The 114,791-nt window shown below is 60.4% G+C and carries 104 protein-coding genes (1 of these 104 running past the window's edge); 45 read left to right on the plus strand and 59 right to left on the minus strand.

Features of this window, described 5'->3' with window-relative positions; translation table 11 throughout:
* The 3 genes from AC1DNW_RS03315 to AC1DNW_RS03325 form a co-directional block, all read left to right on the plus strand.
* Positions 1–931, plus strand: a 931-nt coding sequence (locus AC1DNW_RS03315) for an acetamidase/formamidase family protein (RefSeq protein ID WP_477851861.1), incomplete at its 5' end; no start/stop codon positions are given.
* Complete coding sequence (locus tag AC1DNW_RS03320; protein WP_477851862.1) at positions 928–2,604, plus strand: ABC transporter ATP-binding protein; 1,677 nt, start codon at positions 928–930, stop codon at positions 2,602–2,604. The genes AC1DNW_RS03315 and AC1DNW_RS03320, both read left to right, overlap by 4 nt.
* Before the next feature lie 510 nt (positions 2,605–3,114).
* Positions 3,115–4,182: a porin gene (locus AC1DNW_RS03325; protein WP_113307470.1), complete on the plus strand. Its 1,068-nt coding sequence runs from the start codon at positions 3,115–3,117 to the stop codon at positions 4,180–4,182.
* Positions 4,183–4,466: 284 nt separating this feature from the next.
* Here AC1DNW_RS03325 and AC1DNW_RS03330 read toward each other — a convergent pair whose 3' ends face one another.
* The 5 genes from AC1DNW_RS03330 to AC1DNW_RS03350 all read right to left on the minus strand — a co-directional run bounded on the left by AC1DNW_RS03330 (position 4,467) and on the right by AC1DNW_RS03350 (position 10,199).
* Positions 4,467–4,841, minus strand: a complete 375-nt coding sequence (locus AC1DNW_RS03330) for a DoxX family protein (RefSeq protein ID WP_477851863.1) — start codon at positions 4,839–4,841, stop codon at positions 4,467–4,469.
* A 501-nt stretch (positions 4,842–5,342) separates the two neighbouring features.
* Positions 5,343–6,341, minus strand: a complete 999-nt coding sequence (locus AC1DNW_RS03335) for a TRAP transporter substrate-binding protein (protein ID WP_477851864.1) — start codon at positions 6,339–6,341, stop codon at positions 5,343–5,345.
* 17 nt (positions 6,342–6,358) lie between these two features.
* Positions 6,359–8,188, minus strand: a complete 1,830-nt coding sequence (locus AC1DNW_RS03340; RefSeq protein WP_477851866.1) for a TRAP transporter large permease — start codon at positions 8,186–8,188, stop codon at positions 6,359–6,361.
* 24 nt (positions 8,189–8,212) lie between these two features.
* Positions 8,213–9,343, minus strand: a complete 1,131-nt coding sequence (locus AC1DNW_RS03345; RefSeq protein ID WP_477851867.1) for an LLM class flavin-dependent oxidoreductase — start codon at positions 9,341–9,343, stop codon at positions 8,213–8,215.
* Positions 9,344–9,353: 10 nt separating this feature from the next.
* Positions 9,354–10,199, minus strand: a complete 846-nt coding sequence (locus tag AC1DNW_RS03350; RefSeq protein WP_477851869.1) for an ABC transporter substrate-binding protein — start codon at positions 10,197–10,199, stop codon at positions 9,354–9,356.
* A gap of 215 nt (positions 10,200–10,414) precedes the next feature.
* Here AC1DNW_RS03350 and AC1DNW_RS03355 point away from each other — a divergent pair, with 215 nt between their 5' ends.
* Both AC1DNW_RS03355 and AC1DNW_RS03360 read left to right on the plus strand, forming a co-directional pair.
* The gene (locus AC1DNW_RS03355) at positions 10,415–10,780 is read left to right on the plus strand and encodes a metalloregulator ArsR/SmtB family transcription factor (RefSeq protein WP_113300330.1); all 366 of its coding nucleotides are present in this window, start codon (positions 10,415–10,417) and stop codon (positions 10,778–10,780) included.
* Positions 10,781–10,788: 8 nt separating this feature from the next.
* Complete coding sequence (locus AC1DNW_RS03360; RefSeq protein ID WP_115037538.1) at positions 10,789–11,424, plus strand: glutathione S-transferase N-terminal domain-containing protein; 636 nt, start codon at positions 10,789–10,791, stop codon at positions 11,422–11,424.
* Positions 11,425–11,448: 24 nt separating this feature from the next.
* Here the strand turns inward: AC1DNW_RS03360 and AC1DNW_RS03365 are convergent, their stop codons facing one another.
* From AC1DNW_RS03365 to AC1DNW_RS03395, 7 genes are all read right to left on the minus strand, one after another.
* Positions 11,449–11,880, minus strand: a complete 432-nt coding sequence (locus AC1DNW_RS03365) for a hypothetical protein (RefSeq protein ID WP_113307464.1) — start codon at positions 11,878–11,880, stop codon at positions 11,449–11,451.
* A gap of 123 nt (positions 11,881–12,003) precedes the next feature.
* Positions 12,004–13,569 (minus strand): SpoVR family protein, encoded by a 1,566-nt coding sequence (locus AC1DNW_RS03370; RefSeq protein WP_477851870.1) that lies wholly within the window; start codon positions 13,567–13,569, stop codon positions 12,004–12,006.
* Positions 13,566–14,843, minus strand: coding sequence for a YeaH/YhbH family protein (locus tag AC1DNW_RS03375; protein ID WP_477851871.1), 1,278 nt, complete (start codon positions 14,841–14,843; stop codon positions 13,566–13,568). The genes AC1DNW_RS03370 and AC1DNW_RS03375 overlap by 4 nt, the downstream gene beginning before the upstream one ends.
* A 37-nt stretch (positions 14,844–14,880) precedes the next feature.
* Positions 14,881–16,824: a PrkA family serine protein kinase gene (locus AC1DNW_RS03380; RefSeq protein WP_477851872.1), complete on the minus strand. Its 1,944-nt coding sequence runs from the start codon at positions 16,822–16,824 to the stop codon at positions 14,881–14,883.
* Positions 16,825–17,197: 373 nt separating this feature from the next.
* A complete protein-coding gene (locus tag AC1DNW_RS03385; RefSeq protein WP_477851873.1) occupies positions 17,198–18,571 on the minus strand; it encodes an FAD/NAD(P)-binding protein in 1,374 nt (457 codons plus the stop codon).
* 133 nt (positions 18,572–18,704) lie between these two features.
* A complete protein-coding gene (locus tag AC1DNW_RS03390; RefSeq protein ID WP_477851874.1) occupies positions 18,705–20,072 on the minus strand; it encodes a sigma-54-dependent transcriptional regulator in 1,368 nt (455 codons plus the stop codon).
* On the minus strand, positions 20,069–21,946 hold the full coding sequence (locus tag AC1DNW_RS03395) for a sensor histidine kinase (protein WP_477851876.1): 1,878 nt from the start codon (positions 21,944–21,946) through the stop codon (positions 20,069–20,071). Before AC1DNW_RS03395 ends, AC1DNW_RS03390 begins: the two co-directional genes overlap by 4 nt.
* Positions 21,947–22,152: 206 nt before the next feature.
* On the opposite strand from AC1DNW_RS03395, the gene AC1DNW_RS03400 reads away from it, so the two are divergent.
* The gene (locus AC1DNW_RS03400) at positions 22,153–23,487 is read left to right on the plus strand and encodes a dicarboxylate/amino acid:cation symporter (protein ID WP_113300339.1); all 1,335 of its coding nucleotides are present in this window, start codon (positions 22,153–22,155) and stop codon (positions 23,485–23,487) included.
* A 99-nt stretch (positions 23,488–23,586) separates the two neighbouring features.
* On the opposite strand, the gene AC1DNW_RS03405 is transcribed toward AC1DNW_RS03400, so the two are convergent.
* The 4 genes from AC1DNW_RS03405 to AC1DNW_RS03420 all read right to left on the minus strand — a co-directional run bounded on the left by AC1DNW_RS03405 (position 23,587) and on the right by AC1DNW_RS03420 (position 27,849).
* A complete protein-coding gene (locus tag AC1DNW_RS03405; RefSeq protein ID WP_477851877.1) occupies positions 23,587–24,660 on the minus strand; it encodes an ABC transporter ATP-binding protein in 1,074 nt (357 codons plus the stop codon).
* A 23-nt stretch (positions 24,661–24,683) separates the two neighbouring features.
* Entirely contained in the window at positions 24,684–25,532 is an 849-nt protein-coding gene (locus AC1DNW_RS03410; RefSeq protein WP_115037551.1) for a carbohydrate ABC transporter permease, read from the minus strand.
* Positions 25,525–26,463 (minus strand): carbohydrate ABC transporter permease, encoded by a 939-nt coding sequence (locus AC1DNW_RS03415; protein WP_113300342.1) that lies wholly within the window; start codon positions 26,461–26,463, stop codon positions 25,525–25,527. Before AC1DNW_RS03415 ends, AC1DNW_RS03410 begins: the two co-directional genes overlap by 8 nt.
* Positions 26,464–26,544: 81 nt before the next feature.
* Positions 26,545–27,849: an ABC transporter substrate-binding protein gene (locus AC1DNW_RS03420; RefSeq protein ID WP_477851879.1), complete on the minus strand. Its 1,305-nt coding sequence runs from the start codon at positions 27,847–27,849 to the stop codon at positions 26,545–26,547.
* Positions 27,850–28,052: 203 nt separating this feature from the next.
* On the opposite strand from AC1DNW_RS03420, the gene AC1DNW_RS03425 reads away from it, so the two are divergent.
* The 5 genes from AC1DNW_RS03425 to AC1DNW_RS03445 are packed head-to-tail and all read left to right on the plus strand — an operon-like array spanning position 28,053 to position 31,677.
* Positions 28,053–29,252 (plus strand): ROK family transcriptional regulator, encoded by a 1,200-nt coding sequence (locus tag AC1DNW_RS03425; protein WP_113300422.1) that lies wholly within the window; start codon positions 28,053–28,055, stop codon positions 29,250–29,252.
* A 31-nt stretch (positions 29,253–29,283) separates the two neighbouring features.
* On the plus strand, positions 29,284–30,387 hold the full coding sequence (locus tag AC1DNW_RS03430) for a Gfo/Idh/MocA family protein (RefSeq protein WP_477852115.1): 1,104 nt from the start codon (positions 29,284–29,286) through the stop codon (positions 30,385–30,387).
* 16 nt (positions 30,388–30,403) lie between these two features.
* The gene (locus AC1DNW_RS03435) at positions 30,404–31,045 is read left to right on the plus strand and encodes a ThuA domain-containing protein (protein WP_113428865.1); all 642 of its coding nucleotides are present in this window, start codon (positions 30,404–30,406) and stop codon (positions 31,043–31,045) included.
* 41 nt (positions 31,046–31,086) lie between these two features.
* Positions 31,087–31,329 carry a hypothetical protein gene (locus tag AC1DNW_RS03440; RefSeq protein ID WP_477852122.1) on the plus strand — a complete coding sequence of 81 codons (243 nt, stop codon included), beginning with the start codon at positions 31,087–31,089 and terminating at the stop codon, positions 31,327–31,329.
* Between the two features lie 18 nt (positions 31,330–31,347).
* Positions 31,348–31,677 (plus strand): DUF6665 family protein, encoded by a 330-nt coding sequence (locus tag AC1DNW_RS03445; RefSeq protein WP_477851881.1) that lies wholly within the window; start codon positions 31,348–31,350, stop codon positions 31,675–31,677.
* Here the strand turns inward: AC1DNW_RS03445 and AC1DNW_RS03450 are convergent.
* The gene (locus AC1DNW_RS03450; RefSeq protein ID WP_477851882.1) at positions 31,667–32,581 is read right to left on the minus strand and encodes a LysR family transcriptional regulator; all 915 of its coding nucleotides are present in this window, start codon (positions 32,579–32,581) and stop codon (positions 31,667–31,669) included. The two genes, AC1DNW_RS03445 and AC1DNW_RS03450, sit on opposite strands and share 11 nt — an antisense overlap.
* A 175-nt stretch (positions 32,582–32,756) precedes the next feature.
* On the opposite strand from AC1DNW_RS03450, the gene AC1DNW_RS03455 reads away from it, so the two are divergent.
* Positions 32,757–33,533, plus strand: coding sequence for a class I SAM-dependent methyltransferase (locus tag AC1DNW_RS03455; protein ID WP_477851884.1), 777 nt, complete (start codon positions 32,757–32,759; stop codon positions 33,531–33,533).
* Positions 33,534–33,537: 4 nt separating this feature from the next.
* On the opposite strand, the gene AC1DNW_RS03460 is transcribed toward AC1DNW_RS03455, so the two are convergent.
* Positions 33,538–34,866, minus strand: coding sequence for an LLM class flavin-dependent oxidoreductase (locus AC1DNW_RS03460; RefSeq protein ID WP_477851885.1), 1,329 nt, complete (start codon positions 34,864–34,866; stop codon positions 33,538–33,540).
* Positions 34,863–35,087 (minus strand): hypothetical protein, encoded by a 225-nt coding sequence (locus AC1DNW_RS03465; protein ID WP_477851886.1) that lies wholly within the window; start codon positions 35,085–35,087, stop codon positions 34,863–34,865. Before AC1DNW_RS03465 ends, AC1DNW_RS03460 begins: the two co-directional genes overlap by 4 nt.
* 91 nt (positions 35,088–35,178) lie before the next feature.
* Here AC1DNW_RS03465 and AC1DNW_RS03470 point away from each other — a divergent pair, with 91 nt between their 5' ends.
* Entirely contained in the window at positions 35,179–36,396 is a 1,218-nt protein-coding gene (locus tag AC1DNW_RS03470) for an SfnB family sulfur acquisition oxidoreductase (RefSeq protein ID WP_477851887.1), read from the plus strand.
* Positions 36,397–36,469: 73 nt separating this feature from the next.
* Here AC1DNW_RS03470 and AC1DNW_RS03475 read toward each other — a convergent pair whose 3' ends face one another.
* A complete protein-coding gene (locus tag AC1DNW_RS03475; RefSeq protein WP_477851889.1) occupies positions 36,470–37,678 on the minus strand; it encodes an acyl-CoA dehydrogenase family protein in 1,209 nt (402 codons plus the stop codon).
* A gap of 76 nt (positions 37,679–37,754) precedes the next feature.
* Entirely contained in the window at positions 37,755–38,801 is a 1,047-nt protein-coding gene (locus AC1DNW_RS03480; RefSeq protein WP_477851891.1) for a substrate-binding domain-containing protein, read from the minus strand.
* 235 nt (positions 38,802–39,036) lie between these two features.
* Here AC1DNW_RS03480 and AC1DNW_RS03485 point away from each other — a divergent pair, with 235 nt between their 5' ends.
* The 13 genes from AC1DNW_RS03485 to AC1DNW_RS03545 all read left to right on the plus strand — a co-directional run bounded on the left by AC1DNW_RS03485 (position 39,037) and on the right by AC1DNW_RS03545 (position 53,979).
* Positions 39,037–40,521: a sugar ABC transporter ATP-binding protein gene (locus AC1DNW_RS03485; protein WP_477851892.1), complete on the plus strand. Its 1,485-nt coding sequence runs from the start codon at positions 39,037–39,039 to the stop codon at positions 40,519–40,521.
* The gene (locus AC1DNW_RS03490) at positions 40,518–41,576 is read left to right on the plus strand and encodes an ABC transporter permease (protein ID WP_477851895.1); all 1,059 of its coding nucleotides are present in this window, start codon (positions 40,518–40,520) and stop codon (positions 41,574–41,576) included. Before AC1DNW_RS03485 ends, AC1DNW_RS03490 begins: the two co-directional genes overlap by 4 nt.
* Before the next feature lie 115 nt (positions 41,577–41,691).
* Positions 41,692–42,702: a sugar ABC transporter substrate-binding protein gene (locus AC1DNW_RS03495; protein ID WP_477851896.1), complete on the plus strand. Its 1,011-nt coding sequence runs from the start codon at positions 41,692–41,694 to the stop codon at positions 42,700–42,702.
* Positions 42,703–42,760: 58 nt separating this feature from the next.
* Positions 42,761–44,311: a sugar ABC transporter ATP-binding protein gene (locus tag AC1DNW_RS03500; protein ID WP_477851897.1), complete on the plus strand. Its 1,551-nt coding sequence runs from the start codon at positions 42,761–42,763 to the stop codon at positions 44,309–44,311.
* Positions 44,301–45,320, plus strand: coding sequence for an ABC transporter permease (locus tag AC1DNW_RS03505; protein ID WP_477851898.1), 1,020 nt, complete (start codon positions 44,301–44,303; stop codon positions 45,318–45,320). Before AC1DNW_RS03500 ends, AC1DNW_RS03505 begins: the two co-directional genes overlap by 11 nt.
* Before the next feature lies 1 nt (position 45,321).
* Positions 45,322–46,299 carry an ABC transporter permease gene (locus AC1DNW_RS03510; protein ID WP_477851900.1) on the plus strand — a complete coding sequence of 326 codons (978 nt, stop codon included), beginning with the start codon at positions 45,322–45,324 and terminating at the stop codon, positions 46,297–46,299.
* A 32-nt stretch (positions 46,300–46,331) separates the two neighbouring features.
* Positions 46,332–47,732 carry an LLM class flavin-dependent oxidoreductase gene (locus AC1DNW_RS03515; RefSeq protein WP_477851902.1) on the plus strand — a complete coding sequence of 467 codons (1,401 nt, stop codon included), beginning with the start codon at positions 46,332–46,334 and terminating at the stop codon, positions 47,730–47,732.
* Positions 47,733–47,853: 121 nt separating this feature from the next.
* On the plus strand, positions 47,854–49,464 hold the full coding sequence (locus AC1DNW_RS03520; RefSeq protein WP_477851904.1) for an ABC transporter substrate-binding protein: 1,611 nt from the start codon (positions 47,854–47,856) through the stop codon (positions 49,462–49,464).
* A gap of 40 nt (positions 49,465–49,504) precedes the next feature.
* The gene (locus AC1DNW_RS03525) at positions 49,505–50,494 is read left to right on the plus strand and encodes an ABC transporter permease (protein WP_477851906.1); all 990 of its coding nucleotides are present in this window, start codon (positions 49,505–49,507) and stop codon (positions 50,492–50,494) included.
* Positions 50,491–51,318 (plus strand): ABC transporter permease, encoded by an 828-nt coding sequence (locus AC1DNW_RS03530; protein ID WP_113310612.1) that lies wholly within the window; start codon positions 50,491–50,493, stop codon positions 51,316–51,318. Before AC1DNW_RS03525 ends, AC1DNW_RS03530 begins: the two co-directional genes overlap by 4 nt.
* Complete coding sequence (locus AC1DNW_RS03535) at positions 51,318–52,100, plus strand: ABC transporter ATP-binding protein (protein WP_477851907.1); 783 nt, start codon at positions 51,318–51,320, stop codon at positions 52,098–52,100. The genes AC1DNW_RS03530 and AC1DNW_RS03535 overlap by 1 nt, the downstream gene beginning before the upstream one ends.
* Positions 52,097–52,876: an ABC transporter ATP-binding protein gene (locus AC1DNW_RS03540; RefSeq protein ID WP_477851909.1), complete on the plus strand. Its 780-nt coding sequence runs from the start codon at positions 52,097–52,099 to the stop codon at positions 52,874–52,876. Before AC1DNW_RS03535 ends, AC1DNW_RS03540 begins: the two co-directional genes overlap by 4 nt.
* Positions 52,877–52,887: 11 nt before the next feature.
* Positions 52,888–53,979, plus strand: coding sequence for a pyridoxal-phosphate-dependent aminotransferase family protein (locus AC1DNW_RS03545; protein ID WP_113310609.1), 1,092 nt, complete (start codon positions 52,888–52,890; stop codon positions 53,977–53,979).
* Between the two features lie 4 nt (positions 53,980–53,983).
* On the opposite strand, the gene AC1DNW_RS03550 is transcribed toward AC1DNW_RS03545, so the two are convergent.
* Positions 53,984–54,151: a hypothetical protein gene (locus AC1DNW_RS03550; protein ID WP_162747225.1), complete on the minus strand. Its 168-nt coding sequence runs from the start codon at positions 54,149–54,151 to the stop codon at positions 53,984–53,986.
* Between the two features lie 25 nt (positions 54,152–54,176).
* On the opposite strand from AC1DNW_RS03550, the gene AC1DNW_RS03555 reads away from it, so the two are divergent.
* Both AC1DNW_RS03555 and AC1DNW_RS03560 read left to right on the plus strand, forming a co-directional pair.
* Positions 54,177–54,335 (plus strand): hypothetical protein, encoded by a 159-nt coding sequence (locus AC1DNW_RS03555; RefSeq protein WP_162748568.1) that lies wholly within the window; start codon positions 54,177–54,179, stop codon positions 54,333–54,335.
* Between the two features lie 74 nt (positions 54,336–54,409).
* A complete protein-coding gene (locus AC1DNW_RS03560; protein ID WP_477851910.1) occupies positions 54,410–55,264 on the plus strand; it encodes a glycerophosphodiester phosphodiesterase in 855 nt (284 codons plus the stop codon).
* On the opposite strand, the gene AC1DNW_RS03565 is transcribed toward AC1DNW_RS03560, so the two are convergent.
* The 13 genes from AC1DNW_RS03565 to AC1DNW_RS03625 all read right to left on the minus strand — a co-directional run bounded on the left by AC1DNW_RS03565 (position 55,265) and on the right by AC1DNW_RS03625 (position 68,884).
* Entirely contained in the window at positions 55,265–56,080 is an 816-nt protein-coding gene (locus tag AC1DNW_RS03565) for an inositol monophosphatase family protein (protein WP_477851911.1), read from the minus strand. It abuts the gene before it with no gap.
* Positions 56,080–57,087, minus strand: a complete 1,008-nt coding sequence (locus AC1DNW_RS03570) for a LacI family DNA-binding transcriptional regulator (protein ID WP_113310606.1) — start codon at positions 57,085–57,087, stop codon at positions 56,080–56,082. Before AC1DNW_RS03570 ends, AC1DNW_RS03565 begins: the two co-directional genes overlap by 1 nt.
* Positions 57,088–57,092: 5 nt before the next feature.
* On the minus strand, positions 57,093–57,845 hold the full coding sequence (locus AC1DNW_RS03575) for a glycerophosphodiester phosphodiesterase (protein WP_477851913.1): 753 nt from the start codon (positions 57,843–57,845) through the stop codon (positions 57,093–57,095).
* A gap of 3 nt (positions 57,846–57,848) precedes the next feature.
* Positions 57,849–58,898: an ABC transporter ATP-binding protein gene (locus AC1DNW_RS03580; protein ID WP_113300371.1), complete on the minus strand. Its 1,050-nt coding sequence runs from the start codon at positions 58,896–58,898 to the stop codon at positions 57,849–57,851.
* Positions 58,898–59,740, minus strand: a complete 843-nt coding sequence (locus AC1DNW_RS03585; RefSeq protein WP_113300372.1) for a carbohydrate ABC transporter permease — start codon at positions 59,738–59,740, stop codon at positions 58,898–58,900. The genes AC1DNW_RS03580 and AC1DNW_RS03585 overlap by 1 nt, the downstream gene beginning before the upstream one ends.
* A 2-nt stretch (positions 59,741–59,742) precedes the next feature.
* Complete coding sequence (locus tag AC1DNW_RS03590) at positions 59,743–61,044, minus strand: carbohydrate ABC transporter permease (RefSeq protein WP_477851914.1); 1,302 nt, start codon at positions 61,042–61,044, stop codon at positions 59,743–59,745.
* A 69-nt stretch (positions 61,045–61,113) separates the two neighbouring features.
* Entirely contained in the window at positions 61,114–62,460 is a 1,347-nt protein-coding gene (locus tag AC1DNW_RS03595; RefSeq protein ID WP_477851915.1) for an extracellular solute-binding protein, read from the minus strand.
* Between the two features lie 797 nt (positions 62,461–63,257).
* Positions 63,258–64,088, minus strand: coding sequence for a sugar phosphate isomerase/epimerase (locus AC1DNW_RS03600; RefSeq protein ID WP_477851916.1), 831 nt, complete (start codon positions 64,086–64,088; stop codon positions 63,258–63,260).
* Positions 64,085–65,290: an NAD(P)/FAD-dependent oxidoreductase gene (locus AC1DNW_RS03605; protein WP_477851917.1), complete on the minus strand. Its 1,206-nt coding sequence runs from the start codon at positions 65,288–65,290 to the stop codon at positions 64,085–64,087. Before AC1DNW_RS03605 ends, AC1DNW_RS03600 begins: the two co-directional genes overlap by 4 nt.
* A gap of 60 nt (positions 65,291–65,350) precedes the next feature.
* Entirely contained in the window at positions 65,351–66,295 is a 945-nt protein-coding gene (locus AC1DNW_RS03610) for a substrate-binding domain-containing protein (RefSeq protein WP_115037573.1), read from the minus strand.
* A 72-nt stretch (positions 66,296–66,367) separates the two neighbouring features.
* Positions 66,368–66,679: a MocE family 2Fe-2S type ferredoxin gene (locus AC1DNW_RS03615; RefSeq protein WP_113300378.1), complete on the minus strand. Its 312-nt coding sequence runs from the start codon at positions 66,677–66,679 to the stop codon at positions 66,368–66,370.
* Positions 66,676–67,710 (minus strand): sterol desaturase family protein, encoded by a 1,035-nt coding sequence (locus AC1DNW_RS03620; protein ID WP_477851918.1) that lies wholly within the window; start codon positions 67,708–67,710, stop codon positions 66,676–66,678. The genes AC1DNW_RS03615 and AC1DNW_RS03620 overlap by 4 nt, the downstream gene beginning before the upstream one ends.
* A 172-nt stretch (positions 67,711–67,882) precedes the next feature.
* On the minus strand, positions 67,883–68,884 hold the full coding sequence (locus AC1DNW_RS03625) for a LacI family DNA-binding transcriptional regulator (RefSeq protein WP_477851919.1): 1,002 nt from the start codon (positions 68,882–68,884) through the stop codon (positions 67,883–67,885).
* Between the two features lie 239 nt (positions 68,885–69,123).
* Between AC1DNW_RS03625 and AC1DNW_RS03630 the strand changes: the two genes are divergently transcribed.
* Positions 69,124–69,582, plus strand: a complete 459-nt coding sequence (locus tag AC1DNW_RS03630) for a YbaK/EbsC family protein (RefSeq protein WP_477851921.1) — start codon at positions 69,124–69,126, stop codon at positions 69,580–69,582.
* Positions 69,583–69,664: 82 nt separating this feature from the next.
* Positions 69,665–70,678, plus strand: coding sequence for a Tim44 domain-containing protein (locus AC1DNW_RS03635; RefSeq protein ID WP_477851922.1), 1,014 nt, complete (start codon positions 69,665–69,667; stop codon positions 70,676–70,678).
* Here the strand turns inward: AC1DNW_RS03635 and AC1DNW_RS03640 are convergent.
* Positions 70,675–71,706: a hydroxyacid dehydrogenase gene (locus tag AC1DNW_RS03640; protein ID WP_477851923.1), complete on the minus strand. Its 1,032-nt coding sequence runs from the start codon at positions 71,704–71,706 to the stop codon at positions 70,675–70,677. The two genes, AC1DNW_RS03635 and AC1DNW_RS03640, sit on opposite strands and share 4 nt — an antisense overlap.
* Positions 71,707–72,048: 342 nt before the next feature.
* Here AC1DNW_RS03640 and AC1DNW_RS03645 point away from each other — a divergent pair, with 342 nt between their 5' ends.
* The 7 genes from AC1DNW_RS03645 (at position 72,049) to cydX (ending at position 79,825) form a co-directional block, all read left to right on the plus strand.
* A complete protein-coding gene (locus AC1DNW_RS03645) occupies positions 72,049–72,648 on the plus strand; it encodes a HupE/UreJ family protein (protein ID WP_477851925.1) in 600 nt (199 codons plus the stop codon).
* Between the two features lie 250 nt (positions 72,649–72,898).
* Positions 72,899–73,474 (plus strand): GbsR/MarR family transcriptional regulator, encoded by a 576-nt coding sequence (locus tag AC1DNW_RS03650; protein ID WP_113300383.1) that lies wholly within the window; start codon positions 72,899–72,901, stop codon positions 73,472–73,474.
* Positions 73,475–73,478: 4 nt separating this feature from the next.
* Positions 73,479–75,185, plus strand: a complete 1,707-nt coding sequence (gene cydD, locus AC1DNW_RS03655) for a thiol reductant ABC exporter subunit CydD (protein WP_477851926.1) — start codon at positions 73,479–73,481, stop codon at positions 75,183–75,185.
* Positions 75,182–76,873, plus strand: a complete 1,692-nt coding sequence (locus AC1DNW_RS03660) for an amino acid ABC transporter ATP-binding/permease protein (RefSeq protein WP_477851927.1) — start codon at positions 75,182–75,184, stop codon at positions 76,871–76,873. The genes cydD and AC1DNW_RS03660 overlap by 4 nt, the downstream gene beginning before the upstream one ends.
* Positions 76,874–76,951: 78 nt before the next feature.
* Positions 76,952–78,529: a cytochrome ubiquinol oxidase subunit I gene (locus tag AC1DNW_RS03665; RefSeq protein WP_113507176.1), complete on the plus strand. Its 1,578-nt coding sequence runs from the start codon at positions 76,952–76,954 to the stop codon at positions 78,527–78,529.
* Between the two features lie 6 nt (positions 78,530–78,535).
* Positions 78,536–79,690, plus strand: coding sequence for a cytochrome d ubiquinol oxidase subunit II (gene cydB, locus AC1DNW_RS03670; RefSeq protein ID WP_113310592.1), 1,155 nt, complete (start codon positions 78,536–78,538; stop codon positions 79,688–79,690).
* Between the two features lie 12 nt (positions 79,691–79,702).
* Complete coding sequence (gene cydX / locus AC1DNW_RS03675; RefSeq protein ID WP_113300388.1) at positions 79,703–79,825, plus strand: cytochrome bd-I oxidase subunit CydX; 123 nt, start codon at positions 79,703–79,705, stop codon at positions 79,823–79,825.
* Positions 79,826–79,890: 65 nt separating this feature from the next.
* Here the strand turns inward: cydX and AC1DNW_RS03680 are convergent, their stop codons facing one another.
* From AC1DNW_RS03680 to AC1DNW_RS03690, 3 genes are read right to left on the minus strand one after another with little or no spacing between them, the layout of a single operon-like run.
* Positions 79,891–80,301: a VOC family protein gene (locus tag AC1DNW_RS03680; protein ID WP_477851928.1), complete on the minus strand. Its 411-nt coding sequence runs from the start codon at positions 80,299–80,301 to the stop codon at positions 79,891–79,893.
* Positions 80,302–80,311: 10 nt separating this feature from the next.
* Positions 80,312–81,409: a Gfo/Idh/MocA family protein gene (locus AC1DNW_RS03685; protein WP_113507178.1), complete on the minus strand. Its 1,098-nt coding sequence runs from the start codon at positions 81,407–81,409 to the stop codon at positions 80,312–80,314.
* A gap of 10 nt (positions 81,410–81,419) precedes the next feature.
* Positions 81,420–82,430, minus strand: a complete 1,011-nt coding sequence (locus tag AC1DNW_RS03690; RefSeq protein ID WP_477851929.1) for a Gfo/Idh/MocA family protein — start codon at positions 82,428–82,430, stop codon at positions 81,420–81,422.
* A gap of 367 nt (positions 82,431–82,797) precedes the next feature.
* Here AC1DNW_RS03690 and AC1DNW_RS03695 point away from each other — a divergent pair, with 367 nt between their 5' ends.
* Entirely contained in the window at positions 82,798–83,958 is a 1,161-nt protein-coding gene (locus tag AC1DNW_RS03695) for a fumarylacetoacetate hydrolase family protein (protein ID WP_477851930.1), read from the plus strand.
* A gap of 1 nt (position 83,959) precedes the next feature.
* On the opposite strand, the gene scpA is transcribed toward AC1DNW_RS03695, so the two are convergent.
* The 4 genes from scpA to tauA form a co-directional block, all read right to left on the minus strand.
* Entirely contained in the window at positions 83,960–86,095 is a 2,136-nt protein-coding gene (scpA, locus tag AC1DNW_RS03700; RefSeq protein ID WP_477851931.1) for a methylmalonyl-CoA mutase, read from the minus strand.
* A gap of 99 nt (positions 86,096–86,194) precedes the next feature.
* Positions 86,195–87,025 (minus strand): ABC transporter permease subunit, encoded by an 831-nt coding sequence (locus AC1DNW_RS03705; protein ID WP_477851932.1) that lies wholly within the window; start codon positions 87,023–87,025, stop codon positions 86,195–86,197.
* Positions 87,022–87,816, minus strand: a complete 795-nt coding sequence (locus AC1DNW_RS03710; protein ID WP_477851933.1) for a taurine ABC transporter ATP-binding protein — start codon at positions 87,814–87,816, stop codon at positions 87,022–87,024. Before AC1DNW_RS03710 ends, AC1DNW_RS03705 begins: the two co-directional genes overlap by 4 nt.
* 62 nt (positions 87,817–87,878) lie before the next feature.
* Positions 87,879–88,883: a taurine ABC transporter substrate-binding protein gene (gene tauA / locus AC1DNW_RS03715; RefSeq protein WP_477851935.1), complete on the minus strand. Its 1,005-nt coding sequence runs from the start codon at positions 88,881–88,883 to the stop codon at positions 87,879–87,881.
* A gap of 205 nt (positions 88,884–89,088) precedes the next feature.
* On the opposite strand from tauA, the gene AC1DNW_RS03720 reads away from it, so the two are divergent.
* Positions 89,089–90,444 (plus strand): LLM class flavin-dependent oxidoreductase, encoded by a 1,356-nt coding sequence (locus AC1DNW_RS03720; protein WP_477851936.1) that lies wholly within the window; start codon positions 89,089–89,091, stop codon positions 90,442–90,444.
* 3 nt (positions 90,445–90,447) lie between these two features.
* Here AC1DNW_RS03720 and AC1DNW_RS03725 read toward each other — a convergent pair whose 3' ends face one another.
* The 7 genes from AC1DNW_RS03725 to AC1DNW_RS03755 form a co-directional block, all read right to left on the minus strand.
* A complete protein-coding gene (locus AC1DNW_RS03725) occupies positions 90,448–91,101 on the minus strand; it encodes a methionine ABC transporter permease (protein WP_113300398.1) in 654 nt (217 codons plus the stop codon).
* Entirely contained in the window at positions 91,082–92,164 is a 1,083-nt protein-coding gene (locus AC1DNW_RS03730; RefSeq protein ID WP_477851937.1) for a methionine ABC transporter ATP-binding protein, read from the minus strand. Before AC1DNW_RS03730 ends, AC1DNW_RS03725 begins: the two co-directional genes overlap by 20 nt.
* Positions 92,165–92,249: 85 nt before the next feature.
* On the minus strand, positions 92,250–93,086 hold the full coding sequence (locus tag AC1DNW_RS03735; protein ID WP_477851938.1) for a MetQ/NlpA family lipoprotein: 837 nt from the start codon (positions 93,084–93,086) through the stop codon (positions 92,250–92,252).
* Between the two features lie 240 nt (positions 93,087–93,326).
* Positions 93,327–93,887, minus strand: coding sequence for an FMN reductase (msuE, locus tag AC1DNW_RS03740; RefSeq protein WP_113300400.1), 561 nt, complete (start codon positions 93,885–93,887; stop codon positions 93,327–93,329).
* Between the two features lie 211 nt (positions 93,888–94,098).
* Complete coding sequence (locus AC1DNW_RS03745) at positions 94,099–95,301, minus strand: MFS transporter (RefSeq protein WP_113310579.1); 1,203 nt, start codon at positions 95,299–95,301, stop codon at positions 94,099–94,101.
* 366 nt (positions 95,302–95,667) lie between these two features.
* On the minus strand, positions 95,668–96,978 hold the full coding sequence (locus AC1DNW_RS03750) for an ATP-binding protein (protein WP_477851939.1): 1,311 nt from the start codon (positions 96,976–96,978) through the stop codon (positions 95,668–95,670).
* Entirely contained in the window at positions 96,971–97,720 is a 750-nt protein-coding gene (locus tag AC1DNW_RS03755; RefSeq protein WP_477851941.1) for a response regulator transcription factor, read from the minus strand. The genes AC1DNW_RS03750 and AC1DNW_RS03755 overlap by 8 nt, the downstream gene beginning before the upstream one ends.
* A 224-nt stretch (positions 97,721–97,944) precedes the next feature.
* Here AC1DNW_RS03755 and AC1DNW_RS03760 point away from each other — a divergent pair, with 224 nt between their 5' ends.
* The 3 genes from AC1DNW_RS03760 (at position 97,945) to AC1DNW_RS03770 (ending at position 103,267) form a co-directional block, all read left to right on the plus strand.
* Positions 97,945–98,802, plus strand: coding sequence for a MipA/OmpV family protein (locus AC1DNW_RS03760; RefSeq protein ID WP_477851942.1), 858 nt, complete (start codon positions 97,945–97,947; stop codon positions 98,800–98,802).
* Between the two features lie 109 nt (positions 98,803–98,911).
* The gene (locus AC1DNW_RS03765; protein WP_477851944.1) at positions 98,912–100,156 is read left to right on the plus strand and encodes an efflux RND transporter periplasmic adaptor subunit; all 1,245 of its coding nucleotides are present in this window, start codon (positions 98,912–98,914) and stop codon (positions 100,154–100,156) included.
* A 9-nt stretch (positions 100,157–100,165) separates the two neighbouring features.
* Positions 100,166–103,267, plus strand: a complete 3,102-nt coding sequence (locus tag AC1DNW_RS03770; RefSeq protein ID WP_477851945.1) for an efflux RND transporter permease subunit — start codon at positions 100,166–100,168, stop codon at positions 103,265–103,267.
* Positions 103,268–103,409: 142 nt separating this feature from the next.
* Here AC1DNW_RS03770 and AC1DNW_RS03775 read toward each other — a convergent pair whose 3' ends face one another.
* From AC1DNW_RS03775 to hppD, 5 genes are all read right to left on the minus strand, one after another.
* Entirely contained in the window at positions 103,410–104,693 is a 1,284-nt protein-coding gene (locus AC1DNW_RS03775; RefSeq protein WP_477851946.1) for a cystathionine gamma-synthase family protein, read from the minus strand.
* Between the two features lie 203 nt (positions 104,694–104,896).
* A complete protein-coding gene (gene maiA, locus AC1DNW_RS03780) occupies positions 104,897–105,529 on the minus strand; it encodes a maleylacetoacetate isomerase (protein ID WP_477851947.1) in 633 nt (210 codons plus the stop codon).
* Positions 105,526–106,551 carry a fumarylacetoacetate hydrolase family protein gene (locus tag AC1DNW_RS03785; protein WP_477851949.1) on the minus strand — a complete coding sequence of 342 codons (1,026 nt, stop codon included), beginning with the start codon at positions 106,549–106,551 and terminating at the stop codon, positions 105,526–105,528. The genes maiA and AC1DNW_RS03785 overlap by 4 nt, the downstream gene beginning before the upstream one ends.
* Before the next feature lie 49 nt (positions 106,552–106,600).
* A complete protein-coding gene (gene hmgA / locus AC1DNW_RS03790; protein ID WP_477851950.1) occupies positions 106,601–107,962 on the minus strand; it encodes a homogentisate 1,2-dioxygenase in 1,362 nt (453 codons plus the stop codon).
* Between the two features lie 67 nt (positions 107,963–108,029).
* Entirely contained in the window at positions 108,030–109,139 is a 1,110-nt protein-coding gene (gene hppD / locus AC1DNW_RS03795; RefSeq protein ID WP_477851952.1) for a 4-hydroxyphenylpyruvate dioxygenase, read from the minus strand.
* A 127-nt stretch (positions 109,140–109,266) separates the two neighbouring features.
* Here hppD and AC1DNW_RS03800 point away from each other — a divergent pair, with 127 nt between their 5' ends.
* Positions 109,267–109,767, plus strand: a complete 501-nt coding sequence (locus AC1DNW_RS03800; protein WP_477851953.1) for an Lrp/AsnC family transcriptional regulator — start codon at positions 109,267–109,269, stop codon at positions 109,765–109,767.
* A gap of 14 nt (positions 109,768–109,781) precedes the next feature.
* Here AC1DNW_RS03800 and AC1DNW_RS03805 read toward each other — a convergent pair whose 3' ends face one another.
* Positions 109,782–110,243, minus strand: a complete 462-nt coding sequence (locus tag AC1DNW_RS03805; RefSeq protein WP_477851954.1) for an Lrp/AsnC family transcriptional regulator — start codon at positions 110,241–110,243, stop codon at positions 109,782–109,784.
* 123 nt (positions 110,244–110,366) lie between these two features.
* Here AC1DNW_RS03805 and AC1DNW_RS03810 point away from each other — a divergent pair, with 123 nt between their 5' ends.
* Positions 110,367–111,158: a phenylalanine 4-monooxygenase gene (locus AC1DNW_RS03810; protein WP_477851955.1), complete on the plus strand. Its 792-nt coding sequence runs from the start codon at positions 110,367–110,369 to the stop codon at positions 111,156–111,158.
* Positions 111,159–111,233: 75 nt separating this feature from the next.
* On the opposite strand, the gene panB is transcribed toward AC1DNW_RS03810, so the two are convergent.
* From panB to AC1DNW_RS03825, 3 genes are all read right to left on the minus strand, one after another.
* Positions 111,234–112,055 (minus strand): 3-methyl-2-oxobutanoate hydroxymethyltransferase, encoded by an 822-nt coding sequence (gene panB / locus AC1DNW_RS03815; RefSeq protein WP_477851957.1) that lies wholly within the window; start codon positions 112,053–112,055, stop codon positions 111,234–111,236.
* Positions 112,052–112,927, minus strand: a complete 876-nt coding sequence (gene panC / locus AC1DNW_RS03820; RefSeq protein WP_477851958.1) for a pantoate--beta-alanine ligase — start codon at positions 112,925–112,927, stop codon at positions 112,052–112,054. Before panC ends, panB begins: the two co-directional genes overlap by 4 nt.
* A gap of 255 nt (positions 112,928–113,182) precedes the next feature.
* Positions 113,183–114,208 carry a LacI family DNA-binding transcriptional regulator gene (locus AC1DNW_RS03825; RefSeq protein ID WP_477851959.1) on the minus strand — a complete coding sequence of 342 codons (1,026 nt, stop codon included), beginning with the start codon at positions 114,206–114,208 and terminating at the stop codon, positions 113,183–113,185.
* Positions 114,209–114,506: 298 nt separating this feature from the next.
* Here AC1DNW_RS03825 and AC1DNW_RS03830 point away from each other — a divergent pair, with 298 nt between their 5' ends.
* Positions 114,507–114,791, plus strand: the start of a protein-coding gene (locus AC1DNW_RS03830) for an ABC transporter substrate-binding protein (protein WP_113310564.1). 981 nt of this gene lie beyond the right edge of the window; 285 of the gene's 1,266 nt are visible here — the first part of the coding sequence; its start codon is at positions 114,507–114,509; the stop codon falls past the right edge of the window.

A 114,791-nucleotide genomic window follows, 5' to 3' on the forward strand; every position in this document is an offset into this window, starting at 1 on the left:
CAGCCATACCATTCACCGCGCCCAGCATAATTTTGGCTGGAACAAGGACTTCGCCCCGGCCGTCGTCGCCAAGCCTGGCGAGACCATCCATTTCGAATGCCTGGATTCCTCGGGCGGCCAGCTCGGCAGCGATGCGACGCTGGATACGCTGAACAATCTGGATTTCGGCAAGATCAACCCGGTCTCCGGCCCGATCTACGTCGAGGGCGCCAAGCCTGGCGACGCATTGAAGGTGACACTGCGCAAGTTCATCCCCTCGGGCACCGGCTGGACGGCCAATATTCCGGGCTTCGGCCTGCTCGCCGACCAGTTCAAGGATCCGGCGCTGCATGTCTGGTCCTATGACGCCAACAGCATGACGCCTGCTCTTTACGGCCCCGGCGGCCGTGTACCGCTGAAGCCCTTTGCCGGGACCATCGGCGTTGCTCCCGCCGAGCCCGGCACCCATTCCGTCGTGCCGCCACGCCGCGTCGGCGGCAATATGGATATTCGCGACCTGACCGCCGGTGTGACGCTCTATCTGCCGATCGAGGTCGAGGGCGCACTCTTCTCTATAGGCGATACGCATGCCGCACAGGGTGACGGCGAAGTCTGCGGTACCGCGATCGAAAGCCAGATGAATGTCGAGGCGACAATCGAGCTCGTCAAGGATGCGCGCCTGCAGACGCCGCGTTTCACGACGACCGAACCCGTCACCCGCCATCTTGATGGTATGGGCTATGAAGTTACCACCGGCATCGGCCCCGACCTGATGACAGGCGCGCGCGAAAGTGTGATGCGCATGATCGATCTTCTGACCGCCGAGCATGGCATGAGCGCGGTCGATGCCTATCTGCTCTGCTCGGTCTGCGGCGATCTGCGCATCAGCGAAATCGTCGATATGCCAAACTGGGTCGTCTCCTTCTACTTCCCGAGGATCGTATTCGCGTGATTGAAGCCATGCCCGCCGCGCCCATTCTCAGCGTCCGCAATCTCAGTGTCGATGCGCGAACGCCGGAGGGACGCAAACCGGTCCTGAAAGATATCAGCTTTGATCTGGCGAGCGGCGAAACGCTTTGCCTGGCCGGAGAATCCGGTTCAGGCAAATCGGTGACGTCATTGTCGATCATGGGATTGCTGCCGAAGGCCTCCCTCCAGGTCGCCTCAGGCAGCATCATGCTCGGCGAACGCGATCTGCTGAAACTTTCCGATCGGGCCATGCGCGGCGTGCGCGGCGGCGATATCGCTATGGTCTTCCAGGAGCCGATGACGTCGCTCAACCCGGTCATGTCGATCGGCGCACAGCTGACGGAGGCGATCCGGGAGCATCAGGGCAGCGAGAATGCCAAGGCAATCGCGCTACAGATGCTCGATGCCGTGCAGATCACCGATCCTGCCCGGCGGCTGAAGCAATATCCACACGAACTATCGGGTGGCATGCGGCAGCGCGTGATGATCGCCATGGCGCTCTCCTGCCGTCCCAAGGTGCTGATCGCCGATGAGCCGACCACGGCGCTCGACGTGACGGTGCAGGCACAAATCCTCAAGCTCATGCGTGAGCTGAAGTCGGAATTCGGCACATCGATCATCCTCATCACCCACGACATGGGCGTCGTCGCCGAAATGGCCGACCGCGTCATCATCATGCAGAATGGCGGCGTCATCGAGCAAGGCCCGGCGGTCACCATTTTCCGTGCACCGCGCCAGACCTATACGCAGCAACTGCTTTCGGCCGTGCCGCGCCTTGGTGCTTTTTCCGGCACGGACGGTCCGACGCGCATCACGTCTCGCAGCATCGAGACCCTGCATCCCGACCGGACCCCGGTTCTGAATGTGCGTGGCCTTAACGTCACCTATGGCAGTGCGGCAAGCCTTCTCTTCAAAGGCAAGGCGCCGGCTGCAGCCGTCAGCGACGTCTCCTTCGATATCTTGCCGGGCGAAACGCTCGGTCTCGTCGGCGAAAGCGGATCGGGAAAGTCGACGACGGGCAAGGCGGTGCTCGGCCTCATCCCCTTCACGGGCAATGTGTTGATCGGCGGCCGCAATATTGCTGGCCTCAGCCATCGCGAAATGCAGCCTATACGCCGCACTGCGCAGATGATCTTTCAGGACCCCTATGCCTCGCTCGACCCGCGCATGGCGGTCGGCACCGCAATCGCTGAACCACTGGTCATCCATGGCATCGCCAGCAAATCCGACCGACGGGACAGGGTCGCAGAACTCCTGCGCCGTGTTGGCCTCACGGCCGATGCCGCCACGCGCTATCCGCATGAATTTTCCGGCGGTCAGCGCCAGCGCATTTGCATTGCCCGCGCCCTAGCGCTCGAGCCGAAGCTGATCGTTGCTGATGAAAGCGTTGCGGCACTCGACGTGTCTGTCCGCGCCCGCGTGCTTGATCTGATGCTGGAGTTGCAGGAAAGCATGGGGCTCTCCTACCTCTTCATCTCGCATGACATGGCGGTCGTCGAACGGATGTCGCATAAGGTCGCCGTCATGCGCCACGGCAGGATCGTAGAAGCCGGCACCCGTCGCCAGATCTTTGAGCACCCGGGAGAAGACTATACGAGGGCTCTGATGGCGGCCGTTCCGATCCCCGATCCGGAAGCGCAGCGCGCACGGGTGTGAGATTCCCTGATAAGGAATAGAGCGCGTTCCCAGAAACGGTGCGCCTCCACGGGGCTTGCCTTCGGCCTCCGTCGAACCATCGTTTGGAGCGACTCACGGCGCGATTGAATGCCGGCCGCGTCTGGCGGCTTCAATCCCTTTGTCAGCCGGATTTTCCTTCGGCGGCCTGTCTCAGATGTGCAAATACGGGCTCTGAGCCCGATAGTTTTCGATAAATTCGGGATTGCGCGGCAAACCGCCGTGCCAATTTTGTCGCCACCAATTCGGCTAAGTCGTACTAATATAGCAATATTTTGCTATTCTGTTTTACCTCTTGTTAATACCCGCGCAAGGACTGTTGTACATCTGTCACACACACAATGGTTTAGTTAGAATTCTCTACAAAATGAGAGCATTCGTTGTTGAGCCCTCGCGCCTTTCAGCTATTTTAGCTCTTACCGAATTAATCGGGTTTTATCAGAGGGGACGTTCTTTCGTGGAACGCACTCGAACTTAGGAGATTGGCTTTCCATGAACATTCGTATGATGTTGCTTGGTTCTGCAGCTGCCCTCATCGCTGCACCGGCATTCGCAGCAGACGCAATCGTCGCTGCCGAGCCGGAACCGGTTGAATACGTTCGCGTCTGCGACGCCTACGGCACCGGCTACTTCTATATCCCGGGCACGGAAACCTGCCTGAAGATCGAAGGTTACATCCGTTTCCAGGTTAACGTCGGCTCGAACGTCGGCGGTGACAACGACTCTGACTGGGATGCAGTTACCCGTGGTCAGGTTCAGTTCACGGCTAAGAGCGACACCGAATACGGTCCGCTCACCGGCGTGATCGTTCTCCAGGCTAACGCTGACAACGCAACGAACCAGGACACAATCCTCGACTCCGCTTACCTGGACGTCGCTGGCTTCCGCGCTGGTCTCTTCTACTCCTGGTGGGACGATGGTCTCTCCGGCGAAACCGACGACATCGGTTCTGTCGTAACGCTGCATAACTCGATCCGTTATCAGTACGAAACCGGTACCTTCTACGCTGGTATCAGCGTCGACGAACTTGAAGACGGCGTCTACCAGGGCGACGTGGATCCGCTCACGGGCGACCTCGTTGCTAACGATGGTCCGAACAATGTCGGCGTTGCCTTCGGCATCGGCGGCACGGCTGGTGCCTTCAGCTACCAGGTTACCGGCGGCTGGGACTTCGACAACGAAGATGGCGCAATCCGCGCTATGGGTACGGCTGAACTCGGCCCGGGCACGCTCGGCCTCGCTGCTGTCTACTCCAGCGGCCCGAACTCCTACTACTCGACGGCTGAATGGGCAGTTGCTGCCGAATACGCCATCAAGGCAACGGACAAGCTCAAGATCACCCCTGGTGTTCAGTACTACGGCAACTACATCGGCGGTCACAGCGCGTTCGACACCGTTCCGGATGACTTCGACGGTACCGGCGATGCCTGGAAGGTTGGTCTGACGGTTGACTACCAGATCGTTGACAACTTCTACGCCAAGGCTTCGGTACAGTACCTGGATCCGGAAGATAGCGACGACTTCACAACCGGTTACTTCCGTCTGCAGCGCTCGTTCTAATCTGAACATTGAAGACCCCGGGATTGCATCTCGGGGTTTTTCATCACAGGCTTCTGCTTTGGTGACCTCCAATTCAGAAGACGGAGGTCGGTCCGGTTCCCTGCTGGATCGGCCTCACCCATCGACACAGAATTCCACTCCTGTAGATGGTATTAGCTCGCCCTCACCCGAGGGCGAGCTTTTTTATTGTGCGAGCCTGGGTAATCCGATGGACAGAGTAGAGGCCATGGCCCACCCTTTTCATATTCCAGGATGAGGCGTTCGAGGATGAGGCGGCCCCGCGCTCAAACCATGTTCAGCGGCATCAACTGGCGCAGTCTCTGGTCGCGCAGATAAAGGCCGCCCCATGCTGCAATGCCAAGAAATAGGCAGATGATCTGGGGAGGCGTAAAAAATTCGCCCAGGCGGAAGTGCGTGCAAATTGCGCCGCCGAGAAAGCCGGTTACGAGTATAGCGCCAAGGAAGGCTGTTTTCGGAACAGCATAAAGGACCGCGCAGACCGCGATAATAATGCCGAGCGCCGGGGCGAGATTGACGGGGAAACCGGTTGCTTCCATTTCCGCCCTTATGACCCCAGGTGCAAAGAGATTAATGGCTGCATCAGCGAGGAGCAGAATAACGACCACCGCTGACAGAATTCGCCCAATCCAGATCGACATTATCGCTGCCTCCTAATTGCCGGTCACAGTCCGGCTTATGGTGTGGCCCCGATACTGTCAATTCGCCAGAAACCTTATAGTCGGGGATTTGATTATCCGCGGCTGATGATTCTTACAGTTCAAACGGTGCGGCTGATGATTGCCGCTTTACGCAGCCAGTGCCGTCGGTGTCGGCTATTTCTGGCATCGCTGGCGATTTCCACATGCGATATGCCGCCGTTGCAGCGGCTGCGCCATCTGCCCGCGCGACCGCGGTCACGATCAGGTCGCGCTTGCAGGATTCGCCAAGCGACCGGCAGCCAGAACAGCGCACGGGGACACGTCGTTTCCCTGCTCAATTTCTGTAAATGATCCGGGATGTTCGTTCGGGTCGGCGACGCGAGGCGGCGGCGTGTCTATCTGATGGGCCTTGCGTCGCCTCAGCGTATCGACAAGAGGGCTGACAGGTCGGCGGGGAATAACACACGGCTGCATGTTATTCCCGTCTCCTCGGAACTTTTATCAGGCGGACTGAACGGACTTGATGCGGTCCAGTCCGCCGACGACGGGCGCGAAGTCGTCCCAGACGCCTTGGGCACCCTTCTGCCATTCCTCGAAGGCTTCCGGCTTCAACAGCTTGCCTCCGTTCTTCAGTGAGACTTCTACGGATGCCGCCTCATCGTCGACGATGAGCTGGTTGAAGTAGGCAGCGCCTTCGGTGGACGCCTGCTGGAAGACCGCCTTCTGTTCGTCGTTCAGGCCACCCCAGAAAGTCGATGAATAATAGACGATGCCCGACGCCCAGATGTGACCGGTCTCGGTCATGTAGGGCACGACCTCATAGAGCTTGAAGCCGGCATAGGCGGATTTGGTGAGGTCCATGGCGTCAGCGACGCCCGTTGCCAGCGCATTATAGGTTTCGGTGATCGGAATGCCGATCGGCGTTGTGCCGAAGGCGCTCCAGAGCCTGGTGTGCAACGGGCTCTGGATGACGCGGATGCGCTTGCCCTTGAGCTGTTCCGGGCGCGTCACCGGCTCCTTGGTCAGGAGATGGCGAGCGCCATAATTGATGAAATCACCGACGACGAAACTCTGTGCCTGCAGCTTGCCTTTCAGATCGGTGCCGACATCGCCGCTAACGGTGCGACGGACATGATCGGCATCATGGAACAGGAAGGGAAGGTCAAGGATCTGCAGTTCCGGCGCCCAGCCGGAGAGCGAAGAGACAGTCGAAAGGCTGGCATGGATGGAGCCGAGGCGAACACCCTCTGCCACTTCCTTTTCGCCGCCAAGCGCACCGTTCTTGACGATATTGAACTTGAATTGGCCAGGCAGTTTGGCTTCGACCAGCTCGCTGATCTTCACCCAGATCTTGGTCTCCGGTTTATCGTCACCAAGCAGCGAGGCAATGGTGATCGCCGTCGTCCGCGCAGCCGCGATGCGAACGAAGCCCGGTGCGGCAAGGGCGGTGCCTGCGATCGCTGCGGTCTTCAGGAAATTGCGTCGATTGAGGTTATCCATGGATGAGATCCTGTCGGTTAGAAGATGATCGCCCAGGCGCAAAGGATTGCGAGCGAGACGAGAAGAGCAGCCAGGTAGGGAACAACAGCCTTGAAGAGGGCGGAGGCTGGAATGCGGGTGACACCGCTGACGACGAAGATCAGCATGCCGAGTGGCGGGGTCAGGCCGTGGATCATTAGGTTGACCACGATGATGACACCGAAATGGATGGGGTCGATGCCGGCGGCGACTGCGGCCGGTAGCAGGATCGGCCCGAACAGCAGGATTGCAGCGCCGATATCGAGAACCAGCCCGACGATCAGCAGGATGATGTTCGACAGCAGGATCACCGCAAGCGCGCTGCCGCCGAGCACCGTCGTCAGATGTGAGATCAGGCCAGAGACATCGTCGACGGCCAAAAGGAAGGCAAAGGGGCCGGCCGTGCCGATCAGCAGGCCGATCGCTGCCGCTTCGACGGCAGCCTGCCGGAAAGCGGCGTACAGCGAATAGATGCCAAGCCGCGCGCCGATGCCAAGCAGGAAAGTATAGAAGGCGGCAAGGGCTGCAGCTTCGGTCGTCGTGACGATGCCGATACGGATACCAACCACGACGATGACGCCGAGACCGAAGGCCGGGATTGCCTGGACGGCCGATTGCCAGCGTTGCGCAGATGTGGCCCGCGGCAGTGGCGCTTGGTCGCGGACCGTCAGATGAATGGCAACCGCAAGGCAGATGGCCATTAGCCCGCCGGCGAAGAAGCCGCCGACCAGCAGTGAACCGACCGACAGATTGGTGGCGGTTGCAAGGATCAGAAAGGCGATCGATGGCGGGATGACATTGTCGAGCACCGAGGTCGCAGCGATGATCGCCGCAGCCTTTGCCGGCGGATAGCCGTGCCGGACGAGTTCCGGCTGGAAGGTGGATGCGCCGAACGCGGCATTGGCAACCGAGGAGCCGGAGGCACCGGAAAAGAGCACGCTGGTGAGCAGCGTCGTCTGCGCAAGACCGGCGCGGCGATGACCGACCATGGCAGCGGCAAAGCGCACCAGCTGGTTGGCAACGCCCGATGCCGTCAGAAGGCCGCCTGCAAGCAGGAAGAAGGGAATGGCAAGCAGCAGGAATTTTGAAATACCGGTGACCGTCGAAGAGACGATGGCCGGTTCCGGAAGGCTGCTGCCGAAGGCAATCACCACATAGGCGGCCGCCAGAAAAGCATGCGGCAGCGGTGCTGCGAGCACAAGACCGATCGCGGCGATCAGCCCGAGAAAGATGCTGGGCGGCCAGTCGAGTTCGATGGAGATCAAGGGAATGCCGGTGTAGAGTGCAGCACCGATGGCGATCGAGAGGAGGACCGGCCAAGCCCTCCCTTCAGCGATGCGCTGCAGCAGAAGGACGACGAGGATCAGCGCGCCTCCGGCGCCGAGGAAACCGAAGCGGATCCATTCCGGCACGCCGAGCGTCGGGGACGTGCCGCCGAGCATGGTCATGATCTCGCTGCCGCCAAAGCTCAGGATGAGGCCGGAGAGCACGGTAAAGACATCGGCTAAGATCTGCGTTGCCGGACGCAGCCGCTCCGGCAGCATGTTGACGAAGACATCGAGACGCATGGCAAGCGCACTGTTGAGGCTGAGCGGCGCGCCGAGTGCGATCAGCAGCACATGCAGCCAGATGCCGAGATCTTCCGCACCGATGAAGCCGGCCGCGAAGAAATAGCGCATGCAGACGCTGACCAGCACCATGACAAGCAGCACGGCAAGCACTGACGCGGCGGCGACGCCAAGTACGGCTTCGATCGCCCTCAGGATGCGGGCTGCAAGCCCGTTACCCGTCGTCTCCTGTTCAGCTGGATGGAATTCGCTTGCTGCCACGGAACTTGCTTTCTTGCCGGAGGGTCAGGCGCTCTTGACGGTGGAAAGGTCGCGATCGAAGAGAGTCGACCAGGTGTAGTTGCGCGCCTTCGACACTTCCCTGCTGACATCGAGACGCGGCAGAACCTTTTCGCCGAAACGATAGGCTTCCTCAAGCAGGGGCATGCCGGAAAGAATAAAGGTTTCCACGCCAGCCTTCTGATAGGCCTCTAGCGTACGCAGCACGGTATCCGGTGAGCCGACAATTGCCGTCCCGGGGCCGGGCCGCACGAGACCGATGCCGGCCCAGAGGTTCGGGGCGACTTCGAGATCACGCAGGTTGGCTGGCTTCAGGCCTCCATGCAGAGCCGTCATGCGCTGCTGGCCGACGGAATCGCTGCGGGCGATGAAGCGCTGATTGGCGGCAATTGCGGCATCGTCCATGCGGCTGTAGAGGTCGGCGGCAGCTTCCCACGCCTTCTCGTCGGTATCGCGGACGATCACGTAGAGGCGGATGCCATATTCGAGCTCACGCTCGTAGTGGGCCGCACGCGCCTTCACGGCCTCTACCTTGTCCTTGATCTGGTCGGGCGTTTCGCCCCAGGAAAGATAGGTATCGACGTGCTTTGCCGCGACATCGAGCGCCTTCTCGGAGGAGCCGCCGAACCAGAGCGGCGGCGGGGCGATGCTTTCGCCAACGGGCAAGGCAAGCTTGGCGCCGTCGGTGGAAAAGTACTTGCCCTGATGGGTAACGCTTTCGCCGGCAAAGAGACGATGCCAGAGCTGCAGATATTCATCCGCCATGTCGTAGCGTTGGTCATGCGGCAGCATCATGCCGTAAGCGCCGAGCATCTTGGCGTCGCCGGAAACGACATTGATCAGCAGACGCCCGCGGGCAAATTCCTGGAAAGTCGCTGCCATCTTGGCAAGCAGCGTCGGCGCGACGAGCCCCGGATGAATAGCGACGAGGAAACGCAGCCTTTCGGTATAGGAGAGCAGCGCACTTGCCAGCACCCAGACATCGTGAGCACCGGTCGCAAACAGCGCACCGGTATAACCCAGGTGGTCATAGGCCTGGGCGAGTTGCTTGTAATAGCCGTAATCGACCTGACGGGAGCCTTCCGGCTGCCACGGATAAGCGCCGTCAGGCGCGCACATATACCAGAAGACGTTCATCCCCGGCTCCTCACTTCGTTGCTTCCAGCGGCCCGACAATGGCGACCGCGCGATCAAAATGGCCATGGCGGAAAAGCGTGTCTGCCTCTTCCTGCTGCTCGGCAAGCACTGCTGCATCGATCGGCACGACCGAGAAATCGCGCGAGCGCACCACCCGCTCCCAGGCTTCGGCATCGGTGCCGCTGCGGTCGTTTTCCGCCAGAAGATGAGCCGCCCTCACCGGGTCCGCAGTAATCTCGCGGCCAACCCGGGCAAGCTCCGAGGCGATACCGGCGATTTCGGCGGGAGAGAGCCCGATGCGAGCAAGGCTCCAGAACAGCGACCGATTGGGAATGGTCGCGCCGCAATGGACGATGAGGCGGAGATCGGTGCGGCCGATCGCCTTCTCCAGCCGCGGAGACATGGCAACCCAGGCATCCACCCTGCCCTCAAGCAATTCCGTCAGGGAATCCCGCGTGCCGCTTTCGATGCGTTCGACGTCCTCAAGCGCAAGGCCCTCACCCTCAAGGCTGCGGGCCAGCAGATAGGTATGAAACGAACCGTCGATCAGCGAAATTTTGCGCCCCGCAAGATCGGCAACGGAGCCGATATCACTGGCGGCACGCACGAAGATCGCGCCATTGGCAGGTCGGGGCGCGGATGCGGCGACATATTCGACACCGAGGCCACGGGCATCCGCCTCGATCGGTGGCGTCGAGCCCGTTCCGCCGAAATGGATGGCGCCGCTTTCGAGCAAGGACGCTGTATCACGACCTTCACTATAGGGAACGAAGATGGGATCGAGACCCGCAAAGGCACCGGGCCAGACGCTGGCGAGCCGCAGGTGGAGATTGTAGGGGTGAACGCCGATTCTCATCTTCATTCCGCTCAAGAATTGTCATTGCATTCAATCTACTTTTTTATAAATTGATGGCGAGAAATGTCGTCCCGAGAAGCGGCATGAAACCAAATCAAAAACCTATAAAATCTACCGATAATAAAATCTTCTGCCGCAACCATCCCTGTCGGTAGGCTCGGCATTGAAATTTCGACGAGCTCACTTTACTTTTTTGTAGAACAAAAGAGGTGGCCATGACCAAGCCCGTATCATCGAGGGTCTGCCGAAGCGTCGGCGAAGCGAGCGAACTTCTGAAGCTAATCGCCAATGCGAACCGGCTGGCGATCGTCTGTTACCTGATGGAAACCGAAGCGTCCGTTTCGGCGCTGGAGGAAGAACTCGGGATCCGCCAGCCGACGCTTTCGCAGCAACTTACGGAATTGCGCGAAGCCGGTGTCATCGAAGGACGCCGCGAGGGCAAGGCAATCGTCTATCGCGTCGTCGATCCGAACGTCGAAACCATTGTCCACGCGTTGCGGGACATGTTCTCCGGCCTCGACGACGTCACCGGCCGTTTCGGCATGGCAAAATTGCCGGTCGATGAAGTGATGTTCGACTGACCGTCCAGATGATCGATTTCTATACCTGGATTACGCCGAACGGCCTGAAGATATCGATTGCGCTCGAGGAATTCGGCCTTCCCTACAAGACCCACACGATCGATATCACCAGAGGCGATCAGTTTTCCGCCGGCTACTTGGCGATCAATCCCGGCAGCAAGATCCCAGCCATCGTCGACCACGAGACCGGCATCACGCTTGCCGAATCCGGAGCTATTCTCCTCTATCTCGCCGAAAAGACCGGCCGGTTCCTGCCGCGCGAAGGCGCTGCGCGCCATCACACCATCGAATGGCTGATGTGGCAGATGGGCGGCTTCGGCCCGACACTCGGCCATGCGCACTATTTTCTGACCTACAATGAAGGCCGCGCACCCTTCGCCGAGGCGCTTTTCCGCCGGGACACCATCAGGCTCTATGAAACGCTCGACGCACGGCTGGATGGCCGGGAGCACCTCGTCGATGACTATTCCATCGCCGACATGGCCGTCTGGCCCTGGGTCTCGCGCTTTATGCGCCACAAGATCGACCTCAGCGACTTCCCGAATGTTCGCCGATGGTATCTGCAGCTTGCCGCCCGGCCGCAGGTGAAACGCGGCTACGAAGTGCCGCATTTCACCGGCCCGGTTCCGCTGCCAGGTCTCTAATCGCCAAAATTGTTGGCCGTCAGCCTATCGCGTGAAAAGCAGCCGCATGCGCGCCACGATGCCCTTGAAGCCGGATATAGACGTCGCTCTCAGATGGCGGGCGACGACACCCGCATCGACCTGTGCTCCGAAATGGCAGGAGCAGACGAGCCCGTGCAGCTGTCGATCGTTAAGATCGAAGAAGCTCTGGGCATCCCCATAGGTATCGCCCTCAAGACCCGCGGCACGCAGAACCGGATCGGCATAGGCTACGGATATGGGCGAGCCGGCGATCCTCATCATCATCCGCTGGTCGCGGGGCAGATATTCGGTTTCCCGAAGGGTAACGAGCGAACGCGCGGAATCGCCTTCCAGGAGCGCCGCCCACCGGTCCAAGCGCTCTGCGCGAGACAGTTGTGGAGTGGTACGGCTGACCTTGGCTATAGCCTTAAGCTGATCGACTGCGTATTGTTCCATGGCGGCCTCCTATTTGGAAAATAGACTGCACGCCCCCAATCTGAAGGTTGATACCAACTGCGCTGCCTGTCCAATCACGTTTGGAGAATCTTGCCTCCCAGACGCAGGCGAAATCACGCCCATTCAGGCAAATTCGCTTTGTCTTGCAAAGGTGCGCGGATGGGCGACATGTTTCCTGACGATGTTGTCCTTGCTGTCGAGCTCCTCCAGGAGAACATCGTAGGTCCAGAGATCGGCTAGGTGTTGCAGGACGAGCTTCAGATCCTCCTCTTCCAGGAACTCGTCATTGCTGGCCCGGTGCTGCAACAGCAATCTGCGGTCGCCGGCCAGATCGACGTCGACGATTTCGATAGCCGGGTCGGTGTGGCCTATGTCGTAGCCGCGGGAGAGCTGCCGGCGGATGCGTCGATAACCGCGCTCGTCATGGATCGCCGAAACCAGAATACCTTCCTGAACCTCCGGATCATCGTGGAGCTGGAACATGCGCCACCGCCGCATGAGGCTCGGGCTCAGGAACTGGCTGACGAAGCTCTCGTCGCGATAATTGGCCCAGATATCGCGCAGGACGGCCATATGATCGCCCCGCCCGGCGATATCGGGAAACCATTCGCGGTCTTCCCCGGTCGGCTCCGTCACGATGCGCTCGATATCCTGCATCATCGCAAAACCCAGCGCATAGGGATTGAAGCCCGAGAAACGCCGATCGTCGTACATCGGCTGGAAGACGACATTCGTATGCGATTTCAGAAATTCGAAATAGTTGCCGTCGCTGAGCTGCCCGCGCTCGTGCAGGCGCTGCATGATCTTGTAATGGACGTAGGTGGCGGTTCCCTCGTTCATCACCTTGGTCTGGCGCTGTGGATGAAAATACTGGGCGACGTGGCGCACGATGCGCAATATCTCCCGCTGCCAGGAATGGAGCCGGGGCGCCGATTTTTCGAGGAAGTAGAGGATATTGTCCTGCGGCAAGCCAAGAGCCGCACGTCTGCGCTCCAAATCGCGGTCGGATTTGCTGCGCTTGAGACCAGCGGGCACGGTGCGCCAGAGATCGTTGAAGATCTTCTCCTCGTGAGCGCGACGCTCCTGTAGCCGCTTTTCCTCCAGCCTGAGATCCACCGTTGTCTTGCCGGCATAGCGGTGCACGCCGTGGGACATCAGCGCATGGGCGGCATCGAGCGTGCGTTCGACGGCCACTTCGCCATATCGTTCTTCGCAGCGGGAAATATAGCTCTTGGCGAAGTCGAGATAATCGAGGATGCCCTCGGCATCGGTCCAGAGCTTGAACAGATAGTTGTTCTTGAAGAAGTGGTTATGGCCGAACGCGGCGTGTGCAATAACCAGCGTCTGCATGGTCGCCGTGTTCTCCTCCATCAGATAGGAGATGCAGGGCGAACTGTTGATGACGATCTCATAAGCGAGGTCGCGCATCCCGCGGCGGTAGAAGGCTTCGTGATGAGCAAAATGCTTGCCGAAGGACCAGTGGCGATAGAAGAGCGGCATGCCCGTCGAGGAATAGGCATCGAGCATCTGTTCCGATGTGATGACCTCGATCTGGTTCGGATAGACATCGAGTCCCAGTTCGCCGAGAGCAATATCTTCACAGGCGTCATGAATGCGCTGCAGGGTGGGGAAATCCCAGTCCGCGCCTTCAAACAGCAGCTTTTCCTTATGCCGAGTGCTGGTCTTCATGGCGTAGCCCCTGCCTTGGCGGTTTTCTTCTGAAACAGGTCATGGAAGACCGGAAAGATCTCGTTCTTGCGGCAGACCTTGCGCATGGCAAGCGGAAGCCCGTCGGACCGGATCTCATTGTAAAGCGCCCAAAGAGGCGATCTCGAAATCGAGGAATCGCCGCCTTCCTCACCAACCTCGATATAGGCGAAATATTGGCAGACAGGCAGAATTTCCTGCTGCAGGAGTTGGCCGGTCAGAGCGCCGTCGGAATAAGAATTATCGCCATCCGAAGCCTGCGCCGCATAGATATTCCACTCAGTGGCATCGAAGCGCGCGGCAACGATCGAGCGCATCGCGGCAAGTGCGCTGGATACCAGCGTGCCGCCTGTCGCCGGGCTGTAGAAGAAGGTTTCCTCATCGACTTCCTCGGCCTTTTCCGTATGCCGGATGAAGACGATCTCCACCTTTTCATAGCGCTGCGACAGGAAGAGATAGAGAAGCAGGTAAAAGCGCTTGGCGAGATCCTTCATATGCTCGCTCATGGAACCGGACACGTCCATGAGGCAGAACATCACCGCCTTCACGACAGGTTTCGGCGTGTTTTCAAATCGCCGATAGCGCACGTCCAGCGGATCGATATAGGGGATGCGCTTGCTCTTGATGGTCAGCGTTTTCAGCTTCTCTTCCAGGGCAAGACGCTCCTCCGCGTCGTCGCATTCGTCGATCTGCTTCTGGAGCGCTTCTATTTCCTCTGCCTTCGGCCGGTGAAGTGCCAGGCGCCGCATCATGGCAAGGCGTGTGGTGCGCCCGACGGCTATATTGGAAGGAGAACCGGAGACGGAAAAACCGGCCCTTTGCGGCGTCACTTCCTCGGTCTCGCTCAGCCTGCGCTTGGCGAGGTCAGGCAATTCCAGATCCTCTAGGAAGATGTTGAGAAATTCCTGCCGGGTAAGCACGAAGCGGAAGCCGTCTTCGCCATCGCCTTCCCCCGCCTCTGACGAACGTCCGCCGCCTGAAGCCGGCGGACGCCTGATGAAATCGCCCTCGACGAATTTCTGGTTGCCCGGAAGGATGCGATCCTGAATTCCCCCTCCGCCCCGGTGAAGGCCCGGTTCGGCCATGCCGCCTATCGGAAGAGTGACCTCGCCCCCATCAAGCACATCGCGAATGGAGCGGTTCTGCAAAGATTGTTTTACCGCTTGCCCGACGGCGTCCTTGGCACGCCGTAGAAACCGTTGTCGATTTTCTAGACTTTTACCGCGCGGATTAAGCCGCCGGTCAATGATGTGCATGTTTGCTCCTACATGGGTACTCGCTCGGACAACCTACCTAACTCGCCTGCTTGACGCGCATGTACCACTCCACCAGCCGGCGAACCTGCCGTTCGGTATAATCCCGCGCCACCATGCGCGAGACGAATTCACTGTGTTTCTTTTCGGTTTCGCTATCCTTCTTCGACCCGAAGGAAATGACCGGCAACAGATCCTCGACCTGCGAAAACATTCGCTTTTCGATCACTTCCCGAATTTTTTCATAACTCGTCCAGGATGGGTTCCTGCCGCCATTGGCGGCGCGCGACCTGAGGCAGAACTTGACGATCTCGTTGCGGAAGTCCTTTGGGTTGGCGATACCCGCCGGCTTTTCGATCTTCGTCAATTCCTGGTTCAGAAGTTCGCGGTCGAGCATCTGCCCGGTATCCGGATCCTTGAAATCGGTGTCCTCGATCCAGGCATCGGCATAGTCGACGTAACGATCGAAGAGATTCTGACCATAGTCGGAATAGGATTCCAGATAGGCCTTCTGAATCTCGTTGCCGATGAATTCCGCATAGCGCGGTGCCAGTTCTGCCTTGATGAACTCCATGTAGCGCTTTTCCGTCTCCTCGGAAAACTGCTCGCGGCGGATAGCCTGTTCCAGGACATACATCAGATGCACCGGATCGGCACCGATATCCGTCGTGTCGTGGTTGAATGTCGACGCTAGAACCTTAAAGGCAAAACGTGTCGATATTCCGTCCATGCCCTCGTCGACGCCGGCAGCATCCCGATATTCCTGCACGCTTCTGGCGCGCGGATCGGTTTCCTTCAGGCTTTCGCCGTCATAGGCACGCATCTTCGAAAAGAGATTTGAATTCTCGTGCTTGCGAAGTCGTGACAGGACCGAGAAACGGGCAAGCATTTCCAATGTCGCCGGAGCACATGGCGCACTCGCAAGTTCCGACCCTTCGATCAGCTTCTCGTAGATCTTCTGCTCCTCCATGGCCCTGAGGCAGTAGGGAACCTTGATGACGCAAATGCGGTCGATGAAGGCTTCATTGTTCTTGTTGGCCTTGAAGCTCTGCCATTCCGCTTCGTTCGAATGGGCAAGGATGATGCCCGAGAACGGGATCGCACCAATATTCTCGGTGCCCATGTAATTGCTTTCCTGCGTCGCCGTCAGCAGCGGATGCAGCATCTTGATCGGCGCCTTGAACATTTCGACGAATTCCAGCACGCCCTGATTGGCGCGGTTGAGACCGCCGGAATAGCTGTAGGCATCGGGGTCGTTCTGCGAATAGTGCTCAAGCTTGCGGATATCGACCTTGCCGACCAGCGATGAGACGTCCTGGTTGTTCTCATCACCCGGTTCGGTCTTGGCGATCGCGATCTGGCGAAGTCGGGACGGCTGGATTTTCACGACGCGGAAGCGTGAGATATCGCCGTCGAACTCGTCGAGGCGCTTGAGGCACCATGGGCTCATCAAGCCGCTGAGGCGGCGGGTTGGAATGCCGTATTGCTCTAGCAACAACGGCCCCATGGTCAGGGGATCGAAGAGGTTGAGGGGGCTTTCGAAGACCGGGCTCAAGTCGTCACCGGCCTTCAGCACATAGATGGGATTGATCTCCATGAGCTGCTTCAGGCGCTCGGCAAGCGAAGACTTACCGCCGCCGACAGGGCCGAGCAGATAAAGGATCTGCTTGCGCTCTTCGAGGCCCTGGGCAGCGTGGCGGAAGAAGGATACGATCCGCTCGATCGTCTCTTCCATCCCGAAGAAGCCTGCAAAGGCCGGATAGGTTCGGATGGTCCTGTTCATGAAGACCCTGCCGAGCCTCGAATCCTTTGCTGTATCGATGATTTCTGGTTCGCCAATTGCGTCGAGGAGGCGCTCGGTGGCATTGGCATAGGCCATCGGATCTTTCTTGCATAATGCCAGATAGTCCGCGACAGACATGTCCGTCTCGCGGCGAGACTCATAGTTACGCGTGAACGCATCGAATAGGGAATTGGTCAGCATAGGCCCTCCTATAAAGGTCTGCCTCAGCGATTTTCGCCTTCGCTAAGTAAGATGGTGCGCCAATGTTACGAAAGATCAAGGGCTCCCGAGACGGAAATAAGACGTGGCTGCCATTCCGGCATCGCTACACAAAAAAGTGCGGGCAGCCCGTCGATTTGATCTCTGAAAATTTACCGGCTCTATAGCTTTGAATCTGCGCCAGGAGTATTATTCGCGCGCGGTTTTGCGAGAATGCCAATCCACTGTCATTCCAATGACGTGAACACGTGACGCCCTGAATAAGCACAATCTGATTCGCCGCTGGCCTGTGCGCTTGTTAGAAGACCCTGCCGAAAAAGACAATATTAGATAGAAATCAATCCGTCGGCACAACCTATAGAATTTGCGACCGTGCCTCGTTTGAGATGGCTAACTCTGTTGCGACCTGTTCGGCTTGCGTGCGGATATCGGGCACGGCGGTGATTTCCCAGAACTGACCGGCCGTCAGAGCGCCGACGGCATAGAGGTTCGTTTGCACCACACCCTCAGAATTCAACGCCTTCGAATTCCGGTCGACAGAGATTCCGAGGCCAAGCGGATCGGCGGCGACGAAGCCTTGCCGGCGCATCTCCTGCAATAGCGGCGAATGCGCCAGCCCGGCACGTTCCATACCGGTGCAATTGACGATCCAATCCACATTAAGGATATCGATCCTACTGCTTCCTCTCTTGCGATATTCGATATCAATCCCTTCGCCGGCGTCGGTGAGCGTTTTGAGATAGCCGGCGTGAAATGCGATGACGCCCTGGTGTCTCAAACGCTGAAAACTGTCATAAATGTCCGGCGCTACGCGATGACGGTAGACATTCCACCATGGCAGGGCATGCCGCAGAAAGCGCGACCGCTCCGCGGGTGCAAGACCTTGCCAGATCGCCTGCGTTCTCGGCCGCAGCCCATCCATGACGCTTCGCCATGGAGTTCCGGATCGGACCTGCCTCCGGATCCCTCGCAGGATCTGGCTAAGCGTCGCTGTCTTTGTATCGATCTCGACGATTGCTGGCGGTTTGGGATCGCGCGCATGTCCGTGCGGTGCAAGTCCGCGTCGCGAGAGAACATCGATATGACCGCGATGTCCGTGTGAGCGAAGCCCAAGAACCTGATCGATCATGGTAAGGCCCGAACCCAGGATACAGACGCGGTCCTGCGGACCGACCCGTGTCAGCCAGGACAGGCGCCAGGGATTGTCAATGACATGCGAACGCGTACCAAGACTGAGACCTGTAACATCGACAGGCAATTTCGCATTGCCCAATCCGAGACAGAGTACGACCTGGCGACCGGCGATTTCCCCGCCGTGTTCCAGCAGGAAGCCGAGCGCGCCCGTATAGCGTTCGACACAGCCTGTGGCCTTGGACCTGATGAAATCGACGCGGCAACGGGCTTGATGCCGCAGGAGATCTGCGAGCGTGTCCCTGACATAAAGGCCATAATCGCTGCGCGAGGCAAAATCGGCATCCCGCGACGGCCGGTTCTTGCGACCAAGCCATTCCACGAAGTCGGCTGGTCTGTCCGTAAAGAGGCTCATTCGCGCTGCCGGAACGTTCAGGCGGTGGAGATGCATTTCGGTGCGATAGGCCGTGCCTCTGCCGAAGCCCGGATCGTCACCGATGACGGCGATGGACGCCGTCGGCGGAAGTTTCCGGACAAGATTGCAGACGACTGCTATCGCAGAGAAGCCGGAACCGACGACAACAACATCATAAATCAAGCGTTCATTCCATGATTGGCCGCATGAGCACTGATCAATCTAGCGCAGGACGACGAGTTGTCACGGTCCGAAGCATCGCCGCTTCAAGTGTTTATTCCGGGCCCGTTTTCCGCTGCTGGCAAATGCCGGCATCTCAGCCATCCGCCTTCGAAGGGCTGAAAGCTGCCCGTTCGATACCATGGCGCTGCAGCTTGTCATAAAAGGTCTTGCGCGGGATGCCGAGTGTTTCGATGGTCCGGCGTACGTCGCCCTCATTGCGGATCAGTGTCTCGCGGATGATATCTGCCTCATAGCGATCGATCCTCGCCGGCAGAGGCAGGAAGGCCTGTTTGTCCTCTCCCCCGTTTTGCTCGGGCTCCGCCGGCGTAGTTTCAAGGCCAAGCACGAATCGCTCGGCAAAATGCGAGAGCTCGCGCACATTTCCCGGCCAATCATGCCCTTTCAGATGACGATGCAGTTCTGGCAAAGCCGGGGGCACCGGACGCCTGAAGCGGTTGGCGGCGCGTTCGGTGAAGTGGGCAAAGAGAAGCGGGATATCATCGCGCCGGTCCCGCAAGGGTGGGATGCTGATCGTCACGACATTGAGGCGATAGTAGAGATCCTCACGAAAATCACCGCGTTCACGCGGATTGCCGAGATCGACCTTGGAGGCGGCCACGACACGCAAGTCGACGGGCCGGACCTCGTTGGTGCCAAGCGGCATGACTTCGCGCATTTCCAGCACACGCAGCATCTGCACCTGTGCGGAAGCCGGCATGCTCTCAATTTCGTCGAGGAAGAGCGTCCCGCCGCTCGAATGTTCGATGCGGCCGATGCGCTTCTTCTGGGCGCCGGTGAATGCACCCGCCTCGTGGCCGAAGAGCTCGCTTTCGATCACCGTTTCTGGCAGGGCGCCGCAGTTCAGCGCCACAAAATTGCCCTTTGCCCGGCGGCTCCAGCGGTGCAGCAGGCTCGCCACCACCTCCTTGCCGCTGCCGGTTTCGCCGGTTACCAGCACGTCGACATCCGTGTCGGCGATCTGCCGGAGCGTCCGTCGCAGGCGCTCCATGGCCGGTGTCTGGCCGATCAGTGGCAGGTCTCCCTGGGCCTGTTCGGCTGCCTCGCGAAGCGAGCGATTGTCGAGCACGAGCCCGCGCTTTTCAGCCGCCCGATGCACGCTCTGCGCCAGCCGATCCGCGGCGAAGGGCTTGGTGATGAAATCATAGACGCCATCCTGGATCGCCTTTACGGCCATCGGGATATCGCCGTGCCCGGTGATCAGGATCACCGGCAGGTCTTGGTCCAGTTGCCGTATGCGGTCGAAGAGTTGCAGCCCGTCGACCTGGGGCATGCGGATATCGGACACGACGACACCGGAGAATTCCGGATTCAGCTCCTTCAATGCTTCCGTAGCGGCAGAAAAGGTCGAAACGGAGAAACCGGCAAGCTCCAGCGTCTGCTTCGTCGCCTTCAGGAGATCCTTGTCGTCATCGATAAGGAAGACCGGGATCATATCGCTCATGCCTGTGCTTTCTGCAGATGGATAGTAAAGCGTGTGCCGCACGCATTGCTTTCGACGTCGATGCGGCCACCGTAGTCGGAAACGATATCCTTGGAGATGACCAGCCCGAGGCCGAGGCCCTGTTCCTTCGAGGTGTTGAAGGGCGAAAAGAGTGAGCCGAGGATGTCTTCCGATATGCCGGGACCGTTGTCTGCGACAGTCACCGCCACCGCGCTGTCCGTCTCCTCGCAGAAGATATCGACCTTTGCTCCCTCCCTGCCGTCCAGCGCTTCCAGTGCATTCTGGAAGAGGTTGATCAGCACCTGCTCCAGACGGATGCGGTTTCCACTCACCTTCAGATCGGCCGGCGGCAGCCTGATATCAAGCGCGTCGAGCCGGCCGGCAAAACGGCTACGTAGCAACACGAGCGCGCCTTCGATAACGGCCCGCAGTTCCACTGGCTCCGCCGCAGTCCGACCCTTGCGGGCAAAGGCTTTAAGCTCCTCGGTGATGGTTCCTATACGCTCCGTCAGGCCGGCAATCGCATCGAGATTGTCATCGGCCGAGCCCGGCTGCTGGCGTTTGAGGAAAGTGCGGGCATTGTCGGCATAGGCGCGGATGGTCGCCACCGGCTGATTGATCTCGTGCGCCACGCCGGCAGCGACCTGCCCGAGAATCGCCAGGCGGTTTGCCTGCACAAGTTCCTGCTGAACCACCTGCAACCTGGCTTCGGTCGCGCGGTGATCCGATATCTCCGCCTGCAGCCGGTCGCGGGCGCGGCTGAGATCGTCCGTCCGCTCCAGCACCCGTCGCTCAAGCTCTTCGCGCGCGGCCCGCTCGGTCGCAATGCGCATGACGGCGACCTGGCGACGGCGCAGCAGGAAGGTCATGATCGCAAGCACCGGAATGAGGCCGGCCAACGTCAGTAACCGCCATTCGCGCACGGAAGAGGCCACCGGCGCTTGGGTCGGCACCAGATATTCGAGTTGCCATGAGGTCGAAGGCACGTCCGTGCGCAGCCGCAGGAACTCGTCCTCCCCGCCTCCCGGCAGGATGGCATGCACGATTGCCGCCCCGGGCCTCAGCGCCTGCCTCTCGACAATCGGCAATGGCACCAGCGGCGCCTCGCCGAATTGCAGGCTGCTCCTGATCGCCGCGACGCTGTCCTGCGGCAGGAGTTTCGTTGTCATGAAGCGCCATGAGGGCAGACTGGTGATCAGCACGACCCCATGCTCATCGGTGACATAGGCCGGCCGGGCTGCGTCGCGCCAGTCGGATTCCAGCTGGTCGAACTCCATCTTGACGACGACGACGCCGAGCGGTGCCGCCGCATCCCCCACCCGTCGGGAAATATAAAGACCGGGCTTGTTGCTGACATTGCCAAGAGCGAAATGCTCCGCCGTGCCCGTCTCCATCGCGCGGCGGAAATAATCACGGAAGGAATAGTCGTTGCCGACAAAGCTCAAGGGTTCCTGCCAGTTGCTGGAAGCAATCGCGACGCCGTTCTTGCCGGTCACATAAAGAACCGAGGCACGGGTGCCGGTAACGAGGCTCCCGAGCTTGCGGTCGAGCCCAATGACGGCGTCATTCCGTTCTGATGACAAAGCGTCACGCACCTGCTGATCATCTGCAAGGAGGAGCGGCAGAGCCCGCGGCCCTTCGAGCACGGCGCGCAGCAACGCCACCTTGAGATTGGCATCCGTCTGCCCCTGATCCTCCAGTGCTGCAATGGCCTGCAGGCGGCCATAAATGCCGGCGCCATAAAGTTCCATTCCGATCAATACCGCAGCGAGCGCTACGAAGATCAGCCAGAAGGACCGGGCGCGCCGGCGTAGCTGCTCAGGCGTCAGGAAACGTTCGGATGCGGTCAGCTGGAGCATAGCAACATTGTGCATGTTTTCGCACGATCGGCAAATCACTTTGTGCGAAATTCCGCACCTTTGAACCGAATTCTCCATTGCTCCAATAATAATATCAAACACTTATCCCCATTTGGGAAACTGGCACGCGCGTTGCAACTGCGTACTCAGCAGTCGGGAGGCTGTTTGACCATCATGACTTGCCCGCCGCCTATTTGGCGCTCGGCATAGCGGAGGATACCATGGATATCGCAATGAATGCCGCCGAAGCGCGCGGCAAAACTCCCTTTTACCGGCACCTGTATGTGCAGGTGCTTGCCGCCATCGCCGCCGGCATTCTGCTTGGCCATTTCTATCCTTCCCTCGGCGCTTCGCTGCAGCCGCTCGGAGATGCCTTCATCAAGCTCGTGCGCATGGTGATCGCGCCGGTCATTTTCCTGACTGTCACCACCGGCATTGCCGGAATGTCTGATCTCAAGAAGTTCGGCCGCGTGGTCGGCAAGGCGCTCGGTTATTTCCTCGTCTTCTCGACGCTGGCGCTTGTCGTCGGCCTCGTCGTTTCCAACGTGTTGCAGCCCGGCGCCGGCATGCATATCGATCCGGCGACGCTGGATACGAAGGCGGTCAACAATTATGCCGCCCAGGCCCATGATGCGACGATCGTCGGCTTCCTGATGAACATCATCCCGGATACGATCGTCGGCGCCTTCGCCAAGGGCGACATTCTGCAGGTGCTGTTCTTCTCGGTCGTCTTCGGCATCGCGCTCGGCTCCGTCGGCGAGCGCGGCAAACCGGTGCTCGACTTCTTCCAGGTTCTGACCGCTCCGGTCTTCCGCCTCGTCGCGATCCTGATGAAGTTCGCGCCGATCGGTGCCTTTGGCGCCATGGCCTTCACCATCGGTAAATATGGTATCGGCGCGATCGCCAACCTCGCCTTCCTGATCGGCACCTTCTATCTGACGTCGCTGCTCTTCGTGCTGGTCGTGCTCGGCGCAGTCGCCCGCTACAACGGCTTCTCCATCCTGGCGCTGCTCCGCTATATCAAGGAAGAACTGCTGCTGGTGCTCGGCACGTCGTCGTCGGAAGCCGCCCTGCCCGGTCTGATGAACAAGATGGAGCGCGCCGGCTGCAAGCGCTCGGTCGTCGGCCTCGTCATTCCGACCGGCTATTCCTTCAATCTCGATGGCACCAACATCTATATGACCCTGGCAGCGCTCTTCATCGCCCAGGCAACGGATACGCATCTGAGCTTCGGCGACCAGATCCTGCTGCTTCTGGTGGCCATGCTGAGCTCCAAGGGTGCCGCAGGTATCACCGGTGCCGGCTTCATCACGCTTGCCGCGACACTCTCGGTCGTCCCCTCGGTTCCGATCGCCGGCATGGCGCTCATCCTCGGTATCGACCGCTTCATGTCGGAATGCCGGGCACTGACGAACCTTGTCGGCAATGCGGTTGCAACCATCGTCGTCGCCCGCTGGGAAAACGAACTCGACCAGACCCGTTTTGCCGCCGCGATGGCGGGCGACCTGCGGGATGAGAGCGATCTGCTTGCCCTGGCGGCACAGCCCGCCGAATAGGCACTGACAAGACAAATCCGCCGCCAATCATACGATCGGCGGCGGATTTTTTGATTTCGACGGTCCGGGACACGCCCAGCCGCCAGCAATCTCTCCGAATCAAAGCGCGAGACCGGTGCCTCGGTCGAAGATATGAACCTGTTCGCTGGCAATATTGGCCTCGAAACGGGCGCCGTAGCGGGCAGCATAAGCTCCATCCACTACGGCAGTTACAGATTGGCCGGCAAGATCGAAGACGACATGCGTCTGGGCGCCGGTTGGCTCGACGAGCAGGGTCTGCCCGGCAAGCACGTTTCCCTCTTTGCCATCAGGCGTCAGATGCTCGGGGCGCAGGCCGACAGTCACCGCCTGGCCGGGACGGACCTTGCGGTCCGGAGCGATGCGGATGGCAGTTCCATCCGAAAGACGCGCGGCCGGCTGACCGTTTTCCCCGTCCACCGTGCCGTCGAGCATATTCATCGCCGGCGATCCGATGAATGCGGCAACGAAGAGGTTGGCCGGTTTCCTGTAGAGTTCGAGCGGCGTACCTTGCTGCTCTACCCTACCCTGATTGAGCACGACGATACGGTCGGCAAGCGTCATCGCCTCGATCTGGTCGTGCGTGACATAGATCGAGGTTGTCCTGACCTTCTGGTGCAAAGTCTTGATTTCCGAGCGCATCTGTACACGCAGCTTGGCATCGAGGTTGGACAGCGGCTCATCGAACAGGAAGACGGCAGGGTTTCGCACGATAGCGCGGCCCATGGCGACACGCTGGCGCTGGCCGCCGGAAAGCTGGGCCGGCTTGCGGTCGAGAAGCTGGGCGAGATCCAGCATTCGGGCGGCCTCGGCGACGCGGGCCTCGATCTGCGGTTTCCCCACACCGGCGAGCTTCAGATTGAAACCCATATTTTCCGCGACCGTCATATGCGGATAGAGCGCGTAGGACTGGAAGACCATGGCGATGTTGCGTTCGCGGGGCGTCATGCCGTTGACGACAGCGCCGCCGATCGCGATCTCGCCGTCCGTGATCTCCTCCAGGCCGGCGATCATCCGCAGCAGCGTCGATTTTCCACAGCCGGACGGTCCGACGAGGGCGACGAACTCCCCATCCTCGATGTCAAGCGAAATGCCGTGGATGACGTCGACGGCGCCATAGGCCTTGCGAATATCGTTCAGTGAAACAGATGCCATGATAACACCTCCAATGGCTCGGCTCAGGACTTCACGGCGCCGGCGGTCAATCCGGCGATGATGTGTCTCTGGGCGACGAAAAAGACGATGATGGTGGGCAGGATGGTGAGCGTGATGAAGGCCAGCACCAATTGCCACTCCGTGCCGTATTCGCCGCGATAGACCATGATGCCGAGCGGCCAGGGATATTTGGATTCCGAGTTCAGCATGATCAGCGGCAGGATGTAGCTGTTCCAGCTGCCGACGAAGGAGATGATGCTGACGGTTGCGACGATCGGGCGGGAAAGCGGCAGCGAGATATGCCAGAAGAAGCGCAGATAACCGCAACCGTCGACAAAGGCTGCCTGGAACAATTCTTCCGGGAGGTTGCGGAAATAGTTGCGAAATAGCAGGATGCTCATGCCGAGACCGAAGGCCACCTGCGGCAGCACCACCCCCCAATAGGTATTCAGCAGGCCGAGATCCCGGATGCGGATGAAGAGCGGCAGGATCGCAGTCGCCGCCGGAAACATCAGCCCGAGCAGGAAATAATTGAGCAGGAAGGACGAGCCGAAGAAGCGGACATGGGCAAAGGCGAAAGCCGCCATGGACGAGACGATCAGCGTCAGAAGCACCGTGAGGGCTGCGATGACAAGCGAATTGCCGATCTGCAGCCAGTAACGTTCGCCGAAGAGAATGTCCGTGTAGTTCGACCATTGCCATTCCGTCGGCAGGCCGAATGGGTTGGTGCGCAGGTCGCCCAGCGTCTTGAAGCCGCCGAGCGCGGTCGTCAGCAGCGGCACAAGCACGATCGCCGCGATCAGGCTGAGCGATACGTAGAGATAGATGCGGGTGGACGTGCTCATGCGGATGGAAGAGCTCATATCAGTCATGGCGCATGAATATCCTTTTGTAACCGAAGGCGAGCGTCACGCAGATGACGAAGAGCACGACGCCGACGGCGCTGCCAAGGCCGACCTGCATGCGCATGACGCCATAGGTGTAGAGGAAGGTGACCATCGTCTGGGTGGAGTTGGACGGCCCGCCGCCGGTCAGCGGCATGATCATGTCGAAGAGCTGCAGCGAGCCGACGACGGCAAAGAAGATGGAGAGACGCAGGGTTGAACCGAGCAGCGGCAGCGTGACGTAGCGGAATTTCTGCCAGCCGGTGGCGCCGTCGATTTCGGCCGCCTCCAGCACGCTCTTGTCGACGGATTGCAGGCCGGCGATGAACAGCATCATGTGAAAGCCGAAATATTTCCAGACGATGACCCCGAGCACCGCATAGATCGCCACGTCCTTGTCGGCGAGCACGTAAGGGTTGGCAAAGCCGAAGAAGTTGGAAATGGCGGCAAACAGGCCGTAATCGCCGTCATAGACGAAGCGCCAGATGAGGCCCGCGGCAACGTCCGCCAGCACATAGGGCAGGAAGAAGATCAGGCGATAGCCGACGACCCCCGGAATGCGGTGGGCAAGCATGGTGGCCAGCCAGATGGCGAGAGGCACCTGGATGCAGATCGAGATGACGATGATCAGGCCGTTATTGACCAGCGCCTGGGTGAAAGCTGCATTGCGGAATAGAACCTGGAAATTGCGGAGCGCGATGAACTCGGTCGGCGTGCCGTAGCCGTTCCACTTGTAAAGGCTGTACCAAGCCGCCTCGCCCATCGGCATGATGACGAAGAGCGTGAAGAGCAGCAGCGCCGGCGGTAGAAAGAGCAGCAGCACCGTCAGCCGGTCGTGTGCGACCGAACTCCTGCTGTTTGCGGCTCGTCTTGCCGGCCTTGCGGCACTCGATGTCGGTAGGACTGAAATATTGGCCATGTTCCTGCTTTCGTATCTCGTCGGCAGCAATGCCGGCGCTCCGCTTCTGGCGAGAGCGCCGGGAAGGTCTGCGGGCGCTGGTTATTGCTCCAGTTCGAAAGCGTCCTGGATCATCTGGGCGCCGTCCTTGGAATTCATCTGTCCGGAGACGATTTCCACCGACACGTCGTTGACGACACGGCCGACGGCCGCACCGAGATCCTGGTCGAAAAAGTTCTGATGCCAGGTGGAACCCGCAAGCTGTTTTGCCGATTCGGCAAGTAGCGGGTTGGTGACGCCGTCATCGGCGCCAGCGGCAACGGGTAGAAGCATGCCCAATTTGGCCATCGCCCGCTCGTTCTCCGCATTCGTCAGGAAAGCGAGGAAATCGATCGCTTCCTTCGATGCCTTCTTGGTGACGGCCCAGCCGTTCAAGCCGCCGAGCGTATCGGTTGGCTTGCCGGCGCCGCCTTCGACCGTCGGGAAAGCGAAGCGGCCGATATTGTCGGGTGCGAGACCCTTGCCGTCGCCGGCATTCTTGCGCTGGTTGGCCTCCGTCGCTTCAAAGCCAAGGATGATTGCAGCCTTGCCGTCACCGAAAACGCCAAGCGCCTGCGGCCAGCTCGAACCGAGATAGCCGGGCTGGAAAGGTTCGAGCTTGCCGAGTTCGGCAAGATCGTCACCGGCCTTGATGATCGACGGATCGAGGAAACCTTCGCCTTCGCCGTTCTTGGCCGCTTCGAAGACCTTCTGTCCGCCTTCCCGCATGACGAGATAGCTCCAGTAAAAGTGGATAGGCCACTTCTCGCCGCCACCGCCCGCGATTGGCACGATACCGGCCGCCTTGATCTTCTTCACCGTGGCGAGAAAATCGGCCCAGTTCTTGATGTCCTCGGCTTTGACGCCGGCCTTGGCAAACAGCGCCTTGTTATAGAAGAAGCTGACCAGCCCGACCTTGTAGGGGATCGCCCAGGTCTTGCTGTCGAAGGTCAGGCCGTCGACCGAAGCCGGGGTATAGGCATTGCGCAATTTGCCGCTATCGGCGTCGAGAGCCGTCGTCACGTCCTGGAGCGCGCCCGTCTCGGACTGCTGCTTCAAGACGCCGCCGCCCCAGCTGAAAAAGAAATCCGGCACGTCGTCAGACTGCAGCAATGTCGGAAGCTTGGCCTTGAAGGCCTCGTTTTCGAGGAACTGCATCTGGATGTCGACGTCGGGATGCTGGGCTTCGTACTTCTTGACGATCTCCTCCCAGGCCGCGACGTTTTTCGGATCGAGTTCGAGATGCAGCCACTTGACCACCGTCGTCGCGGAAGCAGCACCCGCTCCTGCCAACAACATGCCGGCCGTTACGGCCATGGATACGATCCGTCTGCCGCCGAAGGTGGCGTTCTTCAACATAAAATTCATGATTTTCCTCCCAGGGGCCATGTCCTCACAATTTTTCCCCTATGCGGATTAATTCAACGGAGCTTTTGCCCGATGTCAACCCAACTGCCGTATTTTTCGTCAAATTCGCTTGACAGCCATCCGCACTTGCCTGTTATTTATTTCGTAACCCGTTAAAAATATTGGGGCACCTGCTCCAACAAATTGATGCCTGGCTCGTTTTCATGAAGACTGCAGATCCCGAACTAATGCGTGCGATCAACCGCTTGAACGTGCTGGACACGATCCGGCGCCATGGTCCGATCTCTCGTATCCAGATCAGCGAGCGTACGGAGCTTTCGACGACGACGGTTTCCGCCATCACTGCCTCGTTGCTCGACGACGGGCTAATTCTGCCGCGTCATGAGGGCGATATCCGCAATGAAGCCGTGCGTGGAAGGCCCCGCGTGATGCTGGAGCTCAATCCGGATGCCGCCCGCGTGGTTGGGGCTAAGATCGCGGCCAGCCGCATGGTTTTCGCCGTCACCAATTTCCGTGGAGACGTGCTCTCCAAGCTGACGCTGCCGATCCGCATCGATCGTCAGCCGATCGCTGTCATTGCCGACCTGATCGAGGATGCCGTGCGGCGTTGCGTCGTGGATATCGGCCTATCGCTCGATGATATTGACAGCATCTGTCTGGCACTTCCCGGCGTTATCGAGCACCGTACCGGCCATATTCGATCGAGCCCGATCTTCCGCGACGTCAATATTGATTTTGCTGCAGAAATGTCGGCTCGCCTGTCGACTCCGACGATCATCGAGAGCGATGCGCATGCCATCACGCTCGGCCATCACTGGTTCGGCAAGGCTCGTGATCTGGAAGACATGGTGCTGATTTCGCTGGAGCAAACGCTCGGCCTTGGCGTGCTGCACGACAACCAGCTTTTCCGCGGCGCCGGCGGCCTCAGCCACAATCTGGGCGATCTCGTTCTCGGCATGGGCCAGCAAGGTGTGGTTCGCCTTTCCAGTCAGGCCGGCGAAAGTGCAATCCTCGGCGAGCAGCAGGCCGATGGCCGGTTTGCCGAAGCGGTGCGTCTTGGCCGCGGCATGACCCATGTAAAGGCTATGATCCAGGCCGATGACGACCAGTTGATCAGCGCGGCCATGCGGGCCGGCGAAGCGGTGGGGCTGACCATCGCCAATATCGTTACCTTGTTTGCGCCGCCGCGGGTTATTCTCGTCGGCTCGTCGCTTGCTCTCGGCGAGCCTTTCCTCAATAGCCTGCGCGATGCCTATGCACTCGCCATTCCGCCCTCGCTCAAGGGCGTCAGTGAACTCGTCTTTGACGATTCGACCGACGATTTCTGGGCGCAGGGTGCCGCCGCCGTTGCCCTTTACGAACTCTATGAATCGCCCTGGAGCACCACCGGGCCGGCGCTTTAACGTCAGAAATCAATATTTACGGGAGGATATGATGGAAAAAGTCGGTATCGGCATCATTGGATGCGGCAATATTTCGGGCGCCTATCTGAAGGCAATGACAGAGGCATTCCCGATCCTCGACATCCGCGGACTGGCCGACCTCAATCCCGAACTTGCAGAGGCAAAAGCCAATGAATTCAACCTTCAGGCTAGGTCTGTTGAAGAGCTTCTGGCTGATCCGAAGGTCGAGATTATCGTCAATTTGACCATTCCGAAAGCCCACGTCGCCGTCGGCCTGCAGGCACTGCAAGCCGGCAAGCATACCTATTCGGAAAAGCCGCTGGGGATTAATTTCGCGGAAGGGAAAAAATTGGCGGATGCCGCCAAGGCCAAGGGTTTGCGCATCGGCGCAGCACCAGACACCTTCCTCGGCGGCGGTCATCAGACGGCCCGCGCCCTGATCGACGAGGGCGTCATCGGCATTCCGGTCGGCGGCACCGCGACCTTCATGTGCCCCGGCCACGAGCGCTGGCATCCCAATCCGGCCTTCTATTACGAAGTCGGCGGCGGCCCGATGCTCGACATGGGTCCCTACTACATCACCGACCTCGTCAACCTGCTGGGACCGGTCGCCAAGGTTGCCGGCTTTGCGGTCACGCCGCGCAATGAGCGCATCATCACCAGCGAGCCGCGCAACGGCGAGCGCATCCCCGTTCATATCCCGACCCATGTCGCCGGAGTCATGGCTTTCGCCAATGGCGCTGTCGTGCAGATCGGCATGAGCTTCGATGTCGCCGGCCACAAGCATGTCCCGCTCGAAGTCTACGGCACCGAAGGCACGCTGATCGTACCGGATCCGAACCGTTTTGCAGGCCCGGTCGAATATCTGAAGAAAGGCGGCCAGTTCGAAGACCAGCCCGTGACCCTGCCTTATGCCGACGGCAATTATCGCTCGCTCGGCGTCGCCGATCTTGCCCATGCCATCCGGTCGAACCGGCCGCACCGCGCAAACGGCGATCTGGCGCTGCACGTGCTTGAGGTTATGGAAGCCTTTGAGAAGGCGTCCGATGCCGGCAACACGGTGACGCTCACCACAACAACGGAGCGCCCTGCTCCACTTTCCCAATCTCTCGTCGACGGACTGCTCGGCAAGTAACATTCAGGAGGAATACATGCGTGAAGCACTGATCGTCTGGGGCGGCTGGGCAGGCCATGAACCGGAACAATGCGCCGCAATCATCAAGGACATGCTCGAGGAAGACGGTTTCAAGGTCTATGTGGAGCACAGCACGGAGGCTTTCGCCGACCCGTCGATCCATGATCTGAGCCTGATCGTTCCCGTTATCACCATGTCGAAAATCGAGAAGGAAGAGGTGAAGAACCTCGCTGCCGCGATCGAAAGCGGCGTCGGTATTGCCGGCTATCACGGCGGCGCCGGCGACAGCTTCCGTGAATCGACCGATTACCAGTTCATCATCGGCGGCCAGTGGGTTGCCCATCCCGGCAACATCATCAACTACACGGTCAACGTCACCCGACCAGACGACCCGCTGATGGAGGGGATCACCGACTTCCCTTATAATTCCGAGCAATATTACATGCATGTCGACCCCTCGAACGAGGTGCTGGCAACGACGACGTTCACCGGCGAGCATGCTTATTGGATCGACGGCGTGACCATGCCTGTTGTCTGGAAGCGCAAATACGGCAAGGGCCGTGTCTTCTATTCCTCGCTCGGCCATGTCGCCAAGGAATTCGAAGTGCCCCAGATGAAGACTATCTTCCGCCGCGGCGCCAATTGGGCGGCGCGCTGATCGGCTGACATCAGGCTGCCGGCCCTAGGCCGGCAGCCCACATGAAAAGCGTATATCTGGACGCCAACATGGGTGCCAAAAGCGCCGATATGCGTTACTGCTGCACGAAGATCAAACCGAACAGCAGGACAATGAGCGACAACGTTATCAAGTTTCGCAAGCCGAAGCCTCCGCCGAAAGCCCCCAATCCGATGCTCCGCAAGCTCCTGGTCATCGCCGCGGTGATCCTCGTGTTTGCCGCCGCCTGGGTCTATTTCCAGGTCACGGGCGCGCCGGCGTCGTAACCTGCGAAGGGACAGTCTATGAGCGTTCGCCCACCGCAATCCTTCAGGCAGTCCTTTTCGGCCGAAGGCGGGGTGAACGTGCTCGAATACGAGCTCATGTCGGAGCGCGCCAGTTCGCTCGGGCGCAACGGACTGAAAGTCGAATCGGCGCTCGCAGCCCTGAAGGCCTGGAATCCCGATCGCCACAGCGCCGAACAGCACGAAACGCTGGTCAACGTGGCATCCGACGCCGTCTGGGCGCTGTTCGTTCAGCGTGAGATCTGCGGCCTGCGCAACAACAAGGATATTATTCAGCGCTACGGCATTCCTGGCGAAGTGCTGGCACGGGTCGGCATCATCAGGAGATAGCGGCGGTGTGGCTCTGTGTCGCTGGCGCAGGATGCGAGACGACGAATGCGCACGCCTCTTTTTCCAGCCATTCGCAGAAAAGCGAGGATTTCCGGTTTCGCCTCGCCCGGCGCAGCGCCACATATTCGTGGCCGCTTTCCAGAAAACCATGCGGGGCGGCCAGCCGGCCGAAGCGAACGTCGTCGGTCACATACGGCCAGGGCACGACGCAGACACCAAGCCCGGCATTGGCAGCCTCCAGCATGAAATAGAAATGCTCGTATTCGACGCGACTGCCCGCCTCGACAACAATGCCCGAGCGTGCAAGCCAGTCGCCCCAGGCCCGCAACCGGCTGCGGGTATGAAGTCTTGCTGCGCCGGTAAAGCGCTCGCCCACGCTTTCCACCAGGGAAGGGGCAAGCACCGGACCGGTCTGCTCGGGAAAAAGAGGAATGACGTCCGCCCCGGCAGGCCAGGGGGCGGTTCCGACGCGGATGGCGACATCGAAACTGTCGCGGGCAAAATCCACCGGACGCGACGAGGCGGTTAGCCGCACGTCGATATCAGGATATTCCGCCTGAAACCGGTAAAGCCGAGGGATCAGCCAGCGCATGGTAAAGGTTCCTGGGCAGGAAACGTCCACGGCTCCGTCCTCGGTATCGGCAACGGCGCGCACGGAGCTGTCGATCTGGTCGAAGGCGGCATTCAGGCCCGACAGCAGCGTCGTACCTGCCTCGGTCAGCCGCAGCTTGTTCTTCGGCCCCTCGAATAAGGGAACGCCGAGAACATCTTCGAGATGCTGGACCTGCCGGCTGATCGCGCTGTGGGTGACATTCAGCTCGTCAGCGGCAAGCGTCATGCGCCCGAGACGGCCGGCAGCCTCGAAAGCGCGGAGAGCATTGAGCGATGGAATGCGACGAGCCATGTGAGTTTTCCGAACAATATCTGTTCGATCATATCGGTTTTCATCCTGCGTTACATGGTGTTTGTTGCGGCTCGCGACATGACTGAATGCCATTTCAGGAACAACAGATGTTGGAACGCAACGCGTTTCGGCAAGGGCGAAGCTTTACCGTTTAAAATAATTACGGAGACCGATCGTGAATAACAGACATGATGACGGAAGCGCAGGCGACGCAAATTACGGCGTAATCGGCACAAATTACAGCAAGTACCGCCAGCCCGATCCGCACATCGCAGAATTCATTCGTGCCGCGCTCGGCAATGCCGAAACGGTGCTGAATGTCGGCGCCGGAGCCGGCTCCTACGAGCCGGTCGACCGGAAGGTCACGCCGGTCGAACCTTCAGCTTCCATGCGCGCGCAGCGCCCGGCACATTTGCCCGAGGCAATCGATGCAACGGCCGAAAAGCTTCCCTTCGCCGATCAGTCCTTCGATGCGAGCATGGCGACTTTCACCGTGCATCAATGGTCTGATCTCAAGACCGGTCTCTCAGAGATGCGCCGTGTTTCGCGCGGCCCAGTGCTGATTTTGAGTTGCGATCCAAATGAGCTCGAGCGCTCATGGCTGTTCGACTATGCGCCCGAGATGATCGCCGTCGAAGCCAGCCGCTATCCAGCCTTGCAGACCATGATTGATCTTCTCGGCGGCAAGATCGACATATCGCCGGTGCCGATCCCGCTCGCCTGCATCGACGGTTTCGGCGAGGCCTATTACGGCCGGCCGGAGCGTATGCTCGATCCCGGCGCCCGGCTAGCCAATTCAGCCTGGAGCTTCGTCGATCCCTCGATCGGTGAGCGTTTCGTTGCAGAGCTCGGCCGCGATCTCAAGGACGGCACGTGGGATGCGCGCTACGGAGAACTTCGCACGCAGCCTTTCTTCGAGGGATCGTTGCGCCTGATCGTCGCCCGACCATAGGGCTTTATGCGAAGAAGCGGTTTTCCGGGCGCGGCAGGCCGAGATGCTCGCGTAGCGTCGTGCCCTCATATTCCGTCCGGAACAGGCCACGGCGCTGCAGCTCGGGCACCAGGCGCGTGGTGACGTCGTCCAGCCCCTGCGGCAAGTAGGGGAAGACGACATTGAATCCATCCGAGCCCTCTTCGTCCAGCCAGCGCTCCATCTCCTCGGCAATGCTTGCCGGCGTGCCGACGAAGGCAAGGCCGGAATAGCCGCCATAACGCTGGGCAAGCTGGCGCACGGTGAGGTTTTCCTCCTGCGCCAGCTTGATGAGCTGAGCGCGGCCGGTCTTGCTGGCATTGGTATCGGGAATATCATTGGGCAACGGCGCATCCGGATCGAAGCCCGAGGCATCGTGGCCGAGCGCGATCGACAGCGAGGCGATCGCGCTGTCGTAATGAACAAGACTGTCGAGGGCCAAACGCTTGGCGCGCGCCTCCTCGATGCTGTCGCCGATGACGACGAAAGCAGCAGGCAGCAGTTTCAGGTGGTCGCGGTTGCGGCCGGTGGCTTCCATCCGGCCCTTGATATCGGCATAGAGCGCCTTGCCGCCCGAGAGATCGCGCGGCGAACAGAAGACCACTTCCGCGGTTTCCGCAGCAAGCTGGCGGCCTGGATCCGATTGACCGGCCTGCACGATGACGGGCCAGCCCTGCACTGGCCGGGCGATGTTCAACGGCCCGCGCACGCTTAGTTCCTCGCCCTTGTGATCGAGCACATGCATCTTCTCGGGATCGAAGTAGATGCCGCTCTCACGATCGCGGATGAAGGCATCGTCGGCGAAACTGTCCCAGAGGCCGGTGACGACATCGTAAAATTCTCGCGCCCGCTTGTAGCGTTCACCATGTTCCACATGCTCGTCGAGACCGAAATTAAGCGCGGCATCTGGATTGGAGGTCGTAACGATGTTCCAGGCAGCGCGGCCATTGCTGAGATGATCGAGCGAAGCGAAACGGCGAGCGACATGATAAGGCTCGTCGAAGGTGGTGGATGCCGTTGCCGCAAGCCCGATCCTTTCAGTGACGGCCGCGAGCGCCGAAAGCAGCGTGAAGGGCTCGAAGGAGGTCACTGTGTGGCTGCGCTTCAGCGCCTCGACCGGCATGTTGAGAACAGCCAGATGATCCGCCATGAAGAAGGCGTCGAACTTCGCGGCCTCGAGCTTCTGCGCGAAGGACTTGATATGGGCAAAATTGAAATTCGCATCCGGATAGGAGCCGGGATAGCGCCATGCGCCGGTATGCAGGCTGACGGGACGCATGAAGGCGCCGAGGCGCAACTGCCGTGAACGGGTCATGTTTTCCTCATGGATCGGGCGAAGCGGTCGCCTGCCCTCTGCTGAACGCTGATGCCGGAACGACGCATCTGTCCGTTGGTTAGGTAAGGGTTGGCCGGTGGCAATTCGAGATCGGTGACGGCAATTTCCCGCGACAATTTCACCAGCAATCCGGTCACTTCCCGGTGAGATCGATAAAGACTGACGTTAGTAGCCAAGGCACGCCCCAGATAAGCAAGCACTTTTCATTTTCTATCGCATCTATAGAATTTATAATCTTATCTCCTGGCTCGATTTCTTTCACCGATAGCGCTGTGAGAACTGGAGAAATCGATGACCACTGTGCAGAGGCAACAAGACCAGGTCCGGCCCATAGCCGCCCGCATTGAAAGCGACGACGAGGCGTTGGAAACTGCTCGAAAACTCGCCGCTCGATTTGCCGCCACAGCCGCCGCGCGCGATGCCGAACGTCGGCTGCCTTTTGCCGAACTCGATGAACTGGCCCAATCCGGCCTGCTGGCGATCGCAGTTCCCGCACAGTATGGCGGGCTCGACGTATCGAACGCGGTGTTGGCCGAGGTGACCGCGATCCTGGCGGAAGCCGACAGCTCGATCGGCCAGATTCCACAGAACCACTTCTACATTCTGGAAGCGTTGCGCACTGACGGCAGCGAGGAGCAGAAACGGTATTTCTTCGGCCGTGCGCTCGCTGGCGACCGTTTCGGCAATGCGCTCTCGGAGCGCGGCACGAAGACGGTCGGGCATTACAATACCCGTATCCGACGCGACGGCCCCGGTTACCGCGTCAGCGGCACCAAATATTACTCCACCGGCGTCCTGTTCGCCGACTGGGTGACGGTTTTCGCGCTCGACGAGGAGGATCGGCTGGTCATGGCCTTCGTGCCGAAGGGCACGGAGGGTGTGGAGATCATCGATGACTGGGATGGCTTCGGCCAGCGCACGACGGGCAGCGGAACGACGATCCTGAACAATATCTATGTTCACGCCGATTCCGTCGTACTCCATCACAAGGGCTTCGAGCGACCGACGACGATAGGTTCCGTCGGCCAGATCATCCATGCCGGCATCGATCTCGGCATAGCCCGCGCCGCCTTCGCCGAGACGCTGGATTTTGTGCGCACCAAGTCCCGCCCCTGGATGGACAGCGGCGCGGAGCGTGCTGCCGACGATCCGCTGACGATCGCCAAGGTCGGGCAGATTGCCATCCGGCTGGAGGCTGCAGCGGCTCTGGTCGAACGCGCTGGCCGCAAGGTCGACGCGGCGCAAATCGAAACGACGGAGGCAACGGTCGTCGAGGCCACGCTCGCCGTCGCCGCCGCCAAGGTGTTGACGACAGAGATCGCCATCGAAGCCACCAATACGCTCTTCGAGCTTGCCGGGACCTCCTCTGTCAAGGCTGATCTCCACCTCGACCGGCACTGGCGCAATGCACGCACCCATACGCTGCACGATCCCGTGCGTTGGAAATATCACGTCGTTGGCAATTACCACCTAAACGGCGTGATCCCGCCGAAAAACGGCGCGCTCTAATTCTCTCCTCAACTGAAAACCCCATTTCCGATTGCGGAAATGGGGTTTCTTTTTTGAGAAAATGTACCTGATCTTAGCTGTAGAGGCTGACTTCAGGAATCTTGTCGTTCAGCACGAACTCGCCGACTTCCTTCGCCTTGTAGAACACCGGATCGTGCAGCGTATGGGTGCGCACATTGCGCCAGTAACGGTCGAAACGATATTTCTCCGCCGTCGAGCGTGCGCCTGTCAGCTCGAAAACCCGGGAGGTGATATCGAGCGAGACATGGGTGGCATGTACCTTGGCGGCATAGGCTTCCGCAGCCGCCTCGCCACGCTCGCGGGCCGTCACCGCCTGGCCCTTCGCAAGCCCCGCCTGAACCGCGGCAGCAGCCGCATCCGCAAGTGCTGCAGAGGCCTTGAGTGCCGCCGTAAATTCCCCGACCCGCTCAAGGATATAGGGGTCATCGGCAGCGCGCTGGACGCCTGATGTCACCCAGGGCCGTGTCGTCGTGCGCACATAATCGACCGCAGCCTTGAGCGCGCCTTCGGCGCTGCCAAGATAGAAATTGACGAAAACGAGCTGGATGAGCGGTGTATTGAAGGTCGAGAGCACCGGCGGGGCTGCATCAAGGGCAGCCGGAGCGCCGACGAAATCCTCCTCGTAGACGGGAAAATCGTGGAACTCGACGCTGCCGCTGTCAGAGAGCCGCTGGCCAAAATTGTCCCAGTCGTCATTGGCCTGATAGCCGGGCCGATTGGTCGGCACGGCGAAGCCGACGATGTTGTCGTCGAGCGTCGCATTGGCGTTGATATAATCGGAGACATGGGCGGCGGTGGAAAACGACTTGCGCCCGTTCAGCATATAGCCGTTGCCACGACGGGTGAGCACAAGGCCCGGATCGCGTGGATTGACGGCCGCACCCCAATAGAGGTTTTTCGCAACGGTTTCAGAGCCAAGCGCATGGGCGCGAGCTTCCTCAAGCGCCCAGTAGACATATTGGCTGTTGACGTAGTGATAGCCGAGAAGCTGGCCGATCGAGCTTTCGCCGCGCGCGAGGATGCGCACCAGCCGCAAGCCATCCACCCAGTCAAGGCCACTGCCGCCGATCTTTTGATCGTGCAAGGCATTCAGCAGGCCGGCATTCTTCAGCTTGATGATTTCGCCAAGCGGTGGGCGGCCTTCACGGTCGAGTTCGGCGGCGCGGCTGGAAAGATCGGCCGAGATTTCCTCGGCGCGGGCAAAGAGGTCCTCTCGCGTCGTGCTGCGATTGGTCGCGAAGACGACATTGGACTGGCTCATGAATCGAAACTCCGGTTTTTAGAAATAGGCCCGGCGGGGGCCGCACAACCCCCGCCGGAAGATCGAGGCAGGCAGCCTAGAAAAGCTTGTCCGGGATCCAGCTCGCGGTAGCCGCGTCGCTTGTGCTGAAGGCCGGGATCTTCTGCGCCAGGTCCTCGATCGTCTTGACGCCGGCCGCACGCAGGCTTTCCTGCGTCAAGAGCGTCGGCTTGACGGTAATCTGGTGGGGAATCTCCTGCCCGGCGATCTGCAGCGCCGCGGCGCGGACGGAGACAGCGCCGACAACGGCCGGATTGGTCGCGACGGTCGCAACCCAGGGGCTGCCCTCCTCGGTGATCTCCTGGATGTCGGCGGTCGACACGTCGGCCGAATAGATCTTCAGCTTGCTTGCGATGCCGAGATCGTTGGCGGCGAGCTTCACGCCGCGCGCAAACTCGTCATAGGGCGCGAAGACGACGGTAATGTCGGGATTGGCGGTCAGTGCCGCCTTGGCCTGGTCGGCGGTCGAGGTGGCCGTGGTGTCGCTGACATTGCCGAAGCGGGCCTTTTCGACCACGCCGGAATTCTCCGACTTGAACTTATCCCAGACCTCGTTGCGGCGGTCGAGCGGCGCGAAGCCGGCGACGTAGACATAGCCGGCATTGAAGCTCTTGCCGTTGTCCTTCACCACCTGCTCAAGCCCGAGCTGAGCGAGTTCGTGGTCACTCTGCTCCACCTGCGGCACCTTGGGATTGTTGAGATTGACATCGAAGGCGACGACCTTGATGCCCTTGTCCAGTGCCTGCTGGACAACATCGCCGAGCGATTCCGGCAGTCCATGGTCAACGACGATGCCGGCGACGCCGAGATTGATCGCCTGCAGGATCTGCTCACGCTGCTCGGCGGCATCCTGCCGGCCCGGGAAGACGCGCAGGTCAATGTCGAGCGCCTTGGCCTGGGCTTCAGCGCCAGCCTGATAGGCCTGGAAGAAGTCACCGGCAGAGATATAGCTGATCAGCGCCACCTTCACGCCGCCCCTGTCGAAGGGAGCGGGAGCGCCGTTGAGGCCAGCGGCAAGGGAGGGCTGGGCAAAAAGGAAAGTGATTGCGGCTGCAGAGAGCGTAAGCCGTGCGAGGGATTTCATCGTCGCGGTCCTTCTGGTCAATCGTGGGCGTCGTCTGACAGGCAGGCAGCTCCCCCGCGACGCATGAAATTATTAGATATAATCTCTATGTTTTTAGTAGATTTAATGATCCGATTTTCGCGGTTTCCGGAGATTCTTTGTTCCCGACACCCCGCACGAGTGACAAAGCGTGCCTGGAGGTTCAGGCGCCTTGCAGGCCAATATCGCGGCTTGAAAGCAGACTTGGATTTGCGCGATGCCACTCCTTCACGTCGAAAATATCACCCGCAGTTTCGGGTCGACGCGCGCCCTTGCGGGCGCCCATTTCTCCATTGACCGCGGCGAGATCGTCGCGCTGATGGGCGCCAATGGCGCGGGCAAATCGACGCTGGTCAAGATATTGTCGGGCGTGCTCGCAGCCGATGGCGGCACGATCAGCCTGAGCGACCGGCCCTTCTCTCCGAGGACCCCGTCCGAAGCGGCCAAGGCCGGCGTGGTGACCGTGCACCAGTCGACCGACCTTGTCGGCGCGGCAGGTCTGACGGTGGCCGACGCCCTGCTTCTGCATCGCTTCGCCGAGCGCGGCACACCGTTTTTCGTCTCGCGCGCAAGCGTGCGCCGCCAAGCCCGCGCGATGCTCGATGCCGTCGGTTTCTCGCTGCCGCTCGACAGGGATTTCGGCGATCTGACCGCCGCCGACCGGCAGCTCGTGGCAATCGCCAGGGCGCTCGCCAACAAGGCCGACCTGCTGATCCTCGACGAACCGACCGCAAGCCTTTCGGCAGACGAGAGCCGGCGCCTCTTCGACATCCTGCTCAGTCTGCGTGCACAGGGTCTTGCGATCCTCTACATCTCGCACCGGACTGCCGATCTCGAAGCGATCGCCGACCGGGCACTCGTCATGCGTGGCGGTCGCGTCGTCGGCAGCTTTACCCGCCCCATCGATTTTTCCAGTGCCATCGAGACGATGATCGGCCGCCGGCTGGAAGCGGCACGGCCGGACGCGCGCCCGGCGACCGGTCCGGCCGTTCTCGAAATGCATGATATCCGCCTTCTTCCGGCAAGCACGCCCTTCGATCTGACCCTGCACGAGGGCGAGGTCGTCGCGATCACCGGCGTGCTCGGCGCCGGCAAGAGCCGCCTGCTGTCTGCGATCTTCGGCGCAAGAGGATTCGCCGGCGGCGAGATGCGGCTCGATGGCAGGTCCTATCGGCCGAAATCGCCTGGCGACGCCATTGCGGCCGGTGTGGCAATGGCCGCGGAAGACCGTCACCGTGCCTCGCTCATGCCTGCCGCCTGGCCCGGCAATTCGCTCGCCGCAACCATCAGCCTGCCGCATCTCTCCAAATGGTATCCGCACGGCCTCCTTCTCGGGGGGCGCGAGCGGCGCGAGGCCGAGAAGGCGATTTCCCGCCTTGGCATCAAAGCCGCCGGTCCGCTGGCCTCCATCTGGACACTCTCGGGGGGCAACCAGCAGAAGACGGTGATCGCCCGCTGGGAGGCGGAGCCCAGCCGCCTGTTGCTGCTCGACGAACCATTCCAGGGCGTCGATGTCGGCGCCCGCCACGATATCATCCAGGCGATCCGCGCGCGCACCGACCGCGCAACCCTGATCGCCACATCCGATCCCGAAGAGGCCTATGAGGTCGCTGACCGCATCCTGACCATCGACCGCCACACGCTGCGGCCGGTCGTCATAAATGCCGCCTCTTCTTCAGCCATACAGGGACTTTCCGCATGACGACCATCAACGACGAAGCGCTTCCAAAGGCTGTTACAGCGCCGGAAAGCCGCAACCCGGCCAGTCGTCTCCTGGCGCTCGGCAGCGTTCTGCGCGCCGGCGCAGTCTTCATCCTGCTCGGGCTGATGGTGATCGGCTTCACCTATGCCGAACCGGCCTTCATCAATATCGGCAACCTGATGAGCATCCTGCAGGCCGTGTCGGTCGTCGCCATCCTCGGCGCCGGTGTCACGGTAACGCTGGCCGTCGGCGGATTCGACCTCTCGATCGGCGCGGTTGCTGCCTCCAGCGTCATGGCCGCAAGCTACGCGATGATCGTCTGGCATCTGAATGCCTTCGCTACCGTGCCGCTGGTGCTCGCCTTCGGTGCCGCGATCGGGCTCGTCAACGCCTTCCTCATCGTGCGTCTGCGTGTGCCCGATCTGCTTGCGACGCTTGCCATGATGTTCCTGCTGTCAGGCCTGCAACTCATTCCGACGGCCGGTCGTTCGATTTCGGCCGGCCTCGTGTTGCCCGATGGCTCCAAGGCGACTGGCGCCTATGATCCGGCCTTTCTGCTGATCGGCCGCTACAGCCTGTTCGGCACCCTGCCCGTTTCCGTCGTGCTGATGGCGGTCGTTGCAATCGTTCTCTTCGTGCTGACCGAGCGCACGCGCATCGGCCGGCTGCTCTTTGCCACCGGCGGCAACGAGGTGGCGACGCGGCTTGCCGGGGCATCGACGACGCGGCTGAAGACGCTCGCCTATGTCATCTCGGGAACGCTGGCAGCGCTTGGCGGCATCGTGATTGCCGCTCGCGTCGGTCGCGGCGATGTCTCCTCCGGCGGCTCGCTGTTGATGGACTCGGTCGCCGCCGCGTTGATCGGCTTTGCCGTTCTCAACCTTCGCCGTCCGAACGTCCTCGGCACCATTGCCGGCGCCGTCTTCGTCGGCGTCCTGCTCAATGGCCTGACCATGATGAACGCCCCCTACTACACCCAGGATTTCGTCAAGGGCGCCGTGCTTGTCGGAGCCTTGGCTCTGACCTACGGCCTCGGCCGCAACACCGATCGCTGACAGCAGGATCCGGCCTCAGAAAATTTCCTGCGACCGCATGCATTTGGAATAACGTACCTCTTATGCGCCTAAAATCTATATAATTTACAGACTATCAAATTGAGAGGGTATCGTTATGAATGAAGGACTTGGAGGCGGCTTCGGACGCCGCGAAATCTTGAAGCTTGCAGCAGTTGCCGGAGCGACATTTGCAGGCGCGAGCATGCTGACTGCGCCCGCAGCAAGGGCCGAAGACGAGGGCCTTTCGCTGAAGGGCAAGCGCGTCGCCATCAGCGCCACCGGCACCGACCACTATTTCGATCTTCAGGTCTACAACGCCCAGATCGAAGAGGTGAAGCGGCTCGGCGGTGAGCCGATCGCCGTCGATGCCGGCCGCAACGACGGCAAGCTGATCGCACAGCTTCAGACGCTTGTCGCCCAGAAGCCTGACGCAATCGTCCAGATCCTCGGCACGCTCAGCGTCATCGATCCCTGGCTGAAGAAGGCGCGCGATGCCGGCATTCCGGTATTGACGGTCGATGTCGGCTCGACCAACTCGATCAACAACACGACGTCGGACAATTGGGGCATCGGCAAGGACCTCGCCCTGCAGCTCGTCTCCGATATCGGCGGCGAGGGCAATATCGTCGTCTTCAACGGCTTCTATGGCGTGACACCTTGCGCGATCCGTTACGATCAGCTCGTCAACGTCATCAAGTATTTCCCGAAAGTGAAAATCATCCAGCCGGAACTGCGGGACGTCATCCCCAATACGGTCCAGGACGCCTTCACCCAGATCACTGCGATCCTCAACAAATATCCCGACAAGGGCTCGATTAAGGCCGTCTGGTCGGCCTGGGATATCCCGCAGCTCGGCGCGACGCAGGCGATCGCTGCCGCCGGCCGCAACGAGATCCGTACCTATGGCGTCGACGGCAGCCCGGAGGTTCTCCAGCTCGTCGCCGATAAGAATTCTCCGGCCGGCGCCGATGCCGCCCAACAGCCGGCAGAGATCGGTCGTGTCGCGGTTCGCAACGTTGCCAAGCTGCTCGCCGGTCAGACGCTGCCGCGCGAAACCTATGTTCCGGCGCTGCTCGCCAACAAGGAAAACGTATCCGAGATCATCAAGAAGCTCGGCATCGGTTGATATCAAGGCGGACCTTGCGGCTGATGCCGCAGGGTCCCTCCTCCTGGAAAGCTGCATCATGACTGCATCCGTCCCGACGCAACCGGCCGAGAATGACGATGTCATCATTCGCTTCGACCACGTCGTAAAGCGTTTTGGCGGTGCGCAGGCGCTTGCCGGCGCATCCGTCGCCATCCGTCGTGGCACCGTCCACGGCCTCGTCGGGCAAAACGGCGCCGGCAAGTCGACGCTGATCAAGCTCTTGGCCGGGCTGCATAAGCCGGATGAGGGCAGGATCGAAATCGAGAACAAAGTCCACGACCGGCTGACGCCGCACCTCTGCGAAGAGCTCGGCATCCATTTCATCCATCAGGACCGGTTGCTGGTTCCGACATTCACCGTCGGCGAAGCGCTCTTTCTCGGACGTGAGACCCGGCTTGCGGGAACCCCGTTTATCGACCGTCGGGCCATGCAGAAGCGCGCCAGCGAGCTTCTCGCCAATTATTTCGGTGTGGACCTGTCGAAAAATGCCCTGATCAGCGAACTTTCGACCGCCGAACGACAGATCGTCCAGATCACCCGGGCGCTGCTGCATCAGCCGAAGGTGCTGGTGTTCGACGAGCCAACCGCGGCCCTGGTACGGCGCGAAGCCGAAATCCTCTTCCGGCTGATCCGCCGTCTGCGCGACGAAGGCGTGACCATCATCTATATCTCGCACTACCTCAACGAGATCGAGGAACTGTGCGACCACGTCACCGTGCTGCGCAACGGCCTGGATGTCGCCTCTCTTCCGATCGGCGAGACCTCTGCTAAGGCGATCGCCAGCCTGATGATCGAGCGCGACATTGCCGAGATGTTTCCCAAGCGCCAGGTGGAGCTCGGCGAAGACATCCTGAAGGTCAAAGCGCTTTCGTCTCCAAACCGTTTCGACGATATCAGTTTCACTTTGCGCCGCGGCGAGGTGCTGGGCATTACCGGCCTTCTCGGCTCAGGTGCCAAGGATCTCATCCGCACGCTGTTCGGGCTGGAACAGGCCGCCAGTGGCGAGATCGAAATCGAAGGAAGACTGGCACAACCACGTAGCCCCGCGAAAGCTGTCGACCGCAGGGTCGCGCTGGTGCCCGAGGATCGCCGAGGTCACGGCGTCGGTCTTGATCTGAGCCTGTCTGAAAATATCACGCTGCCGAGCCTCGCCCGCTACACGCGCTTCGGTTTCCTCAACCTCAAGCGCGAGCGTTCCGATACCAGCGACCTCATCAAGCGACTGCAGATCAAGACGGCAGGCCGCGATGCTCTGGTTCGCACGCTCTCCGGGGGCAACCAGCAAAAGGTTGCCATCGCCAAATGGCTGAGTCGTCAGTCGGAAATCTATCTGCTGGACGAGCCGACGGTCGGCGTCGATATCGGCTCCAAGGTTGAGATCTATTCGCTGATCGGCGAGCTCGCAGCGCGCGGCGCCGGCATCATTGTCCTCTCCTCCGACCTGCCGGAGCTCGTGGGCATCACCGATCGCATCCTGGTGTTCTTCCGCGGGCAGCTGATCCGCGAGCTCGATTCCGCCAAGACCACAACGGATGAAGTGCTGTCGGTCTCGACTGGCGCTTCGGAAGGATTACGCCATGTCGGCTGACGTTCAGTTTTCCTCCCTGCCCGTCGCCTCATCCGACCACCCGCCGCAGGCGAAAGGCAAAGCGGCCGTCGCGGTTCTCCGCTTCGGCTCGCTGTTCGCCTTTGCCGCGATCCTCGTGGTCTTCTCGCTGACAGCGCCTTATTTTCTGTCCGTCGGCAATATCGGCAACGTGCTCGGCCAATCCGCCATTTCAGGCGTTCTGGCGATCGGCCTGACGGTCGTGTTGATCGCCGGCGGTTCAAATGTCGTCACCGGTGGCATCGATCTGTCATTAGCGGCGAATATGGGCTTGAGCGCCGCCGTCTACGCCTCGCTGATCCAGCTCGGCTACGGCGATCCCATGGCAGTCACAGCTGCCTTGCTGACCGGGCTTGCGATCGGCGCGATCAATGCGGCCGCCGTCGTCCTGGCGGGCATTGTGCCGCTGCTTGCAACGCTCGCCGTCATGAACGTCGTTGCCGGCCTCGAACTTGTGCTCACGCAGAATACCGTCGTTCCCGCTTCCACCGATTTCCTGACGGCAATCTCGGCGTCCGACAGCTTCGGTATCCCGATCCTTGCCTATGTCCTGATCGGCTTTACGGCAATCGCAACCGCAATCGTGCAATATACGCCTGTCGGGTTGAGGCTCTATGCCGTCGGCGAGTTTCCGGACGCCGCGCGCGCTGCGGGCCTGCCGCTCAAGCGGCTGCTTTCGGGCGCTTTCGTTGCCAGCGGTCTCTGCGGCGGTTTTGCCGGCATACTCTCGGTTTCCTATCTCAGCGGCAGTACGACGGGTTCAGGCGAGGCGCTGCTGCCTGTCGTCGTCATCGCGTTGCTTGGCTCGGTCTTCTCCCGTCGCCTGGTGCCGACCGTTCCGGGAACGCTGATATCGGCGCTGTTCGTCGGTTTCCTGACCAACGGCTTCCAGCTCCTGAACCTGCCGAGCACGCTCGTCAGTGGCGTGCAAGGCCTTCTCATCCTGATCGTCGTGTCGGCCACGACACTGCTGCGCAAACAGGAGATCTGACATGTCTGTTCCGACTTTTGCCGGACGCTCGGCCGCCGGCTTTGCACGATATGGGCTGATCGTGGCGCTTGTCGCGGTTTTCTCCGTCTTCTCGATCCTGGCGCCCACTTTCCTGACACCCGGCAATCTGCAGAGCATTCTCGTGAATAACTTCACGCTGCTCGCCATCATCTCGATTGCGATGACCTTTGCCGTATCGGCCGGCGGCATCGACCTTTCCGTGGGTACCGCGGTCGATTTTGCAAGCTTCGCCTTCGTCTCCCTCGTCCTGGCAGGCCAACCGGTACCGCTGGCCCTGCTGGCCGGTCTCGCCGCAGGCGCGCTTGTCGGCGCCTTCAACGCCATTCTTGTGTCTGCGATCGGCGTCGCACCCTTTCTGGCGACGCTTGGCACATTGTTCATCGGGCGCAGTATCCAGCAGTTGCTGACCAATGGCGGCAATCCCGTCTATCTGCCGCCCTCGGGCATTCCACCCGCCTTCCGCTTCCTCGGGCACGGAACGATCGCGAATGTACCGGTGCCGCTCATCATTGCTGCCGTCATCATCGCAGGTGCTTCGGCTGCTTTTGCCTGGACGCGTTTTGGACGCGTGGTGCTTTCGATCGGCATCCAGCCGAGCGTGGTCCGCTACTCCGGCATCGGGCTTGGTGCTCACGTCGCGGCAACCTTCATTCTCGCCGGAACCATCGCCGCCGTTGCCGGCCTGATCCTGACGGCGACGGTGACGGTTTACATCCCCTCCTCCGGCAATGCGTTTCTGCTGAACGCAATCGGCGCGACCTTCATCGGCACCACCCTCTCGCCACTCGGTCGGCCCAACATCCTTGGTACCGTGCTCGGTGTCCTGCTCCTCAGCATCGTTGCCAACGGCCTCTTGCTGACAGGCCTGAACTTCTACTGGCAGCAGGTCGGCACCGGCAGCCTCATCTTCGCCGTGCTCGCCTTCAGCTTCATCAACAGGAAAACCGTCGGCGCATAACCGCACCCGCCGACAGATGTAGGAATTTTGACATGACCCGTGAAATCAGGCTCAACGCCTTTGACATGAATTGCGTCGGACACCAGTCGCCGGGGCTGTGGCGGCATCCGCGCGACAAGTCCTGGACCTACAAAGACCTGGACTATTGGGTGCATCTGGCAAAGACGCTGGAGCGCGGCAAGTTCGACGGCCTGTTCATCGCCGATGTGCTCGGCGTCTATGACGTCATGAACGGCAATGTCGATGCAGCACTGCGCCATTCGGCGCAGGTGCCGGTCAACGATCCGCTACAGCTGATCCCGACCATGGCCTATGAGACCAAGCATCTCGGCTTCGGCCTGACGGCCTCGCTCTCCTTCGAACATCCCTATACATTCGCCCGGCGGATCTCGACGCTCGACCACCTGACCAAGGGCCGCGTCGGCTGGAACATCGTCACCTCCTATCTCAACAGCGGCGCGCTCAACATCGGCCAGCCGGCACAGACCAACCATGACGACCGCTACGATCTCGCCGATGAATATCTCGAGGTCTGCTACAAGCTCTGGGAAGGAAGCTGGGAGGATGGCGCAGTCGTCCGAGACCGCGAAACGGGCATCTTCACCCATCCGGAAAAGGTCCATCCGATTAACCATGCTGGCAAATACTTCACGGTTCCCGGCATTCATCTGAGCGAACCCTCGCCGCAGCGCACACCTGTACTCTACCAGGCCGGCGCTTCGAGCCGCGGCAAGGATTTTGCCGGCGCACATGCCGAGTGCATTTTCGTGGCGGCGCCCTCGAAGGCGGTTCTGAAGCGCTACGTTGCCAATGTCCGCCAGGCTGCCGAACGGATCGGGCGCAACCCGCGGGAAATCCTCGCCTTCAACCTCCAGACCGTCGTCCTCGGCGAGACGGATGCAGAGGCGCAGCGCAAGTTCAACGAATATCGCGAGTACGCCTCTTTCGAAGGCGCGCTGACGCTGATTTCCGGATGGACCGGTATCGACTTCGGCCAGTTCGGGCCGGACGAGGTGCTGCGCCACCGCTATACGAATGCCGTACAATCGGCCGTCGAGACCTTCACGACCATCGATCCGAGCAAGGAATGGACGGTGCGCGAGATGGCGGACTGGGTGGGCGTCGGCGGCTTTGGCCCGGTCTTCGTCGGCTCTCCCTCCACGGTTGCCGACCTTATGCAGGAATGGGTCGAGGATACCGATGTCGACGGCTTCAACCTTGCCTATGCCGTGACACCGGAGAGCTTCGAGGATACCGTCGATCTGCTCGTACCGGAATTGCAGAAGCGCGGCGTCTACAAGACCGAATACCGGCAGGGCACATTGCGCGAAAAGCTTGGCGGCCAGGGGCCGAGGCTGGTTGCACCGCACCCGGGAGCGGCCTATCGCAACCTCGGAACGGAAGCGCTGCGGCTCGCTGTCGGCGGTCGCTGAAAATAATGGCTGGGTGACAAAAAATATCTCGCCCGGCCAGCCTATTCGAATTTAATTTCTGTCACACTTATCGTTTCAGTTCGAATATAGCCTATTGAATTTTTAGGGATCAGGAGGGGGCATGACTATTGCAGATATCTCGCGGCGGAGCCTGCTGAAGGGCACCGCAGTGCTGCTCGGCTCGACAGCGCTTTCGCGTATTGCTCTGGCGCAGGACGTGCCGGCCGGCGGACGCCTGATCGTCGCCGCCGACTCCGAGCCGAAGAACCTCAACCCCGCCATCGTCGCCTCGAACGGCGTCTTCTTCGTTGCAAGCAAGGTGATCGAACCGCTGGCAGAAGCCTCCTTCGAAGGTGCGGACGGTCTTTCGCCGCGGCTCGCCACGTCCTGGGAGGGCTCGCCTGACGGGCGCTCCGTGACTTTCAAGCTGCGAGAAAACGCGACCTGGCATGACGGCAAGCCGTTCACATCAGCCGACGTCGCCTTCTCGGCACTCAACGTCTGGAAGCCGCTTCAGAATCTCGGCCGCCTGGTCTTCGCCAATCTGGAGGCGGTCGACACGCCCGACGACCACACGGCGATCTTCCGCTTCTCAAAGCCGACGCCCTTCCAGCTTATCCGCAATGCACTGCCGGCCGTCACCAGCGTCGTCGCCAAGCATATTTTCGAAGGCAGCGACATCGCCAAGAACCCGGCCAACAATACGCTTGTCGGCACTGGCCCCTTCAAGTTCGCCGAGTACAAGCCGGGCGAATATTACCGGCTGACGCGCAACGAGAACTATTGGCAGAAGGGCGAGCCGAAGCTCAACGAAATCGTCTACCGCGTGCTGCCCGACCGTGAATCGGCTGGAGCCGCGCTTGAAGCCGAGGAAATCCACCTCGCCGCCTTCTCCGCCGTGCCGCTCGCCGATCTCGACCGGATCTCCAAGGTTGACGGCATCAAGGTGATCTCCAAGGGCTATGAGGCACTGACCTATCAGCTCGTCATCGAGATCAACCATCGCCGCAAGGAACTCTCCGATCTCAGAGTCCGCCAAGCGATTGCCCATGCGATCGACAAGAAATTCGTCGTCGACACGATCTTCCTCGGCTATGCGACGGAATCGACCGGTCCAGTTCCGAAGAATTCCAAGGAGTTCTACACCGCCGATGTCGCCAACTATAATTTCGACGTTCAGGCGGCGAACGACCTCCTTGATCAGGGAGGCTACACCAAAGGGCCTGACGGCAAACGTTTCCAGCTCAAGCTCCGCCCGGCGCCCTATTTCAACGAGACACGCCAGTTCGGCGATTATCTGCGTCAGGCGCTTGCTGCTGTCGGCATCGACGCGGTGATCGTCAACGCCGATGCAGCGGCCCACCAGAAGGCAGTTTACACCGATCACGACTTCGACATCGCTGTTGGCCCGCCGGTCTTCCGCGGCGATCCGGCCATTTCCACAACGATCCTTGTGCAGTCCGGAACGCCTGACGGCGTGCCCTTCTCCAACCAGGGCGGCTATGTCAGCGCCGAACTCGACAAGATCATAGAGCAGGCCTCCGAAACCGTGGATACTGCGGCGCGTACCGACCTCTACTACAAGTTCCAGCAACTCGCGGTGGCGGAACTGCCGCTGATCAACGTTGCCGAATGGGGCTTCATCACGGTGGCGCGCGATACGGTATTGAACGTATCGAACAATCCGCGCTGGGTAGTTTCGAACTGGGGCGATACAGCGCTGCAATCATGATAGGGTCGAAGGCTGATTTCCTTCAGAGGCCTCGTCCGGCGTGAAACGTGCACTCAACCTCCTGAGACGCAGGGTCATCAGCAGCATTCCAGTGCTGCTGATCGTCGTGATCTTCAGCTTCTTCCTGCTTGAATCCGCTTCCGGCGATGCCGTTGATGCCTATCTCGGCTCGATCGGCGGCGGTGATGCGGCGCTGATCAAATCGTTGCGGGAAAGCTACGGGCTCGATCAATCGGTCTTCGCCCGCCTCTGGCTCTATCTTTCGTCGCTCGCCCGTCTCGACCTAGGCTGGTCTGTAGCCTTCAACCGGCCGGTACGCGACCTCATTGCCGAACGGCTGCCGAACACACTGCTCCTGATGGGAAGTGCCACGGGGCTTTCTTTCGGACTCGGCTCGGCGCTCGGCATCCTGGCCGGAGCAAGACCGGGCAGTCTGCGTGATCGCGCCCTGTCGATCGGTTCTCTGATCATTTATGCCATTCCAAGCTTCTGGCTGGGATTGGTGCTCAGCATCCTCTTTTCGGTCAAGCTGCGCTGGCTGCCGATCGCCGGTATCGAGACTATCGCCTCCGGCAAGGCCGGCCCTTCCCGTGCGCTTGATGTTGCAGAACATCTTGCCCTGCCAGTCGGGGCTCTAGCCTGCATCTATCTTGCGATTTTTCTGCGCGTCATGCGTTCAGGCATGGCAGAAGCCTGGAAGCTCGATTTCGTGTTGTTTGCCCGCGCAAAGGGACTGTCGCGCAGCCGCATCGTGCTTCGCCATGTGGCGCGCAATGCGCTGCTACCACTCGTCACCATGCTCGGGCTACAGTCTGCCGCCATGCTCGGCGGCAGCGTGGTGATCGAGAGCGTCTTTGCCATTCCAGGCTTCGGCAGGCTGGCGCAGGAGGCGGTCAACGGCCGTGATGCGCCGCTGCTGATGGGCATCATCGTCACCAGCGCCGTTCTGGTGATCTGCATCAATTTCATCGTCGATCTCGCCTATGCCGCCCTCGATCCGCGCATCGGCGCATCGGAGGGTCGGGCATGACACTGCTGCGCCGTCTCCTTCAGACTCCGGAAGGAGCGATCGGGTTTGCGATCCTGGCGGCCTTGCTGATTGCTGGTCTGCTGGCCCCGGTCATATCGCCAGGAGATCCGCTGCGGATTGCCGGCCGGGCGCTGCTTGCACCCTTCACCGACTCGAACCTGCCGCTTGGCACCGATAGGCTGGGGCGCGATGTGCTCGCCGGCCTGCTCTACGGCGCGCGGACTTCGCTGGCCGTAGGAATTGCCGCAGCCCTTTCCGCCATGGTGCTCGGGCTTTTCGTCGGCATGACTGCCGGCTTTGCCGGCGGTGTCATCGACGAGGCATTGATGCGCGTCGTCGATGCCTTCCAGATCGTTCCGGGCTTCCTGCTGGCGCTCGCTTTCGTCAGCATCATCGGCGTGTCGACACCGGTCGTCGTCTTTGCGATTGCACTCGGAACCTGGGCCGATCCCGCACGGCTGACGCGAGCGCAAGTGCTATCCATCCGCGAGCGGGATTATGTGGCTGCCGCACGCGTGATCGGCATGCATCCGGCCGAGATCGCCTTTAAGGAAATCCTGCCGAACGCCCTGCCGCCGGTTCTGGCCCTGTCTGCCACCATCGTGGCCGGCGCGATCCTGACCGAAGCCGCCCTCTCCTTTCTTGGTCTCGGTAATCCCAATCTCGCCACCTGGGGCTCGATGATTGCCGAAGGCCGCAGCGTATTGCGCTCGGCAGCCTATCTTTCGGTTCTGCCCGGTCTGGCGCTGGCCATCACCGTGCTCGGCGTTCATCTCTTCAGCGAGGGTTTGACCCGGGCGCTCGACACTGGCGGAGCCCGGTAATGATTGCTCCCTTCTGCCGTGTGAATGGACTTTCGGTCCGCTACGGCCAAGTGGTGGCGTTGAGTTCTGTCGATCTCGATATCGTAAAAGGCGAGAGGCTGGCGATCGTAGGCGAAAGCGGCTCCGGGAAAAGCACGCTTGCCCGTGCGCTTGCCGGGCTCCTGCCGAAACGGGTCAAAATCGAAGGCGAAATAACATGGCCGGCTCTCGGTCATGCTCCGCTCCCCGGCCGCGATTTCGGTTTCGTCTTTCAGGATCCCGGCACCAGTCTCAATCCGGTGCTGACCATTGGCGAGCAGGTTGCGGAAGCCGCACGACAGCACTTGAGGCTGGACTGGCGGCAGGCCTATGCCCGTGCTGAAGAGCTTCTGGAACGGGTGCGCATACCGCAGTCCGCAAGCGTCATGCGCGCTTTCCCGCACCAACTTTCAGGAGGCCAACGGCAGCGCGTGGTGATTGCCGCGGCAATCGCGGCCAAGCCCGCCTTGCTGATCGCCGATGAGGCGACCAGTGCGCTCGACGTGGTGGTCCAGGCAGAGATCGTCCGTCTTCTCGACGGGCTAGTGCGTGAGGAAGGCATGACGCTGCTTTTTATTACTCATGATATCGCGCTCGCCTCCGGCTTCGTCGACCGCGTCGCCGTCTTCCGCAATGGAGAATTGTTGGAAGCTGGTCCCGTTCGATCGGTGCTATCGTCGCCATCTCACAGCTATACCGCCGCCCTGATCTCCAGCCATCGCGATCTCTCCACACAGCCCCTGATTACCGAGGCAGTATCATGAATGGGCTTCTGACCGTAGCCGCATTGTCCAAGGCCTATTCCGGTTCCGGTCGCCAGGTAGCGGCGCTTGACGCAGTTTCTCTGGCAATCGCGGCCGGCGAAACCCTGGGCTTGGTCGGAGCTTCCGGCAGCGGAAAATCGACACTGGCGCGTGTCCTTCTACGCCTGTTGGAGCCTGATGCCGGCTCCATCCGGTTCGAAGGAGAGGATTGGCTCGCACTTCGCGGCGCCGACCTGCGACGCCGACGCGCACATATGCAGATGGTGTTTCAGGACCCACTCGCCGCCTTCAATCCGCTGGCATCGGTCGCCACGGTTCTCGACGATCCGCTAAGAATTCACGGCATTGCGGACAAGGCGCGGCGGCCGGGCGAAATCGCTGCCCTGCTCGAGCGCGTCGGTCTGCCCGCCGCCTTTGCCTCCCGCCCAGTCCGCACGCTGTCGGGCGGACAACGACAGCGCGTCGCCATTGCCCGCGCCATCTCGACGCGGCCCTCCCTACTGGTTCTGGACGAGGCCGTTTCCGCACTCGATGTGACCGTTCGCGGCCGCATCCTTGAATTGCTGGTCGAGCTACAGCGCGAGCGCGGCCTTGCCTATCTCTTCATATCCCATGACCTCGCGGTGGTGCGGGTGATCTCGCATCGCATCGCCGTCATGGACGCCGGCCGTATCGTCGAGGAAGGACCGGCGAGAGATGTCGTTACCGCCCCACGATCCGACGCGGCGCGCCAGCTCGTTGCAGCCGTGCCGCGCCTCGTGACCGAACCCGCTTGAAGGAGCTGCTCATGACCGAAGCCTGGAACCCGCTTTACGGCGCGCCGGTCTATCCGGCAGAACGTTACGCCACTCTTGCCCGCCGCATCGGCGTATTGCTGAAGACTGATAACGACGTGCTGCTGGTGCAGGCCGAGGCCGTGGTGGCGCTTGAAGCCGTCGCGACCAGCCTTGCAAAGCCCGGCCTTTCGGCGTTCAACATCGTAACCAGTCCGTATGGCGGCTGGTTCGGGCAGTGGCTGCGCCGCGGCGGCGCTACCGTCATCGACATCGTCGCCCGACCCGGCAGACCCATCGAGGTCGAAGCGATTACTGCGGCGCTGGATGCCAATCCCGGTGTCCGTGTGCTGGCGCTCGTTCACGCGGAATCGGCAAGCGGCATCCTCAATCCGCTGCCTGAAATCGCCGCGTTGGCGCGGGCACGAGGCATCGTAACGGTGGTCGATGCGGTAGCATCTGTCGGCGGTCACGCGCTCGATGTCGCCGGATCGGGCATCGATATTGCCGTGATCGGCCCGCAGAAGGCGCTTGGCGGACCTGCCGGCGTTTCCGCCCTGTCGGTCAGCCCGCGAGCCTGGGAGCTGATCCTGCGTGACGATGCGCCACGTGATTCCATCCTGTCGCTGGTCGATCTGAAGGCCTGGGTCGATGCCGGCGGCGGAGCGTTGCCGGGAACGCCGGCGCCACTGGAATTCTTTGCATTGGAGGCCTCGCTTGACCGGGTCGAGGCGGAGGGCATCGAGCAGATCGTCGCACGCCATGAGAGAGCCGCTTCGGCAAGTCGAGCAGGCCTTGCAGCGTTGGGCGCCAGCCTTTGGGTGCCAGCCGAACAGGCATCAAACCTTGTGACAACGGTCTCCGTGCCATCAGGAGTTGAATCCAGTTCTGTCATCGGTTTTTCGGCAGGGTTGGGTGTCGAATTGACGCCAGGTGTCGGAGCGGGCTCGTCCCACTTGATACGCTTCAACCATACAGGTCCACGGGCAACGTTCCAGACGGTGCTTGCAAATGTCGTGGCTTATGGCGCGGCGCTTCGGCGGGCTGGTTTCCCCGCTAATATCGCAGCCGCATCGGAAGCGGTGACGAAGACCTACAGCGGCTGATCGCTCAATACCAGGAGTTCGGAGTCGGCTGCCAGAAGAACAATTCCTCTTCACGCAGGCTATGCAGGCGGCTTTCGGAATCCTGTTCGGTCGCTCGGGCAGGCATTTCGAAGACCCTTTGCTCACGGCCCCAGAAAAGCTTCGCAAGGAAAGTTTTGAATGCCGCAAACATACGTCACCTCCGGGAAAACCAAGCGATGATTTTCGCACGGATCGCGCTGCCGGGAAATATTGTCTACAAAATTTGTATTCTAATTTATTCTGTTGCGCCGCACGCTGATACCACAGGAAGAATGGCGCACGCGAAAAAGGCTTTGCTCGGTGAAAAGAAGCCGCTGCCGGGATATCAGGCCTAATCTGCCACCGCCTCTTGAGAATCGAGCTGTTCCGATGCACGAAGAGCTGAAACCAACATGCTAAGGATCTCGGAATGACGGACGCAAGTGGGCTTCAGATAGAGTTCGAGGGCCATCAGACCCTGCTGAAATGGCATCGCCTGCGCCGGCGCATGACCGATCCGCTGTTTTCGGCGGAGGTGATGGCGGAAGGCTTCAAGGCCGGCGCCTCGATGGAGCTCGACCTGCGGGTGCGCGCTGATGGCGGTTTCGTCGTGCTGCATGATAGGCAGCTGGAAGGCGAGACGTCTGGGCACGGCATCATTGCCGAGAAGAGCCTTGCGGATCTGCGCAACCTGCGCATGAATGACGGCAATCGTCCGCTCCTCTACAGCGAAGATCTGGCAGCCATGCTGCAATCGGCCCATCCGGACGCGTTGCTGCAGTTCGACATGAAGGATGATTACGAGGTCATCGGCGAAAAGGGGATCGCCCATCTGGCCGAACACCTGCAGAAGATTTCCGCCTCCGTCATCGTTAGCGCCGGAAGTCTGGAGCTCATTCTGGCCGTCAAGGAGAAGCTGCCGCATCTGCGCCGCGGCATCGACCCCAGCGACAAGCTCGGCGACATATACAGGACCGAAGGATGGAAAGCGGTTGAAAAGGAACTGCTTGCCGATCTGCGCGGCCCGACGGAGCCGGAAACAATCTATCTCTACTGGCCGATGCTGCTCGATGCGGCAAAAGCAGGCCTCGATATGATCGCGCTTTGCCATAACGAGGGTAAGCTGGTCGATGCCTGGACCTTCACACTGAAAGATCCCAACGGTGGCTTCAGCGATACGGAGTGGACGAATTTCTCGGCACTGGTCGCTTTGAAGCCGGATCAGATCACCACGGACGAAGCCCTGGCGACCGAGCGGGCATGGCTGAAACGCATGGCAGGCTGATCAGCCCGCCAATCCCTCGAACTCGACGAGGAAAGCGAATTCTTCTGCCAATCCAGGCGAATAGGCGATGACAGGGCCGCCATGCTGCAGCAATCTGTCGACTGGTGGAATGGCAACTTTCGCGCCAGCCTCGGCAGCGATCAGCGCACCGGCAAGCATATCCCAGGCATTCAGATGCCGTTCGTAAAAGAGATCCGAAACTCCTTCCGCCACACGCACGAGATCGACTGCGGCTGCCCCCATGCGGCGATAATCCATGCCACGTTCGTAGAGCCGCTTGGAGAGTGCCGCATAGTCGTCAAAGCTCGTCTTGCGCGAATGACCGAGCACAACGATCGCATTGGCGGGATCGGTGGTCGGGGCGGCATGGATCGGCTGGCCCTCCTTGAAGGCGCCGCAGCCGCGGATGGCGGAAAAGACCTGGTCATTAGCCGCATCATAGACCACGCCGATATCCACCTTGCCATCGGCGACGAAGGCGATGGAAACACCCCAGTGGCGAAAACCACGGATGTAATTGGTCGTCCCGTCGATGGGATCGACGACCCAGGTGCCGGCCGAGCCTGACTCACCGCCGGTTTCCTCACCCATGAACGTATCCTCAGGGAAGCGCGCCAGCAGTCCCTCGCGGATCGCCTGCTCTGCCTGCCTGTCTGCGATGGTGACGAAATCCTGCAATCCCTTATTCTCGACGTTGAGCGCGCCCGGCTTTCCTTCACGCCTGAAGCGCGCAGCCTCGCGTCCAGCGTTGCGGGCCACGTCGATTGCGACCTCCGCCCGCGCGGTCAGAGCTGAGGCATCGAATGCGGAATTCATCAAGCAGTCCTTCTTTTGATCAGCGTCACGGGGGTAAATTCGACGCGGGCGGTCATATCCGGTTCAGCCATCCTGGACATCAGCAGATTGACCGTTTGTTCAGCCTGGAAATCGCACGGCTGGCGGATGGTCGTGAGGTCGTAGGCCGCCCAGCTTGCCTGAGGAATGTCATCATGGCCGATGATGCGGATCGGCGGCTGCTCCTCGCGGCCGTGCTCCCTCATCATCCGGTCGACCACGCCGCAAGCCATGTAGTCATTGGCGCAGAACAGGCCGTCGATGCCGAGCGAGGCAAGACCGGCGGCTGCGTCATAACCGTTCCGATAGTCGTTAACCTTCAGTTCCACCATTCGGGGCTCAAGACCGCGTTGACGGCAGGTCATCATGAAGGCTTCGCTACGTCGCCTTGCCGTATAGGATATGGCAGGCGCGGCCATGACCGCCGGCGCCTTGACGCCGCTTTCGATGAGATGCGAGGCGGCAAGATGCCCGGCCATGCGATCGTCGGAGATGATGCGATCGACGAAGGGAATATCATCGCCCTTGTTGATCAGCACAATCGGTACGCCTTCGGCGGCGCACTGCTCGCAGATCTCCGTCGGCGGTGCATCCGACGTTACGATGACGCCCGAGACGGCATAGTGCAGCAACTGGCCGATGACGGTCGAGGTGTCGGCCTCCTTTGAGGTCGGCAGCAGGATCGGACGAAAGTTGCGGGCGAGCAGGACACGAGCCAGATGCTCGATCTGCAGTGTACGGAACGGATTGTCGAGCCCGGCGGCGACAACGCCGACGAGATCGGAGCGCTTGTTGGTCAGGCTGCGGGCGAGATAGTTCACCCGATAGCCGAGATCCTTCGCCGCCTGATAGACCTTTTCGCGCGTCTTCGGCGAAACGCTGGCATCCGGCGTGAAGGCGCGCGAGACGGCGGCACGCGAGACGCCTGCCACACGCGCCACGTCGAAGGACGTGACCTTTCTCGGCCCCTTGTTATCCTTGTCTGCCATGTCTTTCACCCCCCAGCGGCCGGGCGCATCAGATCGGGCAGGTCCGTACAGATGCCAAGCACCGGAAGCTTCATGATGTCGGAAAGAATGGCCGGTCGCTCCTCATGCCACAGCACGATCTCACGGCCCTCGCCGAAAGCCCGCTGCATCAGCTCTTCGCTCACGAGATCCTGCGGCCGTTCGCCGGCCCGTTCCCAGCAGAGATGCAGGATATCGGCACCGGCCTCGTCGCCCGCCGCATGCGGATCGTGGCCGACGCGGATCAACACCGAGAGCGGATAGTCGCAACCGGCATCGCGAAGCTCGCGCACCTGTGCCGTATCGAAGGAGCCGAGGCAGGCGAAGCGCTGGTTCTTTTCGTTAAGGTGCTTCCAGCACAGAAGCCCCGTGCCCGGCGCCTTCAGTTCGATATAGAGGCCCGTATTGGTCCGCCGGCCTAGGGCTGCGACCGCCTCGAAAGTCGGAATATTGACGCCTTCGAGGGCAGCAAGTTCGGCGGCCCTCATCTCGGAAATGCGACTGTCGATGCCGAAGACACGCTCCAGATGGTCGTCGTGGGAGACCACGACCACGCCGTCCTTGGTGAGCTGTGTGTCGAGCTCCCACATTTCCGCACCAAGTTCGGCGGCGCGCTGAAAGGCTTCGAGCGTATTTTCCCGCTCATGACCGCTCGCGCCGCGATGGCCGACGCAGAAAGGCAGATATCCCTTGTTCAAGGGCCAGCCGTACCGTTCGAAGAAAGTCGAGAAGTCACGCATCGCTCAGAGCCTCCGGCCTTCTTCGTCGAATACGAACACACCCTTGCTATCGATCGCCCACCTCACCTCGTCGCCAACGGTGATGTCATTGCGGACCGGCTGGATCGAGCGCAGCAGCGAGCCGCCGGCAAGCCGTACGTCGTAGAGGTTCTCGCGGCCCTGCGTTTCGGCGAAAGTGACTTTACCGGAAACGGCGATATCGCCGGCCGGATTGAAATGTTCAGGGCGCACGCCGAGCGTCAGCTTGCTGCCCTCGGCAGCCTGGACCGAAACCGGCACGCGGATCTCGCTTTCAGGCATCGCAAAGGTGCCATCCTTCATCACGCCGCGCAGGAAGGTGATCGGCGGGTTGCCGAGGAAACCGGCGACGAAGGCGGTGCGTGGATCACTATACATTTCGGCCGGCGTGGCGATCTGCACAATCTCGCCTTCCTTCATAATGGCGATGCGGTCACACATGCTCATCGCTTCCACTTGATCATGGGTGACGAGGATCGCAGTGATGCCCGTCTCGCGCTGGATGCGGCGGATTTCCGAACGCATTTCAAGGCGGAGCTTGGCATCCAGGTTGGCGAGCGGCTCGTCGAGCAGCAGCACATCCGGCTTGCGGATCAGCGCGCGGGCAAGCGCCACGCGTTGCTGCTGGCCGCCGGAAAGCTGGGCTGGCCGGCGCTCCATGAGATTGCCGATCTGCACGAGGCGGGAAATGCGCTCGACCTCCTTGCGGGTATCGGCCGCATTGACGCCCTTTACCTTCAGCGGAAAGCCAATGTTCTCGGCAACCGTCATATGCGGGTAAAGCGCATAGGACTGGAAGACGACGCCGACATTGCGCATCTGGCTCGGCAGGTCGGTCACATCACGATCGCCAAAGAGGATGCGTCCGCCGGTGGGCCGGTGGATGCCGCAGACGGCAAACAGCGTCGTCGATTTGCCGCAGCCCGAGGGGCCGAGCAGCGCCAGCATCTCGCCGCTGCCGACTTCAAGTTTCATGTTCTCGATGACCTTGGTGGAGCCGAAGCTCTTCGAGAAATTGTCGAGGAGGATGCGCATCAGCCTTTGCTCCCGCCGCCGTAGATGTTCATGAGGTATTTGTTGAAGAGTGCGTAGGCGATCAGCACCGGAATGAGGTAGAAGAGGCCGACCGCCTTGAACATGTTGAAATCGTAATTGTTGTCGTCGGCAAGGAAGCCGGCGAGATAGACCGACAGCACCTGCACCTGATTGCCCGGTGCCAGCACCTGCGGCAGGATGAACTCGCCCCAGCCGGAGAGGAAGGAGAACAGGCCGAGCGCCATGATGCCGGGCTTGACCTGTGGTAGCACCAGGCTGCGCCAGACGCGGAAACGCGAGGCGCCGTCGACGACGCCCGCCATTTCGATTTCCCAGGGCACCGTGTCGTAGAAGCCCTTCATCAGCCAGATGCCGAGCGGCAGGTCGATCGCCGCCTTCACCAGGATCACGCCGATCAGCGAATTGTAGAGGCCGATCATCTGCAGCACGATGAAGATGGCGATGATCAGTGTCACCGACGGAAAGGCATGCAGCACCATGACGCCGGCAAGGAAGAAGCCGCGTGCCGGCACGTTCAGCCGTGACAGCACATAGCCCGCCATCGACGAGACGATCAGCACCAGGCTGGTGGTGCAGGCCGAGAACAGCAGCGTATTCAGGGTCACGTGCCAGATGTTCGCCTTGCCTGCCGTCGTCTCCCACAGGAAGCGCCAGTGATTGAGCGTCAAGCCGGAGGGCAGCAAGGCATCCGGCTGCTTTACCGTCACAGTGTCGAGGAAGAGATAGACATACATCAGGAGCAGCGGCAGGCTGACGATGGTCAGTGCCGTTATGACAGGCCAGTTGCGGTAATTTGCCGAGGGCTGCGAGCGTTCGGCCATGGTCAATCCTCGATCAGGGGCTTGGCGACAAGCGTGCCGTAGTTGAAGACGCGCAGATAAAGAAGCGACAGCGTCACGCCGATGACGACGAGCACCAGCGCCATGGCGGCACCCAGCCCGTATTCGAGATTGCCGGCATAGTTCCTGAGCGCGGTGTGATAGGCGGAGAGCGCCCAGACCTCGGTCGCGTTGCCCGGCCCGCCATTGGTGGCGAGCAGGATTTCATTGAAGGAAGCAAGCAGCGACAGGGTCTGATAGCAGGTGACGAAGAGAATCGGCCAGCGCATCTGCGGCAGGATGATGTAACGGATCTGCTGCCAGCGCGAGGCGCCGTCGACCTCGCTCGCATGGAACTGACTCTTCGGAATGGCCTTCATCGCCGACGAGAACACCAGCATGCCCATCGAGGCACCGATAAAGCCGTTGATCAGCACGACGAAGAACCAAGCATTATAAGCGGTATCGAGCAGGTAGTTCTTCGGGGGGTAGCCGAACTTGCCCATCAGGATCGAAATGAAGCCGCTGTCCCAGGCGAGCCACTTCCACAGCATGACGTAGATGACGACAGGTGTGATACGCGGCAGGAGCCAGATGCCGCGAAAGATCGAAGCCGGCGTCGGCGGCATGTAATGCGTCCAGATGGCGAGCAGCAGCGCATAACCGACGTTGAAAAGCACCAGCACCAGCGCAACATAAAGCACGGTATTGAAAAGCACACGCGCCATGTCGGGCGAGGTGGCCATGCGTGAGAAATTGTCGGTCGTCCAGGTCCAGCCGGTATAGGTGGTCTTGGCGACGGTTTCCTTCTGCTCCGGCGTCAGCTTGAAACCCAGCGTATCGAGAGCGGAGAAGAGCTGGTCCTTGCTGTCGAAGCGGGTGTTGAGGACGGAGCGGTTGAACTGTTCGGAGATCTGCTTGACCTCGCGTGTCGAAGGTCGCTCGGCGAGATCCTTGATCATGCGCTCGACGTCGCGGCGTGCCGGGAAGACCTCGCCTGTATGTTTGGCGCGCAACTCCGCAGCAATCCCCGGCGCCATCCCGAGGCGTTCGACGGCCGTGAGGCCTGCCTCGTCGATCGTGTAGCGCGGTTCGGCCATCTCGGCGGCGATGTCGGGCATCGCCGATTTCAGCGCGATCAGGGAGTTCGGCGCGATCTGGTAGACACCGCCTGATATGCCGGTCGCGGTCGTCATGTTGGTCATCGAAAAGACGGCCGTCAGAACGACCGGCAGAAGGAAGAACAGGATGATCATGATCGCCGCAGGCGCGATCATCACCAGCCCAAGCGTTCTGGACGATTTCATGGGAAGTCCCTCACGGACGACGCTCTGAAAGGCGGCTTTTGTGCCGCCTTTCAGCTGAGTGCGTCGATCTTAGCGGATGACGATCTTATCGCCGAGCGTGCTCTTCAGCTCGCTCTCGGCATCGTTGACGGCGGCGTCAACAGTCTTGGCACCGGTCCAGGATGCTTCAAGGTTCTTCCACATGATGTTCCAATATTTGCCGAAATCGGAATTGTTCGGCATCGCATTGGCATGCGGCAGCAGGCGCTCGGTGGCTTCGCGGGTCCAGCGGTCGGCCGCGTAGAAGTCGACGGTGGATTCCGACTTGGAGATGCCGAGGTGAGCCGACTTGACCGCATGCAGGGCGTTGGTGCGCGGCTCGGAGGCGATCTTGACCAGCTGGGCGGCGATCTCAGTGTCTTCCTGGTCGTGACCTGCGGTCAGCAGATAGACGAGCGGGTGGGTCAGCGTGTTGGCCTTGCCGCCTTCGCCGGCGGGAATCAGCGTGAAGACCACGTTGCCGAAGAAGTCCTTGAGGCCTTCCTGATTGACGAGGCGGGCATAGTGCCAGGTGCCGCCATCCCAAATGCCGGCCTTGCCGGTGGCCACTTCCTTCCACCACTGATCGCCCGGCATGCCGATATGGTTCTTCTTGGTGACGCCGGTTTTAACGGCGTCGGCGAAGAACTGATAGGTGCGGGTCATCGCCGCCTTGTCGAAGACGAGCTTGCCACCCTCTTCCATTGCGCCGCCGAAGCTGGTGTAGAACTGCCAGTAGTCAGGACCGTTGCTGGTACGCGGATAGAAGCCGTAGCCGGGCTGGACGAGGCCCTTGTCTTGCATCTTCTTGGCGTCTTCGAGCAGGTTCTTCATCGTGTACTTGCCGTCCTGGACACTCTGCGGCAAGGCGTCGAGATCGGCATCGCTGTAACCGATCGCCTTCATGTAGGGCTTCCAGAAGAACATCGGCCGGGATTCAGCATCCTGCGGAATGCCGTAGACGGTGCCGTTATAGGAGGCGATCTGCAACAGATTTTCATAGATGTCGCTGAGCGGCCAGGAGTCGAGATCGACATAGTCCTCGATCGGAACGATGAGACCGGCCTGCGACCAGGGCGCGATGTCTTCATGGCCGCTGACGACGATGTTCGGAGCGGTCTTGGCTTCTGCGGCAAGGGTCAGCGCCTGCTTGAAATCTTCCCAGGCGGAATAGGGCTTCTTCTCGACGGTGATTTTCAGGTCTTCGCCCTTGAGGGCGGCTTCGCGCTGCAGCTGCTGGGCTGCGATCTCGATGGCGTCGAGGCGATAGACGTCGTTCGGGCCGGTACCGCCGGCCCAGACGCTGATGTGAACGTCCTTGGCAAGTGCAGATGCAGAAGTCGAAGCCAGGATTGCAGCGGCGACGGCAAGGGATTTCAGTGTCGGCAAAAGAGTCATCTTCTTCATCTCCCCAGAAGAGCAGTGTGAGGCCTCTTGACGGGTCATCACCGGTGTTGATGGCCGTTCCGATAACCCCACGAAAACGTGGCGTATCCCGCTCTAGGGGGCGAACGTAACGGCCAAATGACAAAATTGAGCACGTGTGCAAAATTATTATGACGATGTTCTCGGCGCGGTCAATTCCCCATCGAAAGGCGGGGCCAGATGCCGATGAAAATCGGCATCGAAGAGTCGGAATCGCGCTCTTGCCTGTATTTTCGCAATCGGCTAATAATTGCGGCGGAGCCGTTCAACAATGGAGGCGTGCAATGACAGATATTTCTTCATCCAACGCCTCTTTGGCATAGGCCCTCGAAGCTCCAACCCTCGAACATATCCGGGATCTTTCAAGCTTCACCATCCAGAGATGGCATTCGTTTCGCACGCAGCGTCTGGGCGGTAATGTCCGCGCTATGTCTCTGCGCACATTCAGCTTGAAAGAAGGGCGGCTCAGAATTCTGACCGCTGGTGATCATGACCAATCAACATGCCGGCGAAAGCCTGACGGCATCCATGAGCGAGCTTTGCTCGCGATTTAGTTTCAAGGAAATTCTCATCGCAGCCATCGTTGCCCGATGGAGACGTCGTCGCATTGTAAACAGCTTCGATACCTTCCCATCCTGGCTGTGCCGTGACCTCGCTTTGTCCGATGAATAGATCGGCCCCCTCGCTGATGTTGCCGAGGGAATACCCGGCAGGAGTGGTTTCGAGACGAGATCATCCCTGCCGGCTTGCGGCCAATGCGATCATAACAATCAAATGCCGACCCAGAGATCGCGAAGCATCTGCCGAAGCAGTAGCGCCTCCGCCCACCGATCGGTGGTGTCGTTACCGTCTCGCCCGGTGATCGCATAGGGCTTCGGCCCCAGCTCGCAGGTGAAGACCAGCTCGGCATTCGAAGCCGCGCGACTGCGCCAATCGCGCATGCCGTGGTCCCACCATTGAAGGAAGAGGTCGACCCAGGGCCGATGGTGAGGAAACGAAATTTCGATCTGCACCTGTTCACACGATGCGACCCTGCCATGGAAGGCCTGGGCATTGCGCAGGATGCGATGGATCATCGCATGGGTTTCGTCATCGACCGGAAACGCGAATTCGCGTGCGACCGTAAAGTGCGAGAGGTCTGCGACCAGCGGCAGATCCGGCCTCTTCTCCAACAGGTCGAGTGTAAACAACAGATCCGTCGTCATCCGGTTGCGGTGGGTTTCGATGAAGACGGGAACTCCGGCATCCTCGGCAAGCTGCATCCAGCCGTCCAGGATCGGCAGGCACTCCTCGACGCGGCGCAGTCGGACATCAGGCTGCACGTTGATATGGCTGACCGGGAATTCCACGGCAAGCTCGAGCGGCAGGCGCAAATCTTCGACGTTGCGGGGAAAACAGACGCCTTCGATCTTCAATCGGGCGCCCCGAATAGCGTCATTCAACCTGAGAACGTCGGCGCGGTTCGTATAGTGGGCGCTGATGCCGTCGAAGCCGGCCTCCGAGATCATCGCGATGTTCTCATCGAGGTTGCGCTCATGGCCATCCGTATGTCGGCGTTCCATGGCCCAGAGCGACTGGAAGATCAGCAGCCTCTGCATCATGCCGCCCTTGCGCTTTTCAGGAGCACCTTGAGGTTCAGATTCGGATCGGCGAGAGCGGCGGGATCAGGATGCACTCCGGCTGCGATCAGCATTTCGGCAAGTTTGATATCCTTGGCGAGACTATTGCCGACGCCAAGCCCTGCTGCGGCGACGAGACGCCCGCCGTCCAGATAGAATTCAAGCTCATCTTCGCCAAGCGAGCGGACCACACTTTGATGGGCCGGTTGCGGCAGCCCGACTACCTGGAGGCCGAGATCGTATTGATCGGACCAGAACCAGGGGATGGCGACGAAAGCTTCGACTGATGCGACCATATTGCGAGCGGCAAGCTCGGCCTGGGCTCTGGCATTTCGCCAGCTTTCGAAACGAATATGACCACCGCCGGGCTGGCTCATTGCTGCGCAGTCGCCCGCCGCAAAGATATCAGGCGCGCTGGTGCGAAGATGGGTATCCGTCAGGATGCCGTTGCCTGTCGCCAATCCAGCCTGCTGCGCCAGCGTGATCTCCGGCATTACACCGATGGCGCTGACGACAAGTTCGGCTTGCACCGTACTGCCATCCGTCAGAGTGACGCCGGTATCGGTGATTGCCGCAACGCCTCGGTCGAGATGGAAATCGACGCCTTCCGCCACGTGCCTGGCATGCAGCTTTTCGGCAAAGCGCGAGGGGACGGCGCGCCCCAGAATCTTGGGTGCTGCTTCAATGACGCTGACCGCAATGCTCTTGCCGCGAAGCACGGACGCAAGCTCCATCCCGATCAAACCGCCGCCGATGACAGCAACGTTCCGACCTGTTCTCATATTGGAGAATATCGCTTCGGCATCGGCATGGGTGCGGAAGTCGAGCGCGCGTTCGGCACCGGGAGAAGCAAGCCGTCTTGGACGCGCGCCCGTGGCAAGCAACAGCTTTTCATAGGCGAGCACGCATCCGTCGCTTAAAGCGACTGTGCGGGCGTCGGTATCCAGCTTCGAGGCCGACACGCCCTTGAGATAGTTGATGCCGGCGGCAGCCAGAGCATCCTGTGCGCAGATCAGTTTCATCTGCACGGCGCCACTCATCGGCTTCGACAGCGGCGGCCGTTCGTAGGGCAGATGTGGCTCCGCTCCGACCAGCGTGATGGACCCGGAATATCCCGCCTCCCGCAAAGCAAATGCAGCACGCGTTCCGCATTCCCCTGCACCGATGATGACAATGCCGCTCATAAAGCTCTCCATAAAAAAAAGAGGCCGGCGCTCGTGAGGGGAGACACCGGCCAGGGAGGATCAGTTCTGGTGGGCGTACTCTGCCATGTTCGTCGGCGTGACCAGTTCGAACGGCACCATGACCTGCTTGTCGACGCTGTGGCCGCGAGCGAGGGCAACAGCCGCATCCATCGCACCGGCAGACTGCCCCTTGGCATTCTGGAACACCGTCACATCAAGATCCCCGTTCGTCATCGCAGCCAAGGCATCCTGCGTCGCGTCGATGCCGACAACGACGACGCTGTCCATCGACACGCCGGCAGCTTTCAGCGCCTGGATCGCACCGATCGCCATTTCGTCATTATTGGCGAAGACCGCGTCGATCGGACGACCAGCGGTGATCCAGTTTGTCGTCAGGTCCATGGCATTGGTACGCGTCCAGGCGGCCGATTGCTCGTCGGCGATGGTCACGCCCTTGCAATCGCCGGCCGCGAGCGTTTCCTTGACCGATGAGGTTCGATCGCGCGAGGCCTGATGCGCAAGGTCTCCCATCAGGATATAGGCCTGCGCATCGCCGGCCTTTCCATTCTTCTTGAGGATTTCGCAGGCAGCTTCCGCCCCCAGCCGTCCGGAGTCGGTTTCCTTCGAGCCGACATAGGCCTGGTTCTTGGGAAGCTTGTCGACATTATCAGGCTGGAGATTGACATAGACGAGCGGAATGCCGGCCTTCTCGGCTGCCGCGCTGATACCGGGCGCGGCTGATGTATCAGCCAGCGTCACGATGATCGCATCCACTCCCGCGGCGATGAAATTGTTCACCTGATTGAGCTGCTTGGAGACATCGGTCTGAGCATCCTCGATCTGCAGAGTTATCCCGCCCACCTGAGAGGCTCTGGTGCTCAGGCCTTCACGCAGCAGAGTCTGGAAATTGTTGTCGAAGCTCTGCATCGAGACGCCGATGGTCTCGGCCGAGGCAGCACTGGCCGTCAGGGCGGCTAGGACGGCCGCCACACAAAATGACTTCATGATTTCCTCCCATTGGATGCCGGGCCACCCGAAGCATTCCGGAGGCCGTTCAGGCCTGCTGATGTCGCAGGCTCAGGCGAGAGCCACGCGAACTTCCCCATCGATCACCTCGGCGGGATAAGTTTTCAGATTTTCGCAGGCGGGAAGCCTGAGCGCTTCGCCAGTGCGGTAGTCAAAGGCGCCGGAATGCTTGGGACATTCCACTTCGAAATCCATGACCAGTCCGTCCGCGAGGTGGATTGCCTCGTGGGTGCAGAGCCCGGTGGTGCAATAGACGCTATCGTCAGGTCCGCGATAAATGGCATAGGTGCGGCTGCCGTGATCGAAACGGATGGCGCCCTCCTGTTCGATGTCCTCAAGTTTGCAGGCAGTGATCCAGCTCATTCGGCCGCTCCCTTGACTTCCATGCCGGCCTTGCGGGCTGCGAGTTTTTCTTTGCGCCGGCGATAGCGCTCCTGCATGCGGGCTTCGCCTTCGGGCGAGCCGTCGTGCCAGGTGCCGAACCACTTATCGAGCGGTATCAGGGCATCGCCGTAATTCACCTCGAAATATTTGTGGTGCAGGTAATGCGCATAGGCATGGCTATCGACCAGCTTGTCCTCGCCGACCTCCACCTTGTCGAAGCCCACGTGACCCGGAATGGCGCCGAAGCCCGCATAGTGAAGCTGATAGAGCATGAGGATCGGATTGGACGGCAGGATCAGGTGATAGAAGGCCGTTCCGAGGTAGAGCAGATGCTCGACCGGATGCATCGACAGCGACGACCAGGGCGACGGGTTGACCGAGTTATGGTGGACCGAGTGGACCCACTTGTAGAGGATGGGTGTATGGATGAGCCGATGAATGCAAAAGAAGTGGAACTCATGAATGATCGGCACGGCCAGCGCGACGATGGCAAGCGTCCAGGGGTTCTCCGCAAAGCTCAGCCAAGGCGCGTAACCATTGGCATAGGCCCATAACATGGCAGCCTCGATCGCCGTCCAGATCGTCACGCCCGACAGGAAGGTGCGCAGCATGTTGTCGACGTTCTGGCGTTCGAACCAGAAGGCCTTGCTCTTCTGATCGGCTGGAAATTTTCCATTGTATTTGAAGCGGTTTTGCTGACGTTTCAGCACATAGAGATGCACCTCGAAGGCGCCGTAGAAAAACAGGACGCAGATTGCATTCACGACATAAAGCCAAGCAATCCAGCCGAAACCGATCGTTCGCATCGTCTCTGTCGACGGAATGACCACGGCCCAGTAAGCGACAGCGGACGCTGCAAAAATCGCATTCCAGGGAAAGAAATAATGCGGCAGCCATTTCAAAACGGCCATGAACCGTAGCGGAAAGTCAAATAGCGGCGCGGTCTCGACGGGCTTGTAGGGCGCCCAGTCGCCGCGCTTGTTACGCGTGCCGAATTTCAGATCGTTCATTTCACTCTCCTCCGGGCGAAGCGGAAATCACCCCTCCGCACAAGTCCTTTTGAAAGAGAGCGCCTGGTGCGCCTGATCCGGTGTCGCTCCTCTCGACGCTCCGGCTCTCCTTCCTGCCTTGAAATTAGCAGGAGACCGTCGCGCCGCCGAAGCCATTCTTGATCAAATCAGATCAAAGCCCTTCCTTGGTCATGGTGATGAAACGGATAGGCGCCCGATCGGGCTCGATATCGGTCAGGCCGATGCGGCGCAGGACGAGATCGAGCGATCGCCGGGCCTGCGCTTCCGGCGCCTGGTCCAGCACCACATCCATGACATCATCCTGCAAGGCTTTGCGGGTGTAGTCAGTCAGTTCATGGCCGACGAAGAAGATATTGCGCCCACGCGCATGACGGCGCAGCACGTCGATCAGCGCAGAGTTGGCGCCTCCGGCATTATAGAGGCCGGCAAGGTCCGGATAGATTTTCAGGGCAGAAAGCAGAAGCTCGGCACTGAAGTGCTCTTCATCAAGGCCGAAGCCCAGCCATTGAAAGCTGGTAGCGCCGGGATGCTCCAGAAAATAGTCGGAAAATCCGCGGATGCGATCACGATGCACCTGGTAGATCGGGTGGCAGATTGCGACGACAGGTCCTTGCCGGCGGGCCATACGGCTGATGAAAAGCGCAGCTGTCCGTCCGGCGGCATAGTTGTCGATGCCGACGAATTCGCCTGAGCGTTCGGACGCGCGGGTGACGACGTGGACGACCGGCAATCCACGGGCGATGACGTTTTCGACAGCAGCCTGGATCACGGGGCTGCGGGGCACTGCAAGAATGAGGCCCGCGCGCGGCAGGTCGGTCGACAGGATGCGACGAGCAATCTCCTCCGGCTTCATCTCCTCGGTGAAGCTGCGATGCACGACGACCAGTGGGTCGAGGGTTGCGCCAATTCGCTCGAATGCCTTGGAAAGCCGCTGATAAAAGGTCGTCTCCGGACGGACCATCAGCACTTCGATGCGCAACAGGCCGCGATGGGTATCGGGAAGCGTGCGCGGGTAATCCAAGCTGCGCGCAGCGACGATCACCTTTTCGACCAGTTCGGGACGAACCCCGCCCCGGCCGTTCAGCACCCGTTCGACGGTGGCGGTTCCCACACCTGCCTGGCGGGCGATATCCCGATAGTTCGGCTTGCTCACTGCTCTGTCCCCAATCGCCGAAGGCTGCGCCGTCAAAGACGCTTTTCCAGCAATATCCATGACTTAGGAATCAGGAGCAATCCAGATCGCGTTTCGAGACGCACAGAAATGCTTTCTCAGAAACTACGCGATTGAATTTTCTGAGATCTAAATATTAAGTTGGACCGCAAATACATGAATCCCACGTCGCATTCTCATGCGGCTCCAGATTGGCTGTTCATCCAAAAGTATCCCATCCCATGAGCCTTGAATCCGTCCGCGCCTTCTTCGCCGCCAATGCCCCAGACGTTGCCATCATCGAAACGGCAGGAAGCTCTTCGACCGTCATCCTCGCAGCCGAGGCGCATGGCGTCGAGCCCGCGCAGATCGCCAAGACGATCTGCCTGCGCGTCGGCGACCGCACCATGCTGATTGTGGCGAGCGGCACTTCGCGTCTCGACAACAGGAAATTCAAGGATGCCTTCGGCGGCAAGGGGCGCATGCTCGACGCCGAAGAGGTGCTGGCAGTGACGAGCCATCCGGTCGGCGGCGTCTGCCCCTTCGGCCTGCCCGTGCAACTGCCTGTCTATTGCGACGTGTCGCTGAAGCAGTTCGACGAAGTCGTGCCAGCCGCCGGTTCGACCAATTCTGCGGTGCGTATTTCGACGGGCCGACTGGCGGAAATCACCGGAGCCGAATGGGTCGACGTCTGCCAGTAGCACTGCACAGCTTCACAGAGCAGAAAGAATACCTATATTAACTCCTGACATGCCGTTGAGCGCATGACAGGAGGTTTGAGAAATGCCCAGTGCCGTTTCGCGTTTTGCCAGGATCGCAGCGATTGCTATTCTTGCGAGCGCTACCGTCTTTGCTTCGATCGGTGATGCCGATGCGCGCCGCGCCGGTGGATTCGGCGGATTCGGAAGTCGCGGCACGCGCACCTTCAGCGCGCCTCCTGCCACCAGTACCGCCCCAGCCCCGGCTGCCCCCATCGAACGTTCGATGACGCCCCGCCCGCAGACGAACGCGCCTTATAATACGCCGCAGCCGGGTTATGCCCAGCAGCGCCCCGGCTTCTTCGGCGGCTTCGGCCGTTCGATGATCGGCGGCCTGATTGCCGGTGGCCTTCTCGGCATGCTGCTCGGCCACGGCTTCGGCGGCGGCTTCGGTTTCCTCGGCTTGCTCCTGCAGATCGCGCTGATCTTCGGTGCAATCACGCTTGCCATACGCTTCTTCGCCAATCGCCGCCAGCCTTCCTATGGCACTGGCGGTCAGAGTTTTGGCGGCTTGCAGTCTTCCAACATGTCGCCGGCAAATGGTGGTTCATCCTTCCGCATTCCGGCGATCGGTTCTGGCACCAGCTCCCAGCAGCAGCGCAATGCGCGTCCCAGTGACGAAATCGGCCTTGCCCAGGCCGATCTCGACCAGTTCGAGGAACTGCTGACGAAGGTTCAGACGGCCTACGGCGCGGAAGACTATGGTTCGTTGCGCCGACTGACGACGCCGGAGGCCATGTCCTACCTTGCGGAAGAACTCGGCGAGAACGCCACCAATGGCGTCCGCAACCAGGTTACCGACGTCAAGCTGCTGCAGGGCGATATCGCCGAAGCCTGGCGTGAAGACGGTCTGGAATATGCGACGCTTGCGATGCGCTATTCCTCGATCGACGCCATGGTCGAGCGCAAGAGCGGCCGCGTCGTCTCGGGCGACGATCATCGCCCGAGCGAAAGCACCGAGGTTTGGACCTTCGTGCGCAAGTCCGGCGCCGACTGGAAGCTTGCCGCCATCCAGGGCACCGGCCAGCGCGCTGCCTAATTGACCGAGACGGGTTTGGAGCGCATGCGGGAAACCGTTTCGCGCTCCGCCCGTTTACAGCGCATCGGCGGCAGGCCGCGATCCATTAGATCCATATCCTCGAGCACCATATCGCCCATCTTCTTGAAGGCGCTGTCGAGCGCACCGGCGCGGTGGGCCGAACGGATGAAACCCTTGAGGCTGCGCACCGGATGGTCTGACGGTAGCGGCTCCTGCGGATAGACATCGCTTGCCGCAACGATATGGCCGGCGGCGACGGCCGCCATCAGCGCCTCGAAATCCACGACGTCGGCGCGGCTGAGCAGGATGAAGGCTGCGCCCTTGCGCATGCTGGCGAATGCATCCGCGCCGAGGAAGCCCCTGTTCTCGCTGGTGACGGAGGCGACGACGAAAACAAAGTCGCTCTGCGTCAGCACTTCGCTCAGGCTCGCGGGCTCCACGCCGTTTTCCTCCAGGATCGAGCGGGGCATCCATGGATCGAAAACCCTGATTTTCGCACGAAAGCCCGACAAGACCCGTCGCAGCGCTTTACCGAGATCGCCAAAGCCGATGATGCCGATTTCGGAGCCCGATAGCAGCCGCGAGCTTGCATTCCCCTCGCCGCCCCAGAGTTCATGCCCCTCCCGGAAAGCTACATCGGCATCGACGATGCCGCGCGCGAGGCTGAGCGCGAAGCCAAGGCCGATCTCCGCCACCGGTTCGGCAAACACCTGCCCGGTCGTCACGACATGGATACCGCGCTGGAACAGGATTTCATAAGGCATGTTGTTGAGCAGGTTGCTCTCGACATTAAGGATCGAGCGGAGCTTCGGCATCCGCGCGAGCGTATCCGCGGAGAGCGGCGGCTGGCCGATGATGTAGCGCGCCTTGCCAAGAATATCATCGCCAAGACCGGCAATGTTTTCGGGATCGGCCTCGACGATCTCGTATTTGGCGTTGAGTTCGGCGTGTGCCTCGTCACTGAAGATCAGATCGAGCGTGCGTGGCTCGGGCGCGCTGATTGCTATCGGCCTTTCGGTATTCGTCATGGGATCCTCCTCGAGATGCGGCAACTCTCACCTCCGCAACACGATTGATAATCCGGTTGAGAGCCTCTTGGGAAGCCGCCTTTCAAAAAGGCAATTGCCTACGATACAAGCACTTGAAATTTCTATCTATTCCATGCTTTCCGTTGACGGCTGAATATAGCTGGACTAGCGTTGATGACGCGACTTGAAACCGTGCCTGAGGAGTCGGCGGCCGCAGGCGCCAGAGCATTCCAGCAAAGTGCGCAGCGGTTTTGCGTCCGGAATTGCGTAAATCAAAAAGACAGATCATTTCCGCGCCTTGACGAAAGCGGAGATGCTCTCAAGATCAGAGGGAATTCCAAAATGAAATCAATCTTCAAGGGCGGCCTTCTCGCGCTTGCCACTGCAGCACTTCCGGCAGTCGCCTATGCCCATACCGGCGTTGGCGAAACAGGCGGCCTTGTCCACGGTTTCAGCCATCCGATTTCCGGCCTCGATCACATCCTTGCGATGGTCATGGTCGGCGTCTTCGCCTTCCAGCTCGGCGGCCGTGCCGTCTGGGCCGTACCGGCAACCTTCGTGCTCGTCATGGCCTTCGGCGGGGCGCTGGGCATTGCCGGTGTCAATCTGCCTTTCGTTGAAACAGGCATCGCGCTTTCCGTCGTCGTACTTGGCGCGGCCGTTGCCCTGAATGTGCGCGCCTCGACAGCTGTCGCAATGGGTATCGTCGGTCTGTTTGCAATCTTCCATGGGCATGCGCACGGCGCCGAAATCCCTGAAAATGCCGGGGGTGCTGCCTATGCCGCTGGTTTCATGATCGCAACCGCCCTGCTGCATGCAGCTGGTCTCGCTACCGGTTTCCTGATTGCCCGTGTCGGCGAGCGCCAGGGCGCCTTCGTCGTGCGCACCGCAGGCGGCCTCGTTGCCGTTGCCGGCGTCGGCATCCTGACCGGCCTGATCTGAGGCCCGCGCCTCTCCCGGTTAATTTATCCGGCTTTTAGCGCCCGGCGGACAAAGGTCCGCCGGGCGTTTTATGTTTGCGAGATTTGACTCAAGTCAATTCCAGGCGCGCAATACCGGTCTATCAAGAGGCAGATCATCGAGGCGTGCATCCAAATTGACGCAGGTCAGCCTGGGCAATTGCGGCAGAAGAGCGAAAGTCGGTATAGTAATTTCAGAAATTTCTGAAATCACAGACGTAACGGAAATGACGATGAACCTTCCGCCTCTCGTTCAGTCCTTTGTCCTGCACTTCGGTGAAATGGGTTCCCGCTGGGGAATCAACCGCACGGTCGGCCAGATTTACGCGCTGCTCTTCGTCTCGCCCTCGCCGCTCTGCGCCGAGGAAATCGTCGATGCGCTCGGTATCTCGCGCTCGAACGTCTCCATGAGCCTTCGTGAACTGCAGGCCTGGAACCTGGTGCTGCTGCGCCACAAGCCGGATGACCGGCGCGACTTCTTCACGACACCTGACGATGTCTGGGTGATCCTCAGAACACTCGCCGAAGAGCGTAAGAAACGCGAGGTCGATCCCACGCTTTCGATGCTGCGCGAAATCCTCATGCAGCGCCCGGCAAGCGAGGTTGAACGCCATGCGCAGGAGCGCATGGGCGAGATGCACACGCTCATCGAGCAGCTGACGCATTGGTATGATGACGTAAAACAACTCGAAACAGAAAGGCTTGCAACGTTACTCTCGTTAGGCGCGAAGGTGACGAAGCTGCTGGAGGCCAAAGATAGGGTCGTTTCGCTTGGCCGTCGTCGTCCCAATCCTGCGAACAAGAGTTAGCGTCGTGAACAGTGCTTTCTTCGACGCGAGAGACCCGCAAGAGGCAAGGACGCTCCAAGGCGATGCCGTGACGCTTAGGCCGGCAAAGACCAAAAGCCGGCTGCGCAGCGCAGCCATGCTGCAGGCCTTCGCAGCCGTGCTTTGGATTCCGCAGGCGGGCCTGCTTGCCTATTCCGTCGGACAGCTGGCCGATGGTGGCGGCCTCGCCGATATCCTCTGGCCGGCCCTCTTCATTCTGCTTTTCGGAGTTGTCAAAAGCTGTCTCGACGCCACTGGCGGCCGTCTTGCCTTTCGCGCCGCCCGCGCGGAACTCAGCGAAAAGCGCGTCGCCGCTATCCGCCTGCTCGCCCGCCTGTCGCCGGTCGATGTCGACCGCCCGGCCTCCGGCGAGGCGGCGAGCATTCTTGGCGAGCAGGCCGAGCTGATCGTGCCCTATCTCGCCCGGTTCCAGCCGGCGCGGATGAAGGCGAGCCTCGTGCCGCTCGTCATCCTGGCTTGCGTCTTTCCGATCTCCTGGATTGCTGCACTCGTGCTGCTGTTTGCAGGACCACTCATTCCGATTTTCATGGCGCTCATCGGCTGGCGCGCGCAGGCTGCGAGCGAAAAGCAGCTTGCCGCGACAGGCGGCCTCAACGCCTTCCTGCTCGACCGGCTGCGCGGGCTTGCAACGATCCGTTCGCTGGATGCGGTCGACGCCACTGCTTTACGGCTGCGCACCGAGGCTGAATCGCTGCGCACACGCACCATGGCGGTGCTGAAAATCGCGTTCCTTTCGTCTGCCGTGCTTGAGCTCTTCTCAGCGCTCGGCGTTGCGATGACCGCTGTCTATATAGGCTTCAGCCTGCTCGGCGAAATCCGTTTCGGCGCGTGGTCGGGCGGCCTCGCTCTTTCGCAGGGGCTGTTCATTCTTCTGCTCGCACCCGCCTTTTTCGAACCCCTGCGCGAACTCTCCGCCGTCTGGCATGACCGCGCCTCGGGCGAGGCGGCGCTGAAGGCGCTCGATGGCTTGGCTGACGAAGGCATGAGGCTTCCCTACGAGGAGAGTGCCGAGGCTACGACTGTAGTGCAAGCCTTCAATATCCGCCTGGAAAATATCGGCTTTCGTTATCGGTCCGATCAGGAACCGGTCCTCAACGGTTTCAATCTCGACATCGCCGCCGGCGAACACGTGGCGCTGCTCGGCGCCAGCGGCACGGGCAAGTCAACCTTGCTGTCTCTGACCGCCGGCCTGGCCCCCTGCGGGGAAGGCCAGGTTCTGATCGGTGGAACAGCCATAGATCGCGCCAAAATGGCCTGGATCGGCCAGAATCCGCATATCTTCGCCGGCACGATATCGGGCAATGTCGCGCTCGGTCGGCCTGGAATCACAAAAGACAGAGTTTCCGAGGCGCTCGATCTGGCAAAGCTTGCAGGTGTTGCGAAGGCCTACGGCCATCGCCCGCTCGGCGAAGCCGGCATCGGCCTTTCCGGCGGCGAAGCGCTGCGGCTGGCGATCGCGCGTGCTGCCTGCGACCCCAATATCCGCATCATCCTTGCCGACGAACCAACCGCCCATCTCGACGCCGAATCCGCAGCCGACATAACGGAGAGCCTGCTCGCTTTCGCAGAAGGACGCACGCTGATCGTCGCCACCCACGATCCGCTGCTTGCCGCGCGCATGCAGCGCACCATCCGCCTCGATGCCACAACTCTCCGGGAGGCTGCCGAATGACCACCTTCATAAGAGATATCAAGCCGGTTCTGCGTCTCTTCGTCGAGACACGCCGAAAGGAGCTGCTGCTCGGTGCCGCGCTCTCGGCAGCAACGGTAACGGCGGGCATCGCCCTGCTCGGTCTCTCGGGCTGGTTCATCACCGCGACCGCGCTTGCCGGGCTTTCGGCAACCATCGCTGCGACCTTCGACGTGTTTGCGCCGTCTGCGGGCATCCGCTTCCTCGCCATTCTGCGCACGGCGGCTCGTTACGGCGAGCGGCTGACCACCCATAATGCCACGCTTGCCGTGCTGGCTGCCCTTCGCGAACGTCTGTTTCGCGGCTGGGCCTCCGCAGGTGCGGCGCGCGCGCTCCTCAACCGCCCAGCGCGGCTGCTCTTTCGTCTGACGGCCGATATCGACGCGCTGGATTCGCTCTATCTGCGTATCCTGGTGCCTGCAGCCGTGGCAGTCGGTGCAGCACTCGTCACCAGCGTTACGCTCGGCCTGATGCATCCGCTGTTCGGGCTTCTCTTCGGCTTCAGCCTTATTTTGGTCGGGCTCGGCCTGCCGTTGGCGGCAGGTCAGGCCGCCCGCAAACATGCGCGCCGACGTGCCTACGGCATCGAAACCCTGCGGTCGCGGACGATCGATCTCATCGCTGGGCAGACCGATCTGTTGATGGCCGGCCGGATCGCCGCACAGCAGCAGGCGATAACCGACGCCGATGCCTATACCGCACAGGCAGACGACTGGCTGAACAGGATCGAGACCGGAGTGACCTTCGGCTTCGGGCTTTTCTCCACCGCCCTGCTGGTTGCAGCATTGCTGACATCAGCGATGCTGATGCAAACAGGCGCAATCACCGCCCCGGTCGCCGCACTCGGCATACTCGTTGCCTTTGCCGCAACCGAACCCTTCGCAGCGCTACGCCGCGGCGCCATGGAATTCGGCAGGACGATGCTTGCAGCCAGACGCATCGCACCACGCCTTTCGGCAGCCGATGTTGACTTCACGCCGAAGACACCTGCCCATGAGCTCGCCTTCGCGCTGCAGAATGCAACCGTTACCCATGACGGAGCGGCCCTGCCCGCCCTGCTTGACGTAACGCTGGAATTGCGTCGCGGCGAGCATATTGCCGTGGTCGGCTCGAGCGGCGCCGGTAAGTCGACCCTGCTTTCACTTCTAGCCGGCGAGTTGCCGCCGGTAGATGGTATGGCCGCCGCGCTCGACGGAACGCTACTCACCCAGCGGACCGAGCTTTTCCAGGACACGCTGCGCGGCAACCTGTTGCTCGCGGCACCCTGTGCCGATGATGAGCAATTGCGCAGCGCGCTTGCTGGCGCTGGCCTGCTTGCCGATGTTGATGCACTGCCATCAGGCCTCGACACACTGCTCGGCGAAGGCGGTATGGGACTGTCAGGCGGACAATCTCGCCGGCTGGCACTCGCCCGCCTCTTCCTGCGCGACACGCCGCTCTGGCTGCTCGACGAGCCGACCGAGGGGCTTGACGGCAGCACCGCACGCGATGTGCTGCATCGCCTCGCGCTCAGGGCCGACGGCCGAGCACTTGTCATCGCTACGCATATTCGCCGCGAAGCGGCGCTCGCAAACGTGGTCGCCGTCATCGAGGACGGCCGCATCTCGGAAGTTTCGCGCCGTGGAGAGGCGGCGTTCGAAAAGGCGCTCGATCGGCTTCGACCGGATTGAGCGAACAGGCATGCCCCGCACGGCCAGCCGGCAATGCGGAAACTACTTGATACCCCGTGGGACCGTGGGAGTAAGACAATGGAATTAGACATCGTAGCGCTATCGCGCTTTCAATTTGCGCTGACTGCGCTTTACCACTTCCTGTTCGTGCCCTTGACGCTCGGCCTTTCCGTGCTGCTTGCCATCATGGAAACGACCTATGTCATGACCGGTCGCCAGATCTGGCGGCAGATGACGAAATTCTGGGGCACGCTCTTCGGCATCAATTTCGTGCTGGGCGTCGCAACCGGTATCGTCATGGAATTCCAGTTCGGCATGAATTGGAGCTATTACAGCTATTATGTCGGCGATATCTTCGGTGCACCGCTGGCGATCGAGGGCCTGATGGCCTTCTTCCTCGAAGCGACCTTTGTCGGCCTTTTCTTCTTCGGCTGGGACAAGCTGTCGAAGGTGGGCCATCTGGTCGCCACCTGGGCGGTCGCGCTCGGCTCGAATTTCTCTGCGCTCTGGATCCTGATCGCCAACGGCTGGATGCAGAACCCGGTCGGGTCCGCTCTCAATCCTCAGACGATGCGCATGGAGATAACAAGCTTCTACGACGTGGTCTTCAACCCTGTCGCCCAGGCAAAGTTCGTCCACACGGTTTCGGCTGGTTATGTCTGTGCCTCGATCTTCGTGCTCGGCGTTTCTGCCTGGTACCTGCTCAAGGGCCGGCATATCGAGCTTGCAAAGCGCTCGATGACGGTTGCCGCCTCTTTCGGCCTCGCCTCCGCCCTGTCGGTGGTCGTGCTCGGTGACGAAAGCGGCTATCTCGCCACCGAAAACCAGAAGATGAAGCTCGCCGCGATCGAAGCTATGTGGAAGACCGAGCCGGCACCGGCTGCCTTCACCGCCTTCGGCTTCCCTGATCAGGAAGCACGCGAGACACATTTCGCCGTCCATATCCCCTGGGTCATGGGTCTGATCGGCACACGCTCGCTGACGACGGAAATCCCCGGTATCGACAAGCTGGAACAGCAGGCCGAGGTCCGCATCCGCGACGGCATCAAGGCTTATGACGCGCTGACGCAGATCCGCGCAGCACCCGCCCAGGATCAGGTGGCCCAGGAAGTCCGCAGTTCCTTCGAGGATCTCGGCCACGACCTCGGCTATGCCTTGCTCCTGAAGCGCTATGTCGACGATCCGCGACAGGCAACCGACGAACAAATCGCCCAGGCTGCACGTGACACCATCCCGCATGTGCCCACACTCTTCTGGTCGTTCCGCATCATGGTCGGTCTCGGCATGTTCTTCATCGTGCTGACGGCAACCTTCTTCTGGCTGTCGGCCCGCCGGCATCTGGATAAATATCCGCTGCTCCTGCGCATCGCTGTCTTTGCCATCCCGCTGCCCTGGATCGCCATCGAGGCCGGCTGGGTGGTTGCCGAAATCGGCCGTCAGCCCTGGGTCATCGAAGGCGTGCTGCCGACGGCAGTCGCCGTCTCCAATCACGGCGCCTGGGCAGTCCTGTTGACCATCATCGGCTTTGCCGCGCTCTATACGACACTGATCATCATCGAGATGAGCCTGATGCTCAAGGCGATCCGCCAGGGGCCGGAACCGGACCACGAGCCGGAAGCCAAGCTCATTTCCGAAACCCTCGTTCCCGCGGAGTGACCTGTCATGATCCTTCACGAACTGATTAACTATGATACCCTGCGCATCATCTGGTGGGTGCTGCTCGGCGTGCTCCTGATCGCGTTTGCCGTCACCGACGGTTTCGACCTCGGCGTCGGAACGCTCCTGCCCTTCGTCGCCAGGACCGATACGGAACGCCGTGTCGCCATCAACACGATCGGCGCCACCTGGGAAGGCAATCAGGTCTGGCTCATCCTCGCAGGCGGCGCGATCTTCGCCGCCTGGCCGCCGCTCTACGCGGTCTCCTTCTCGGGTTTCTATCTGGCGATGTTTGCGATCCTCTTCGCCCTCATCCTGCGCCCGGTCGGTTTCAAGTACCGCTCCAAGCGGGACAGTGCAGCCTGGCGCAACGGCTGGGACTGGGCGCTCTTCATCGGCGGCTTCGTGCCGTCGCTGATCTTCGGCGTTGCCGTCGGCAATGTGCTGCAGGGCGTTCCCTTTCGTTTCGCGGACGACATGCGCATCTTCTACGAGGGATCGTTCTTCGCGCTTCTGAATCCCTATGCCCTTCTCTGCGGGCTGCTCTCCGTCGCCATGCTCGTCATGCATGGCAGCGCATGGCTCGTGCTGAAGGCAACGGGGCCGGTTGCTGATCGCGCCCGGCGCTTCGGCAGCATCGCAACGCTTGTGGTCATCGTGCTCTTTGCGCTCGGCGGCCTGTGGCTCTGGGCCGGCATCAGCGGTTATCGCATCACCAGCGATATCAGCCCGGTCGGCCCGTCGAACCCGCTTCTAAAGACGGTGGCGCTGGAAAGCGGTGCATGGCTTGCCAATTACGGCACCTATCCCTGGATGATCGCCGCTCCGGTATTCGGCTTCCTGGGTGCGGCGGCCGCCTTCCTTGCCATGCGCGCACGGCTGGAAGTCGCGACCCTGCTCTTCAGCGACCTCTCGATAACAGGCATCATCTCGACGGTCGGCCTGTCGATGTTCCCATTCATCCTGCCCTCTTCGCTCGATCCGAGGTCGAGCCTCACGGTCTGGGATGCATCGTCGAGCCACCAGACACTCTTCATCATGCTGGTCGTTACGGTCATCTTCCTGCCGATCATCTTTGCCTACACCACCTGGGTCTACAAGGTGCTGTGGGGCAAGGTCGACGAGAAGAGCGTCACCGACAAGAACAGCCACGCTTACTGAGGAGATGAAACGATGTGGTATTTCGCATGGATACTCGGCTTCCCGCTGGCAGCCGCCTTCGCCGTCCTCAACGCCATATGGTACGAGCTGGTGGATGATCAGGCCAAGAAAAAGGCTTCCGGCGAACGCCGATAAAAGTAAAAAGGGCGCGGTTCATACCGCGCCCTTTCTTTGAACTCGTCACTATTCACACGGGGCTTTCACCCAAGCCGGATCTGCGAGCGCTCCGCGAGCTCGACAATGATGCCGTCTGGATCGCGGACGAAGGCGATCCTGTTCAGCATCTCGGAATGGACTGCAAAACGTGGCCGCTCCTTGATCTCGACACCGGCCCCTTCCAGTCGGGCGAAAGTTTCTTCAACGTTCTCGAAATGGAAAGTTATGTGCCGGACCCCGGCTGTTCCATCCGGAACGTCGACAGCGCGCGTCGCACCGCCCGGCGGCGCAAAAACTTCCAGCATTCCGTCGCCAGCGTCAAGGAATGCGACCTGCATGCCGTCAGGCATCTGCTTGCGCAGGTGCAGCTTCAGCCCGAGCAGGCCGCAGTAGAACTCGATCGCCCGGTCCATATTGCTGACTGTCATGCCGATATGTTCGAAAGATTTCAGCATCGTCTTCCCCTCAGACGCCAGCGGCAAGGCGCCGCCCCTCTTCCGGAAGCCAGGAACGGTAAAGCGGATGCTCGGCCGTGATCGGCATCGGCGTCGGCTGGCCGGTACGCTGCGAAGAATAGGCGGCGGTCACCAGTTCCAGCGAGTTACGTGCGTCCTGAAGCGTCACCGGCGGATCGCGGTCCTCGATGATCGCCTTGTGGAAGAGCTCGAACTGGCGCGTATAACCGTCTTCCGTCTCTTCATAATCCGCAAGCGCCGCGTCGATGCGGGCCTGATGTTCCTCCGTCCCGGCAATGAAGGTCCAGGGATCGCGGCCCATCGTGTAGGGTTCCAGAATGCTTTCGGCGACGAGATCACTGAAGCAGAAACGCAGCCTGGAGATTTCCTTGCGGGAACCAAGCGTCATGGAAAGCGTGGCGAGCGAGCCGTTCTTCATCTTCACCGACAGCGCGGCGGTATCTTCCACCTCGATCGGATTGACCAGCGTCGCACCATAGGAAAACACCTCGGCGCAGGGACCATGCACATAGTTCAGCATGTCATGGGCGTGGATCGCATGACCGAGCAAGCCACCACCGAGTTCCGTTGCCCATTTGCCGCGCCACGGCACGGCGTAATAATCCGGCCCGCGCCACCAATGCGTTTCGATGGTGGTGAGGAACGGCTTGCCGGCAAGACCGCGCTCGATCAGAAGCTTCAGCTTCTGCAGGCCGCTACCGTAGCGGTACTGGAAGATCGGCATCAGCTTGCGGCCGTTCGAACGCGCCAGAATGCGCGCCATCTCGTCCACCTCGGCGATAGAACCGAAGAGCGGTTTTTCGCAGATTACATGCTTGCCACTCTCGATCGCTTTCCGGCAAAGCTCGAAATGCGAATCCGGCGGCGTGGCGATATCGATGATATCGAGATCGTCGCGCGCAAAGAGCGAATCCGCATCCTGCGTGTATTCGGGGATATTATGCTCCTCGCAGAGCGGCTTGCCGCGATCTGCGTCGAGAGAACAGAGAACGGGAACCTCGAAGAGATCGCTGTTCCAACCGAAACCTGTCAGATGCCGTTCAGCAATGCCCGCACCGATGACGCCGACGCGCAATTTCCGTGTCATGATATTTTCCTCAGCGGCTACCGATACGAGTGGCTTTGGTCTGTGCTTCGATTGAAAGGCGGCAGACTTCGTAGACGTGGCCTTGCGTCATCGCAGTTTCGGTGCGGTCGCGTACATCGGCGGCGAAAGCATCGAAATAATCGAGCTTCTCACCACTGCAGTCGATATGCGTCATCTCCTTGCCGTTGACGAGGAAGAGGTGATCCTTGCCGGGGCGGCCGGCAATATCGATATATTTGCGCAGTTCGATATAACCCTCGGTCCCGAGGATGGTCAGGCGTCCGTCGCCCCAGGTCGGTAGCGCGTCGGGCGTGAACCAGTCGACGCGGACATAACCGCTCGCCTTGTCGGAGCGCAGCAGCACTTCGCCGAAATCCTCGAAGGCCGGCTTTTCAGGCATGCCGAAATTACCAACCGAGCTTGCCACCACCTCGCCCGTCGTCGAGCCGGTATAGAACAGGAACTGGTCGACCTGATGCGAGGCGATATCGACAATGATACCGCCAAAGGCTTCCGGATCGAAGAACCAGTCCGGCCGCGTCGGCAATTGCAGCCTGTGGGGGCCCATGCCGAGCGTCTGGATGACCTTGCCGATCGCGCCTTCCTTGACGAGCTTGCCGGCCTTCACGGCGGAGCGCACGCAATGGCGTTCGGAAAAGCAGATGGAGAAAATCTTGCCGGTCTCGGCAACGGTGCGCTTGACCTCTTCGAGCTGTGCGAAGGTCGTCACGCCCGGCTTGTCTGTCATGACATCCTTGCCGGCCTGCATGGCGCGGATCGCTAAGCCTGCCCGATCGCGAGGAATCGCGGCTATGCAGATCACGTTGATCGAGGGATCGGCAAAGATCTTTTCACGGTCGATCTGCGGTGCATCCGGATAGGTCTTTTCAAACATCTCGCGGAGTGCGGGCACTGATGTCTGCGGGCAATAACCGACGAATTCAGCACCGGCGGCTAACAATCCCTTCACATGATCGAACGTATGCCCATGGTCGATCCCGACGACGGCAAATCTCAACATCGCAATATTTCCTCCCGGGGGGATTTCTGAGTCCGGCGGTCGCCGATCCTCCTCCATGGGGCAAAACAGATAACGAAAGACCTGATCTGTCAAGGCAAGATCAGCGGCAAAAGAGTTTTGCCATCTCGTTAAATATATGAAATAGAAAGGTTATTTTGTATCTAAATAGTTATAAGTTATGATGAAATACTGATTTGGCGTTCTCGCGTGACCATACCCCCGATACAACGCGAACCGCTTTTCTCGCAGCGAGACTTGCTCTGTTGCAACGAATATGCTCGATTTTCATCGCCGTCGGGTTGGAGGACGGCACCCATCAATTTTTTCGCAGGAGCGCTCCCCGCTCCGCCCGTGACGGAAGATCGCCATGTCCCATTTCCCCCTCGATGCTGCCGTCTCAGGCGGTCTCTTTGTCGGCCGCGCCTGGAATCCGGAGGTTGCCGGGCCGAGCATCGTGACGCTGCGTGACGGCGCCCTCGTCGACATTACCTCTTCCGAAGCGCCAACGCTGAGCGCGCTGTTGGAGCGATCAGATGCGGCAGAATTCGTCCGCACTGCCGCCGGCAAAACGCTCGGTAGGTTGGAGGAAGTTGCGGCAAACTGCACAGGCAAGCCCGATGCGAGTAAAGCCTATCTGTTGGCGCCGGCGGACCTGCAGGCGATCAAGGCCTGCGGCGTAACCTTCGCCCAATCGATGATTGAACGCGTCATCGAGGAAAAGGCCGTCGGCAACCCGGATCGCGCCGCCTCCATCCGCGAGCGCGTCAGCACGCTGATTGGTGGAAGCCTGACCAATATCAAGGCCGGTTCGCCGGAGGCGGCCACGGTCAAGCAGGCGCTGATCGAAGAAGGCATCTGGTCGCAATATCTTGAGGTTGGCATCGGCCCGGACGCCGAGGTCTTCACCAAGTCGCCGGTTCTCTCATCGGTCGGCTGGGGGTCGGACGTCGGCCTTCATCCGATCTCGACCTGGAACAATCCCGAGCCGGAAATCGTTCTGGCGGTCAACAGCCGCGGCGAGATCAAGGGCGCGACACTTGGCAACGACGTGAACCTGCGGGATGTCGAAGGCCGCTCGGCGCTGCTGCTCGGCAAGGCGAAGGACAATAACGCTTCCTGCTCCATCGGCCCTTTCATCCGCCTCTTCGATGCGAGCTACAGCCTCGATAACGTACGCAAAGCCGAGCTGGACCTCAAGGTCACCGGCACGGACGGCTTTGTGCTGCACGGCAAGAGCTCCATGTCGCAGATCAGCCGCGATCCGACCGATCTCGTCAAGCAAACGGTTGGCGCTCACCACCAGTATCCGGATGGTTTCATGCTGTTCCTCGGCACGCTGTTTGCGCCGACACAGGATCGCGACGCAAAGAATCAGGGGTTTACCCACAAGATCGGCGACGTCGTGGAAATCTCGTCGGCGGGCCTTGGCGCGCTGGTCAACACGGTAAGGCTTTCGACTGAATGCCCGCCCTGGACCTTCGGCATTTCCTCGCTAATGGGCAACCTCGCAAAGCGCGGGCTGCTCTGAGCTACTGGTTTCGCCTGACACCCTGCAGGAGGTCGAGAACGGAATTCGCGGCTTCGAGCACGTTCGTCCCCGGACCGAACACCGCGGCAACGCCGTGTTCGTGAAGGAACTCGTAATCCTGCCGCGGAATCACGCCGCCGCAGACGACGATGATATCGCCTCCCCCTTGTTCCTTCAGCTTATCGATCAGCTGCGGCAATAGCGTCCTGTGCCCGGCCGCCAGCGACGAGACGCCGACGACATTGACCTTCTCGCCGAGCGCCATGCCGGCCGCCTCTTCGGGCGTCTGGAACAGCGGGCCGGCGAGGACGTCGAAGCCGACATCGCCGAAGGCAGAGGCGATGACCTTGGCGCCACGGTCATGTCCGTCCTGGCCGAGCTTGGCGACCATGATCTTCGGCTTGCGGCCCATTGTCTCTGTTACTTCCGCCATACGCACCTTGAGCACGTCAAGCTCCGGCTCGTCCCGGTAGGCCGCACCATAGATGCCGCGGATCACCTTGGGCGTCGCAAAATGATCGCCGAAGACCTCCCGCATCGCATCGGAGATTTCGCCGACGGTTGCCCGCGCCCTTGCCGCTTCGACGGCAGCGGCCAGCAGGTTGCCGTTGCCGCTGCGGGCAATCTCCAGAAGTGCCGCCAGCGTTTCCTTGACCTTCACGCCGTCGCGGCGGCGCTTGGTCTCCTCGATACGGCGGATCTGCGCGGCGCGTACCGCGCTGTTGTCGATCTCCAGGATATCGATCGGCTGTTCGGCCTCGAGCCGGTACTTGTTGACCCCGACAATGACCTCTTCGCCCTTGTCGACGGCGGCCTGACGGCGGGCGGCGGCTTCCTCAATCAGCCGCTTCGGCAGGCCCTCATTGACGGCTTTTGTCATACCGCCAAGCGCCTCGACCTCCTCAATCAGCGCCCAGGCTCTATCGGCCAGTTCCTTCGTCAGGCTCTCCACATAATAGGAGCCGGCAAGCGGATCGACGACCTTGGTGACACCGGTCTCATGCTGCAGGATAAGCTGGGTGTTGCGGGCGATGCGGGCGGAAAATTCCGTCGGCAGCGCAATCGCCTCGTCGAAGGAATTGGTGTGCAGCGACTGCGTGCCGCCGAGCACGGCCGACATGGCTTCAAAGGCGGTGCGGATGATGTTGTTATAGGGATCCTGCTCCTGCAGCGAGACGCCCGAGGTCTGGCAATGGGTGCGCAGCATCAGGGAGGCTGCCTTCTTCGGCTCGAACTCCTCCATGATGCGGGTCCAGAGCTGCCGAGCCGCGCGAAGCTTGGCCGCCTCCATGAAGAAATTCATGCCGATCGCAAAAAAGAAGGAGAGCCGACCGGCGAAGTCATCGACATCAAGACCCTTGGCAATCGCCGCACGCACATATTCGCGTCCGTCGGCGAGCGTAAAGGCAAGCTCCTGCACCAGCGTCGCGCCCGCCTCCTGCATGTGATAGCCAGAGATCGAGATCGAATTGAATTTCGGCATCTCCTTCGCCGTATATTCGATGATATCGGCGACGATGCGCATCGAGGGTTCCGGCGGATAGATATAGGTGTTGCGGACCATGAACTCCTTGAGGATATCGTTCTGGATGGTTCCAGAGAGTTCCGCCTTCGCAACGCCCTGCTCCTCACCGGCGACGATGAAATTCGCCAGAATCGGTATGACCGCGCCATTCATGGTCATGGAAACGGACATGTCCTGCAGCGGAATGCCGTCGAAGAGGATCTTCATGTCCTCAACACTGTCGATCGCCACGCCCGCCTTGCCGACATCGCCGACGACGCGCGGATGATCGCTATCATAGCCGCGATGGGTGGCAAGGTCGAAGGCCACGGAGAGGCCCTTCTGGCCGGCGGCGAGATTGCGGCGGTAGAAGGCGTTGGACTCCTCGGCGGTCGAAAAGCCGGCATATTGCCGGATCGTCCAGGGCCGGCCGGCATACATGGTGGCGCGCGGACCGCGCGTGAAAGGCGCAAAGCCCGGCATGCTGTCTGCGTCGGCGCCATCGAGATCGGCGGCGGTGTAGAGCGGTTTGACGTCGATGCCCTCAGGCGTGTGCCAGGTCAGTGTATCAGGTGCTGCACGCAGCTCCTTTTCCGCCAGCGCCTCCCAATCCGACAGCGTCTTCTTCGTCATATCATCCTCCGCATCGTCTGCGCGCCACGCTACCATCATGCGGTGACGCGGCGCGATACAGCCTTAGGATAATTTGATCGGCAAGGCGATGATAGACGTTCAGCGATGCGCGGCCCAGGGCACGAAGCGCCGCTCGATCAGCCGCGCCAGGATCTCCAGCAGGAAGGCAATCGCGGCAATAACAATGATCCCACCGATGACAATATCGGTCACAAGAAACTGCGCGGCAGACTGGATCATGAAGCCGAGGCCCTGGCTTGCCGCAACGAGCTCGGCCGCGACCACCGTCGACCAGCCAGCGCCCAGCGCAATGCGCGTACCCGTCAGGATGGACGGAATGGCGCCCGGAAGAATGACATGCAGCAGCACCTGCAGCCGGCTCGCCCCGAAGGAGCGGGCAGCGTTGACGAAATCGCCGGGAGCGGATTTGACGCCTGCTGCCGTCGACAGGATGATCGGCGGCAGCATGGCAAGCGAGATGACGGTAACCTTCGAGGCCTCGCCGATGCCGACCCAGATGATGATCAGCGGCAGATAGGCAAGCGGCGGCAGGGGTCGCAGGAATTCGACGATCGGATCAAGGATGCCCTTGCAGATGCGGCTGGTGGCGATCGCAAGACCTGCCGGCACACCGATGATGAGCGAAACGGCGAGCGCTGCAAAGATGCGCAGCAGGCTTGCGAGCGTATGTTCGGCAAGCGTGGAATCGACGAAACCGTTGATCGCGACATTGGCGAGCGATTTCGCCACGACAAGCGGCGACGGCAGGAAGACCGGCGAGACTGCGCCATAGGCCGAAGCAAGGCTCCAGCCGGCGATAATGACGACGATGGTTGCAAGCGAGATCGGCAGCGTACCACGGCGTTTCGGCCGCGCCTCTACCGGCTGATCCGACACTGCGGCTGTGAGTGTTTCCGCCTCGACGCTCATGCAGCAATCTCCTCTTCATCCGCGTGGATGAGTGCGGTCAGTTCGTCATGCAGATTTTTAAACGCGGTGAGCGACTTGATCTCCTTGACGCTTCTGCCGTCGAGCAACGCCTTGCCAAACTCGGTCCTGATGTCGGCGACGATGCGGCCGGGATTGGGCGCCAGCACGATGACGCGTGTCGCAAGCAACAGGGCCTCGTCAATGCTGTGGGTGATCAGCAGGGCACCGGTTTTGCTTTCCGCCCAGACATCCAGCAGGAATTTCTGCATGCGGCTGCGTGTCAGCGCGTCGAGCGCACCGAGCGGTTCATCAAGCAACAGGAAGCGAGGGCCGGAGGCGAGCGCGCGGGCGATGCCGACGCGCTGGCGCATGCCGCCTGAGAGTTCCCAGATATTCTTGTGACCGGCGCCATCAAGGCCGACCTTCACCAGCAGTTCTTCCGCGCGGCGCTGCCTATCGCCCTTCGGGATGCCCTGAAGCTTCAATGGAAAGGCCACATTGCCGGCGGCGGTCAGCCAGGGATAGAGCGCGTCGTCCTGAAACACCACGGCCCGGTCTACGCCCGGCCCGTCGATCTCTTTGCCGTCGACCAACACGCGCCCCTCGCTCGGCTCAGTGAAGCCTGCAGCAATATTGAGAAGGCTGGTCTTGCCGGAACCCGAACGGCCGATGACCACCACGAACTCATCGGAGGCAATATGCAGGTTGATGCCATCGAGCACACGTCTCTTCCGACGACTGCCTGCCTCGGCATAATCGAGCGATAGGGACTGCAGTGAAAGTATGCTCATGGGCATCACCTGTTTTAAGAAAAACCGGCGCAGCCGAAGCCGCGCCGGGACCCTTGGGAGGATCAAAGACCTGCTTTGGCTGCTTCCTTGACCCAGTGGTCGGAAACATAGGGGCTGTAGTCCTTCAGAACGCCAGGAATCTTGCCCTGCTCCAGAAGGAAGGCCGAGGTTTCGGCAACAGCCTTCGTCGTACCGCCACCGAGGAGATCTGCGCTCGCCTGTTCCTTCAGGCTCGGGAAAGTGTAGCCCTTGAGAAGAGTCGGCACTTCATCGGTCTTGGCGCCGGTGAGCTTGGCAATCTTCTCAGCTTCTGGTGATTTCGCATTCCAGCTATCCGGATTGGCGAGATAAGAAGCGTAAGCCGCACCCGTGACCTTCACGAAGCCGGTGACAACGTCAGGATGGGCCTCGGCAAATTTCTTGCTGACGATCCAGGCATCGAAAGTCGGGCCGCCCCACTTGGCGACATCGGCCGAAGTGGCAAGCACGCTGCCGCTCTTCTTGAGCTGCGCCAGGACCGGATCCCAGACATAGGCGCCGTCGATGTCACCGCGTTCCCAGGCGGCGGCGATTTCCGGCGGACGCAGGTTGAGGATCTGCACCGACTTCGGATCGACTTTCCAGTGCTTCAGCGCCGTCAGCAGACTGTAGTGCGCTGTCGAGACGAAGGGGGTGGCGATCTTCTTGCCCTTGAGGTCCTCGGGCTTGGTGATGTTCTTGACAGCGAGCGCTTCGGCGTCGCTGATGAGACCGACCACGTAGATCGTCTCGATCGGCAATTCGCGGCTGGCTGCGGCCGCAAGCGGCGACGAGCCGACATAGCCGATGTCGATGGAGCCGGAGGCGATGGCAGCGATGACATCAGCGCCGCCATCGAATTTCTGCCAGTTGATCTTCGCCCCGGTCACCTTCTCATAGGTGCCATCGGCCTGCGGGACGCGCGAAGGCTCGACGATTGGCTGATAGCCGATATTGAGCGTGACGTCGGCGGCATCGGCTGCATAGGTGGTCAAGGCCATGACAGCGGCAGCGGCCGTGCCCAGAAGGTTGCGTCGGTTGATTTTCATATCCCTCTCCCGCAATGTTCAAAATCATTCCGCCCCGGGAATGTGAATAGATCATTGTAAAATTCATAGATTTTATAGAGATAGAAAATTCCTGTAATCGGGCATGAGAGATAATTTGCTTCTAAATAATGAGAGAGAAACGGTGGTTTCCCGATCCGCCCGGTAATTCCACCAAATAACCGACTGACATCTCAGGACAGTATTGATGAAGAAAATGCAGATCTACGCCTTCGACATGAACTGCGTCGGACACATAAATCACGGCATGTGGGCGCATCCCCGGGATCGTTCGGTCAACTATACCGATCTCGATTACTGGGCGGATTTTGCGCGCACGGCCGAACGCGGCAAGCTCGACGGCATTTTTCTGGCCGATATTGTCGGCGTCTACGATGTCTACAAGAACAGTCCCGCCCCGGTCATCGAAACGGGTGCGCAGATCCCGGTCAACGACCCGCTGATGCCGATTTCGGCGATGGCCTATGTCACGAAGCATCTTGGCTTCGGCGTGACCGTCAATACGACCTATGAGCCTCCCTTCCTTCTCGCGCGGCGCATGTCGACGCTAGACCATCTGACGAAGGGCCGCATCGGCTGGAATATCGTCACCGGCTATCTCGACAGCGCTGCCCGCAGCATGGGATTCGACAAGCTGCCGGAGCATGATGCGCGCTATGACGCCGCCGAGGAATATCTCGAAATCCTCTACAAGCTCTGGGAGGGAAGCTGGGACGACGGCGCGGTGCTGCGCGACAGGGAACGCGGCATCTTCACCGATGCGTCGAAGGTCCGCGCCGTCAGCCATCAGGGCCAATATTATAAGATGGAGGGAATCCACTTGGCGGAGCCCTCCCCGCAGCGCACGCCGCTTCTCTTCCAGGCCGGCGCTTCGGCGCGCGGACAGGATTTCGCCGCCCGTCATGCCGAATGCGTCTTCATCGCCGGACCGACGCCGCAATCGGCGCGCCCGACGGTCGATGCCCTGCGCTCCAAGACACAAGCGAATGGTCGCGGCGCGGATGCAATCAAGATCCTGAGCCTCATAACCGTCGTCGTCGGAAAGACCGAAGCCCAAGCGCAGGAAAAGCTTGAGGACTATCGCCGGCATGCAAGCGTCGAGGCCTCGCTGGCGCATTACTCCGCCTCGGTCGGAGTCGATTTTTCGAAATACGGCCTTGATGAAGTGATCGACCAGAGCTCGACCAATGCCAATCAGTCGGCCCTAGCGGCGATCACCAAGCAGGCGGCAAAGCCGGTGACGAAGCGACAGATCATCGACCAGATGGTGCTCGGCAGCCGCATGAAGCCGATCGTCGGCTCGCCAGAGCAGATTGCCAACGTCCTGCAACGCTGGATCGAGGAGGGCGACATCGATGGTTTCAATCTGGCGCGCACGGTGGCGCCGGAAAGCCTCAATGATTTCGTCGATCTCGTCGTGCCGGTCCTGCAGGAGCGCGGCCTCTTCAAGGCTGATTATGCGGAAGGACCGCTGCGGCGGAAGCTGTTCGGCGGAAATGGCCGACTGTCTGCCAGCCATCCCGCCGCTCGCTTCAGGCGCTAGATCTCAGCGGTGATCCAGACGGGCGACCAGCCGGTCGCCCAGCCACTGGATGCCGCAGACGAGTACGATGAGCACGGCGACGACTGCGATCATCACATTGGTCTCGAAACGCTGGTAGCCATAGCGAATGGCGAGGTCGCCGAGACCGCCGGCACCGATAGCGCCGGCCATGGCCGATGCACCGATCAGCGTCACCAGCGTGACGGTAAAGCCGGCGACGATGCCCGGCAGGGCTTCGGGAACGAGAACCTCGCGGATGATCGTCCAGCGATTGCCGCCCATGGCGCGCACGGCGTCGATCAGCCCACGATCCACCTCCCGTAACGAGACCTCGGCGATACGGGCATAATAGGGTGTCGCGGCAATAGCGAGCGGAACGATAGCCGCCCAGGTGCCGATCGCCGTGCCGACGATCAGGCGCGTCAGCGGGATCAGCGCCACCAGAAGGATAATGAAGGGTACCGAACGGAAGCCGTTGATAACCCCGCCGAGAATGCGGTTGATCGCGAGGTTTTCGGCAATGCCGCCGCGGTTGGTCAGCACCAGCGCCAGTCCGAGCGGCAGGCCTGCAACCAGCGAAATCAATCCGGATGTCGCCGTCATCAGCACCGTCTCCCAGAGGGAGCGCAGCAACAGATTAATCATGATCGGTGTCATAACCAAGCACCTCCACCCGGGCGGACCGGGCCTTCAGAAATTGTTCGACCTTTTCTGCAAGCGCGGGATCGCGCGCAGGAACGGCAATGAAGAACCGCGCCACCGGCTGGTTCTGGATATGATCGATGCCACCGTGAACGAGGCGGAAGGAGTGCGGCAGCGCTGACGAAAGATCGGCAAAGAGAGCACCTTGCGCTTCCGGCCCGGCGAGATCGACGCTCAGGATCACTTCCGTGCCGCCGGAATGCGACAGCCGCGCGGCGATATGTTCGGGAAGCTGCGGGCGGATACCGCCGAGCAGGCTTTTGGTGATCGCTGCCTGCGGATCTGCGAAGATCGACCAGACCTGTCCCTCCTCCACGATGCGGCCCGCATCGATGACGGCAACGCGATCGGCAATGCCGCGAACGACTTCCATTTCATGGGTGATCAGCAGAATCGTAAGTCCAAGCTTACGATTGATGTCCTTCAGCAGAGCCAGGATGGATCGCGTCGTCTCCGGGTCGAGCGCGGAGGTCGCCTCGTCGGACAGCAACAGAGCGGGGCGAGCGGCAAGTGCGCGGGCGATGCCGACGCGCTGCTTCTGGCCGCCTGAGAGCGAAGATGGATAAGCCGTAGCCTTGTCGGATAAGCCGACCAGTTCCAGAAGCTCCTGCGCCCGCTTCAGCCGTTCGGCCTTGCCGACGCCTTCGATCTTCAGCGGCAAGGCGACATTATCCTCGACGGTCTTGGCCGACAGAAGATTGAAATGCTGGAAGATCATGCCGATGCGACGGCGCAATGGCTGCAGCTCCTGCTCGGCGAGACCTGCAATGTTGCGGCCCTCGATGACGATCTCGCCACTGTCGGCGCGCTCGAGACCGTTGAGACAACGGATCAGCGTCGACTTGCCGGCGCCGCTGCGGCCGATGATGCCGAGAATTTCACCCTTCTTCACGGTCAGCGAAACACCGTCGAGTGCGGCTGTCGCGCCGAACTTGCGCTTGACATCTCTCAGACGCACGACCTCTTCGGCGTCGATGCGAGGCGTCTCTATCCCTGAGGCTGAGACAATTGAATTCATGATCATTCCTTCACAAACGCTGAAGGCGGCCCCGGCAAAGACCCGGGCCGCCTCAGTTATTGACGCCCTAGAGAGGGCGGCGAAATCAATAGGCGCTGAGCCCAGTACCCTTATACACCTTATCGAATTCGGCCTTGACCGTCTCGTTCTGATAGGAGGAGACGAGAGTCTTCACCCAATCGGCATCCTTGTTGTCTTCCTTCACGGCGATGAAGTTGCGGTAAGGATTGTCGGCGATCGGCTCCTGGGCGACACGCTCTGCCGGGGACAGACCGCTCTTCAGCGCCCAATCGGTGTTGACGACGCCGGCGTCGAGGTCGTCGATCGAACGGCCGACGATGCCGGCATCGAGTTCGCGGATCTCGATATTCTTCGGGTTTTCAGAGACGTCGACGATCGTGGCGAGAATGCCCGTTCCATCCTTCAGCTTGATCAAGCCTTCGTTCTGCAGAACACGCAGAGCACGGCCTTCGTTAGACGGATCATTCGGCACGCCGATCACGGCGCCCTCGGGCAGTTCGGCAACCGACTTGTGCTTCTTGCTGTAGAGGCCGATCGGCCAGACACCGGTATAGCCGACGGAAACGATGTGATAGCCGTGCTGCTTCACCTGGTTGTCCAGATAGGGCTGGTGCTGGAAGGCATTGGCGTCGATTTCGCCCCGCTCCAGCGCCTCGTTCGGCTGGGTGTAGTCGTTGAAGGTGATCGTCTCGATCTTGAGGCCCTTCTTGGCAGCCTCAGCGGTGACGACGCGCCAGACATCCTCATCCTCGCCGCTCATGATGCCGACCTTGATCGACTTGTCTGCAGCAAAGGAAGGAACCGGCCCAGCAAAGGCAATAAGTGCCGCCGCGGAGGCTGCAATAGCGAGGGCCGCGCGGCGCGAAAGCGAAATGGCGCTGATGTTTTTGTTCTTGGTCATTTTTTATCCCGTCTGACTAAATGAGGCCGAGCCCCGAGCAGGCGGATAATTGCAAATGCGCTTGCTGTGAGCGAAGCACGAACGTCCGATGTCCTGTCATCGCCGGGAAAACTCTTGCCGCGTCTTGGATAGTGGCAGGATAAATTTCTACCAAATTGATGGATTAATGTCAGGCTAAAATATGCTTGAATGAAAACGGCGCCTCGGAAGGCGCCGCCGAAAATCAATCCTGAAGCCCGTTTATTCGGCCGCGATCAGCCTTGAGGTTCGCCCCGGAAAGAAGGCTGCAAGTTCGCCTATCACCTCCCCGATGCGCTTGGACAACGGCTCGGAAGACACCTGATAGTCGGTGAAATCGCGGTCCGAGGCATACACGGCGGTCGGCAGCGTGTGAGCCATGAAGAAACCAAAGAGCGGGCGCAGTTGATGCTCGACCATCAGCGCATGACGGTCGCCGCCGCCGGTCGCGGTGATGACGATCGGCTTGGCGCGCAACTCATGCGGGTCGATAAGATCGATCAGATGCTTGAAGAGGCCCGGATAGCTGCCCTTGAAGGTCGGCGCGCCAATGACGAGGACGTCCGCATTGGCGATGTCGGCGATGATTTCCCGGGCGCGATTGTCGAGATCGTCGCGGCGCAACGCCTGGCCGAGCGAGGGACCGACATCCGTCAGGTCGTAGATCGTGTTGTCGAAGCCATATTTTTCGGCGGCGAGGCCGGCGATATTCTCGACCAGCGCAAAGGTCTTCGAGGGACGATTGAAGCTGCCGGCAAGACCGACCAGTTTGGGTGCAGACATATCATTTCCTTCCACTATCGCGCCGTCGATGGCTGCATCATGAGACGGATATTATCCATCAAAATAGTAGATTAAAGGAATGTCGATCCGTCTTGGTCAAAAGCCGGGGAAAATATGTTCGCTCAAACTGGACGCCGCTGATTGCGCTTACCTCGAAATAAAAGGCAGCGGAACGCTTTCCGCTGCCTTTTCTCTTTGCAGACGAGAGAGCCTATGCCGGGCGATGCTTGGGGATACGCGGCAGGAAGATGGTGAGCAGACCGAGTAGCGGCAGGTAAGAGCAGATGCGGTAGACAAACGCGATGCCGTGCGAGTCGGCAAAACCGCCGAGGAAGGCCGCACCGAGACCGCCCGCACCGAATGCGAAACCGAAGAAGACGCCGGCGATCAGGCCGACGCGACCCGGTACCAGCTCCTGCGCAAAGACGACGATGGCCGAGAAGGCCGACGCGAAGATCAGGCCGATGACGACGCTGAGCACGCACGTCCAGAACAGGTTCGCATAGGGCAGCAGCAGCGCGAAGGGGATGACGCCGAGGATCGAGAACCAGATGACGAAGCGTGCGCCGAAACGATCGCCGATCGGCCCTCCGAGGAAGGTGCCTGCGGCAACCGAACCCAGGAAGAGGAAGAGCATGAGCTGCGCCTGCTGCACACCAAGCTGAAAGCGGTCGATGACGTAGAAGGTGAAATAGCTCGAGACACTCGCCATGTAGACGTTCTTCGTCGCCGTCAGCAGCACGAGAATGAGCAGCGCCCAGACGACCTTGTTCTGCGGCAGCGGCAGCGTACGGCTCGGTGCCGCCTTGCTGGCGTTTTGGCGGCGGTGGCTCATATACCAGTTGCCGACCCAGCTCAGGACAACCATGCCGACCATGGCGATACCGGAAAGCCAGGACACGCTGTGCTGGCCGTTCGGCAGCACGATGAAGGCGGCCAGCAGGGGGCCGATCGCCTGACCGGCATTGCCGCCAACCTGGAAAAACGATTGTGCAAAGCCATGGCGACCGCCGGAGGCAAGGCGCGCCACGCGCGAGGATTCCGGATGGAAGACCGCCGAGCCGAAGCCAATCAGGCTTGCGGCAACCAGCAGCAGCTCGAAACTGCCGGCATTGCCAAGCAGGATCAGGCCGCAGAACGTGCTCGCCATGCCGACCGGCAGCGAATAGGGCATCGGCCAGCGATCGGTGACGATGCCGACGAGCGGCTGGAGAAGCGAAGCCGTGACCTGAAAGGTCATGGTCAAAAGACCAATCTGCACGAAATCGAGGTTATAATTGGCCTTGAAGAGCGGATAGAGCGAGGCAAGCAGCGACTGCATGATGTCGTTGAGCATGTGGCAGAAGCTGACTGCCACCAGAATGGACATTGCGGTCTTTTCAAAGCGGGGGGCGCTCTCGGCAACGGATGCCATGGGTCTTCCTCTTGCGCGGCCGGAACGATGCCGGGCGGTCGTCGGGGTTCGTGCGGACTGTTGTTGGGGCGATCGGGGCGTCGGAAGTGAGTTGTCAGCGGCGGTCGCTGAAAAAGCATTTATCGTATGAAGAGAGACGATTACAGCCCAGTTTTGTGCGGATCGGTACGGAGTTCTAAGATTTTCACTGCTGATCCTGCAATTCGGCCACCTCGCGTGCCGATCCGGCACAGGTGATCGGTCCGGGGGTTGGAGCCGGCAGATAATCAGGAGGGCGTTTTTACCGTCAGTCGCATTCGGCGCCAAGAGCAGACCAGGTGATGCTGGTCTTGAAGAACCTGCGATAGCAGGTTGCCGCTCGCCGTTTCATTTCGGTATCGCCACGACAACGCTGAGACCGACCGGATTACGCTGCCGCAGCTCCAATGTGCCTTGATGGGAGTGAACGATGTCTGCAACGATCGACAGACCGAGACCGAAACCGCCTCCAGCGCGAGACTGGTCCGACTTGAAGAAAGGCTCAAGGACCCGCTCTCGAAGCTCCTGCGGAATGCCTGGACCGTCATCCTCGACAATGATCAGCACGGTATCCGGCCGCTCAGCCATCGTCACCTCGACCTTGCCGGCAAATTTAACGGCGTTGTCGCAAAGATTGGTGACCGCGCGCGTGATGGAAAGCGGCCGGCATCTGGCAAGAAGCCGATTCGGCCCGGCGTATTGGACGGCGTGGCCGATATCTGCAAACTCACTGCAGACCGTCTGCAGGATGCTTGCGACGTCGACGAGTTCGATGGTTTCGGTTGCATAGTCGTTTCGAAGATAATTCAGGCTCTCGACGAGCAAGCTCTGGATCCGATCGACGTCGGAGAGTAGGGCGTCCTTCTGACCGCTCTCCCCCATCCGCTCCACACGCAGCTTCAGCCGCGTCAGCGGCGTACGCAGATCATGGCCGATGCCGCGCAGCATGCGGGTGCGGGCTTCGATCATCAGACGGATGCGCCGGCGCATGCCGTTCAATGCCCGGGCTAATGCAACAATCTCCACCGTTCCCTTCTCCTCGAAAACAGGAGAACCGGTGGTGATATCGGAAACCGCTGCCGCATGGGCAATGCGCTGTATGGGTTCGGTGATCGCCCTGATCGCGAATATGAAGAAAAAGCCGATCAATACGAAAAAGGCGACGAAGTAATAGGGGCCGCGTCCCAGGAACGCGCTGCTCAGCATGGAATCCGGGAAACCCGAGGTAATGACGATCGTGCCGTCGTCGACACGGGCGGCAATCACCCGCCGGTCATCGAGGAAGGTCTGCCAGCCGCCGATTGGCGGTTCGTTGTCTGGCGGAAACAGCCGGGCGGCGACGACGTCCAGCAAGCTCTGATGGCTCGAAGACTGTGCAAAGCGGCTCGCGGTCGCCGTCGGCGTGAGTTCGATGTGCCAGCCGGCGCGACGTGCGTTGGCGAGGATGATCTGCCGGTCTTCGGGCGAAGCGGACCCGAGAAGCTCGGCGATGGCGTTCAGCTTTTCGGCGATGTTTTCGAGATCCGGGGCGGCAAGATCTTCCCTCGCCCAGCGCTCCACCGCATCGCCCATAGTGATGATCGTCACCAGCGCCACCAGAATGATGATGGTGATCTGGCCGCGGATCGTCATCGTCACGCGACGCAGGCGTCTAAACATCGGCCTCTTCCACTTGGGCGGTAAAGACGTAACCGCCGAGCCGGACCGTCTTGATGAGGAGCGGATCGCGGGGGTCCATCTCGATCTTCTGCCTGAGCCGGCTGATATGCACGTCGATGCTGCGCTCGATCGGACCGGCAAGCCCGGCATGCGTGACCGCAAGCAGCTGCTCGCGGGTCAGAACCCGGCCGGCGTTGCGGCAAAAGGCCAGAAGCAGGTCGAACTCGTGGGTCGTCATGGCAATCCTGGCCTGGGCCGGATCGTGGACTTGACGCCGGGCCGGATCGATCCGCCAGCCCTCGAAGCGCAAAAGTCTGTGCGCGGGCCTTGCCTCCCGCTGTGCTGACAAGCCCGACCGGCGCAGGAGGCCTTTGATCCGGGCCAGCAGCTCACGCAGAACGAAGGGTTTGGTGACGTAGTCGTCCGCGCCGATCTCCAGCCCGACGATCCTGTCGATGTCGGTGCTCAAGGATGTCAGCATCAGGATCGGGATGCCTCCGCCTGCGCGCAGGCGCCGGCAGAGACTGAGACCATCTTCGCCCGGCAGCATGACATCGAGGACAACGAGATCGAAGGGCATAGCCCGCATCTTCGCGTCCATCGTTGCGCCGTCGCCCGCGAGCTCCACATCCATACCCTGCTCGACAAGACTGTCCCTCAGCATTTCGGCGATCTGACGATCGTCTTCGACAATCAGTATCCTCGGCCGTTCGACAGCCGCTCGTGTGCGCTCATCAACCAATCACGCCACCTCCGTTCTTCCTCTCATCCTTATCATGGCAGGCGAGAGCGTCCCCGCCCGCGATTATGAAGAAATGTTTCTACGGCGCAGAACGGCCACTCAAGCAGAAACAACTCTTAACAACATCCAACACGCGGTGCCGCCCGCACATGGCACTGCTAAGGCGTGGCGCGCTTCCAGGTCGGTCTCGGGGGGATGCGCGCAAAGTCAACCTCGGAGCATTCATGTCTGCCTCTCTAAAACTGACCGCGGATCGGTCCCGGCTGCTTTCCATCGCCGTGGCGTCGCTATTTTTATCGCCCTTTGCCGTACAAGCCGCCGACTTCACAAATGAGGGGCAGGCCGCGCAGGAACCGCCACCGCCGGACCCGGAGCGTTTTGGCCCGGTTCGCCAGGCGTTGCACGATTGGCACGTCGTCGTCGGCGCCGGCGCTGTCTTCAAACCGAAATATGAGGGAAGCGACGAGTTTGAAGTCTCGCCCTTCCCCTTCGTATCGGCCGAACTCTTCGACCGGATCACCATCGATCCAACTGGCATCGGGATTAAAGCCTTCGAAAAGGACGCTTTCCGCTTCGACGTCAATGTCGGCTACGACTCGGGCCGTGATGAAGACGATGCGGACACGCTGCGCGGAATGGGCGACATCGATTTCGGCGCGACGGTCGGCGGCAAGGCCACTTACACGTTCGGGCCTGCGAATATCTTCGTCTCGGTCGACAAGACGATCGGCGGAAGCAAGGGCCTGCTCGCAACCGCCGGCGCGGCAATCTCGCAGCCCCTGTCGGAGCATCTCATCCTCGGCGCCGAAGCCTCCGCCACCTTTGCGGACGATAACTATATGGAAGCCTATTTCGGTGTCGACGCTGGCCAGTCGGCCCGCTCCGGTCATGCTCAGTACAAGGCCGGGGCTGGGATCAAGAGCGTCGATCTCTCCGCTTCCGCCACCTACCTGATTAACGAGAACTGGGTGGTCAGGGGCGAGCAAGGCGTGAGCTTCCTGGTCGGAGACGCTGCAGACAGCCCGATCGTCAAGGAAAAGGTCCAGTCGCAAACCATGCTGATGCTAGGTTACCGGTTCTGACCCCGGTCGGTCAAAGCATCATTGCGAGCTGTCCAAAACCCATGGGGTCGCCGACGCGGCGGCCCTAAACGTCCGGCAATTAAACGAAAATCGCCCAGGGAATGAATTGATGACCTCCTTCACGCCGCTCTCTCGCACGCCCTGCCTGTCGCAGGGCGACCGGCCGTCCCAAAACCCCAGAACGGGTGTCCTGCTATCGATCGTCCTGCTGTCTGCGACCGCCGGGCTCCCGATCCACGGTCTCGCCGCTGACATGGAGGGGCCGAAAGTGTCGGTTATCGCTGCGAGAGCCCAGGTTCTCGAACAGAGCGTTTCCGTCGTCGGCACGGTCGTCGCGCGGGAAACGACGCTGGTCAACACCGATCTCTCCGGAGCCCGGATAGTCTCGATCGCCGCCGAAGAAGGCGATCTCGTCAGCCGCGGACAGGTGCTTGCGACATTGGATACGTCGAGGATCGATGTCGAGCTTATGCAAAACGACGCGCAGGCGGCGAGCGCAGCAGCTCAACTCGGGCAGGCCTCAAGCGCACTCGACAATGCCTTGATTTCGCAGGAGGAGGCCGAGGCCGATCTTACGCGCGCGCAAAAGCTCGTTCCCAAGGGGTTGATGTCGCAAGAAGCACTCGAACAGCGACAAAAGGCGCTCGCGCGCGCAGAGGTGAGCGTGCGGGCCAGCAGGCAGGCCGTCCAATCGGGAGAAGCTGCCGTCAAGACCGTCGCTGCGGCGCGCAAGGATATTGAATTGCGACTGAGCTATGCGACGATTGTGGCGCCGGTGGCAGGCCGGATCATCAACCGGTCCGCCAAGGTCGGCGCGACCGCCTCCTCATCCAGCGAGCAGCTCTTCATCATCGCCAATGACGACCAGTTCGAACTGGAAGCAGAAATCCCACAGGCTCAGTTCGATGTCGTGCTCGTCGGCGCCGTCGTTCATGTTTTGCTCGGTGAGGATCATGACGGTTTGACAAGCGCCGTCCGCTTCGTCGCACCGGCGCTCGCCGACCGGACACGGCTCGGACGCGCACGGATCACTCTGCCCCGTGGATTGACGGCCCCAATTGGCGCCTTTGCCTCGGCGCGCATCGAGATCGGAAGCAGCAAAGGCATATTCCTGCCCGCCTCGGCGATTGCCAGCTCCGGTGAGGAACCATCGATCAAGATCCTTAAGGACAATCGCATCGAACGAAAGCTGGTTTCGCTCGGTTTTCGCCAGGCCGGTTTCGTTGAGATCCGCTCCGGCGTCGACGAAGGCGACCTGGTGGTGACGAAGTCGGGTGGCTTCATGGAGGCCGGCGACCAGGCGGTCCCGGTCATGGTGCAAGCCGATGCAAGCCCGGTCTCTGAAGGCAACTGAGGTCATCCGATGAACATCTCCGCATGGGCGATCCGCACCCCGCTGCCCGTCATCCTCCTGTTCGTCATCCTCACCGGCCTCGGGCTGAAGAGCTATGGAACGCTGCCGATCACCTATTTTCCGGCCATCAATGTGCCGACGGTCGGCGTGACCGTCGAAGAACCCGCGGCTGCACCCGATCAGATCGAAATCCAGATCACCAGGCTCGTCGAGGACAGCGTCGCGACCCTTTCCGATATCAAGCACATCAGTTCGACGATTTCCGAAGGTCGATCGGAGACCACGGTCGAGTTTGAAATCGGCGTGCCGGTCGACCGGGCCGTCTCCGACGTCAGGGACGCGGTCACGAAGATCCGCGATCGCCTGCCTGCCGCCATCGATGAACCGGTCATCAATAGGATCGAATCCGAAAACCAGCCTGTCGTCACCTATTCGGCCCATAACGGCTCGATGTCGGCGGAAGATCTGTCCTTTTTCATCAACGACGTCGTCGTGAGAAAGCTCCAGGGGTTGGCCGGATTTGGCCGCGTCGAGCTCGTCGGCACCGTCAACCGCGAAATCCATGTTCTCCTGAAGGCGGATAGGCTCGCCCCTCTCGCCCTGACGGCGGCCTCGGTCAGCGATCAGATCGCCGCAAGCCAGTTCAATCTGCCGTCTGGGCGGGGCAATGTCGACGCGCAGGACATGACGGTGGCAACAAAGGCAGCCGTTACAACCCTCGACGAACTCAGGGCCATTCGTCTTGCCTTGCCGCAGGGAAAGAGCGTCTCGGTCTCCGATGTCGCCACGGTTGCAGACACGAGGGAGAAACGACAGGATTTCGCGCGCCTCGACGGCGAGCCGGCGATCGGCTTTACGGTCTACAAGGCGACGGGTGCTGGAGACGTCGACGTTGCCGAAAAAGTTGCCACGGCTCTTGAGGAAATAGCCGGTTCGAGGCCCGGAACGCAGTTCAAAATCGTCGACGACAGCGTCACGCTGACACTCGCAAACTTCCTGTCTGCCCGCAGCACGCTGATCGAGGGGGCGATCCTTGCCGTGCTCGTCGTCTTCCTCTTCCTGCGCGACTGGCGCGCCACGCTCATTGCCGCCATCAGCCTGCCACTTTCGGCAATCCCGACCTTCTGGGTGATGGAACTGGCCGGCTTCTCGCTCAACATGCTGAGCCTGCTTGCAATCACGCTGGTGACGGGAATTCTCGTCGACGACTCCATCGTCGAGATCGAAAACATCGTCCGTCACAAGAGCCTCGGCAAAAGCGCCTATAAGGCTGCGATCGACGCGTCAGACGAGATCGGCCTCGCCGTCATTGCGATCTCGGCCGCCATCATTGCCGTCTTCGCCCCTGTCGGCATGATGCCCGGCGAAGTAGGCCAATATTTCCGCCAGTTTGGCCTGACGGTCGCGATTGCCGTCTTCTTCTCGCTCCTCGTCGCGCGCCTGGTAACCCCGCTGATCGCTGCTTATTTTCTGACCTCACCGAGCAAACCGCACGCGGAAGGGCGGCTGGTTGTGCGCTATCGCGCGCTCGTCGGCGTGGCGATCAGATGGCGATGGATCACAGCCGGACTGGCGGCCGGGCTCTTTGCCCTGACGATCCTGCTTGCCGGTTTCCTGCCGACCGCGTTTCTGCCGGCGCAAGATACCGGCCGGATCACGGTGTCGATCGAGCTGCCGCCAGGCTCGACGCTTGCCGACAATGAGGAGGTAAGCGATCTGGTTACCCGTCGTCTCAGGGGGATCGAGGATATCAAGACCGTGTTCGTGCGCGCCGGATCAGGGTCCGACGGCGTACGCGATATCCGCAAGTCGACCATCGTGATGTCCCTTGCAGATCGTAGCCAGCGTAAGCTTCCGCTCGAGCAAATCCAGGAAAAGGCCGAGGTTCTGTTGAAAGCCATTCCCGACCTTCGCTTCGAATTCATCAACGACCGCGGCGGCCGGGATGTGTCGTTCGCAATCCTGAGCGTCAATGGCGAGCAGGCGTCGAGGGCCGCCCGCGCAATGCTGGGCGAAATGCGCTCCAACACGATGTTCGTCAATCCGGCTTCTTCGGAAGCGACGCGCCAGCCAGAACTTGGGGTGGTCGTGTCGCCGGAGCGCGCCGCCGATCTTGGCGTCAGTGCGAGAGAGATCGCGACAGCAATCAGGGTCGCGACCTTGGGAGATTCTGATTCGAGGCTGCCATCATTCAAGGACAACGGCAGATTGATCCCGATCCGCACGCTCGTCGAGGATGCCGGGATAGACCGTTCGGAGAAGCTGCGACAGTTACGGGTCATGACGTCATCGGGAACCCTCGTGCCGCTTGAGGCAGTCGCACGCCTGGAGGAAAGTGAAAGCGCTTCCGTCATCCATCGCATGGAACGCCAGCGTCGGGTTGAAATCGGCGCCGACCTTGCGCCAGGTATCACGCAGGGCGAGGGCATCGCAGCGCTCAGGGACCTGCCCTCCGTCAGGGCGCTGCCGGCGGAGGTCGAAATGCGGGCAACCGGCGATTCCGATTCCAAGGACAGCGTTTTTACGAGTTTTGCTTTCGCCATGATCGCGGGCTTGAGCCTTGTGGTGGTCGTGCTCATCTTGCTCTTCGGCAGCCCGCTCACACCGCTGACGATCGTCACCCCTCTTCCGCTTGCGCTTTCAGGCGTCGTTGCCTCCCTCATCGTCACCGGCTATCCCGTGTCGCTGCCGGTCGTCATCGGGATCCTCATGCTGATGGGCATCGTCGTGAAGAATTCGATCATGCTTGTCGATTTCGCAATCGAGCTCGAGCGTTCGGGCCTGTCACGCATCGAGGCGACCATCGAAGCCTGTGCCGAGCGGCTGCGCCCGATCATTATGACGACATTGGCGATGGTGGCCGGCATGGTGCCGGCGGCATTCGGCCACGAAATCGGTGGCGAGTTCAGAGCACCTATGGCGGTGGCGGTCATCGGCGGACTGATGGTTTCAACGGTTCTTTCGCTCGTCGTTGTTCCCGCAAGCCATGTCCTAATCGCCGATCTCGGCGATGCGATCAAACGCCTGGCACGGAAGATACCGGGTGGCGAAGCTGCCGCTGATAGCTCAGGCGGCGCCTTCATCGAAGGCCCCGACAGTTTGCGCGGGTAGTGCTGTTGGATGATCTGAAAGCTAGGATTCATGGGTGCCTCGGGATCGATGGCCAATAGCGGATGGCGTTGGACGCATCATCTACCCTCAAATTCCGAGCACCTCAGCCGACCGATATCGGGCTAGGCACGGATGCGGCGATTTACGCCGCATCGAGCGCCAGGGTGAGATCGGCAATAAGGTCGTCTGGATGTTCGATGCCGATCGACAGCCTGATCGTTGCATCAAGGACACCGATACGCTGGCGCACCTCGGCCGGCACGCCGGAATGCGTCATCGTCGCCGGATGCGATGCCAGGGATTCCGTTCCTCCGAGGCTGACGGCAAGCTTGAAGATTTTCAACGTGTTCAGGAACCGGAACGAGGCCGGTTGGCCGCCCTTGATATCGAAGGAAAATGTCGAACCGGCGCCGCTGCACTGGGCCGCGAATGTTCTGCCGACGGCGGAATCGGGATCGCTGTATGGCAGGTGGTGGATCGTCTCGACCTTGGGATGCTGCCTCAGGAAATCCGCCACCGCCTTCGCGTTGCTGTTGGCCCGTTCCATGCGGATCTGCAACGTTTCGAGTGAACGCCCGAGCATCCAGCATGAATGCGGATCGAGCTGCGTGCCGATAGCGCCGCGAAGCGCCTTCACCTGCTTGATGAGCGCCCGGTTGCCGAGTGCCGCCCCGGCGATCAGATCCGAATGGCCGCCGACATATTTGGTCAGGGAATAGAGGGAAATGTCCGCACCATGCCCGATCGGGCGCTGGAAAACCGGGCCGAGCAGAGTGTTGTCGCAGGCGACAATAGGCGTATGGCCCTGCTTCTGACCAATCGCATCGGCAATCCGCCGGATCATTGCGATGTCGACAAGGCTATTGGTCGGGTTTGCGGGCGTCTCGATGAGGATGACCGAGACATTGCCCTTGGCCATTGCTTCCTCGGCCGCGGCCCTTACCGAGACTTCGCTGACGCCATCGGCAAAACCGACGGCGGAAACGCCAAAATTGAGGAAGGTCTTGGCAAGTAATGTTTCCGTCCCGCCATAGAGCGGCTGTGAGTGGAGGATGGCATCTCCCGGACGGACGAAGGCAAGCAGGACCGTCGCGATGGCGGACATTCCCGATGAAAACACCGCGCCGCTCTCGGCTTGCTCGTAGACCGCCAGACGATCTTCGATGATCTCGCTGTTTGGATGATTGAAGCGCGAATAGACAAGGCCCGCGCCCTTACCTTCCGGCGGCTCCTTCCGACCCGAAACGTAATCGAAGAAATCGCGACCGTCTTCGGCGGAGTTGAAAACGAACGTGGACGTCAGGAAGACAGGCGGCTTGACCGCGCCTTCGGAGAGTTCGGGATCATACCCGTAGTTCAGCATCTGGGTTTCCGGATGCAGGGGATGATTGCCGATATGGGTTCTTGGAGGATGCGGTGCAGTCATGAAACGTCTCCCTCAATTAGCGGCTTCCGGCATCAATGTGCCCGCGCCTCACTAATATCTGGAGCGCTGCGGCGGCAGAGGAACACCCTTTGCAGATGGCCAGGCAAATTTGCTGAATAGGCTGGCTGGCTGGTGGAGTTGCGATACTGCAATTTCTTCGAAGGATGATCAACGTCAGCTCGCGCAGGCATCTCGGCAACGCGCTAAGGTTTCACGCTGTCGGGATGGGCGGCCTGAAAAGCTGGCAGTCTGCAGCACTTGCCATCAATATCGGTGATGCGCGTGAAGTCAGTTACGTCCACTCCCCAGCGGCGGGCATTGTAGACCTGGGGAACAAGACATAGGTCCGCCATCGTCGGTGTATCGCCGAAGCTGAACTCTCCATCGGCTCCGTCAATCATGGCTTCGAGCTTGCGAAGGCCATCCGTGATGAAATGCTTCATCCATTCCTCGCGGGCGCCGGTCTTGTCCGTTACGGTCATGAGATGCGCCACGACATGCGTGTTGCATATCGGATGTATGTCCATGGCGACCGCGTATGCGAAGGCGCGCACTTTCTGGCGATCGGCAATATCGGCTGGCAGTAGTCCGCATTCCGGCCGAAGCTCGGCCAGATACTCGATGATTGCCAGCGACTGGGTCAGAGTTTTCCCGTCGATCACCAATGTCGGCACGAACCCCTGCGGGTTGAGCGTCAGATATTCCGGCTTCTTGTGCGCTCCCTCCAACAAGTTGATGGACACTGTTTTGTAGTCGATCGCCAAGAGATTGAGCGCGATACGGACGCGATAGCTCGCCGATGACCTCCAGTAGTCGTAAAGAACGACCTCGTTCATCGCGGGCCAGCCTCCTTATATTTTTCGACCGTCTGCTCGATCGCCCCAAAGATCGAATGGCCGGCATCATCCTTCATCTCGATGCGAACCTGGTCCCCGAACTGCATGAATGGAGTCTTCGGCGACCCGGTTTTGATCGTCTCAATCATCCGTATCTCGGCGATGCATGAGTAGCCGTCCCCTCCGTCTTCGATGGGCTTGCCTGCTCCGCCGTCGAGCTTGTTGGAAACCGTTCCCGAACCGATAATCGTTCCAGCCGCCAGATTGCGGGTTCTGGCGGCATGGGCGATGAGTTGGCCAAAATCAAACGTCATGTCGACGCCGGCGTTCGCCTTGCCGAATGCCTTTCCGTTCACGCTCACAAGCAGCGGCAGGCACAGCTTGCCGCCATCCCACGCCTCTCCGAGCTCGTCCGGCGTCACCGCGACCGGAGAAAATGCCGATGCCGGCTTGGACTGGAAGAAACCAAATCCCTTGGCCAGCTCGTCCGGTATGAGACCGCGCAGGGACACGTCGTTGGCGAGCATTACCAGACGGATGGCATCGCGCGCAGCTTCCGGACCAGAACCCATGGCAACGTCGCCGGCGATGATGGCAATTTCGCCCTCCAGGTCGATCCCATAAGCTTCGTCAGCCACCACGATCGGGTCTCGCGGCCCGAGGAACCCGTCCGAACCACCTTGATACATCAGCGGATCGGTCCAGAAGCTCGCCGGCATCTCGGCACCCCGCGCCCTGCGGACCAGTTCAACATGGTTGAGATAAGCCGAACCGTCGGCCCATTGATATGCCCGCGGCAAGGGCGATGTGGCGTCGTGTTCGCGAAAGCGGATCGTCGGCTGGGCTCCTGTCTCGATACCTTCGGCAATCTGCGCGAGCCTCGGAGCAACGTGCTCCCAGTCATCGAGAGCCGCCTGCAATGTGCGGGCAATGTGACCGACTTCGGAACAACGGGTAAGGTCGCGGGAAACGATGACGAGCCGGCCGTCTCTCGTGGAGTCTTTCAACGTCGCAAGTTTCATGTCCCATTCCCGTGCCAAAGGATGCTTGGCCGATCTTCACCTGATGCCATCACTTGATACCGGGGGTCCCGTCGAACTTGCGTTCCAGGCCGTCCCAGCACTCCAGGTAGTTGTCCTGCAGCGTTTCAAGCTCGGCTGCGTATTTCGTCAATTGCTGGGGGTACCGGGTCTCGAACATGAAAGCCATGGTGTCATCCAGCTTCACCGGTTTGAGCTCGGAATTGGATGCCTTTTCGAAGGCGAGCGCGTCCGGCCCGTGGGCAAGCATCATGTTATGCAGGCTCATGCCGCCGGGGACAAAGCCCTCCTCCTTGGCGTCATACTGGCCATGGATCAGGCCCATGAACTCGCTCATGATGTTACGGTGGTACCAGGGCGGGCGGAAAGTGTGCTCGGCGACCAGCCAGCGGGGCGGAAAGATCACAAAATCGACATTCGCCGTGCCCGCATCTTCGGTGGGCGCAGTCAGCACCGAAAAAATCGACGGATCGGGATGATCAAAGCGGATCGCGCCGACGGGAGCAAACGTCCGCAAATCGTATTTGAAGGGGGCGTAGTTGCCGTGCCAGGCCACCACATCGAGGGGCGAGTGGCCGATATCCGTGACATAGAATTTGCCGCACCACTTCACATGAACGCGACAAGGCCTTTCCTTGTCCTCGAAAGCGGCGACAGGAGTCTTGAAGTCGCGTGGGTTCGCCAGACAGTTCGCGCCGATCGGTCCGCGATCCGGCAGCGTGAATTTCGCGCCGTAGTTCTCGCATATATATCCGCGCCAGACGGTCTGCTCGCCGTTGCGCAGGACCTTGAACATCATGCCGCGGGGGATGAGGCATATTTCCAGGGGCTCCACGTCCATGATGCCCATTTCGGTGAACACCCTGACGGCGCCGAGCTGCGGCACGATCAGCAGTTCACCATCGGCGTTGAAGAAGTAATCTTCGATCATATCGTCATTGAAGACGTAGGCGTGGGCTGACATGCCCACCTGGGTCGTGACATCGCCCGCCGTCGTCATTGTCCGCACACCCTGAAGAAACGTCAGCTTCTCGGTGGGTGTGGGAACGGGATTCCAGCGAAGCTGTCCCAGGGGAAGCGAATGCTCGTCCAGACAAGGTGCAGTCTTCCAGTGCGGATAGGAAGCGTTTGAGAAGCGGCTCGTGTGACGCACGCTCGGGCGGATGCGATAGAGCCAGGACCTTTCGTTCGTCCCGCGCGGGGCGGTGAACGGTGAACCGGAAAGCTGCTCCGCGTAGAGACCATAGTTGCATTTCTGGGGGCTGTTCTGGCCTTGTGGAAGAGCGCCCGGGAGTGACTCCGTCTCGAAGTCATTGCCGAAGCCCGGCATATACTTCAGTCTGTTTGCCGTCGTGGCTTCGCCGTCTGACGGCTGGATCGATGTCTGGTCCATGCTCAACTCCTCCCCGGAAACTCTGAGGCACCGCGCGTCTTCAGACGCGCGAGCTGACCCCGAGAGTTTACTCCGCCGCAGTACCGATAACACCACGCTTGATCTGATCGGCCTCGATCGACTCGAAGAGAGCACGGAAATTGCCTTCGCCGAAGCCCTCGTCGCCCTTGCGCTGGATGAATTCGAAGAAGATCGGGCCAATGACGGTCTTGGAGAAGATCTGCAGCAGGATTTTCGTCATGCCGCCATTCACCACGCCTTCGCCATCGATGAGGATGCCGTGCTTCTTCATGCGTTCGACAGGTTCGCTATGGCTGTTCACGCGTTCATAGGACATGTCGTAATAGGTTTCCGGCGGTCCCGGCATGAAACGCAGACTGTTATCGGCAAGTCTGTCAGTTGCCTCGTAGATATCCTCCGTTCCAACGGCAATATGCTGGATGCCCTCGCCTCTGTACTTCTTCAGATATTCTTCGATCTGGCTGGTGTCATCCTTCGATTCATTCAGCGGAATGCGGATCTTGCCGCAGGGCGACGTGATGGCGCGGCTTACCAGACCGGTGATGCGTCCATCGATATCGAAGAAGTGGATCTGCTTGAAATTGAACAGATTGCGGTAAAAATCCCACCACTTGTCCATATTGCCGCGGAAAACGTTGTGGGTGAGATGGTCGAGATAATAAAAACCGATCCCCTGGGGATGCGGGTTGGACTCGCCAAGCCAATCGAACTCGGCATCGTAGGCTGATCCCTTCGCACCATAGGTTTCGATGAAATAGAGCAGCGAGCCGCCAATGCCGACGATTGCCGGGACATCGAGCGCCTTGTCAGGCCCTTCATACGGGATGGCGCCTTTCGACACTGCGTGATCGAAGGCGTGTCTGGCGTCGACGACGCGCCATGCCATCGACGGGGCGCAGGGACCATGGGCTGCGACGAAACGAGCGGCATGACTGCCGGCTTCGGCGTTCAGGATATAGTTGATGTCCCCCTGGCGCCAGACGGTGATGTCTTTCGTCTTGTGCCTGGCGACTGGGACGTAGCCCATGCGTGTGAAGAGTTCGCGCAGCTTGTCGGGTTCAGGATGGGCGAATTCAACGAACTCGAAGCCGTCGGTGCCGGCCGGGTTGTCGGCGGTAATTTCCGAGGGCGGCGCATCATGCGGAAAAGGGCCCATTTTCTCCTCCTGGAACTGGAGTTTGCTTATGCAAAGTGTGGCCCAAAACGCATGCAAAGTTCTTGCATTCTTTATGCTCCGAGAAGATATTGTGCACGATCTGTGAGGATTTTCGGGATTTTGCGCAATGGATGAACAGCTCGATAAATTGGATTTACGTCTGCTGCAGGAACTTCAAAAGGACGGCCGGTTGACGAACAATGAGTTGGGGGAGCGGATTGCGCTTTCACCCTCGCAATGCTCGCGCCGGCGAACAAGACTGGAAGCTGAGGGATATATTTGCAGCTACCGGGCCTATCTGGATCAGCAGAAGCTGGGTCTGGATATGCTGGTGGTCATATCCGTGACGCTTGCCACCCACAACAGGGACAATGCCCGCAGATTCTCGCAACTGATCAACGGACTGCCGGAAGTTCTCGAAGCCTATGCGCTGACCGGTGAAATGGACTATCACCTGAAGGTAGCGACCCGCGGGCTCGCGGATCTCTCCAAATTCGTCAACGACGTTCTGCTGCCTCATGAGTCTGTGCAGCACGTGAAGACTTCGATCGTGCTCGATACACTGAAGACATTCGAAGGCTTTCCGATACACATGCCGGCTAGCTGGCATGGAGACAGCGCGCGGTGATCTGGCACCAAACGTCAGAGCGGCAGTTCGGTCGAGAATTTCAGCTCCCGCAGCACAAAGCTCGATACGACCGTGCGCACATGCGGGTTGCGCATGAGGTAGCGGGTCATGAAGGCTTCGTAGCTTTCCACGTCCCTCACCCTTATCTTCAGCATGTAATCGAAAGCGCCTGATAAGGCGTAGCATTCCATGATCTCCGGCCGCTCCAACACCACCGAAGCGAAAGACGCTACCGCCTCTTCGTGATGATCCTCCAGCGTTACATGCGCGATGACGCAGAGCTTGAGATCGAGTTTTCCAGGATCGAGCAGTGTCACACGCTTGCGGATGACGCCGTCGGCTTCCAGTTCTTGGATCTTCCGCCAGGCCGAGCTTTGTGACATGCCGGCCTTTTCAGCCAGGTCTGCCAGCGAAAGAGTGCCGTCAGCCTGGACGAGCTGCAGAAGCTTGCGGTGAAAATTCCCAGATTCTTTCATTCTTGGCGTCACATTCGGCAAGATTTTCCATCACTATGCCAATAGCCAGCATGAAAGAAAAGAAAATCCTCCAAACCTGGATCATAATGGCAGGAATAGCGCCGTGCATGGGAGGATCAGCCTATGACCAAGGAAAGCAGCTACACCGCCAAACTGCCCGGCCCGGACGGTTTATATGACTACATGCCTGATGAAGATGCGATCTGGGGTGAGCTCTACCGGCGTCAGATGAAGCTTCTCGCCGAGATGGCCTGCCGCGAATATCTTGATGGCGTCGAAATGCTGGGACTGAAGCCCGACAAGGTGCCGCAGCTTCTCGATGTGAACAGACGTCTGAACGAAACCACCGGCTTCGGGGTTGAAGGCGTGCCGGCGCTCATTCCACCCTCACGTTTTTATGAACTTCTGTCGCAAGGCAAATTCCCGCTCGCAACGTTCCTCCGCCGTCGCGAGCATATCGACTATATCGAGGAACCCGACCTGTTCCATGAGGTTTTCGGCCACTGCCCAATGCTCACCAACCAGAGCTATGCCAATTTCGTACGGCATTTCGGTGAAACTGCCGTCCACCTCGGCAAAGGCTATTCCTGGCATTTGTTCCGCATCTTCTGGTTTACCGTCGAATTCGGTCTGATTAACACACCAAAGGGCCGCCGCTGCTTCGGCGCAGGGATCGTCTCTTCGCCAAGCGAAGCAAAGGCGGCAATGGAAGGCAAGACGTGTGAATTTCGGCCGTTCGATCTGCTGAGCGTGCTGAGGACTCCGTACCGGATCGATATCCTCCAGCCGATCTACTACGTCATCGACAGCTTCACCGATCTTGAAGCGATCGTTGAGCAGGATATCGAAGGCATGATCCTCAAGGCAAAATCGCTGGGTGATTTTGCCCCCACTTTCGAAGCCAAAGCGTCGTGAATCGCTAATGGTATGACGGCTGCGACAATCGAGCTGAGGGCGACAGGCTATTCAGGCTTGGCAAGGCCACCCGAACTACGGCCGGCGCTTGAATGTATGGTCTTGCGTGGGAAATGTGCGGGAGCGAACCTCGCCAGCATAGGCGGCCGCCGCCACCCCGATCCTCTTTCCAAGCTCGTCGTACCGTTTGACGAAGCGCGGTGTGAAGTCGTTGAACAGTCCGAGCATATCGTCCGAAACCAGGATCTGGCCGTCGCAGGCGGCCGACGCACCGATTCCAATCGTTGGAACAGGGATAGCGCTCGTCACCTCGCGGGCAAATGTCTCAACCGTGCCCTCGATGACGACCGCAAAGGCTCCCGAGTTGCAGACGGCCTCCGCGTCACGCCGGATCGTCGCGACTTCTTCGTCGGAATGGCCCACGGATCGGTATCCACCTGCGGTATGAACCTGCTGCGGCATCAAGCCGATGTGGCCAAGAACTGGAACACCACGGGCGGTGAGGAAGGCGATTGTATCGGCCATCTCCTCGCCACCCTCAAGTTTGACCGCGTCGCAGCCGGTTTCCTGTAGAATGCGCACGGCATTGCGATAGGCCAGTTCTTTGGATTCCTGGTAACTGCCGAAGGGCATGTCGACGACGACACAGGATTTGGTGACCCCGCGTATGACCGCCTTGCCGTGCGCGACCATCATGTCGAGCGTCACCGCGACGGTGCTGTCCAGTCCATAGAGAACCATGCCGAGCGAATCTCCGACGAGCAGGAGATCGCAGTGTTCATCGAGCAGCCGCGCCATCGGTGTCGTGTAAGCCGTCAGGCATACGATCGGCGTTCCACCCTTCATCGCCCGGATTCGCGTGGGCGTCAGGCGCTTCGTGGAGTTCGCTGTACTCATTGCGCGTCTCCTGGTCCAGACGTAGCCTTTTTCACAATCACCCGGTTGTCGAGAAGCCTGGTCGTGCCGATCCGGACGAACAATGCGATCACCACCGGGACCTCGATTTTCGCGACATTCTGCAATGTCGAGGCGTCCCTCACAGCGACGACTTCCGGCTTTGCCAGAGGCTCACGGCTGATGAAGCCGGCAAGCTTCGCTTCAAGGACCTGCGGGTCAGTGAGGCCCTGAGCGACAAGGCGCTCCGCTTCGTCCAACGCGCGAGGGACGATGACCGCTGCGCGCCTTTCTTCCTCATTGAGATAGACGTTGCGAGAAGACAGCGCGAGCCCATCCATATCCCGGACTGTCGGCACGGAAACGACGCGCACCGGCAGCGCCAGATCGTCTACCATCCGTTTGATGACAACGACCTGTTGGTAATCCTTCTCGCCGAAATAGGCGTGCTTCGGCTGGACGATATTGAAGAGCTTGCTGACGACAGTGGCCACGCCGGCGAAATGCCCTGGTCGAACGGCGCCTTCGAGCTCGCATCCAAGCTCCGGCACATCAACCACGGTTTTCATCGGGCGTGGGTACATATCCTCGACGCCTGGCACAAAGAGAATGTCAACGCCTGCTTTTTCCAGCATCGTTTTGTCGCGTTCGAGATCACGCGGGTATCGGGTCAGATCCTCCGCCGGGCCGAACTGGAGTGGATTGACGAAGATCGAGGCAACGACGATTTCGTTTTCAGCGCGGGCTCGCGCGACAAGTTTCATATGTCCGGCATGGAGATAACCCATCGTTGGCACGAAGCCGACCGGCCCGCCTTTCGCCTTTGCTTCAGCAAGTGCTGCGCGCATCGCCTCAATGCTCGATAGGACCTGCATGTGCCCTCCCCGGCCACGGTCACGTTGGGGGCGGATACAGAATGCAAGCGGGGTCGCGCGTCAATGCCCCCTGTAGATAAAAACGATTAGATAAGAGCGGTTTTCTTAGCACCTGCTCTTGCCGCCGGGCACAATGAGACGGATTTCTCGCAACTGCGCCAAAGCTGGCGCAAGACGGCCCGCGCCTGTCTCGCCGGCCCCGACAGAACTGCTCAAGCTCGTCTGCCGCCTGCCGTTCGTATGGTTGCACAAATGTTAAGTCTGGAGCGCCCGTACCGGCCCTGTTGACTCGCGCAAGATAAGCTCAACCGGCCAAAGCTCGTGAATCTCCAGTGGCGAACGCCCGGCCAAAAGCTGCAGCACGAGATCGGCGCACCGCGTGCCTGCGGCGCGCATCGACGAGCGGGTCGCCGATAGCGACGGGACCATATTGTCGGCCGTCAAATAGGGAAAAACGTCATCGTGAGCGATAACCGAGACATCGCTGCCGATCTGAAGGCCGAGCGAACGCGCGGCTCGGTAAATGCCGAGCGCGGTCATCATGGACCCGGCGACAAACGCGGTAGGCGGCTTCGGTTGTTCGAGAAATGACCGTGCAAAGCGAAAACCGAGCTCGTCGGTGAAATTGCCGTTGGCAATCAATTGCGGATCGACTTCGATCCCATGGTGCTGCAGCGCGCGGCGATAGCCGATGTCGCGATGCAGCGCATAGGTCGCTCCCTGGCGGCCATTGATCATCGCAATCCTGGTATGACCAAGATCGATCAGATGCGAGGTCGCACGACACACGGCCCCTTCATTGTCGATATCGAGCCACGGGTGCGGCACGTCGATGTCAGACCGGCCATGAACGAGAAACGGCATTCCCAGCTCGTTCAGTAGCGCGATGCGCTGGTCATTGGGTCGAGGCGAGTGAACGATGATCGCATCCACCCGCTGGCTTTCCGCCAGCCGCCTATAAAGTTGCATCTCTGCATCATATTCGGGATTAGCCATCGGAATGACCAGAATGTCGGTGTCTTCCGTGACAAGACGCTCCGCCATGCCGGCCATGAATTCCGCGAAATGGAACTCGCCTGCTCGCCCCATGACAACGCCAATGGCACCGACCCGCCCGGTTTTCAGCCTTACCGCATTGACGTTCGGCCGATAGCCCATTCGCACCGCTTCCTGAACGACACGGGCGCGCGTCACTTCGCTCACCTCGGGATAGCCACTGAGCGCACGGCTGACGGTCGTTGGGGACAGTCCAAGTTGTTTTGCGAACTCTTTGAGTTTCATAGACCGAATTGACTTTCATCGCCTGCGCTGCCGGGGATCTATACCATCGGCGGCGCAATTTCCACATTCTACGCCGTCGACTATATTTTCTCAAATCGATTTCAATTTTAATTGCCCTCTTGTACGCAACCCGAAATCAAAGAAATCGCAATATTCAGGATACTCATTGATTTCAAACAGTATTCTGCATCTGTACACAAGCAACACTGTCGATCGAGCCCCTCTCTTGACATGATATCCGCCTTCTGACAGTTTTTTGCAGCCAAATCGATTTCAATTTGGTCCTTGGGAGGAGAAAATGAAGTTTTGCTTTACAGCGGCCGCGGTTGCGGCCGCGCTCATTGGCGCGACCGTATCGTCCTATGCCGCCGAGATCAGCATCTCGGCGAGTTCCACCGGCAAGAACCTCGATCTGTTCCGCAAGCAGCTCGATGTTTTCGAGAAGACGACTGGCAATAAGGTCAAGATCGTCACCATGCCGTCCTCGTCGACGGAGCAGTTTTCGCAGTATCGTCTCTGGCTTGCAGCCGGCAACACTGATGTCGATGTCTACCAGACGGATGTTATCTGGGCCCCACAGTTG

This window comes from Rhizobium sp. 05L429, assembly GCF_056397645.1.

Bases quoted from the DNA above. Each gene is read 5' to 3' on its own strand.
- AC1DNW_RS03325 (WP_113307470.1), top strand. From the start codon at position 3,115: ATGAACATTCGTATGATGTTGCTTGGTTCTGCAGCTGCCCTCATCGCT.
- AC1DNW_RS03330 (WP_477851863.1), bottom strand. From the start codon at position 4,841: ATGTCGATCTGGATTGGGCGAATTCTGTCAGCGGTGGTCGTTATTCTG.
- AC1DNW_RS03335 (WP_477851864.1), bottom strand. From the start codon at position 6,341: ATGGATAACCTCAATCGACGCAATTTCCTGAAGACCGCAGCGATCGCA.
- AC1DNW_RS03345 (WP_477851867.1), bottom strand. From the start codon at position 9,343: ATGAACGTCTTCTGGTATATGTGCGCGCCTGACGGCGCTTATCCGTGG.
- AC1DNW_RS03350 (WP_477851869.1), bottom strand. From the start codon at position 10,199: ATGAGAATCGGCGTTCACCCCTACAATCTCCACCTGCGGCTCGCCAGC.
- AC1DNW_RS03355 (WP_113300330.1), top strand. From the start codon at position 10,415: ATGACCAAGCCCGTATCATCGAGGGTCTGCCGAAGCGTCGGCGAAGCG.
- AC1DNW_RS03360 (WP_115037538.1), top strand. From the start codon at position 10,789: ATGATCGATTTCTATACCTGGATTACGCCGAACGGCCTGAAGATATCG.
- AC1DNW_RS03365 (WP_113307464.1), bottom strand. From the start codon at position 11,880: ATGGAACAATACGCAGTCGATCAGCTTAAGGCTATAGCCAAGGTCAGC.
- AC1DNW_RS03370 (WP_477851870.1), bottom strand. From the start codon at position 13,569: ATGAAGACCAGCACTCGGCATAAGGAAAAGCTGCTGTTTGAAGGCGCG.
- AC1DNW_RS03375 (WP_477851871.1), bottom strand. From the start codon at position 14,843: ATGCACATCATTGACCGGCGGCTTAATCCGCGCGGTAAAAGTCTAGAA.
- AC1DNW_RS03380 (WP_477851872.1), bottom strand. From the start codon at position 16,824: ATGCTGACCAATTCCCTATTCGATGCGTTCACGCGTAACTATGAGTCT.
- AC1DNW_RS03390 (WP_477851874.1), bottom strand. From the start codon at position 20,072: ATGAGCGATATGATCCCGGTCTTCCTTATCGATGACGACAAGGATCTC.
- AC1DNW_RS03395 (WP_477851876.1), bottom strand. From the start codon at position 21,946: ATGCACAATGTTGCTATGCTCCAGCTGACCGCATCCGAACGTTTCCTG.
- AC1DNW_RS03400 (WP_113300339.1), top strand. From the start codon at position 22,153: ATGGATATCGCAATGAATGCCGCCGAAGCGCGCGGCAAAACTCCCTTT.
- AC1DNW_RS03405 (WP_477851877.1), bottom strand. From the start codon at position 24,660: ATGGCATCTGTTTCACTGAACGATATTCGCAAGGCCTATGGCGCCGTC.
- AC1DNW_RS03410 (WP_115037551.1), bottom strand. From the start codon at position 25,532: ATGACTGATATGAGCTCTTCCATCCGCATGAGCACGTCCACCCGCATC.
- AC1DNW_RS03415 (WP_113300342.1), bottom strand. From the start codon at position 26,463: ATGGCCAATATTTCAGTCCTACCGACATCGAGTGCCGCAAGGCCGGCA.
- AC1DNW_RS03420 (WP_477851879.1), bottom strand. From the start codon at position 27,849: ATGAATTTTATGTTGAAGAACGCCACCTTCGGCGGCAGACGGATCGTA.
- AC1DNW_RS03425 (WP_113300422.1), top strand. From the start codon at position 28,053: ATGAAGACTGCAGATCCCGAACTAATGCGTGCGATCAACCGCTTGAAC.
- AC1DNW_RS03430 (WP_477852115.1), top strand. From the start codon at position 29,284: ATGGAAAAAGTCGGTATCGGCATCATTGGATGCGGCAATATTTCGGGC.
- AC1DNW_RS03435 (WP_113428865.1), top strand. From the start codon at position 30,404: ATGCGTGAAGCACTGATCGTCTGGGGCGGCTGGGCAGGCCATGAACCG.
- AC1DNW_RS03440 (WP_477852122.1), top strand. From the start codon at position 31,087: ATGAAAAGCGTATATCTGGACGCCAACATGGGTGCCAAAAGCGCCGAT.
- AC1DNW_RS03445 (WP_477851881.1), top strand. From the start codon at position 31,348: ATGAGCGTTCGCCCACCGCAATCCTTCAGGCAGTCCTTTTCGGCCGAA.
- AC1DNW_RS03450 (WP_477851882.1), bottom strand. From the start codon at position 32,581: ATGGCTCGTCGCATTCCATCGCTCAATGCTCTCCGCGCTTTCGAGGCT.
- AC1DNW_RS03460 (WP_477851885.1), bottom strand. From the start codon at position 34,866: ATGACCCGTTCACGGCAGTTGCGCCTCGGCGCCTTCATGCGTCCCGTC.
- AC1DNW_RS03470 (WP_477851887.1), top strand. From the start codon at position 35,179: ATGACCACTGTGCAGAGGCAACAAGACCAGGTCCGGCCCATAGCCGCC.
- AC1DNW_RS03475 (WP_477851889.1), bottom strand. From the start codon at position 37,678: ATGAGCCAGTCCAATGTCGTCTTCGCGACCAATCGCAGCACGACGCGA.
- AC1DNW_RS03480 (WP_477851891.1), bottom strand. From the start codon at position 38,801: ATGAAATCCCTCGCACGGCTTACGCTCTCTGCAGCCGCAATCACTTTC.
- AC1DNW_RS03485 (WP_477851892.1), top strand. From the start codon at position 39,037: ATGCCACTCCTTCACGTCGAAAATATCACCCGCAGTTTCGGGTCGACG.
- AC1DNW_RS03490 (WP_477851895.1), top strand. From the start codon at position 40,518: ATGACGACCATCAACGACGAAGCGCTTCCAAAGGCTGTTACAGCGCCG.
- AC1DNW_RS03495 (WP_477851896.1), top strand. From the start codon at position 41,692: ATGAATGAAGGACTTGGAGGCGGCTTCGGACGCCGCGAAATCTTGAAG.
- AC1DNW_RS03500 (WP_477851897.1), top strand. From the start codon at position 42,761: ATGACTGCATCCGTCCCGACGCAACCGGCCGAGAATGACGATGTCATC.
- AC1DNW_RS03505 (WP_477851898.1), top strand. From the start codon at position 44,301: ATGTCGGCTGACGTTCAGTTTTCCTCCCTGCCCGTCGCCTCATCCGAC.
- AC1DNW_RS03510 (WP_477851900.1), top strand. From the start codon at position 45,322: ATGTCTGTTCCGACTTTTGCCGGACGCTCGGCCGCCGGCTTTGCACGA.
- AC1DNW_RS03515 (WP_477851902.1), top strand. From the start codon at position 46,332: ATGACCCGTGAAATCAGGCTCAACGCCTTTGACATGAATTGCGTCGGA.
- AC1DNW_RS03520 (WP_477851904.1), top strand. From the start codon at position 47,854: ATGACTATTGCAGATATCTCGCGGCGGAGCCTGCTGAAGGGCACCGCA.
- AC1DNW_RS03530 (WP_113310612.1), top strand. From the start codon at position 50,491: ATGACACTGCTGCGCCGTCTCCTTCAGACTCCGGAAGGAGCGATCGGG.
- AC1DNW_RS03535 (WP_477851907.1), top strand. From the start codon at position 51,318: ATGATTGCTCCCTTCTGCCGTGTGAATGGACTTTCGGTCCGCTACGGC.
- AC1DNW_RS03540 (WP_477851909.1), top strand. From the start codon at position 52,097: ATGAATGGGCTTCTGACCGTAGCCGCATTGTCCAAGGCCTATTCCGGT.
- AC1DNW_RS03545 (WP_113310609.1), top strand. From the start codon at position 52,888: ATGACCGAAGCCTGGAACCCGCTTTACGGCGCGCCGGTCTATCCGGCA.
- AC1DNW_RS03550 (WP_162747225.1), bottom strand. From the start codon at position 54,151: ATGTTTGCGGCATTCAAAACTTTCCTTGCGAAGCTTTTCTGGGGCCGT.
- AC1DNW_RS03555 (WP_162748568.1), top strand. From the start codon at position 54,177: ATGATTTTCGCACGGATCGCGCTGCCGGGAAATATTGTCTACAAAATT.
- AC1DNW_RS03560 (WP_477851910.1), top strand. From the start codon at position 54,410: ATGACGGACGCAAGTGGGCTTCAGATAGAGTTCGAGGGCCATCAGACC.
- AC1DNW_RS03565 (WP_477851911.1), bottom strand. From the start codon at position 56,080: ATGAATTCCGCATTCGATGCCTCAGCTCTGACCGCGCGGGCGGAGGTC.
- AC1DNW_RS03570 (WP_113310606.1), bottom strand. From the start codon at position 57,087: ATGGCAGACAAGGATAACAAGGGGCCGAGAAAGGTCACGTCCTTCGAC.
- AC1DNW_RS03575 (WP_477851913.1), bottom strand. From the start codon at position 57,845: ATGCGTGACTTCTCGACTTTCTTCGAACGGTACGGCTGGCCCTTGAAC.
- AC1DNW_RS03580 (WP_113300371.1), bottom strand. From the start codon at position 58,898: ATGCGCATCCTCCTCGACAATTTCTCGAAGAGCTTCGGCTCCACCAAG.
- AC1DNW_RS03585 (WP_113300372.1), bottom strand. From the start codon at position 59,740: ATGGCCGAACGCTCGCAGCCCTCGGCAAATTACCGCAACTGGCCTGTC.
- AC1DNW_RS03590 (WP_477851914.1), bottom strand. From the start codon at position 61,044: ATGAAATCGTCCAGAACGCTTGGGCTGGTGATGATCGCGCCTGCGGCG.
- AC1DNW_RS03595 (WP_477851915.1), bottom strand. From the start codon at position 62,460: ATGACTCTTTTGCCGACACTGAAATCCCTTGCCGTCGCCGCTGCAATC.
- AC1DNW_RS03600 (WP_477851916.1), bottom strand. From the start codon at position 64,088: ATGATGCAGAGGCTGCTGATCTTCCAGTCGCTCTGGGCCATGGAACGC.
- AC1DNW_RS03605 (WP_477851917.1), bottom strand. From the start codon at position 65,290: ATGAGCGGCATTGTCATCATCGGTGCAGGGGAATGCGGAACGCGTGCT.
- AC1DNW_RS03610 (WP_115037573.1), bottom strand. From the start codon at position 66,295: ATGAAGTCATTTTGTGTGGCGGCCGTCCTAGCCGCCCTGACGGCCAGT.
- AC1DNW_RS03615 (WP_113300378.1), bottom strand. From the start codon at position 66,679: ATGAGCTGGATCACTGCCTGCAAACTTGAGGACATCGAACAGGAGGGC.
- AC1DNW_RS03620 (WP_477851918.1), bottom strand. From the start codon at position 67,710: ATGAACGATCTGAAATTCGGCACGCGTAACAAGCGCGGCGACTGGGCG.
- AC1DNW_RS03630 (WP_477851921.1), top strand. From the start codon at position 69,124: ATGAGCCTTGAATCCGTCCGCGCCTTCTTCGCCGCCAATGCCCCAGAC.
- AC1DNW_RS03635 (WP_477851922.1), top strand. From the start codon at position 69,665: ATGCCCAGTGCCGTTTCGCGTTTTGCCAGGATCGCAGCGATTGCTATT.
- AC1DNW_RS03640 (WP_477851923.1), bottom strand. From the start codon at position 71,706: ATGACGAATACCGAAAGGCCGATAGCAATCAGCGCGCCCGAGCCACGC.
- AC1DNW_RS03645 (WP_477851925.1), top strand. From the start codon at position 72,049: ATGAAATCAATCTTCAAGGGCGGCCTTCTCGCGCTTGCCACTGCAGCA.
- AC1DNW_RS03650 (WP_113300383.1), top strand. From the start codon at position 72,899: ATGAACCTTCCGCCTCTCGTTCAGTCCTTTGTCCTGCACTTCGGTGAA.
- AC1DNW_RS03660 (WP_477851927.1), top strand. From the start codon at position 75,182: ATGACCACCTTCATAAGAGATATCAAGCCGGTTCTGCGTCTCTTCGTC.
- AC1DNW_RS03665 (WP_113507176.1), top strand. From the start codon at position 76,952: ATGGAATTAGACATCGTAGCGCTATCGCGCTTTCAATTTGCGCTGACT.
- cydB (WP_113310592.1), top strand. From the start codon at position 78,536: ATGATCCTTCACGAACTGATTAACTATGATACCCTGCGCATCATCTGG.
- cydX (WP_113300388.1), top strand. From the start codon at position 79,703: ATGTGGTATTTCGCATGGATACTCGGCTTCCCGCTGGCAGCCGCCTTC.
- AC1DNW_RS03680 (WP_477851928.1), bottom strand. From the start codon at position 80,301: ATGCTGAAATCTTTCGAACATATCGGCATGACAGTCAGCAATATGGAC.
- AC1DNW_RS03685 (WP_113507178.1), bottom strand. From the start codon at position 81,409: ATGACACGGAAATTGCGCGTCGGCGTCATCGGTGCGGGCATTGCTGAA.
- AC1DNW_RS03690 (WP_477851929.1), bottom strand. From the start codon at position 82,430: ATGTTGAGATTTGCCGTCGTCGGGATCGACCATGGGCATACGTTCGAT.
- AC1DNW_RS03695 (WP_477851930.1), top strand. From the start codon at position 82,798: ATGTCCCATTTCCCCCTCGATGCTGCCGTCTCAGGCGGTCTCTTTGTC.
- scpA (WP_477851931.1), bottom strand. From the start codon at position 86,095: ATGACGAAGAAGACGCTGTCGGATTGGGAGGCGCTGGCGGAAAAGGAG.
- AC1DNW_RS03705 (WP_477851932.1), bottom strand. From the start codon at position 87,025: ATGAGCGTCGAGGCGGAAACACTCACAGCCGCAGTGTCGGATCAGCCG.
- AC1DNW_RS03710 (WP_477851933.1), bottom strand. From the start codon at position 87,816: ATGAGCATACTTTCACTGCAGTCCCTATCGCTCGATTATGCCGAGGCA.
- tauA (WP_477851935.1), bottom strand. From the start codon at position 88,883: ATGAAAATCAACCGACGCAACCTTCTGGGCACGGCCGCTGCCGCTGTC.
- AC1DNW_RS03720 (WP_477851936.1), top strand. From the start codon at position 89,089: ATGAAGAAAATGCAGATCTACGCCTTCGACATGAACTGCGTCGGACAC.
- AC1DNW_RS03725 (WP_113300398.1), bottom strand. From the start codon at position 91,101: ATGACACCGATCATGATTAATCTGTTGCTGCGCTCCCTCTGGGAGACG.
- AC1DNW_RS03730 (WP_477851937.1), bottom strand. From the start codon at position 92,164: ATGAATTCAATTGTCTCAGCCTCAGGGATAGAGACGCCTCGCATCGAC.
- AC1DNW_RS03735 (WP_477851938.1), bottom strand. From the start codon at position 93,086: ATGACCAAGAACAAAAACATCAGCGCCATTTCGCTTTCGCGCCGCGCG.
- msuE (WP_113300400.1), bottom strand. From the start codon at position 93,887: ATGTCTGCACCCAAACTGGTCGGTCTTGCCGGCAGCTTCAATCGTCCC.
- AC1DNW_RS03745 (WP_113310579.1), bottom strand. From the start codon at position 95,301: ATGGCATCCGTTGCCGAGAGCGCCCCCCGCTTTGAAAAGACCGCAATG.
- AC1DNW_RS03750 (WP_477851939.1), bottom strand. From the start codon at position 96,978: ATGTTTAGACGCCTGCGTCGCGTGACGATGACGATCCGCGGCCAGATC.
- AC1DNW_RS03760 (WP_477851942.1), top strand. From the start codon at position 97,945: ATGTCTGCCTCTCTAAAACTGACCGCGGATCGGTCCCGGCTGCTTTCC.
- AC1DNW_RS03765 (WP_477851944.1), top strand. From the start codon at position 98,912: ATGACCTCCTTCACGCCGCTCTCTCGCACGCCCTGCCTGTCGCAGGGC.
- AC1DNW_RS03770 (WP_477851945.1), top strand. From the start codon at position 100,166: ATGAACATCTCCGCATGGGCGATCCGCACCCCGCTGCCCGTCATCCTC.
- AC1DNW_RS03775 (WP_477851946.1), bottom strand. From the start codon at position 104,693: ATGACTGCACCGCATCCTCCAAGAACCCATATCGGCAATCATCCCCTG.
- maiA (WP_477851947.1), bottom strand. From the start codon at position 105,529: ATGAACGAGGTCGTTCTTTACGACTACTGGAGGTCATCGGCGAGCTAT.
- AC1DNW_RS03785 (WP_477851949.1), bottom strand. From the start codon at position 106,551: ATGAAACTTGCGACGTTGAAAGACTCCACGAGAGACGGCCGGCTCGTC.
- hmgA (WP_477851950.1), bottom strand. From the start codon at position 107,962: ATGGACCAGACATCGATCCAGCCGTCAGACGGCGAAGCCACGACGGCA.
- hppD (WP_477851952.1), bottom strand. From the start codon at position 109,139: ATGGGCCCTTTTCCGCATGATGCGCCGCCCTCGGAAATTACCGCCGAC.
- AC1DNW_RS03800 (WP_477851953.1), top strand. From the start codon at position 109,267: ATGGATGAACAGCTCGATAAATTGGATTTACGTCTGCTGCAGGAACTT.
- AC1DNW_RS03805 (WP_477851954.1), bottom strand. From the start codon at position 110,243: ATGAAAGAATCTGGGAATTTTCACCGCAAGCTTCTGCAGCTCGTCCAG.
- AC1DNW_RS03810 (WP_477851955.1), top strand. From the start codon at position 110,367: ATGACCAAGGAAAGCAGCTACACCGCCAAACTGCCCGGCCCGGACGGT.
- panB (WP_477851957.1), bottom strand. From the start codon at position 112,055: ATGAGTACAGCGAACTCCACGAAGCGCCTGACGCCCACGCGAATCCGG.
- panC (WP_477851958.1), bottom strand. From the start codon at position 112,927: ATGCAGGTCCTATCGAGCATTGAGGCGATGCGCGCAGCACTTGCTGAA.
- AC1DNW_RS03825 (WP_477851959.1), bottom strand. From the start codon at position 114,208: ATGAAACTCAAAGAGTTCGCAAAACAACTTGGACTGTCCCCAACGACC.